This window comes from Zongyangia hominis (assembly GCF_014385095.1).
Classification (GTDB): Bacteria; Bacillota; Clostridia; order Oscillospirales; family Ruminococcaceae; genus Zongyangia; species Zongyangia hominis.
In genome coordinates, this window is record NZ_JACRTC010000001.1 from 346,029 (window position 1) to 461,371 (window position 115,343).

97 protein-coding genes, 9 tRNA genes, 1 pseudogene and 1 riboswitch (2 of these 108 cut by a window edge) are annotated in these 115,343 nt (G+C 54.9%); of the genes and pseudogenes, 84 read left to right on the plus strand and 23 right to left on the minus strand.

The features are described 5' to 3' along the window. Positions 1-941, minus strand: partial view of a collagen-like protein gene (locus H8709_RS01470; protein ID WP_449354174.1) — the 5' portion only. The gene continues 565 nt to the left of window position 1, outside the view; 941 of the gene's 1,506 nt are visible here — the first part of the coding sequence; its start codon is at positions 939-941; the stop codon falls past the left edge of the window. Positions 942-1,397: 456 nt separating this feature from the next. On the opposite strand from H8709_RS01470, the gene asnS reads away from it, so the two are divergent. The 8 genes from asnS to secF all read left to right on the plus strand — a co-directional run bounded on the left by asnS (position 1,398) and on the right by secF (position 11,814). After that, on the plus strand, positions 1,398-2,792 hold the full coding sequence (gene asnS / locus H8709_RS01475; protein ID WP_262396599.1) for an asparagine--tRNA ligase: 1,395 nt from the start codon (positions 1,398-1,400) through the stop codon (positions 2,790-2,792). Next, positions 2,792-3,664, plus strand: coding sequence for an ATP-dependent sacrificial sulfur transferase LarE (larE, locus tag H8709_RS01480; RefSeq protein WP_262396600.1), 873 nt, complete (start codon positions 2,792-2,794; stop codon positions 3,662-3,664). Before asnS ends, larE begins: the two co-directional genes overlap by 1 nt. Beyond that, positions 3,591-4,352: a nickel pincer cofactor biosynthesis protein LarB gene (gene larB / locus H8709_RS01485; protein ID WP_262396601.1), complete on the plus strand. Its 762-nt coding sequence runs from the start codon at positions 3,591-3,593 to the stop codon at positions 4,350-4,352. The genes larE and larB overlap by 74 nt, the downstream gene beginning before the upstream one ends. Next, complete coding sequence (gene larC, locus H8709_RS01490; protein WP_262396602.1) at positions 4,349-5,833, plus strand: nickel pincer cofactor biosynthesis protein LarC; 1,485 nt, start codon at positions 4,349-4,351, stop codon at positions 5,831-5,833. Before larB ends, larC begins: the two co-directional genes overlap by 4 nt. Before the next feature lie 100 nt (positions 5,834-5,933). After that, positions 5,934-7,250, plus strand: a complete 1,317-nt coding sequence (locus H8709_RS01495; protein WP_262396603.1) for an aminotransferase class I/II-fold pyridoxal phosphate-dependent enzyme — start codon at positions 5,934-5,936, stop codon at positions 7,248-7,250. Between the two features lie 283 nt (positions 7,251-7,533). Further along, on the plus strand, positions 7,534-8,964 hold the full coding sequence (gene purB, locus H8709_RS01500; protein WP_392391639.1) for an adenylosuccinate lyase: 1,431 nt from the start codon (positions 7,534-7,536) through the stop codon (positions 8,962-8,964). A gap of 520 nt (positions 8,965-9,484) precedes the next feature. After that, on the plus strand, positions 9,485-10,876 hold the full coding sequence (locus H8709_RS01505) for a preprotein translocase subunit SecD (RefSeq protein ID WP_262396604.1): 1,392 nt from the start codon (positions 9,485-9,487) through the stop codon (positions 10,874-10,876). After that, positions 10,876-11,814: a protein translocase subunit SecF gene (gene secF, locus H8709_RS01510; protein WP_262396605.1), complete on the plus strand. Its 939-nt coding sequence runs from the start codon at positions 10,876-10,878 to the stop codon at positions 11,812-11,814. The genes H8709_RS01505 and secF overlap by 1 nt, the downstream gene beginning before the upstream one ends. 100 nt (positions 11,815-11,914) lie before the next feature. On the opposite strand, the gene H8709_RS01515 is transcribed toward secF, so the two are convergent. Further along, the gene (locus H8709_RS01515) at positions 11,915-12,175 is read right to left on the minus strand and encodes a hypothetical protein (RefSeq protein WP_262396606.1); all 261 of its coding nucleotides are present in this window, start codon (positions 12,173-12,175) and stop codon (positions 11,915-11,917) included. 182 nt (positions 12,176-12,357) lie between these two features. On the opposite strand from H8709_RS01515, the gene H8709_RS01520 reads away from it, so the two are divergent. The 3 genes from H8709_RS01520 to nrdR all read left to right on the plus strand — a co-directional run bounded on the left by H8709_RS01520 (position 12,358) and on the right by nrdR (position 14,164). Then, complete coding sequence (locus H8709_RS01520; RefSeq protein WP_262396607.1) at positions 12,358-13,137, plus strand: sugar phosphate isomerase/epimerase family protein; 780 nt, start codon at positions 12,358-12,360, stop codon at positions 13,135-13,137. A gap of 195 nt (positions 13,138-13,332) precedes the next feature. Further along, positions 13,333-13,563 carry a DUF6514 family protein gene (locus tag H8709_RS01525; RefSeq protein WP_262396608.1) on the plus strand — a complete coding sequence of 77 codons (231 nt, stop codon included), beginning with the start codon at positions 13,333-13,335 and terminating at the stop codon, positions 13,561-13,563. 139 nt (positions 13,564-13,702) lie between these two features. Next, positions 13,703-14,164, plus strand: a complete 462-nt coding sequence (gene nrdR, locus H8709_RS01530; protein WP_262396609.1) for a transcriptional regulator NrdR — start codon at positions 13,703-13,705, stop codon at positions 14,162-14,164. 209 nt (positions 14,165-14,373) lie between these two features. On the opposite strand, the gene H8709_RS01535 is transcribed toward nrdR, so the two are convergent. Both H8709_RS01535 and H8709_RS01540 read right to left on the minus strand, forming a co-directional pair. Then, positions 14,374-14,754: a DUF4363 family protein gene (locus tag H8709_RS01535; protein ID WP_262396610.1), complete on the minus strand. Its 381-nt coding sequence runs from the start codon at positions 14,752-14,754 to the stop codon at positions 14,374-14,376. 1 nt (position 14,755) lies between these two features. Next, the gene (locus H8709_RS01540) at positions 14,756-15,436 is read right to left on the minus strand and encodes a DUF421 domain-containing protein (RefSeq protein WP_262396611.1); all 681 of its coding nucleotides are present in this window, start codon (positions 15,434-15,436) and stop codon (positions 14,756-14,758) included. Positions 15,437-15,759: 323 nt separating this feature from the next. On the opposite strand from H8709_RS01540, the gene H8709_RS01545 reads away from it, so the two are divergent. The 5 genes from H8709_RS01545 to H8709_RS01565 all read left to right on the plus strand — a co-directional run bounded on the left by H8709_RS01545 (position 15,760) and on the right by H8709_RS01565 (position 21,059). Continuing rightward, positions 15,760-17,253, plus strand: a complete 1,494-nt coding sequence (locus H8709_RS01545) for a spore germination protein (RefSeq protein ID WP_262396612.1) — start codon at positions 15,760-15,762, stop codon at positions 17,251-17,253. A gap of 12 nt (positions 17,254-17,265) precedes the next feature. Then, positions 17,266-18,387, plus strand: a complete 1,122-nt coding sequence (locus tag H8709_RS01550) for a GerAB/ArcD/ProY family transporter (RefSeq protein ID WP_262396613.1) — start codon at positions 17,266-17,268, stop codon at positions 18,385-18,387. Next, complete coding sequence (locus H8709_RS01555; protein WP_262396614.1) at positions 18,384-19,523, plus strand: Ger(x)C family spore germination protein; 1,140 nt, start codon at positions 18,384-18,386, stop codon at positions 19,521-19,523. The genes H8709_RS01550 and H8709_RS01555 overlap by 4 nt, the downstream gene beginning before the upstream one ends. 204 nt (positions 19,524-19,727) lie before the next feature. Next, on the plus strand, positions 19,728-20,606 hold the full coding sequence (locus H8709_RS01560) for an aldose 1-epimerase family protein (RefSeq protein WP_262396615.1): 879 nt from the start codon (positions 19,728-19,730) through the stop codon (positions 20,604-20,606). 39 nt (positions 20,607-20,645) lie between these two features. Further along, positions 20,646-21,059, plus strand: coding sequence for a hypothetical protein (locus H8709_RS01565; RefSeq protein ID WP_262396616.1), 414 nt, complete (start codon positions 20,646-20,648; stop codon positions 21,057-21,059). 211 nt (positions 21,060-21,270) lie between these two features. On the opposite strand, the gene H8709_RS01570 is transcribed toward H8709_RS01565, so the two are convergent. Together H8709_RS01570 and H8709_RS01575 are read right to left on the minus strand one after the other, a co-directional pair. Beyond that, positions 21,271-22,689, minus strand: a complete 1,419-nt coding sequence (locus H8709_RS01570; protein ID WP_262396617.1) for an NAD(P)/FAD-dependent oxidoreductase — start codon at positions 22,687-22,689, stop codon at positions 21,271-21,273. A 79-nt stretch (positions 22,690-22,768) separates the two neighbouring features. After that, complete coding sequence (locus tag H8709_RS01575) at positions 22,769-23,953, minus strand: glycosyltransferase (protein WP_262396618.1); 1,185 nt, start codon at positions 23,951-23,953, stop codon at positions 22,769-22,771. 35 nt (positions 23,954-23,988) lie between these two features. Here H8709_RS01575 and H8709_RS01580 point away from each other — a divergent pair, with 35 nt between their 5' ends. The 15 genes from H8709_RS01580 (at position 23,989) to gltA (ending at position 44,192) form a co-directional block, all read left to right on the plus strand. Further along, a complete protein-coding gene (locus H8709_RS01580) occupies positions 23,989-24,114 on the plus strand; it encodes a hypothetical protein (protein ID WP_262396619.1) in 126 nt (41 codons plus the stop codon). Positions 24,115-24,325: 211 nt separating this feature from the next. Next, on the plus strand, positions 24,326-25,288 hold the full coding sequence (gene hprK, locus H8709_RS01585) for an HPr(Ser) kinase/phosphatase (protein WP_262396620.1): 963 nt from the start codon (positions 24,326-24,328) through the stop codon (positions 25,286-25,288). Between the two features lie 37 nt (positions 25,289-25,325). Then, positions 25,326-26,066: a phosphatase gene (locus H8709_RS01590; protein WP_262396621.1), complete on the plus strand. Its 741-nt coding sequence runs from the start codon at positions 25,326-25,328 to the stop codon at positions 26,064-26,066. A gap of 46 nt (positions 26,067-26,112) precedes the next feature. Further along, positions 26,113-27,069 (plus strand): ROK family protein, encoded by a 957-nt coding sequence (locus H8709_RS01595; protein WP_262396622.1) that lies wholly within the window; start codon positions 26,113-26,115, stop codon positions 27,067-27,069. A gap of 49 nt (positions 27,070-27,118) precedes the next feature. Further along, positions 27,119-28,030: a UDP-N-acetylmuramate dehydrogenase gene (gene murB / locus H8709_RS01600; RefSeq protein ID WP_262396623.1), complete on the plus strand. Its 912-nt coding sequence runs from the start codon at positions 27,119-27,121 to the stop codon at positions 28,028-28,030. 6 nt (positions 28,031-28,036) lie between these two features. Then, positions 28,037-28,894, plus strand: coding sequence for an RNase adapter RapZ (rapZ, locus tag H8709_RS01605; RefSeq protein ID WP_262396624.1), 858 nt, complete (start codon positions 28,037-28,039; stop codon positions 28,892-28,894). A gap of 95 nt (positions 28,895-28,989) precedes the next feature. Then, positions 28,990-29,913 (plus strand): DNA-binding protein WhiA, encoded by a 924-nt coding sequence (gene whiA, locus H8709_RS01610; protein ID WP_262396625.1) that lies wholly within the window; start codon positions 28,990-28,992, stop codon positions 29,911-29,913. A gap of 85 nt (positions 29,914-29,998) precedes the next feature. Further along, on the plus strand, positions 29,999-33,514 hold the full coding sequence (locus H8709_RS01615) for a DNA polymerase III subunit alpha (RefSeq protein ID WP_262396626.1): 3,516 nt from the start codon (positions 29,999-30,001) through the stop codon (positions 33,512-33,514). A gap of 128 nt (positions 33,515-33,642) precedes the next feature. Continuing rightward, positions 33,643-34,620, plus strand: coding sequence for a 6-phosphofructokinase (pfkA, locus tag H8709_RS01620; RefSeq protein WP_262396627.1), 978 nt, complete (start codon positions 33,643-33,645; stop codon positions 34,618-34,620). A 202-nt stretch (positions 34,621-34,822) separates the two neighbouring features. Further along, entirely contained in the window at positions 34,823-35,353 is a 531-nt protein-coding gene (locus tag H8709_RS01625) for a GNAT family N-acetyltransferase (protein WP_262396628.1), read from the plus strand. A 735-nt stretch (positions 35,354-36,088) separates the two neighbouring features. Continuing rightward, complete coding sequence (locus tag H8709_RS01630; protein ID WP_262396629.1) at positions 36,089-37,318, plus strand: glycoside hydrolase family 10 protein; 1,230 nt, start codon at positions 36,089-36,091, stop codon at positions 37,316-37,318. Between the two features lie 167 nt (positions 37,319-37,485). Next, positions 37,486-41,682, plus strand: coding sequence for a SpoIID/LytB domain-containing protein (locus tag H8709_RS01635; protein WP_262396630.1), 4,197 nt, complete (start codon positions 37,486-37,488; stop codon positions 41,680-41,682). Positions 41,683-41,751: 69 nt separating this feature from the next. Then, on the plus strand, positions 41,752-41,898 hold the full coding sequence (locus H8709_RS01640; protein WP_262396631.1) for a hypothetical protein: 147 nt from the start codon (positions 41,752-41,754) through the stop codon (positions 41,896-41,898). Between the two features lie 67 nt (positions 41,899-41,965). After that, positions 41,966-42,811, plus strand: a complete 846-nt coding sequence (locus tag H8709_RS01645; RefSeq protein ID WP_262396632.1) for a sulfide/dihydroorotate dehydrogenase-like FAD/NAD-binding protein — start codon at positions 41,966-41,968, stop codon at positions 42,809-42,811. Continuing rightward, positions 42,804-44,192 carry an NADPH-dependent glutamate synthase gene (gene gltA, locus H8709_RS01650; RefSeq protein ID WP_262396633.1) on the plus strand — a complete coding sequence of 463 codons (1,389 nt, stop codon included), beginning with the start codon at positions 42,804-42,806 and terminating at the stop codon, positions 44,190-44,192. The genes H8709_RS01645 and gltA overlap by 8 nt, the downstream gene beginning before the upstream one ends. A 56-nt stretch (positions 44,193-44,248) precedes the next feature. On the opposite strand, the gene H8709_RS01655 is transcribed toward gltA, so the two are convergent. After that, on the minus strand, positions 44,249-44,437 hold the full coding sequence (locus H8709_RS01655) for a hypothetical protein (RefSeq protein WP_262396634.1): 189 nt from the start codon (positions 44,435-44,437) through the stop codon (positions 44,249-44,251). Positions 44,438-44,617: 180 nt separating this feature from the next. Here H8709_RS01655 and H8709_RS01660 point away from each other — a divergent pair, with 180 nt between their 5' ends. The 11 genes from H8709_RS01660 to thrC all read left to right on the plus strand — a co-directional run bounded on the left by H8709_RS01660 (position 44,618) and on the right by thrC (position 54,466). Further along, positions 44,618-45,655: a M23 family metallopeptidase gene (locus H8709_RS01660; RefSeq protein WP_262396635.1), complete on the plus strand. Its 1,038-nt coding sequence runs from the start codon at positions 44,618-44,620 to the stop codon at positions 45,653-45,655. Continuing rightward, positions 45,633-46,238: a M50 family metallopeptidase gene (locus H8709_RS01665; protein ID WP_262396636.1), complete on the plus strand. Its 606-nt coding sequence runs from the start codon at positions 45,633-45,635 to the stop codon at positions 46,236-46,238. The genes H8709_RS01660 and H8709_RS01665 overlap by 23 nt, the downstream gene beginning before the upstream one ends. Before the next feature lie 121 nt (positions 46,239-46,359). Next, complete coding sequence (locus tag H8709_RS01670) at positions 46,360-48,207, plus strand: TIGR03960 family B12-binding radical SAM protein (protein ID WP_262396637.1); 1,848 nt, start codon at positions 46,360-46,362, stop codon at positions 48,205-48,207. Further along, a complete protein-coding gene (locus H8709_RS01675) occupies positions 48,191-48,859 on the plus strand; it encodes a TIGR03936 family radical SAM-associated protein (protein WP_262396638.1) in 669 nt (222 codons plus the stop codon). Before H8709_RS01670 ends, H8709_RS01675 begins: the two co-directional genes overlap by 17 nt. A 176-nt stretch (positions 48,860-49,035) precedes the next feature. Continuing rightward, positions 49,036-49,380, plus strand: a complete 345-nt coding sequence (gene rplS, locus H8709_RS01680; protein WP_262396639.1) for a 50S ribosomal protein L19 — start codon at positions 49,036-49,038, stop codon at positions 49,378-49,380. A gap of 97 nt (positions 49,381-49,477) precedes the next feature. Further along, complete coding sequence (gene lepB, locus H8709_RS01685; RefSeq protein WP_262396640.1) at positions 49,478-50,104, plus strand: signal peptidase I; 627 nt, start codon at positions 49,478-49,480, stop codon at positions 50,102-50,104. 27 nt (positions 50,105-50,131) lie between these two features. Further along, entirely contained in the window at positions 50,132-51,028 is an 897-nt protein-coding gene (ylqF, locus tag H8709_RS01690; RefSeq protein ID WP_262396641.1) for a ribosome biogenesis GTPase YlqF, read from the plus strand. Continuing rightward, positions 51,028-51,648 (plus strand): ribonuclease HII, encoded by a 621-nt coding sequence (locus H8709_RS01695; protein WP_262396642.1) that lies wholly within the window; start codon positions 51,028-51,030, stop codon positions 51,646-51,648. Before ylqF ends, H8709_RS01695 begins: the two co-directional genes overlap by 1 nt. Further along, positions 51,645-52,028, plus strand: coding sequence for a YraN family protein (locus H8709_RS01700; RefSeq protein WP_262396643.1), 384 nt, complete (start codon positions 51,645-51,647; stop codon positions 52,026-52,028). Before H8709_RS01695 ends, H8709_RS01700 begins: the two co-directional genes overlap by 4 nt. Continuing rightward, positions 52,015-52,950 (plus strand): dipeptidase, encoded by a 936-nt coding sequence (locus tag H8709_RS01705; protein ID WP_262396644.1) that lies wholly within the window; start codon positions 52,015-52,017, stop codon positions 52,948-52,950. The genes H8709_RS01700 and H8709_RS01705 overlap by 14 nt, the downstream gene beginning before the upstream one ends. A gap of 28 nt (positions 52,951-52,978) precedes the next feature. Continuing rightward, on the plus strand, positions 52,979-54,466 hold the full coding sequence (gene thrC / locus H8709_RS01710; RefSeq protein WP_262396645.1) for a threonine synthase: 1,488 nt from the start codon (positions 52,979-52,981) through the stop codon (positions 54,464-54,466). Between the two features lie 76 nt (positions 54,467-54,542). Here the strand turns inward: thrC and H8709_RS01715 are convergent, their stop codons facing one another. Beyond that, positions 54,543-54,716 carry a DUF1540 domain-containing protein gene (locus H8709_RS01715; protein WP_262396646.1) on the minus strand — a complete coding sequence of 58 codons (174 nt, stop codon included), beginning with the start codon at positions 54,714-54,716 and terminating at the stop codon, positions 54,543-54,545. A 97-nt stretch (positions 54,717-54,813) separates the two neighbouring features. Between H8709_RS01715 and H8709_RS01720 the strand changes: the two genes are divergently transcribed. The 27 genes from H8709_RS01720 to H8709_RS01850 all read left to right on the plus strand — a co-directional run bounded on the left by H8709_RS01720 (position 54,814) and on the right by H8709_RS01850 (position 77,662). After that, positions 54,814-55,542 (plus strand): metallophosphoesterase, encoded by a 729-nt coding sequence (locus H8709_RS01720; protein ID WP_262396647.1) that lies wholly within the window; start codon positions 54,814-54,816, stop codon positions 55,540-55,542. A 111-nt stretch (positions 55,543-55,653) separates the two neighbouring features. Further along, the gene (gene tig, locus H8709_RS01725; protein ID WP_262396648.1) at positions 55,654-57,069 is read left to right on the plus strand and encodes a trigger factor; all 1,416 of its coding nucleotides are present in this window, start codon (positions 55,654-55,656) and stop codon (positions 57,067-57,069) included. A gap of 145 nt (positions 57,070-57,214) precedes the next feature. Next, positions 57,215-57,796, plus strand: coding sequence for an ATP-dependent Clp endopeptidase proteolytic subunit ClpP (clpP, locus tag H8709_RS01730; protein ID WP_262396649.1), 582 nt, complete (start codon positions 57,215-57,217; stop codon positions 57,794-57,796). A 12-nt stretch (positions 57,797-57,808) separates the two neighbouring features. Further along, positions 57,809-59,125 (plus strand): ATP-dependent Clp protease ATP-binding subunit ClpX, encoded by a 1,317-nt coding sequence (clpX, locus tag H8709_RS01735; RefSeq protein WP_262396650.1) that lies wholly within the window; start codon positions 57,809-57,811, stop codon positions 59,123-59,125. A gap of 268 nt (positions 59,126-59,393) precedes the next feature. Then, entirely contained in the window at positions 59,394-61,817 is a 2,424-nt protein-coding gene (gene lon, locus H8709_RS01740) for an endopeptidase La (RefSeq protein ID WP_262396651.1), read from the plus strand. An 11-nt stretch (positions 61,818-61,828) separates the two neighbouring features. Then, positions 61,829-62,434 (plus strand): ribosome biogenesis GTP-binding protein YihA/YsxC, encoded by a 606-nt coding sequence (yihA, locus tag H8709_RS01745; RefSeq protein ID WP_262396652.1) that lies wholly within the window; start codon positions 61,829-61,831, stop codon positions 62,432-62,434. A 36-nt stretch (positions 62,435-62,470) separates the two neighbouring features. Next, positions 62,471-63,769, plus strand: coding sequence for a diaminopimelate decarboxylase (gene lysA / locus H8709_RS01750; protein WP_262396653.1), 1,299 nt, complete (start codon positions 62,471-62,473; stop codon positions 63,767-63,769). Positions 63,770-63,925: 156 nt separating this feature from the next. Beyond that, complete coding sequence (locus H8709_RS01755) at positions 63,926-64,219, plus strand: YerC/YecD family TrpR-related protein (protein WP_262396654.1); 294 nt, start codon at positions 63,926-63,928, stop codon at positions 64,217-64,219. A gap of 1 nt (position 64,220) precedes the next feature. Continuing rightward, positions 64,221-64,964, plus strand: coding sequence for a class I SAM-dependent DNA methyltransferase (locus tag H8709_RS01760; protein WP_262396655.1), 744 nt, complete (start codon positions 64,221-64,223; stop codon positions 64,962-64,964). 2 nt (positions 64,965-64,966) lie between these two features. Beyond that, the gene (gene hslO, locus H8709_RS01765) at positions 64,967-65,845 is read left to right on the plus strand and encodes an Hsp33 family molecular chaperone HslO (RefSeq protein WP_262396656.1); all 879 of its coding nucleotides are present in this window, start codon (positions 64,967-64,969) and stop codon (positions 65,843-65,845) included. A gap of 99 nt (positions 65,846-65,944) precedes the next feature. Then, positions 65,945-66,020 (plus strand) — tRNA-Val (locus tag H8709_RS01770). Between the two features lie 5 nt (positions 66,021-66,025). Then, positions 66,026-66,102: transfer RNA gene (locus H8709_RS01775), tRNA-Asp, on the plus strand. Positions 66,103-66,108: 6 nt separating this feature from the next. Beyond that, a tRNA-Phe gene (locus H8709_RS01780) sits at positions 66,109-66,184 on the plus strand. A 4-nt stretch (positions 66,185-66,188) separates the two neighbouring features. Continuing rightward, positions 66,189-66,264 (plus strand) — tRNA-Gly (locus H8709_RS01785). A gap of 374 nt (positions 66,265-66,638) precedes the next feature. Next, positions 66,639-66,714, plus strand: a tRNA-Val gene (locus H8709_RS01790). Between the two features lie 5 nt (positions 66,715-66,719). Next, positions 66,720-66,796: transfer RNA gene (locus H8709_RS01795), tRNA-Asp, on the plus strand. Between the two features lie 6 nt (positions 66,797-66,802). Next, positions 66,803-66,878, plus strand: a tRNA-Phe gene (locus H8709_RS01800). 4 nt (positions 66,879-66,882) lie between these two features. Then, positions 66,883-66,958, plus strand: a tRNA-Gly gene (locus H8709_RS01805). A 4-nt stretch (positions 66,959-66,962) separates the two neighbouring features. Beyond that, positions 66,963-67,037 (plus strand) — tRNA-Cys (locus H8709_RS01810). 171 nt (positions 67,038-67,208) lie between these two features. Continuing rightward, positions 67,209-67,904 (plus strand): polyphosphate polymerase domain-containing protein, encoded by a 696-nt coding sequence (locus tag H8709_RS01815; protein WP_262396657.1) that lies wholly within the window; start codon positions 67,209-67,211, stop codon positions 67,902-67,904. 39 nt (positions 67,905-67,943) lie between these two features. After that, the gene (locus tag H8709_RS01820) at positions 67,944-68,621 is read left to right on the plus strand and encodes a DUF4956 domain-containing protein (RefSeq protein WP_262396658.1); all 678 of its coding nucleotides are present in this window, start codon (positions 67,944-67,946) and stop codon (positions 68,619-68,621) included. A gap of 12 nt (positions 68,622-68,633) precedes the next feature. Beyond that, positions 68,634-70,085: a CotH kinase family protein gene (locus tag H8709_RS01825; protein WP_262396659.1), complete on the plus strand. Its 1,452-nt coding sequence runs from the start codon at positions 68,634-68,636 to the stop codon at positions 70,083-70,085. Between the two features lie 20 nt (positions 70,086-70,105). Next, positions 70,106-72,265: a hypothetical protein gene (locus H8709_RS01830; protein WP_262396660.1), complete on the plus strand. Its 2,160-nt coding sequence runs from the start codon at positions 70,106-70,108 to the stop codon at positions 72,263-72,265. 22 nt (positions 72,266-72,287) lie between these two features. Next, on the plus strand, positions 72,288-73,412 hold the full coding sequence (locus tag H8709_RS01835) for a hypothetical protein (protein ID WP_262396661.1): 1,125 nt from the start codon (positions 72,288-72,290) through the stop codon (positions 73,410-73,412). Next, complete coding sequence (locus tag H8709_RS01840; RefSeq protein WP_262396662.1) at positions 73,409-74,815, plus strand: glycosyltransferase family 2 protein; 1,407 nt, start codon at positions 73,409-73,411, stop codon at positions 74,813-74,815. Before H8709_RS01835 ends, H8709_RS01840 begins: the two co-directional genes overlap by 4 nt. A gap of 18 nt (positions 74,816-74,833) precedes the next feature. Continuing rightward, positions 74,834-76,738 carry an EAL domain-containing protein gene (locus H8709_RS01845; protein WP_262396663.1) on the plus strand — a complete coding sequence of 635 codons (1,905 nt, stop codon included), beginning with the start codon at positions 74,834-74,836 and terminating at the stop codon, positions 76,736-76,738. A 12-nt stretch (positions 76,739-76,750) separates the two neighbouring features. Beyond that, positions 76,751-77,662, plus strand: coding sequence for a hypothetical protein (locus tag H8709_RS01850; protein WP_262396664.1), 912 nt, complete (start codon positions 76,751-76,753; stop codon positions 77,660-77,662). 61 nt (positions 77,663-77,723) lie between these two features. On the opposite strand, the gene H8709_RS01855 is transcribed toward H8709_RS01850, so the two are convergent. From H8709_RS01855 to asd, 4 genes are all read right to left on the minus strand, one after another. Then, the gene (locus H8709_RS01855; RefSeq protein ID WP_262396665.1) at positions 77,724-78,194 is read right to left on the minus strand and encodes an ACT domain-containing protein; all 471 of its coding nucleotides are present in this window, start codon (positions 78,192-78,194) and stop codon (positions 77,724-77,726) included. Between the two features lie 49 nt (positions 78,195-78,243). After that, positions 78,244-78,993 (minus strand): 4-hydroxy-tetrahydrodipicolinate reductase, encoded by a 750-nt coding sequence (gene dapB, locus H8709_RS01860; RefSeq protein ID WP_262396666.1) that lies wholly within the window; start codon positions 78,991-78,993, stop codon positions 78,244-78,246. A gap of 31 nt (positions 78,994-79,024) precedes the next feature. Beyond that, positions 79,025-79,915 (minus strand): 4-hydroxy-tetrahydrodipicolinate synthase, encoded by an 891-nt coding sequence (gene dapA, locus H8709_RS01865; RefSeq protein WP_262396667.1) that lies wholly within the window; start codon positions 79,913-79,915, stop codon positions 79,025-79,027. 84 nt (positions 79,916-79,999) lie between these two features. After that, positions 80,000-81,076 (minus strand): aspartate-semialdehyde dehydrogenase, encoded by a 1,077-nt coding sequence (gene asd / locus H8709_RS01870; RefSeq protein WP_262396668.1) that lies wholly within the window; start codon positions 81,074-81,076, stop codon positions 80,000-80,002. A 127-nt stretch (positions 81,077-81,203) separates the two neighbouring features. Further along, positions 81,204-81,379, minus strand: a riboswitch (Lysine riboswitch). A 91-nt stretch (positions 81,380-81,470) separates the two neighbouring features. On the opposite strand from asd, the gene queA reads away from it, so the two are divergent. The 13 genes from queA (at position 81,471) to H8709_RS01935 (ending at position 101,728) form a co-directional block, all read left to right on the plus strand. Further along, positions 81,471-82,496: a tRNA preQ1(34) S-adenosylmethionine ribosyltransferase-isomerase QueA gene (gene queA, locus H8709_RS01875; RefSeq protein WP_262396669.1), complete on the plus strand. Its 1,026-nt coding sequence runs from the start codon at positions 81,471-81,473 to the stop codon at positions 82,494-82,496. 294 nt (positions 82,497-82,790) lie between these two features. Beyond that, on the plus strand, positions 82,791-84,755 hold the full coding sequence (locus tag H8709_RS01880; protein ID WP_262396670.1) for a sensor domain-containing diguanylate cyclase: 1,965 nt from the start codon (positions 82,791-82,793) through the stop codon (positions 84,753-84,755). A gap of 169 nt (positions 84,756-84,924) precedes the next feature. Further along, the gene (locus tag H8709_RS01885) at positions 84,925-87,510 is read left to right on the plus strand and encodes an EAL domain-containing protein (protein ID WP_262396671.1); all 2,586 of its coding nucleotides are present in this window, start codon (positions 84,925-84,927) and stop codon (positions 87,508-87,510) included. Next, entirely contained in the window at positions 87,498-91,109 is a 3,612-nt protein-coding gene (locus H8709_RS01890; protein ID WP_392391640.1) for a response regulator, read from the plus strand. Before H8709_RS01885 ends, H8709_RS01890 begins: the two co-directional genes overlap by 13 nt. A gap of 3 nt (positions 91,110-91,112) precedes the next feature. Continuing rightward, entirely contained in the window at positions 91,113-91,484 is a 372-nt protein-coding gene (locus tag H8709_RS01895; RefSeq protein WP_262396672.1) for an Hpt domain-containing protein, read from the plus strand. After that, a complete protein-coding gene (locus tag H8709_RS01900) occupies positions 91,484-96,127 on the plus strand; it encodes a hybrid sensor histidine kinase/response regulator (RefSeq protein ID WP_316248735.1) in 4,644 nt (1,547 codons plus the stop codon). The genes H8709_RS01895 and H8709_RS01900 overlap by 1 nt, the downstream gene beginning before the upstream one ends. A gap of 205 nt (positions 96,128-96,332) precedes the next feature. Next, the gene (gene tgt / locus H8709_RS01905; RefSeq protein WP_262396673.1) at positions 96,333-97,463 is read left to right on the plus strand and encodes a tRNA guanosine(34) transglycosylase Tgt; all 1,131 of its coding nucleotides are present in this window, start codon (positions 96,333-96,335) and stop codon (positions 97,461-97,463) included. 101 nt (positions 97,464-97,564) lie between these two features. Beyond that, positions 97,565-97,879: a preprotein translocase subunit YajC gene (yajC, locus tag H8709_RS01910; protein ID WP_262396674.1), complete on the plus strand. Its 315-nt coding sequence runs from the start codon at positions 97,565-97,567 to the stop codon at positions 97,877-97,879. 92 nt (positions 97,880-97,971) lie between these two features. After that, a complete protein-coding gene (locus tag H8709_RS01915) occupies positions 97,972-98,397 on the plus strand; it encodes a TIGR04086 family membrane protein (protein WP_262396675.1) in 426 nt (141 codons plus the stop codon). Positions 98,398-98,463: 66 nt separating this feature from the next. Then, complete coding sequence (scfA, locus tag H8709_RS01920) at positions 98,464-98,604, plus strand: six-cysteine ranthipeptide SCIFF (protein ID WP_262396676.1); 141 nt, start codon at positions 98,464-98,466, stop codon at positions 98,602-98,604. A gap of 86 nt (positions 98,605-98,690) precedes the next feature. Beyond that, positions 98,691-100,046, plus strand: coding sequence for a thioether cross-link-forming SCIFF peptide maturase (gene scfB / locus H8709_RS01925; protein WP_262396677.1), 1,356 nt, complete (start codon positions 98,691-98,693; stop codon positions 100,044-100,046). Positions 100,047-100,097: 51 nt separating this feature from the next. After that, the gene (gene proC / locus H8709_RS01930) at positions 100,098-100,904 is read left to right on the plus strand and encodes a pyrroline-5-carboxylate reductase (RefSeq protein WP_262396678.1); all 807 of its coding nucleotides are present in this window, start codon (positions 100,098-100,100) and stop codon (positions 100,902-100,904) included. A gap of 149 nt (positions 100,905-101,053) precedes the next feature. Then, on the plus strand, positions 101,054-101,728 hold the full coding sequence (locus H8709_RS01935; RefSeq protein ID WP_262396679.1) for a stage II sporulation protein M: 675 nt from the start codon (positions 101,054-101,056) through the stop codon (positions 101,726-101,728). A gap of 167 nt (positions 101,729-101,895) precedes the next feature. Here the strand turns inward: H8709_RS01935 and H8709_RS01940 are convergent, their stop codons facing one another. The 5 genes from H8709_RS01940 to H8709_RS01960 form a co-directional block, all read right to left on the minus strand. After that, on the minus strand, positions 101,896-102,876 hold the full coding sequence (locus H8709_RS01940) for a tyrosine recombinase XerC (protein WP_262396680.1): 981 nt from the start codon (positions 102,874-102,876) through the stop codon (positions 101,896-101,898). 400 nt (positions 102,877-103,276) lie between these two features. Continuing rightward, complete coding sequence (locus H8709_RS01945) at positions 103,277-104,461, minus strand: ABC transporter permease (RefSeq protein WP_262396681.1); 1,185 nt, start codon at positions 104,459-104,461, stop codon at positions 103,277-103,279. 11 nt (positions 104,462-104,472) lie between these two features. Continuing rightward, complete coding sequence (locus tag H8709_RS01950) at positions 104,473-105,522, minus strand: efflux RND transporter periplasmic adaptor subunit (protein ID WP_262396682.1); 1,050 nt, start codon at positions 105,520-105,522, stop codon at positions 104,473-104,475. 319 nt (positions 105,523-105,841) lie between these two features. Then, positions 105,842-107,230, minus strand: coding sequence for a DNA repair protein RadA (gene radA / locus H8709_RS01955; protein WP_262396683.1), 1,389 nt, complete (start codon positions 107,228-107,230; stop codon positions 105,842-105,844). Beyond that, positions 107,181-107,999 carry an N-acetylmuramoyl-L-alanine amidase gene (locus H8709_RS01960; protein ID WP_262396684.1) on the minus strand — a complete coding sequence of 273 codons (819 nt, stop codon included), beginning with the start codon at positions 107,997-107,999 and terminating at the stop codon, positions 107,181-107,183. Before H8709_RS01960 ends, radA begins: the two co-directional genes overlap by 50 nt. Before the next feature lie 236 nt (positions 108,000-108,235). Here H8709_RS01960 and H8709_RS11860 point away from each other — a divergent pair. Together H8709_RS11860 and H8709_RS11820 are read left to right on the plus strand one after the other, a co-directional pair. Beyond that, positions 108,236-108,544, plus strand: a pseudogene (locus H8709_RS11860) (hypothetical protein); the annotation flags it as partial. Continuing rightward, positions 108,521-108,949 carry a hypothetical protein gene (locus tag H8709_RS11820; protein ID WP_316248736.1) on the plus strand — a complete coding sequence of 143 codons (429 nt, stop codon included), beginning with the start codon at positions 108,521-108,523 and terminating at the stop codon, positions 108,947-108,949. The pseudogene H8709_RS11860 and the gene H8709_RS11820, both read left to right, overlap by 24 nt. Before the next feature lie 88 nt (positions 108,950-109,037). Here the strand turns inward: H8709_RS11820 and tyrS are convergent, their stop codons facing one another. The 6 genes from tyrS to dxs all read right to left on the minus strand — a co-directional run. Continuing rightward, positions 109,038-110,261 (minus strand): tyrosine--tRNA ligase, encoded by a 1,224-nt coding sequence (gene tyrS, locus H8709_RS01970; RefSeq protein ID WP_262396685.1) that lies wholly within the window; start codon positions 110,259-110,261, stop codon positions 109,038-109,040. A gap of 483 nt (positions 110,262-110,744) precedes the next feature. Beyond that, positions 110,745-112,424 carry a DNA repair protein RecN gene (recN, locus tag H8709_RS01975; protein ID WP_262396686.1) on the minus strand — a complete coding sequence of 560 codons (1,680 nt, stop codon included), beginning with the start codon at positions 112,422-112,424 and terminating at the stop codon, positions 110,745-110,747. Between the two features lie 35 nt (positions 112,425-112,459). Next, positions 112,460-112,915: an arginine repressor gene (argR, locus tag H8709_RS01980; RefSeq protein ID WP_262396687.1), complete on the minus strand. Its 456-nt coding sequence runs from the start codon at positions 112,913-112,915 to the stop codon at positions 112,460-112,462. Positions 112,916-112,965: 50 nt separating this feature from the next. Next, positions 112,966-113,820 (minus strand): NAD(+)/NADH kinase, encoded by an 855-nt coding sequence (locus H8709_RS01985; protein WP_262396688.1) that lies wholly within the window; start codon positions 113,818-113,820, stop codon positions 112,966-112,968. Between the two features lie 18 nt (positions 113,821-113,838). Continuing rightward, the gene (locus H8709_RS01990; RefSeq protein WP_262396689.1) at positions 113,839-114,651 is read right to left on the minus strand and encodes a TlyA family RNA methyltransferase; all 813 of its coding nucleotides are present in this window, start codon (positions 114,649-114,651) and stop codon (positions 113,839-113,841) included. Further along, positions 114,648-115,343, minus strand: the 3' end of a protein-coding gene (gene dxs / locus H8709_RS01995; RefSeq protein ID WP_262396690.1) for a 1-deoxy-D-xylulose-5-phosphate synthase. It continues 1,164 nt past the right edge of the window; the window shows 696 of its 1,860 coding nt (coding positions 1,165-1,860); its start codon lies beyond the right edge, outside the window — the gene reads right to left on this strand; its stop codon occupies positions 114,648-114,650. Before dxs ends, H8709_RS01990 begins: the two co-directional genes overlap by 4 nt.

Genomic DNA, 115,343 nt, shown 5'->3' on the forward strand with positions numbered 1-115,343 from the left:
ATGGTAGCGGCACTGCCGGTGGGGCCGGTATGGCCCGTGGCGCCAGTGACACAAGGGCCCGTTGCGCCGGTTGCACCGGTAGGACCAGTGGCGCCGGTGGGGCCGGTATGGCCTGTGGCGCCAGTGACACAAGGACCGGTTGCACCGGTGGCTCCCGTAGGACCGGTGGGGCCAGTCATTCCAGTGGCACCTGTTGCTCCAGTGGCGCCGGTTGCCCCAATGCCAGTGGCGCCGGTCGGGCCTGTGGGGCCTGTCACGCCGGAGACGCCTTGCACGCCGGTAGCTCCCGTAGGACCTGTTGCGCCGGTCGCACCGGTGACGCCTTGTACGCCAGCGGGACCTTGCAGGCCTGTGGCTCCAGTGGCGCCGGTGGCTCCCGTAGAACCTGTGGGACCCGTGGGTCCAGTGGGGCCCGTGGGACCCGTCGGCCCAGTTGCGCCAGTGATGCCGATTGTACCGGTGGCGCCTGTTGCACCAGTGACGCCGGTTGCGCCTTGTAAGCCGGTGGGGCCTTGGAGGCCAGTCGCACCAGTTGCTCCAGTGGCGCCCTGAGAACCGGTGGCGCCGGTGGCACCTATGGGGCCAACCAGACCTTGCAGCCCTTGGGGGCCGGTAGCACCGGTGGCACCGCTCGGGCCGGTGGCACCGCGGGGAATGACAAAGTCCAGTACATGGTTGGGTTCTCCAGTGGCGTCAATAACCGCGGCGGCTTGCCCCGGTTCAGCGGTGGTGGTGCTTCGGACAAAAATAGTTTCAGACGGCCCAATAGTTCCGGCAGGACCGGTTGCGCCGGTGGGACCCGTGGGACCGGTTGCGCCGGTAGGACCGGTGGGACCGGTGGGACCCTGTGCTCCGATGGCACCGGGGATACCCTGGAAACCCTGAGGTCCGGTTGCACCGGTGGGGCCGGTAGCGCCGATTGCCCCTGCGGTACCAGGCACACCGGCAGGGCCCTGCGGGCCAATGGGGCCTTGAGGGCCGGTTGCTCCCGGCCACCCCTGCAGGCCGGTGGGACCCATAGGACCCCGCGGTCCGGCTGGGCCGGGGCAGCCTCTAGGACCCTGGGGACCGGTGGGGCCGGGGCAGCAGCAATTCGGGTTGGCGCGATTTATAAAATTATCCATGGAATTCATCCTTTGTTTCAGTGAAGTGAGGAGATGTCCTCCAATGACCAGTATATGCCTGTCTGCCGGACATGTCACAAGCATATGAGGCAGAGCGAGAAAAAAATTGGGAGTGCATCCTGACTGCTGGGCTTTCGCGGCAGAGCCGCAAGGTTATTTTTTCTGAATTCCTGGACAGGCTACTTGTGAGAAGGTCGCGTTTGTACTATAATAATGAATATTGTGGCGGAAACGCCGGACAACAGAGATAGAATGTTGGGGGTCATTGTTACCATGGAAAGAGTAGAGATCAAAAGCCTGTTTTGCCAGGCGCAAGCCTATGCGGGAAAGCAGATTACGGTGGGCGGATGGGTCAAGACCATCCGCAATTCCAAGGCACTGGGCTTTATTGAGCTGACCGACGGCAGCTCCTTTAAAAATCTGCAGGTGGTCTTTGACGACGGGCGCATCGACAACTTCAAAGAAATCACCAAGCTCAACGTGGGCGCGGCCCTGGTCGTCACCGGCGAGGTGGTACTGACACCGGAGGCCAAACAGCCGCTGGAAATCCACGCTGACCAGATCGAGGTGGAGGGCGCTTCCTCCCCCGATTACCCCTTGCAGAAAAAACGCCATTCCTTAGAGTATTTGCGTTCCATCGCCCACCTGCGCCCGCGGACCAACACCTTTGCGGCGGTCTTCCGTGTCCGCTCGGTGGCGGCTTACGCCATTCATAAGTTCTTTAACGAGCGGGGCTTTGTCTATGCCCACACCCCCATCATCACCGGCAGCGACTGCGAGGGCGCTGGGGAGATGTTCCGGGTGACGACGCTCGATATGGACAATCCTCCCCGCACCGAGGACGGCAAAGTGGACTGCAGCAAGGACTTCTTCGGCAAGGCCACCAGCCTCACCGTCTCCGGACAGCTGGAGGCCGAGTGCATGGCCATGGCCTTCTCCAAGGTCTACACCTTTGGGCCCACCTTCCGTGCGGAGAACTCCAACACCCCCCGCCACGCGGCGGAGTTCTGGATGATCGAGCCGGAAATCGCCTTTGCGGACCTTGACGACGACATGGCCCTTGCCAGAGATATGATCAAATTTGTCCTCCAGTATGTCTTGGAGCAGTGCCCGGATGAGATGCAGTTTTTCAATAACTTCTACGACAAGGGACTTTTGGAGCGGTTAGAGAACATCATCCGGTCCGATTTTGCCCATGTGACCTACACCGAGGCAGTGGAGCTGCTCGAAAAAGAAAAGGACAAATTCGAGTATCCGGTCTATTGGGGTTGCGACTTACAGACCGAGCATGAGCGGTATCTCACCGAGCAGGTCTTCCAGAAGCCGGTTTTCGTCACCGATTATCCTAAAGAGATCAAGGCCTTCTATATGAGGATGAACGACGACAACAAGACGGTGGCGGCGGTGGACCTGTTGGTGCCTGGCATCGGAGAGATCATCGGCGGCAGCCAGCGCGAGGAGCGCCTGGACAGACTGACCGCGCGGATGGCAGAGTTGGGACTCAAAGAGGAAGACTACAGCTGGTATCTCGATCTGCGGCGCTACGGCGGCACCAAGCACGCCGGATTCGGCCTTGGCTTTGATAGACTGGTCATGTATATTACGGGCATCAGCAATATCCGCGATGTGCTGCCCTTCCCGAGAACGGTGGGCACGGCGGAATATTGATGAACCATCCATTAGAACAAAGACTTGCACAGCTCGGGAAAGACGGGCTGTGCATTGCTTTTTCCGGGGGAGTGGACAGCGCGCTGTTGGTGGGAATCGCGGCCCGGCTGCCGGTGCGGGTCCACGCCGTCACCTTCTCCACCCGCCTGCACCCCCAGGCGGATATCGACGCGGCCCGCGCATTTGCCAAGGAGCGGGGGATTACCCACGCGGTGTTGGAAATCGACGAGCTAGAAGACGAGCGTATCCTCATGAACCCGCCCGAGCGGTGTTATCTGTGCAAGTCCCTTCTTTTTAGAAAGCTCAAATCCTACGCCCAGCGGGAAGGGCTGGGAGCGGTCATCGACGGCACCAACGCCGACGATCTCACGGAATACCGTCCAGGGCTCAAAGCCCTCCAGGAGCTTTCCATCCTAAGCCCATTGGCGGAGCTTCACATCGGCAAGGGTGAGGTGCGGCGGCTGGCGCGGGTGATGGGGCTCGAGGTAGCGGAAAAGCCGTCCTCGCCCTGTCTCGCCACCCGGCTGCCCTACGGGACCCCCATCACCATGGAGGCCCTCCACCGCATCGAGGCGGGAGAGGCTCTTCTCAGAGAGATGGGCTTTGCCCAGTGCCGGCTGCGTCTGCACGGGGAGATCGCAAGAATTGAAATTCCGCTGACCGACTTTCCGGCCTTTTTAAAACGACGGGAGGAGATCGTGGAGTCCCTGCGGGGCCTTGGCATCGGGTATGTCACCCTGGATATGGAGGGCTTTCGCTCGGGAAGCATGGACATTCGTTTAAATAGGAGGAAGCGCAATGGACACGATGGAACTTCTGCGTCAGGTCAAAGAGGGCCGGATGAATATAGAAGAAGCGGCCGAAGCTCTTAAAAAGCTGCCCTATGAGGATCTGGGCTTTGCGAAACTTGACCACCACCGGTCCCTGCGCACCGGGTTTGGGGAAGTGGTCTACTGCCAGTCCAAGACACCAGGGCAAAACGCGGAAATTTTCTCCCATTTCTTTGCCATGGGGAAAAGCGTCTTGGGGACAAGGGCCGATCAGGAGCAATATGAAGCGGTCAAGAAAGCCGTGCCCTGCGCGGAATACGACCCTGTTTCCCGCTGCATCACCGCCCGGGAGAAGCCTGTGCGCCCCCGGGGACAGATTGCGGTGTGCACCGGCGGCACCTCCGATTTGCCGGTGGCGGAGGAGGCGGCCCAGGTGGCGGAGTTTTTCGGCGCCCGGGTGTCCCGGTTCTATGACGTGGGGGTGGCGGGCATCCATCGCCTCTTTGCCAACATGGAGCAGATTGGACAAGCCAACTGCATTGTGGCAGTGGCGGGAATGGAGGGCGCGCTGCCCGGCGTCGTTGCGGGGCTCACCGATAAGCCCGTCATCGCCGTGCCCACCAGCGTCGGCTACGGCGCCAGCTTCGGCGGGCTCTCCGCCCTGCTGACCATGCTCAACTCCTGCGCCGAGGGCATTGGGGTGGTGAACATCGACAACGGCTTCGGCGCGGGTTATCTGGCGGCACAGATCAACCGCTTGGCTGCCGGGAAAGAGGAGGACGAAAGATGAAGGAGCTTTATTTGGAATGCCAAAGCGGCATCAGCGGCGATATGACGGTGGCGGCCTTACTCGACCTGGGGGCCGATGAAGGCGTTTTGCGCCGGGGGCTCGCGAGCCTTTCGGTGGACGGCTACGCCCTCCGGATTTCACGGGTCAAAAAGCAGGGCATCGAGGCGGCGGACTTCGACGTTATTTTGGAGGAGGGGGAGCACCCTCACGGACACGTCCACCACGTGGAAAGGCACATCCACGGGCAGGCCCACAGCTATGAAGCACCCCATGGAGAGGATGTCCATCCTCACGAGGCGGCACACGGCCATGAAGACCACAGCTACGAAGCACCCCATGGAGAAAATATCCATCCTTACGAGGCGGCGCACGGCCATGAAGACCATAGCCACGGAGAATCCCACAGCCATGGGGAAGACCGCCTCTTCGCCGATGGGGGACACCACCATTCCCACGGGGAAGAAGGCGTCCACGTCCATGCGGGCCATGAGCATGGACATACGCACCCTCATTCCCATGTCCACCGGGGACTTGCCGACATCTTAGCGATTATTGAGGGCGGGGATCTATCCTGCCGGGCCAAGGCGCTGGCGGCGAAGATCTTTCATATTGTGGCCCAGGCGGAGAGCAAGGCCCACGGCATGCCGGTGGAAGAAGTCCATTTTCACGAGGTGGGGGCGGTGGATTCCATTGTGGACATTGTGGGCGCTGCCATCTGCTTGGATAACCTGGATATCGGACGAGTTTGGTGCTCCCCGCTATGCGAGGGGACGGGAACGGTCCGCTGCGCCCACGGCATTATGCCGGTTCCGGCGCCGGCCACCGCCAACATCCTGGCCGAACACCACATTCCGGTGCGTTTGACCGATACCGAGGGCGAAAGAGTCACCCCCACCGGCGCCGCCATTGTGGCCGCCGTTACCGATCACTTCGGCGCGCCCGCGTACATGCGGGTGAAGAAGGTGGGGCTGGGCGCCGGAAAGCGGGACTATCCGGCGGCTAACCTTTTGCGCGCCTACCTCATCGAAAGCGGGGAAGAGGATGCCTATCACGATGAGGTGGAGGTCATCACCACCGATTTAGACGACATGACCGGGGAGCAGATGGGCTACGCCATGGAGCGCCTTTTTGCCGCGGGGGCGAAGGACGTCCACTACACGCCGGTGTTTATGAAGAAAAACCGGCCGGGCTATTGCCTGACCGTGCTGTGCGCGCCGGAGCTTCATGAAGAGTGCATCCGGGAAATATTCAAAAACACCAGCGCCATTGGTGTGCGCCATGTCCTGCAAAAACGCACGAAAATGAAAAGAGACTTGCAAGATGTGGAGACAAAATTGGGCAACATCACGATAAAGCGCTGTGAATATGGGGAAATCAGCAAGGAAACGGTGGAATACGAGAGCGCAAAAAAGTTAGCGGATGCAAAAAATATTCCGTTGGATGAGGTGTTCCGGGTGGCAAAATCAGAACCGTTGGCATAAAATATGCAAGAATCAAAAATATTACTTGCAAAAATATAATTTCTGTATTATTATAGGGAGCGTAAGGAAATAGCACAACTGCTGATTTGGGAGGAACATCATGTCATCATACAGCTTTTTGTCAAAGGATGAGCTTGCCGAGTTGCAAAAAGAACTGCAGGCCAAATATGCTAAGTTCAAATCCATGAATCTGAAATTGGATATGTCCCGCGGTAAACCGGGCAGCGATCAACTGGACCTGTGCATGGGAATGCTGGACGTATTGGACAGCAATTCCATTCTCAAGTCTCAAAACGGCTTAGACTGCCGCAATTATGGAATGTTGGACGGTCTTCCTGAGACCAAAGAGCTTTTTGCGGAGCTTTTGGGACTGCGTCCAGAGCAGATTATCGTGGGGGGCAACTCCAGCCTGAGCCTCATGTATGATATGGTAGCGCGGTCCATGACCCATCCCACCGTAGAAGGCATGAAGCCGTGGGGAAAATACGAGAAGATCAAATTTCTCTGTCCCGCGCCGGGCTATGACCGTCACTTTGCGGTGACCGAGTTTTTCGGCGTGGAGCTCGTCACCGTGCCCATGACCCCGGCAGGCCCGGACATGGATGTGGTGGAAGAGCTCGTCAGCAGTGACGAGACCATCAAGGGCATCTGGTGCGTACCCAAGTATTCCAACCCCCAGGGTTATACCTACTCGGACGAAACGGTCCGCCGTTTTGCGGCGCTGCGTCCCGCGGCCAAGGATTTCCGCATCTTCTGGGATAACGCCTACTGTGTCCACGATCTGTATGAGGAGGGCGACAAGCTCCTCAACATCATGGAGGAATGTGAGAAATTAGGCAGTGAGGACATGGTGTACATCTTCGCTTCCACCTCCAAGATCAGCTTCTCCGGCGCCGGGGTGGCGGTCATCGGCGCTTCTGAGCATAACATCGCCCGCATCAAAAAGCAGATGACCATCCAGACCATCGGCTACGATAAAATCAACATGCTGCGCCACGCCCTGTATTTCAAAAACGCGGACGGCGTCCGCGCTCATATGAAAAAGCACGCGGCGATTCTTGCCCCCAAGTTTCAGCTGGTGGACGACATGTTCACATCCCATCTGGAGGGCAAAGGCATCGCCAAATGGACCAAGCCGAAGGGCGGCTATTTCATCGCGGTGGATGTGCTCCCCGGATGTGCCAAGCGGGTGGTGGCCCTGTGCAAGGAGGCCGGCGTTATCATGACCTCGGCAGGCGCGACCTTCCCCTACGGAAAGGATCCCGAGGACCGCAACATCCGCATTGCGCCCACTTATCCTCCCATGGAGGAGCTGAAACAGGCGGCGGAGCTCTTCTGCCTGTGCGTGGAGCTCGTCAGTGTGGAAAAATTGCTCGCTGAAAAAACGAGCAACGAAAAGGTTAAAATGTTCGCATAATCTCTGTTTCATAACAGGGGATGAAATTCATCCCCTGTTTTTTTGTTTTTCTCAAAAAGGGACGGGATAAATTGGCAAAATGCGTCAATTTTTGTTTGAAGGAGGGCCTGGGTGTGGTATAATGAAAAATAGCTTTTGGCATTTAACGATTGAGGGGCAAAGCGCATAGCGCGAGCTCAAAATCGCTTTTTCGGCCGTCCATCGGCCAGACCAACTTGTATGCAAATGAGTCTGGTTTTCCTAACCAGGGCCGTTAATTATATTTAAATTTGGAGGGATCGTTTTGAATAACAGCTATGAGAGTCCATTTTGCACCCGGTATGCCAGCCCCGAGATGCAGTATCTGTTTTCCGCGGATAAAAAGTTTACCACCTGGCGCAGGCTTTGGATTTCGTTGGCCAAAGCGGAAATGGAGCTGGGGCTTCCCATCACCCAAGAGCAGATCGACGAACTGACCGCCCACCAGGACGACGTCAACTACGACGTGGCCCGGGAGAGGGAGAAGGCGTGCCGTCACGACGTCATGTCCCATGTCTATGCCTACGGCGTCCAGTGCCCCAAAGCGGAGCCCATCATCCACCTGGGTGCTACCTCCTGCTATGTGGGGGACAACACCGATGTGATCATCCTGCGGGACGCCCTGCGTCTGGTGGCCAAAAAGCTGGCCAACGTCATCGCTTTGCTTAGGGATTTTGCCGTCCAATATAAGGACATGCCCGCCCTCGCCTATACCCATCTGCAACCCGCACAGTTGACCACCGTGGGCAAGCGCGCCACTTTGTGGATGAACGAACTGCTCATGGACCTCAAAGAGGTGGAGTACCGCGTTTCCACCCTGCAGATGCTGGGCTCCAAAGGAACCACCGGCACCCAGGCCAGCTTTGTGGAGCTTTTCGAGGGTGACGATGAGAAGATCAAAGCCCTGGAAGAGAAGATTGCCAAGGACTTCGAATTTGACAGCGTGGTCCCCGTCTCGGGCCAGACCTATTCGAGAAAGGTGGACGCCAATGTATTGGCGACCCTCTCCGGCATCGCCCAGTCCTGCAGCAAATTCGCCAACGACCTGCGGATTCTCCAGAACTTTAAGGAGATGGAGGAGCCCTTTGAGAAAAACCAGATCGGTTCTTCCGCCATGCCCTACAAACGCAACCCCATGCGCAGCGAGCGCATCTGCGCGCTGGCCCGGTATGTGATGGTGGACAGCCTTAACCCGGCCTTCACCTCGGCCACCCAGTGGTTTGAGCGCACCCTGGACGACTCGGCCAACAAGCGCATCGCCGTGGCGGAAGCCTTCCTAGGTGTGGACGCTATCCTCAACATCATGATTAACGTCTGCGACGGCTTGGTGGTCTATCCCAAGGTGGTGGAGCAGCGGGTGATGAAGGAGCTTCCCTTCATGGCCACCGAGAACATCATGATGAGCGCCGTCAAAAAGGGCGGGGACCGCCAGCAGCTCCACGAAAAGTTGCGGGTTCACTCCATCGCGGCGGCCAAGGTGGTCAAGGAAGAGGGCGGAGAGAACGATTTGATCGACCGCGTCTGCGCCGACCCCGACTTCCAGCTCAAAAAAGAGGAGATCAATGCCATCCTGCAGCCGAAAAACTTCACGGGCCGGGCGCCCAAGCAGGTGGAGGAGTTTGTCGCTTCGCAGGTCAACCCGGCTCTGGAGCGCTATCAGGATATGTTGGGCGAAAAGGTCAGCCTTTCGGTCTAAAGCCTGACTAACGGGCTACTCTAGACGCGTCATCCCGCCACCTGCCGGTGGAGGGCATCGCGCTGTAGCAACATTCGGGTTCTAAGCGCGTGTGACGTGACGGCGTTAGAGATAAGCCTAGGACGCGTCGTCCCGCCACCTGCCGGTGGAGGGCATCGCGCTGTGGCAATATTCGAGTTCTAAGCGCGTGTGGCGCGGCAGGGTCACGGATAAGCCCTGACCGCGTCGTCCCGTCCCGGCAGGGACTTTTATTGCGAAAGCAATAAAATTGGGGAGAAAAATTTGGATTCCCCAAGGTATGACAAAACCTTGAATCGTTTGACTTTTATTGCGTGAAACGATATAATAATCTCTATCAGTGTTTAAACATAAGAATCTGTTATTTTCTCATCAATTGTCGGGAGAAGAGGAAAAGCATGTGCTGTCTTTTGGTGGAAAGTGACAGATTGATCATAGGACATTCCTCTATGTGAGGAGGGTCCCGCGTGTTTAGACGAAAGTAAAGTTGGAGGAAAGGTAAATGAAAAGAGTTGGAAAACCAGTATTTTTCATTGTCTTGGTGCTGATCGCCGCTCTCACCTATACCGCGTTCTTTGGTATCTATACCTATAACGGTGATATCCAGAACACGATAGTAAAAGGTGCGAACGACATCCGCTGGGGTATTGATATCCGCGGCGGTGTGGATGTGACCTTCAGCCCCCCCGAGGGCTACGATGCCACCGACGATGAAATGGCCGCGGCCGAATCGGTCATCAAGGTGCGTCTGGTCACCCAGAACATCACCGACAGTGAAGTGTACACCGATTACAATAAGGACAGAATCATCGTCCGTTTCCCCTGGAAAGCGGATGAGACCAATTTTGATCCTCAATCCGCCATCGCGGAGCTTGGCGAAACCGCCATGCTGACCTTCCGTGAGGGCAAGGAAGTGGACGAGAGCGGAAAGCCCACCGGCGTCACCGCGGAAAACATCATCCTCACCGGTTCCGACGTCAAGAAGGCGGAGCCCAGAGTGCTGCAGGACAAAAACCAGTATGTGGTCTCCCTGGAGCTGGAAGAGAGCGGCAAACAGAAGTTTGCCGACGCCACCACCCGCCTGGCGGGCAAGGGCGTCATCTCCATTTGGATGGACGATGTGCTCATTTCCTACCCCAATGTCGATGACCCCATCACCGACGGCAACGCCATGATCAGCGGCGGCTTCACCGCTGCCTCCGCCAAGGATCTGGCGGACAAGATTAACTCTGGTGCGCTGCCCTTTAAACTGGAGACGGAAAACTACAACGCCATCAATCCGACCCTGGGCTTGGGCGCCAAAGACGCCATGGTACTGGCCGGCGGCATCGCTTTCGCGCTGGTTGCCATCTTCATCATTGCCATCTACCGCCTGCCCGGCGTCGTCGCGATGATCGCCTTAACCGGACAGATGGCCTGTACCATCGCCGCCATCACCGGTTTCTTCCCGTTTATCCCCAGTTTTACCCTGACACTGCCCGGTATCGCCGGTATAATCCTATCCATCGGCGTGGGCGTTGACGCCAACGTCATCACGTCCGAGCGTATCAAGGAGGAAATCAACACCGGAAAGAGCCTGGATGGCTGTATTGACCTGGGTTATTCCCGCGCCTTTACCGCCATCTTCGACAGTAACATCACCGTGGTCTTTGTCGCGGTCATCCTGATGGGCGCCTTCGGACCTCCATCCAGCCTCTTCGCCACCATTCTCTCGCCGCTGTTCCGCTTCTTCGGACAGTCCACGGCGGGCGCGGTTTACTCCTTCGGCTATACGCTGCTGGTTGGTATTATCCTCAACTTTGTGTTTGGTGTCACGGCTTCCCGCCTGATGCTCAAATCTCTGTCGAAATTCAAACCACTGAGAAAAGCTTGGCTGTATGGAGGTAAAAAATAATGAAACATGACTTCGTTTCTAAAAATAAAATCTTCTACACCATCAGTATCTGTCTCATGGCCCTGACTTTGATTCTTACTTTTGTCATCGGGCTCAACCTGGATATCCAGTTTAAGGGCGGCGCCATCATCTCCTATTCCTACACCGGCGACGTCAACGCCAATGACGTGCAGTCCTTAGCGGCCAGCACCATCGGCGAAAAGGTCAACGTGCAGGGTAAAACCGACGTGGCCACCGGCAAATCCACCTTCGATGTCTCCTTAGCCGCCACGAAAGGCCTGCCGGTGGAGACCATCGATAAATTGACCAAGGCGTTGCAGGAGAAGTATCCGGATAACGCCGTCACCATGACTTCCTCTAATAACGTGGACCCCACCATCGGCCGCGAGTTCTTTGCCAAGTGCATGGTGGCGGTGGCTTTCGCCTCCCTCGTCATGGTCGTCTATATCGCCTTCCGCTTTAAACGCATCGGAGGTTGGTCGGCGGGCGTCATGTGTATGCTGGCGCTGCTCCACGACATGGTTTTGGTCTATGCCACCTTCATTGTTTGCCAGTTCCCCATTAACGAAAACTTCGTTGTCGTTATCCTCACCATCCTGGGTTACTCCATCAACAACACCATCGTTGTCTATGACCGGATTCGTGAGAATAAACGTCTGGGCGGCAGCAAACTGAGCATCCGGGAGCTTGTCAACAAGAGCCTGGGCCAGTCGATCACCCGCGCGGTCAATACCACCGTGTCCACCGTCATTGCCCTGGCAGTCATCTGCATTGTCGCCATGCTCTATGGCGTCAACTCCATTCTCTCTTTCGCCTTCCCCATGATCATCGGTATGATTTCCGGCGTTTACTCTTCGCTGTTCATCGCGCCGACCCTGTGGGTTGTTTGGCAGGAGCACAAGATCAATAAGAAAAAAGCAGAGCCTGCAAAGGCATAAAACTGAAAAACAGCACGGCAAAAGCCGTGCTGTTTTTTGTATGTACAGAAGGCCCGGCATCTCCATGGAGATGCCGGGCCTTCCGCTAAGGAGGGGTATGCTATTTCTTTTTTGCCTCGCAACGCAAAACCACGTCGGTAATGACGGCGCTCGTCAGGGCGGAGAGAAAACACGCGAGCGCCGTCTCGCCCAGGGCACGCACGAGGTTGAGAGTTTGGAGCATATCTGGTACAATAGGTAACAGATACAAAAGGACCAGGGAGAAGGCATAGAGCCCGCTTCCCAGAACGGCTCCGAGCATCAGAAGCTGGCGGGCATATTCGCTCATGCCGCCCAGCTTTTGCAGCAGTGTTTCTTTCATGTTTCATCAGCTCCTACCGGGATATGGTATCATAACGGCGGGATAGGAGCAATGCAAAACTTTTTCCAGCGCGTCTGGTTAGACTTTTTTTTCCAGTTGACATCAGAGGCGCCCATGCTTTCGCGTCGCGACAAAAGGGCGCATACAATAGACAGAAATCCAAAGAGGGAAGGAATGAATGCATGAAAGCAGGAATTTCCACAGCCTGTCTCTACCCCATGGAGACGGAGCAGGCACTGAAGGTGCTGGCAGAAATGGGGACTCGGCAAATTGAAATATTTGTCAACGCCCCCTCCGAGCTATCAGCGCTCTTTATGGACACCATGGCTAGGATGAAGGATGCCTACGGCTGCGAGATCGTCTCGCTTCACCCGTTTTTGTCCGGCTATGAGCCTTTTTTATTTTTCACGGAATATGAGCGCCGGTTCCACGACGGGGTGGAGATGTACCGACCCATTTTTGCGTCGGCGGCCCGGCTGGGCGCCAAATATGTGGTGTTCCACGGGAATTACCGGGAGAGTAGGTTTGAAAATCAGCGCTATTTTGAGCGGTACCACCGCCTGTTTGAGGTGGGGAAGGAATACGGCGTCCTCCTCTGCCAGGAGAACGTGGAGCGGTGCAAAAGCTGTAGCACGGCATTTATCCGAGAAATGTCCGAAGCGCTGGGGGAGGACGCCCTTTTTGTCCTGGACGTCAAGCAGGCGCTGCGCTCAGGCGTGGACCCCATCGCAATGGCAAAGGTTATGGGAAAACATCTGCGCCACATTCATATCAGTGATTCAGCGGGGGAGCAAGACTGCCTTCCCATCGGCTGGGGGAATTACGACTTTGCTGCACTACGGGAGGCCTTAAAAGAAATTGAATATGATGGGGCGCTCATTTTAGAGCTTTATCGCCAAAATTTTCAAAAAAACCGGGATCTTTACGATTCTTGTGTGAAAATAACCAAACTTTTCCTTTAATTTTTTCTATGACATCATAGTGATGGTATTCGACAAAAGTTCGTCGATTACTGCTAAGCGCATAGTGGAAAGATTGGAGGAACCCATAAAAAGTCTTAATACGCTGTCGAATTATCTGATATTTCTTACTTTTATTACCAGATTCCTCCGAGTATAATTATCCTTGCAGTAGTAAACAACATTGGAGGTTCTAAGATGAAGTTCGACATGAAAAACTTCTACATACTTACTATGAACAGCTTTATCGTAGAAAAAGAGAAGAAGACCCTGTATGGAATCGCGCTCATCCAAGATGGAAAGCAGGCGCTTTCCTATTTGGACATTTCTACTGATCGAGATTTTGTAGAAGAGTTTGTACGAAAGTGTAACCAACATGAGCTAGACCCTTGCCATTTACCGGATGTCCTGTATGATTACCTGCCCTAAAGACAGGGAGGATGAAAAACGCTTTTGGTAAAAATTTTTTAAAAAACCGGTTGTTTTTGGGATAGAATGCTTGTGAGAATCGGACAGATATGATACAATATATCCAATATTTTATGGATAAAGTGATGAGGTGGTCTGTTTGAGATGTCCCTATTGCGGTTATCCCGAAAGCAAGGTTGTGGATTCCCGTCCCTCGGAAGAAGGAACCAAAATCCGCCGCCGCCGGGAATGTTTGAGCTGTATGAAGCGCTTTACCACCTATGAAACCATGGAAACCTTGCCGTTTATGGTGATCAAAAAGGACAAGTCTCGGGAAGTATTCGACAAGGCAAAGCTCCTCAATGGCTTGCTCCGCGCTTGTGAGAAGAGACCGGTATCCATTGAGACCCTAGAACAAGTGGTCAACGACATTGAATCCACCCTGCTCAATTCTCTAGAGAGGGAAGTGTCCACGGTAAAGATTGGGGAGTTGGTCATGGAACGGCTCAAAAAAATCGATGAGGTGGCCTATGTCCGGTTCGCCTCGGTCTACCGTCAGTTTGCCGATGTGGAATCCTTTATGGAGGAGCTCCAGCGTCTACGCGAACAAAAAGTGAGATGAGAAAAAGCGACCGCTGATGGCGGTCGCTTTTTACATGAAATCCAAAGAAATGGAAGCGCGTAGCTGCACACCGGTGCAAATCTCATCTCAATCGCCGGTGTTTGTGGCGAAGGGAGCAACCGGCGCCAACGGAGTATGCCAAGGGAGCCCGTGGTCCGCAGCTTTTTTGTTGGCGGTGCTGGAGCGGACGCTCGTATAGGAAAAGAGCTTTACAGAATGTTCTTGAGCATCGGCTGTTCAGACATTTTAATATGTTCTACCAGCACCATGGCCTTCTTAACCTCCGCCAGATATTCGGCCTTCTCGCCGTTGGCGATGAGGGGAGCTAAGCGGGAGGTGACGATGGTGATATCGTCGAGCTGATCGTGATGGATAAAGGTAATGAGGAAGGTCTCGCTATTGTGCCACTTCTCGAAGACCTCCTGGGACTTTTGCACCGCCTCCTCCACACGGTCTTCCACGCCGTACTGGTAGCACTCCTCCAGCATGACGTTGATCTCGTCATGGATATCGTCGAGGTACCATAGGCTCAGGGCGGAAAGTCCGGCAAAAAGAATGATGATGCCAAATGCGATAATAATTCGTTTCAAATTACCGCTCCTTCCTGATCAGATGGTAGGCGCCGCTGCGGTTGGCGGTGAGCATGAAGGTATCTTTGAGGCTGACGTTGGAGGTGTCAAGGATGCCCTTGAGCCACGCTACGTCCTTTTGCAGATATTGGAGGGACTGCGGGCTGACCACACCGTCGGTCACCACGACCACTGGCGGGGAATTATCGTTAACGGAGGTCTGTGCAATGTTCATGATTTTTGGCGTAATGGTGCGGGCATCGAAATTTTGAAAGACGCTGAGACTGCCGGTGGTTTCAATGATGGCAAAGGCGACGTCGCTGATGTCAAAAATATCTTTACTGCGCAGCTGGGCCATCAAATCGTCGATGGACAGCCGTAAATTTTTCATCTCCTGCTGGTCCACAACGCCGTCCCGGATGATGACCCGGGGGGAGCCGGACACCACCTTGCGGGCCTTCTGGCTTTTGAGGGTGATGAAGGAGACGATGACTTCAAAGCTCACCAGCAGCAAAATGGGGATGGCGCCGCCGATGAGGGGGATGTTGACGTCTTCCAGCGGCAGGGTGGCCACGTTGGAAATGAGGATGGTGACCACAAATTCGGAGGGCTGTAATTCGGCCAGCTGCCGCTTGCCCATCACCCGCAGGCTGAAAACGATAATGATATATAAGATGACGGTACGTATAAAAATGATCGACATATAGACAGGAGCCTCCCATTTTTTCATCCCGGTTAGTATTTGACTGGGATGTTTTTTTATTCCCGACCCGGCGAAAAATGCTGGTATTCTGATTCTATATAAGAGTAGCGGCTCTTTGCTCCTTTGATTTCGGATTAAAACAGGGAAAAACGGTCATCCTACAAAGGAAGTGTTTCTCTTTTACGCAACCGGTCGTGTGGAAACAGAATGGACGGCTCGCCCGCATGGCGAACCAGCAAGGGCAGGTGTCAAAATTGTTTGATTTTATAAAACGGCAGTATTATTTTTACCAAAATGACAAGCAATTAAAAAAAGAACAGCAAATGGAGGGTTCCCAAGAGCCGCGGGAAAACGGCGCGCTGGGGGAACGGCTCACATCCTCTTTGGATGACAACATGGTCAAAATCCGGCAGCTTTATGCCAACTCCTCCGATTTCGTGGCCAATGAAATGACCGTCTCCGGTATCCGGATTCAGGTGCTCATCTGCGAGGGCATGGTCAACACCCAGACCATGGCGGAAATGCTCATCGAGCCGCTCTACCACTTAAACCTCTACGACAATTCCACCGCCAAGGGGCTCCAGGACTGGCTGCGCAACGACTGCATCCTGGCTAACGACCAGCAGGAGTTTCGTACCTACGGGGAGCTGTTCCGGTTTATGATGTCGGGCTTTGCCATCGTGCTGGTGGACGGCATCAGCGTGGGGCTGGCCTTGGGCCTTCAGGGCTTTCAGTTTCGCTCGGTGTCCGAGCCGTCGGCGGAAGTCAACGTCCGGGGTTCCCGGGAAGGATTCATCGAGATACTGCGCATCAATCTGACCATGGTGCGCCGGAGAATCAAGTCCCCGAACCTCAAATTTGAGATGATGACCCTGGGCTCCAAAAGCCAGACCGACGTGTGCCTTGTCTATCTTACCGACAAGGTGTCCGACGAAATCCTCCACTCCATCAAGCGGCGGCTGGGGTCCGTGCGGCTGGACGTCATCCTGGAGTCGGGCTATCTCCAGCCCTTCTTAGACGACCGGCCGCTCTCCATCTTCTCCCAGGTGGGCCACACCGAGCGTCCTGACACTCTGTGTGCCAAGGTCAACGAGGGCCGGGTGGGCATCCTGGTGGACGGCACGCCCTTCGCGCTGGTGGTTCCCTACTTTTTTACTGAGTACTTTCAGAGCTTTGATGATTACTGCCACCGGGCCTTTTACGCCACCTTCATTCGGTGGCTCAAATATGTCTCCTTCTTTTTCACCATTCTCCTGCCCGGGCTCTATGTGGCGGTGGCCACCTATCATCCGGAGCTTTTCCCTTACGAGCTGCTTTTCAATATCGCGTCTTCGGAGGAGGCCACACCCTTCCCGCTGGTGGTGGAGGCGGTCATCATTTTCACCATCTATGAGATCATGAGGGAGGCGGGGCTCAGGCTTCCCAGGCCCATTGGCCACGCCGTCAGCATTGTGGGGGCCTTGGTCATCGGCGACGCGGCGGTGACGGCGGGCATCATCGGCGCGCCCATGGTCATGGTGGTGGCGCTGACGGCCATCAGTTCCTTTGTAGTGCCCTCCCTCTATGAGCCGGTGACCATCCTGCGCTTTTCTTTCATCGTCATCGGCGGGACCCTGGGCCTTTACGGCATCACCCTGGCGGGCGCCATCGTCCTGTCCAACCTGTGCGCCATCAATTCCTACGGCATCCCGTTTACCTCGCCCATCGCACCCTTTAGCCTCTTTGACATGCGGGACGTCCTCATCCGGGAGAGCTGGAAGGGTCTGCAGAAAGAACAGGTCAAAATACAGTCCTTTCCCGGCTCGGAAATCAAATAAGGGGGAGCATCCATGGCAAAACGACAGGTCAAAATGTATCAGGTGGTGCTGCTGCTGTTTTTGAGCAGAACTTTCACCATCATTTCCTATAACCCCAAACAGGGGACTTCCTTTGGCGCCACCACCACCATCCTGGGCATGGTGGCGGGCTTTGTGTTGGTCTTCCTGCTCTTTTTGCCCGGCTACGCCCTCATCCGCCGCAACAGTTTGCCGGGGGAGGCGCCGGACCTGTCCATGTGCGCGGCCAAAGCGCTGGGGAAGGGATCAGCGGTGGTGGATGTGATCTATTTCCTCTTTTTCGCCGGAGTGGCCGGCTACACGGTGGCAAACTTCGAGCTGTTTATCACCACCGCCGTCTATCCCCACGCCTCCCAGTTTTTGATCGTTTTCCTTCTCATCCTGGCGGCTTGTTACGGCGTCTATATGGGCGTTGAATCCCTCTCCCGAATTTCCATTGTCGTGTTCGGCTTCTTCTTTATCTCCATGGCCTTTATCTTTGTGGCCTTGGTACCGGACATCGACTGGGTCAACTTGAAGATGCCCTTTTGGTCGGGACTGGAGCAGGGCATGACCGCCTTTTGGGGCGGTGTGATGGACAGCGTCGGGCGCAGTGTGGAATTGGCCGCCGTCCTTTACCTTGCGCCCCATATCATCGGCGACCTCAAAAAAGGGGTACTTGCCTGGGACGCCATGTTCACCGTCAAGTTCATTCTGGTTTCCGTGCTCATCGTGGGTGTGTTGGGACAGCTGGGGATCACCCAGCCCTTCCCGTTTTACACCCTGACCTCCATGGCGGAAATTTCCATCTTCCAGCGCTTGGATTCCCTTCATGTCTCCATTTGGGTGCTGATGGGCTATGTGAAAACGGCCCTCTTCCTGTTTTTATCGGCCAAGTCCCTGTCCCACATGGTGCCGGAAAAGTTCCGCCGCCACACGCCTTGGGTGGCCACGGCGGTGGCGCTCGGTTTCGCGCTGCTTCTCTCCGACAATGTCCGCAACCTCAATCTGGCAAGCCTCGCCAATGGAACCGGCCTTCCGGTGCTCATCGCGGTGTTCCTCATTCCCGGGGTACTGTGGCTTATTGACGTCATCCGGCATCGGAAACCCAAGGGAGAGGAGGCAAACGCCCAATGAAAAAGATGATCGCGTTTTTTCTTTCCTGCTCCTTTTTGCTTATTTCCATGTCCGGCTGCATTCCGGCCAAGGAGCTCAATGAAAAACTCATCGTCCAGGCCATCGGCCTGGACAGCGAGGACGGCGAATTTGTAGTTACCCTCCAGGCCTATTTCCCCCAAGGTGGCGGCGGACAGAGCTTTGTGGACATGTCTAAGCCCAACAATAAAGTGGTGCAGGGCAGGGGGGAGACCATCACCCAGGCGGTCCAGGACGCGGAGGTGAGCCAGGGCAAGGAGGTCTTCTACGGCCACAATGAGCTGATCATCGTGGGAAATACGCTGGCTAAAGAGGGCCTTTCCTCCATATCTAGTTTTCTCAACTCCTTTAACGAGCTCAGACCCAACATCCAGCTGTTGGTGGCCGAGGACACCGCTGAGGAGATCGTCAGGGCTCAGATTGAGGGCGGCATCCTGCCCGCCCAGGTGCTGGGCAAGGCCGCTTCCTCTGGGGAGGAAACGGGCTATGTCACCCAGTGTACCCTCATCGATGTGATGAAGTCCCTCAAGGGGGACGGCAGCCAAATCTACGCGCCGGTGGTGGAAACTGATCAGGACGCGGAGGACAAGACCCAGGCGGTCTTTGAAAAGACGGCGGTCTTCCGTAGCGGCCAGTTGGCGGGTACCTTGACCGAGGCCGAAACACGGGGCCTTATGTGGATCAACGATCAGATCACCCGGGCCAATATCTTGGTGGAAAACACAAACTACGGCAAAATTTCCGCCCAGATCACTCACGCTACCACCAGACGCAAGACCCGGATGCAGGACGGCAAAATTTCCATCCATCTGCACGTCTCCACCCGGGCGATTATCAGCGAGCGGGTGAGCGGTGACATCTCTCCGGTCCTGGACGAGGACATCGACGATATTCAAGCGGAGCTCGCCCGCACTATTACAAAGGAGATGGAACAGGCGCTAGAAATCGGACTTCGGGACTACCACACCGACATCTTCAACTTTTCCGGCGACGTGAGCAAATATGAGCCCCAGTATTATCTGGCGCACCGGGACCACTGGGAGAAAGTCCTCCCCGAATTTCAGTGTGTCATCGAGGTCGACTGCAACGTGGACCGGCTGGGCATCGAAACCAAATAGAAACGCAGAAGGCCGCGGAATTCCGCGGCCTCTTTTGTTGAGGCGGGCGCCGCCTTGAAAGGAGCGGGGAGCATCTTATTTGCTGGGAAATCATGGAAAATAAAGATATAGGCGTTTTCTCCCATATTTCTTTTTGACGGATGTTATGCTATACTAAACAAAAAGCTTCTGCGGGAGCATAGGATGCTGGAGGGAGAGGGAACCATGCGATATGAGATCATAGGGGAAGCGACGACGGCGACAGTGGACACCCACGGGGCGGAACTTGTTTCTCTGGTGGACATTTTGGGACAGGAGCACTTGTGGTGCGGGGACCCGTCTTATTGGGGGCGGACCGCACCGGTGTTATTCCCGGTGATTGGATGCCTCAAGGATGGGAAGACCCGGATTGGGGAGAAGGAGTACCGGATTCCCAAACACGGCTTTGCGAGAGACGAGGAGTTTGAGGTCCTCTATCAAAAGGACAACGCCATCTGCCTGTCGCTTAAATATAACGACAGGCTTTTGCAGATGTATCCCTATCGCTTTGAGCTGCAGGTCAGCTACACAGTAGGGGCCAACAGTGTGGAGACGAAGTTTACCGTTCTCAACCTGGACGACAAGGACATTTTCTTCACCGTCGGCGGACATCCGGCCTTCCGGTGCCCGGTCAGCGGAGAGGAGCCCTTTGAGAGCTACGCGGTCACCTTCGAGGAGGAAGAGGACCTTTTTTCTCCCCAGCTCGATGAAAACGGCATCATTCAGACGGGCAAAACAGTAAAGATACTTGACAAAAGCCGGTCCTTTGGGGTAAAATATGCCCTATTCGAAAACGACGCCCTTATTTTCGACCATCCCAGGTCGAAGAAGGTGACGCTGTTTAGCAAATTATCGGGTCAGGGCGTAGAACTGAGTTTTGAGGGCTTTTCCACGCTAGGGATCTGGACGCCGGCCGGCAAACAGGCGCCGTTTCTCTGTCTGGAACCCTGGATCGGCATGGCCGATCGGGACGATGAGACGGGGGCGTTTGAAGAGAAAAAGGACGCGGTACGCCTGCCAGTGGGGAAGAGCTTTTCCTGTGCCTATCGGATGGAAATCATCTAAGAGGAGAAAGGCTGCCCCTTTGAAAGAGAGGAAATACAGTTGATAAAAAAGGTTCTTTATATTCTTTCGGTGCTCAAGACCGCCATTCGGGCGCTTGCCCTGGCAGTTATCCTGATCTTTGCAGCACCCGAGCTCCCCGTGGCGGTAATGCTTTCATCCCTGCTCATCATCGGGGCCGGCATCTACCTCATCGTCAAACATGCCCGGAGTTCGTTGCGCATGGCGGATTTGGCCGTCTATTTCGGCGGGGACGCGCTGATCATCATCTTTCATATGGCCTTCATTTCCTTTTTCTCGGCTATGCAGGTGGGCTTTTGGGAATACCTGCTGCTGGGGACCATCTTAGACATCCTGATCGACGCGGTGCTCATTATCTTGGCGTTGCGCCGGGGACGCTATGTGGACATCAAGGACGTGATGGACGCGAGAAATGAAGAGAAATCCAAAAAATAAGCGGCGAGTTTTATGCCTAAAAAGGCCCGTGGAATTTCCACGGGCCTTTTTGTTACCTTTTCATTGAAACCGCCGGACAGGACATTCGCGTTTTCGGGCCGCGTCGCATGGGAAAATATCCTGAGGCAATATTTGAAATTTACGGTCATGTTTCTTGCCTTTGCGGGATGGACAAGCATCTGGATGAACGACCTGCGCTTTGCCTCGGCTTTTACTTTGCCAGCATCTGGTCGGCCACGTATAGGCCGTTGGCCGCCGCCTGGGAGAGGGAGCGGGTAAAGCCCGCGCCGTCGCCGATGGCGTAGATACCTTTGCAGCCGGTAATTTCAAAATTGACAGCGTCGGGACGGGCGGAGTAGTATTTGCACTCGATGCCGTAGAGCAGGGTGTCGTAGTTGGCGGTGCCAGGCGCCACATGGTCTAAGGCGTGGAGCGTTTCGATGATGTTGTCCAGCTGCCGTTTGGGCAGGCACAGGCTCAAATCCCCCGGAACCGCGTGGAGGGTGGGACGGGTGGTGGACTTGCGCAGTCGGCCTTCGTCGGTGCGCCGTCCGTTTTCCAGGTCGCCCAAGCGCTGTACCAGCACGCTGCCGCCGCTGATGAGGTTGGCGAGGCTGGCCACATGGCGGGCGTACTCGATGGGCTCCTTGAAGGGCTCGGTAAATTTAATCGTGGAAAGCAAGGCGAAATTGGAGTTTTCCGTCTTTCTGGCCATATCCCGATAGGAGTGGCCGTTGACGGTCAGCACCCCGCTGGTGTTCTCGGTGACCACGTTGCCCCGCTCGTTAAAGCAGAACATCCGGGTGGTATCGCCGTAGACTTTCGAGCGGTACCAGATTTTCGGCTCGTAGATCTTTTTGGAGAAGTCCTCCCAGACGAGATAAGGAAGCTCCACCCGCACGCCGATGTCCACCTGGTTATTCTGAAGAGGAATGCCGTTTTCCTTGCACCAGGCGGCGAAGTAGCGGCTGCCGGCCCGGCCCACGGCAAAGACGATCTTTTCCGCGGCGATGGTGCGGGTCTCCGCTTTGCTCCTCAGGGTGAGGACGTGGCTTTCCCGGTCCACCCCGGTGACTTCGGTATCGGTGAGGACATCGCACCGGCCCCGCAGGGAAGCGATCAGCTTTTTCATGGTATCGAAGTTGGCGTCGGTGCCCAGGTGCTTGAGCTGTGCCTGGCTCATATGCAGATCGTACTGCAGGCAAAGCTTTTTGAGATCATCGTTGGGCATAAAGCGCTCGGTGGTAGCGCCGAAGGAGACGAGGATGGCGTCGGCCTTTTCAATGTAGGAGATAACCGTCTCGGGAGAGAGAAACTCGGTCAGCCAGCCGCCGTACTCGGTGGAGATGACATATTTGCCGTCGGAGAAAGCGCCGGCCCCCGCCATGCCCTCCATAATGGCGCAGGAGGGACAGTTGATACACTTGTCCACCGCCTTGGTGACAATGGGGCAGGTCCGCTTTTCGATGCCATGTCCCTTTTCGATGATGCACACCCGCAGGTCAGGGCGGTTTTCTATGAGTTCATAGGCGGTCATGATGCCGCCGATACCGCCGCCGATGATGGCGACGTCATAATCTATTTCTGTATGGGTGAGTGGGCTTTGGCCCTTCCGTTTTCCGGTATCCATGGTGCGACCTCCTTGTGATCGAGCAGTGTTTTTCCACAAACTATCATATTGTACAGGATTCACACCGGATTGTCAATAGTTATTGGTCAACACTCTGGTTGCTTTGGCTATATAATTTGTGGTAAACAGTGAGCACATAATTTGCCAGGTCCTCCGCGCCGCTGCTTTTCACCGAGGAGATGACCGATTTTTTAAGGATTTTCAGCTCCTCCGGGGTCTTCGACTTGATCTGGCGGAGGATATCGCCCATCTCCTTGGCGTTATTAAAGATATAGCCGTTGACGCCGTTGCGCACCTGATCGGCGTTGAGGGGGTCGTTGCGCTGGAGGACGGGAAGGCCGGTGGCCATCCCTTCCAGCATGGAGATGGAGTTTGTGTCCGAGAGGGAGGCGGTGACATAGACGTCGCAGGAGGCAAGATAGGGGGGGAGCTCCTCGTGCAGGACCTTGCCGGTGAAGGTGACCATGTCCGAGATGCCGAGTTTGGCGGCCTGCTCCTCCAATTCCGGCTTGCTGGGTCCGTCGCCTATGATAATGAGATGCATCCGGTCCTCGGGGCGCACCGATTTGGCCCAGTAGTCGAGCAGGATGTCGCAGCTCTTTTCCCGGCCCAGCCGTCCGACGAAGCAGGCGATCATTACGTCGTCGTCGATCTTGTACTTTTGGCGGAAAGCCCGCTTTTTTTCCTCGTCGATCTGGTCGGGGTTAAATAAGTCCAGCTCCACGGGGTTGGGGATGACGCTCACGTCCTTGGTGACGCCCACCTCTCTAAAATATTCCTCGCACTTCTTGGACGGGCCGGTGAGGGCGGAGGCGCGGGTGGCCAAGAACCGGGTGTAGCGGTGGGAAATTTTCTTGACCGTTTTGATCAGGGGCTTGGGCGCCACATAATAGATGTATTCGTCGTACATGGTGTGCAGGGTGTAGACGAGGGGCTTGTGGAGCTTGCGGGCGATCAGGGCGCCGGAAAGGCCGATGCCGAACTCCTGATGAATGTGGATGATGTCCGGGTCAAAGGCTTGGACGAATTTGAGCCGTGTGCGGATGACGGGGGCGGCCACGCCGAAGCCATAGAGGCGCTTGGAGCGGTGAGCGGGGCAGCGAAGCACACCGTCCCTGAGCTCATGATGGCGGACGGTGGGGTCAGCGGTCACCACCAGTACCTCGTGGCCCAGGCGTTCCAAGCCGTCCTTGAGGCTCTTGACATGGGTGACCACGCCATTGATGAAAGGAAGGTAAGTTTCGACAAACAGTGCGACTCTCATATAAAATGCTCCATTCTGCCGCTGAAAAGCGGCCTGTGATCTGCGTTTTGCCGGATACAGGTACAGCACATCCGGAGATGGCGCTGGTGCGTGATACCGGCAGTTTCCAGGGGACGGCGGTCCATCCGCCGCAAAATCTGGAAATATTGTTTTTATTATAACACAGAAGGGACGGTGGGAAAACCCGAACAAAGTCAAATTTGGAAAATGTAAGAATGTGTTAAGAAGGTTGTAAGAGAAAAAAATGTTTGAAACTGCCCCCTCTTCTGGGTTATAATAAAGCTAGATTCGTATGCCCTGTGAAAAAGGCTTCTGTTGGGGAACAGAAACGAGCATTCGAGGGGATGACAAATAAAACGCAGGAGGAAAGTTATGAGTGCTGTTTTTACGGTCAGTCTTGCTAAAATCATCAAGGAATTCAATCTCGAGCAGGTGTATATGCCCTGTGAAGCCTCCAAAGTGCTGATTGCCAGTGCGGACGTCAATCGGCCCGGCTTGCATTTTGCCGGTTTTTTCGATTATTTTGACCCCAAGCGCATCCAAATCATCGGCCGCGCGGAATATAGCTTCTTAAAGACCCTGGGGACGCCGGAGAAAATCGAGCAGTCCCTGGACGGCTTTTTCTCCCACCATCCGCCGGCGGTCATCGTCACCCGGGGGCTGGACATCTTTCCCCAGATGATCGAGTCGGCCAAGAAGTATGAGGTGCCGTTATTAGAGACCACCGATTCCACTTCCACCTTCCAGTCCGGCCTTGTCTCCACCCTCAACGTAGAGCTGGCCCCCCGCATCACCCGCCACGGCGTGCTGGTGGAGGTCTACGGCGAGGGTATCCTGCTGCTGGGTGAAAGCGGCGTGGGCAAGAGCGAAACCGCCATCGAGCTCGTCAAGCGGGGCCACCGGCTCATCGCCGACGACGCGGTGGAAATCCGCCGGGTTTCCAACAAGACCCTGGTGGGATCCGCCCCCGAAAACATCCGTCACTTTGTGGAGCTTCGCGGCATCGGCATCATCAACGCCCGGCGCATCTTCGGTATGGGCTCCATCAAGGTCACCGAGAAGATCGATATGGTCATCCAGCTGGAAATCTGGGACCAGAACAAGGTCTACGACCGGATGGGCATGGACAATGAGTACACCTCCATCCTGGGCAATAAGGTCCCGTCGCTGACCATCCCGGTGAAGCCCGGCCGGAACCTGGCCATCATCATCGAGGTGGCGGCCATGAACAACCGCCAGAAGAAGATGGGCTACAACGCCGCGTCGGAGCTATTGCGCAAGCTGGGCATGGCGGAGCCGGAAAAGGACGATACGGCGGATTGGGACGCATATTAATAAAAATGGAAACCGCGAAATAGGAGTTGGATAAAGTTTGATTAAAATTATCGCAGATACGCACACCCACACCGTTGCTTCCACCCATGCATTTTCCACCATTATGGAGAATATCCATGTGGCAAAGGAGAAGGGCATCCGGGCCATCGCCTCCACCGACCACGCCCCGGCGCTTCCGGACAGCGCCCACCTGTGGCACTTCACCAACATCTGGTCGGTGCCCGACTATGTGGAGGGAGTGCTGGTCCTCAAAGGGGTGGAGACCAATATTCTGGACTTCGACGGCAATCTGGACATGCCGCAGAAGATGCTGGCGGGGCTCGACTGGGTGGTGGCCTCCTGCCACAGCCCGGTGATTCCGCCCAAGGACGAAGAGGCACAGACGAGGCTTTGGCTGCAGATCGCCCAAAACCCGGACGTGGACGTCATCGGTCACAGCGGCAACCCGAAATTCCGCTACGATTATGAGAAGTGCATCAAGGCCTTCAAGGAATATGGCAAGATCGTGGAGATCAACGCCCATTCCTTCCAGCCGGGCACCCGGGTGGGCTCCCCGAAAAACTGCGCGGAGATCGCAAAACTCTGCGCCAAATACAAGGTGCCCGTGATCGTCAATTCCGACGCCCATTTCTGCTATGAAATCGGCGCGGTGGAGAGAGCCGCCGCCATGCTCGAAGAAATCGAGTTTCCCCAGGAGCTCATCCTCAACGTGGACTACGACCGCTTCTTTGACGTTGTGCAGAATAAGGTGGCGCGGGATTTGTCACCGCAAAAATAAAGAAACAGACAGGGCTGTCAAACTCTGGTAGGAAGGAGTTTTCAGAATGAAATATTACATCGGCATCGATTTGGGAGGAACCAACATCGCCGTGGGCGTGGTGGACGAAAACTACAACATCGTCGGCCGGGCCAAGCTCAAAACCAACATTCCCCGCCCAGCGGAGGAGGTCTGCGCCGACATGGCCAAGGCGTCCCGGATGGCGGTGGAAGACGCGGGGCTCACCATGGACGATATCGAATGGGTGGGGGTGGACACCCCGGGAACGGTGGATACCGAGACCGGCATGCTCATCTACGCCAATAACCTCTTTTTCCACAATGTGCCCATGGGTCCCTATCTGAGCGAGGCGCTGGGAAAACCCGTCTTCATCGAGAACGACGCCAACGCCGCGGCTTACGGCGAAGCGCTGGCGGGCGGCGCCAAGGGCAAACAGGACGTGATCGTCATCACGCTGGGCACCGGCGTGGGCGGCGGCGTCATCATCGACGGCAAAATCTACGCGGGCTTTAACCACGGCGGCGCCGAGCTGGGACACATGGCCATCGTCAAGGGCGGCCGGCAGTGCACCTGCGGCAGAAAGGGATGTTTTGAGACCTACAGCTCGGCCACGGGGCTCATCAACACCACCAAGAAGTACATGGAAAAATACAAGGACTCCCTCATGTGGAAGCTGTGCGGCGGGGATCTGGACAAAGTCAGCGGCCGGACGGCCTTCCAGGCCATGAAGCAGGGCGACAAGGCGGGCAAGGAATGTGTGGACGAGTACATTGAGTACATGGCCTACGGCCTTGCCAGCATCGTCAACATCTTCCAGCCGGAGGTCGTCTGCATCGGCGGCGGTATCTCCAAGGAGGGGGAAACCCTGCTGGCTCCGCTGCGGGAGCTCATCGCCAAGGAGGACTACTGCCGCACCTCGAAAAAGAGAGTCAGTATTGTGGCGGCGACTCTCGGCAATGACGCGGGCATCATCGGCGCGGCATTTTTGGGCAGACTCCAGTAATATACATAAGAGGCGGCAAATGCCGCAAATGATATGCTGGGAGGATACCATGGTCGATACTTTTTTTCTGCGCGCTTTGTCCGGGATGGACTGTGAAGCGATTCCGGCGGCGCCTCTATCCCGTTATACCACCTTTCACATTGGCGGCCCCGCCGACGTCCTGATAAAGCCTCGCTCGGCGGAGGCTTTGGCCCAGGTGCTCCGGCTGTGTCAGGAGACCGGCACGTCAAAGCTCATCCTCGGCAAGGGCTCCAACCTCCTCGTCAGCGACGAGGGTTTTGCCGGCGCGGCGATCTGTCTGGACCGGCCCGAGGGGGAAATCCGGCTGATTGGAGACGATCTGATCGAATGTGACGCCGGCGTCTCCCTCAAGCGCCTTTGCACTTTCGCTAGGGAGCAGGGCCTCTCCGGCTTAGAATTTGCCTACGGCATCCCGGGGAGCGTGGGGGGTGCTGTCTACATGAACGCGGGGGCCTACGGCGGGGAGATGAGCGACGTCCTCCAAAGTGCCCGGCATCTTGACAGCGAAGGCCGGGAGGGGTGCTTTGCAGGGGAGGAGCTGAAACTATCCTACCGCCACAGCGCCTACACCGATACGGACCTTTGTATCCTGTCGGCCCGTTTTCAGCTCACACCCGGGGACAAGGGGGAAATCGGGGCCAAGATGGACGACTTTCTCGCCCGGCGAAAATCGAAGCAGCCTTTAGAATACCCCAGCGCCGGCAGCACCTTTAAGCGCCCGGCGGGAAATTACGCCTCCGCCCTCATCGACCAGTGCGGTCTCAAAGGGTTTAGAGTAGGCGGGGCCCAGGTCAGCGAGAAACACGCGGGCTTTGTCATCAATACCGGCGGCGCCACCTGCCGGGACGTCAAAGCGCTCATCGCTAAGATCCAGGAAAAGGTGAAGGAGCAGACGGGATACTGTCTCGAATGTGAAGTGAAAATGATTGAGAAAGGGTGAGTAAGAGTGGATTTTGTCATCGTAACCGGGCTTTCGGGCGCGGGAAAATCCAGAGCGATCAATGCGCTGGAGGACATCGGGTTTTATTGCGTTGACAATATCCCGCCCAAGCTCATCGTCAAAATTGCGGAATTTTGTCTGAAGTCCAAGGGCCAGATCGACCGGGTAGCCGTGGTGGTGGACGCCCGCGGCGGCGCTCTCTTCCACGACCTGTTCGACGGCATGGACGACTTGAGGAAAAACAAGATTGAATTTGAGGTGCTCTTTCTCGAGTGCAACGACGATATTCTGGTGCGGCGGTTTAAGGAGACTAGGCGCAAGCATCCCCTCCTCGACACCGTCAAGGGAGAAATTGAACAGGCCATCCTAGTGGAGCGGGAGCTGCTCAAACCCATCCGGGCCATGGCCACCTACACCATCGATACCTCCCATCTCTCCCCGGCCCAGCTCAAGGAGCAGATTGCCAACATCTTTTTGGGCAATGTCACGGGGGGGATGCTCGTCAACTCCATGTCCTTCGGCTTCAAATATGGACTACCGCTGGAGGCGGACCTGGTCTTCGACGTTCGCTGTCTGCCCAACCCCTTCTACATTGAGGGGCTGCGGCACAAGACGGGCCTGGACGCCGAGGTGCGGGAGTATGTGATGGAGTTCCCCCAGAGCCGGGAGCTTGCAAAGAAACTCCTTGACCTCATCGACTTTTTGCTGCCTCAGTATATCCAAGAGGGAAAGAGCCAGCTGGTGGTGGCCATCGGCTGCACGGGGGGCAAGCACCGCTCGGTGACCTTTGCGGAACTCATTGCCCGGCACCTGTCGGAAAATGGGGTGCGTGTTAACATCAACCACCGGGATATACAAAAATAAACGGACCCTTGGATTCACCTCCCGCGGGAGGTGAATGCCGGTTTTGGGGCTTTTTCGAAAGGATACCAAGAGGGACAAGCCGAAGGAGGAAGGACATGTCATTTTCCTATGATCTTAAATGCGAGTTGTGCGCGGAGGAAACCGTGGATGAGCGCCACCGCCACGCGCTCGCTTACGGCATGCTCCTCTTCGGCAAGGCGTTTTCCGGGCGGCAAGTGTCGCTGGTCACCGAAAACGAGGGGGTGGCGGCGCTCTACGGCCAGTGCATCGCCGAGGAGGCGGGGCTTATTTCCTGCACCACCGTTTCCCCGGTCAAAAACCGGGACAGCATCTACACGGTCTCGCTGCAAAATAAGGGGGACTGCGCCGAGGTGCTGGGGCTATTTTACCATCAGCCGGACGAGATCAGCCTCCGGCTTAAAATGCAAAACCTTCCCGACGAGGGGAGCGTCGCCTATTTTCTGCGGGGGGCGTACCTTGCCTGCGGCAATCTCACCGACCCCTACAAGAGCTACCATCTGGAATTTGTTACCCAGCACTACAAGCTGGCTGAGGATTTGCAGCAGCTCATCTCCACCGTGCTGGCCCCGCCCAAGATGACGGTGCGCCGGGGAGCGCGGGTAGTCTACTACAAGGAGAGCGAGCACATCGAGGACATGCTGACCTATATCGGGGCCATGCGTTCCTCCTTGGAACTAATGAACGTCAAGATTTATAAGGACCTGCGCAACAAGGCAAACCGCGTCACCAACTGTGAGACGGCCAACATCGAAAAGACGGTGACCGCCGCGGCCAAGCAGGTGGAGGACATCGAACTCATCGCCGCCCACCGGGGGATGCAGTCGCTCTCCGACGATCTCCAGGAGCTGGCCGTTCTGCGGCTCGAACACCCCGAAATGTCGCTGGCGGACTTAGGCCGGGAGCTTTCCCAGCCGCTGTCTCGCTCCGGGGTCAACCACCGCTTCCAGCGCATCGCCGCGGCGGCGGAGACCATCCGCAAGGAGCGGGCCTTACGATAAATGAGAATAGACGGGGGACTTTGGTTCCCATTTTGATAGAGTCCGCGCGCTGCGGGCAAATGAACCAGCAGGAGGTGGGGGAAAGATGGACGAGTTTGTGCATCTGCATGTCCATAGCGAATACAGTTTGCTCGATGGAGCCTGCCGCATCAAGCGCCTGGTGCAGAAGGCCAAGGACTTGGGACAAACGGCCGTGGCCATCACCGATCACGGGGTGATGTACGGGGTCATCGACTTTTATAAAGAGTGCAAAAAACAGGGCGTCAAGCCCATCATCGGGTGCGAAGTCTATGTGGCGCCCCGGACCCGCTTTGACAAGGTGCACCGCATCGACAACAATCCGTATCATTTGGTGCTGCTGTGCAAGAATAATGAAGGGTATCAAAATCTGATTCAAATCGTCTCCCAGGCCTTCATCGACGGGTACTACTTTAAGCCCCGGGTGGACTGGGAGCTGCTTGAAAAGTACAGCGGCGGCCTCATCTGCCTGAGCGCGTGCCTGGCCGGAGAAATTCCCCGGCTGCTCATGGCGGGGGACTACGACAAGGCCAAGGAGGTGGCCGCGCGTTACCGGGACCTCTTTGGGAAGGACGACTACTTTATCGAAATCCAGGACCACGGCATCGAAGAACAACAGCGGATTCTGCCCGATCTCTACCGCCTGGCCAAGGAGGTGGGCGTGGGGCTCGTTGCCACCAATGACGCCCACTATATCGACAAAGAGGACGCCGAGATGCAGCATGTCCTCATTTGCATCCAGACAAACACCACCGTGGACAACAAGGACGGGCTGGAATTTCCCACCCAGGAGTTTTACATCAAATCAGGGGAGGAGATGAAAAAGCTCTTCCCCGGACATGAGGAAGCCATCCGCAACACCGCGAAAATTGCCGCGTGCTGCGAGGTGGAGTTCGAGTTCGGCGTGACCAAGCTCCCGCTCTTTGTGGCGCCCGACGGCCGGGACAATGTGGAATACTTTGAGGACCGGTGCTGGAAGGGGCTGCAAAAGCACTACGGGGAGCATCCCGACCCGCAGGTGGTGGAACGGCTCGAATACGAGCTGGGCGTCATCAAAAAGATGGGCTATGTGGACTACTTTCTCATTGTATCCGACTTTATCCAGTACGCCAAGGACCATGATATCCCGGTGGGACCCGGCAGAGGCTCGGGGGCCGGGAGCATCGCGGCCTACTGCATCGGCATTACCGGCATCGACCCCATCCGCTATCAGCTTCTCTTCGAGCGGTTCTTAAATCCGGAGCGGGTCAGTATGCCCGACTTCGACATCGACTTTTGCTATGAGCGGCGGCCGGAGGTCATCGACTACGTGGTGCGCAAATATGGCTCCGACCACGTGGCCCAGATTATCACCTTTGGCACCATGGCGGCCCGGGGTGCCATCCGCGACGTGGGCCGCGCTATGAATATCCCCTACCAGACGGTGGATACAGTGGCAAAGCAGGTGCCCGCGGACCTTGGCATTACCCTTGACAAGGCCCTGCAAAAGTCTACCGACTTTGCCGCCACCTATCATTCCGACCCCGAGATCACGAGACTCATCGACATGGCCCGGAAGCTGGAGGGGATGCCCCGCCACGCCTCCACCCATGCGGCGGGCGTGGTCATCACCCGGGACCCGGTGTCCTCCTATGTGCCCCTGTCCATGAACGACGAGGCCATCGTCACCCAGTTCACCATGACGACATTGGAGGAATTGGGGCTGCTCAAGATGGACTTTCTGGGGCTGAGGAACTTGACGGTCATCGACGACGCGGAAAAGATGCTGCGAAAGCGGGGCGTCGTAATCGACATGGCCCACGTGCCGCTAGACGACAAGGAGGTCTTTCGGATGCTCGCCCAGGGCCTCACCGAGGGCGTGTTCCAGTTCGAGTCCGCGGGCATGCGCCAGGTGCTCATGAATTTGGGCCCCGAGTCCATCGAAGACATGATCGCCGTCATCTCCCTCTACCGCCCCGGCCCCATGGATTCCATCCCCACCTATGTGGAAAACCGGCACCACCCGGAAAAGGTGACCTACAAGCATCCCTTGCTTGAACCGATTCTCAACGTCACCTACGGCTGTATCGTCTACCAGGAGCAGGTCATGCAGATCTGCCGGGAACTGGCGGGCTTTTCCTATGGCCGGGCCGACTTGGTCCGCCGGGCTATGTCCAAAAAGAAGCACGACATCATGGAGAAGGAGCGGAAAAACTTTATCTACGGCGCCCAGGACGAGGAAGGGCATTTGATCTGCAAGGGCTGCGTCCGCAACGGCGTCAGCGAGGAGATAGCCACCAGCATCTTTGACGAGATGAGTTCCTTTGCGTCCTACGCTTTTAATAAGTCCCACGCGGCGGCCTACGCCTTTGTGGCCTACCAGACCGCCTATCTCAAATGCCACTATCCCAAGGAGTATATGGCGGCATTGCTTACCAGCGTCCTCGACAACACCAACAAGATTATCGAGTACATCGGCGAGTGCAAAAAGCTGGGGCTCGAAGTCCTCAAGCCTGACGTCAACCAGAGCCAGGACGGCTTCTCGGTCTCCGGGGAGGGCATCCGTTTCGGTCTGGTGGCCGTCAAGAACCTGGGCCGGGGATTTATCAGGGATTTGATCGCCGAGCGGGAGGAGCATGGGCCCTATGAGAACTTTGCCGATTTCTGCGAGCGGATGTACGGCAAGGATCTCAACCGCCGTACCATGGAAAGCCTCATCAAATGCGGGGCCTTGGACGGCTTCGGCCTCAACCGCCGCCAAATGCTCATGTCGTCGGAGGGGCTGTTGGCCGCCATCGACCAGCAGCGCCGCCAGAACGTGGAGGGGCAGGTGAGCCTCTTTGACGCGGGTCCGGCGGCCCCCCAGAGTGAATACAACATCCTGGACGTGCCCGACCTCGACCTCCACGAAAAGCTCAAGATGGAGCGGGAGACGACGGGCCTCTACATCACCGATCACCCCATCAGCGCGTATATGGGACTGCTCAAGGAGATCGGTGGGGCCACCTTCGGGGACATCAAAGCGGGCATTGAGATGCACGACAAGCGCTTTGCCGATGGGGCTTACCTCAACGTCATCGCCACCGTGGGCAGCAAAAAGGTCAAAATCACCCGCAACAACGCCACCATGGCCTTTGTGCAGCTGGAGGACATGACTTCCTCCATGGAGATGTTGGTCTTCCCCCAGGTGTTTGAGGAGAACCGGAGCCTCTTGCAGGAGGGCGCTGTTATCTGCGCACGATGCCGGTTGTCCATCCGGGAGGAGGAGGACCCCAAGCTCATCTGCGAGCGGGTCACCATCACCGACCACGCCAAGGAGCTAATGCTGCGCGCCCACACCACCAAACGCCGCCAGCCCAGCGCCGGCGGGAAAAACGGGTTATATCTGGTGGCGCCCTCCCAGGAGAGCAAGACCTTTCTCAAGGCCAAGAATTTGTTGGGCATCTTTGAAGGCGCTTTCCCGGTCTATGTCTACTTTGAGGACAAAAAACGCTGGATGTTGGCGCCCAAATCCCTGTGGGTGGACATGAACCAGGTCCTTCTGGACGAGTTGGGTAGAATCCTCGGGTCGGAAAAGGTAAAAATAAGGGACAATAGTCAATAATTGCGGCGTTCTCCCACAGAAATTGTTAAGTTTACATCTTGAAACAAGTTGATACAATCGTATATAATAAACCTATATGATTTGTTAGATATGAAAGAGGATTCCTCATGGGGTCCGAGGAGGTAATTATGGGTAAGCAAGTGAAAACAATTGGTGTTCTGACAAGCGGAGGAGATGCGCCTGGCATGAACGCTGCTGTCAGAGCGGTTGTCAGAACCGGCATATCCAAAGGTCTCAATGTGGTGGGCGTCCGCCGCGGCTATAATGGACTGATTAACGGCGACCTGATTGACATGAGCCTTCGCAGTGTCTCCGATATTATTCACCGGGGCGGCACTATGCTGTATACAGCCCGCTGTGACGAATTCCGCTATGAATCCGGGCTCCAGAAAGCGACCCAGACCTGTATCGATCACGGCATCGACGGCGTGGTCGTCATCGGCGGCGACGGCTCCTTCCGCGGCGCGAGAGATCTTTCCCTCCGCGGCATTCCCTGTGTGGGCATTCCCGGAACCATCGACAACGACATCGCCTGCACTGACTACACCATCGGTTACGACACCGCCATGAACACCGCCATGGAGATGATTGATAAATGCCGCGATACCGCCCAGTCCCACGACCGCTGCTTGGTTGTGGAGGTCATGGGCCGCCGCTGCGGCGACATCGCTCTCAACACCGGCATCGCCTGCGGCGCCACCAGCATCGTGGTGCCCGAGGTCCCCTTTGATATGCAAAAGGACTGCCTGGAGAGAATCCAGAAGGATCTGACCCGCGGCAAACGCCACTTCATTATCATTGTGGCGGAGGGCTACGGCAAGGTGGAGGAGATCGCCCAACAGGTGGGAGATTTCACCGGTATCACCGCCCGGGCCTTGGTGCTCGGCCACGTACAGCGCGGCGGTAACCCCTCGGTGCGCGACCGTGTCATGGCCAGTGAAATGGGTCACTATGCCATTGAAAAGCTGCTGTGCAACGGCATTGGCAATCGCGTCATCGCCCTCAAGGACAGCAAAATTGTCGACTTTGACATCTTGGAAGCCCTGGAGCAGAAGAAAGAGTTCAACATGGAGCTCTATCGCATCGCTCACGAGATTTCCATCTAACGAGAGATTTATAAAAGGGCGAAGTGGATGCATCCACTTCGCCCTTTTTGCAAACGACGTGGTTGGGAAGCCCGGGGAGAACCGGTCTTCCCAGACCGTGAAGTCATCGCCGCCGTCGATGGACTGGAAAATATACTGGCTTGCCGGATGCCATCAAAGGCCGGTTTGGGTGCGGGCCCGCCCTGCATCCTGAGGAGGAACCATGTTACAGAGACTCGCTCCCGGGGAATACAGCCAAGTGTATCAAATTTTGCGGGATTCTTTCCCAAAAAGCGAAAGGAGAACCCGTGAAAGACAGATAAAGCTTATGGAAAATGAGCATTACCGCATTGAGGTCTGGCGGGAAGGGGATACGGTTAAGGCGTTTCTCGCCCTCTGGGACTTTGGGGACTTCCTCTATGTGGAGCATTTTGCCGTGGGGGAATCCTACCGCAACGAGGGTTTAGGCAAAAAGATGCTCACGGAGCTCCTTTCCAGGGAAAAGAGGCTCATCTGTCTGGAGGTGGAGCCGCCCCAAACGGAAATGGCCAAACGGCGCATCGGGTTTTATGAGCGCTTGGGCTTTTTCTTGCAACCTTATGAATATGTACAACCTGCTTTGCGGGAGACAGAGCCCTCCCTGCCGCTGATGATCATGAGTTACCCGCGTCCTATCAGCCGGGAAGAGTTTGAAAAATTCCGAGATACGGTGTATCCGCAGGTCTACGACCAACATCCGTGTCAAGAGCAATAAAAGCAAATCGGTCCGGGAGAGGGAAGAAGTGTCCCTCTCCTTTTTTGTTGGCGGCAAAGGAGCCAACATATTGTTTGGGACAGCTTCATAAAATAAATGGAGTCCGTCATTTTGACGAAGGCTTTTGAAGGTAAAATTAGATGTAAAGAAAAATGCTTTACGGATATGCATATTTCAAAACAATGGTGTTGTTAGATTGCAGGAATCCGTTAAATTGGAGTAGAGGGAGAGGAGAAAAAGCAAAATGTGAATAATTTATTAACGAATAAGACGGATGATTATTGATAAAATGTGCATAAATTGGCGATTTGTAGATCATTTCAATCAAAATATTGTGTAATTATTCATTTATTAAGGAAAATTGACAGCAAAAGGCGATGAATAAAACGGAAATTTAGGAGTCAAAAAATTGCTGCAAAAATATATGACTAAATTATGAATATCAATTTTGAAAGAATGTAAAAATATGGAGTAAATTCAATTATATGGATGACTTTTTGTGAAAGAATTCGGCAAAATCGACGGAATTGTAAACATTTTATGATGCAGTGTTTAACTATTGACCTATTTTCGCGCGAATATTAGAATATAAATAAGCAAAATTTAGGAATGAGGTAACAAATGAGACGACTATTTCTCACAATTTTGCTGTTTGTGTTACTTCTTTGTCTGTCCGGTTGCGGCAGCCATGGAAAAGACCAAACTACCCCCCAAAAAGGCGGAGAATCCAACGCAATGACGCTGCCAAACGGCGTCCCAAGCGATGGAGAATATCCGCCGGAAAATCCTTCCGCAGATGATTCCGTGCCTTTTGGCGCTCAGGACGGCGCCCAGGCAGTATCACAAACGGAGCGGCGCGCCATCTGGCTGTCCTACCTGGAACTGCAGAATCTGCTGACTGTGGACCAGGCTGCGACGCAAAAAAACCTGGAGCGCGTCTTTGACAACGTGGCAGACATGGGCCTCGATACGGTGATTGTGCAGGTGAGGCCTTTTGCAGACGCAATCTACAAATCCAGTTATTTCCCGTGGTCCCATATCATCACTGGGACCCAGGGTCAGGACCCCGGCTACGACCCACTGGCAATAATGACAAAATTGGCCAAGGACAAAGGGCTTCGCATCGAGGCATGGGTCAATCCCTACCGCGTCAAGTCCACATCCACGCCTCTGTCCCAGGACTCCGCCCTCTACGGTTGGCTGACGGGGAAAGAGGATCTGGTCATCACCGCCGACGGTCAATCGGGAGCAGAGGTTCTGTCCCAGGCGCTTTATCTCAATCCGGCCAAGGAGGAGGCCCGCACGCTCATTGTAAACGGAGCAAAAGAGCTGGCAAAAAACTATGAAATAGACGCCATCCATTTCGACGATTATTTCTATCCCACCACCGACGCTGCTTTTGATAAGGCGGCCTATGCGGCCAGCGGGAGCGAACTATCCCTCGATGCATGGCGGCGCGAAAACGTAAGCAAGCTGGTGCAGGAAGTTTACAAGGCGGTTAAGTCGGTCAATCCCAAGGTAGAATTCGGTATCAGTCCCCAGGGCAACATGGACGTGAATTTTAATAAACAGTACGCCGATGTTAAGACCTGGGTGAAAAATGAAGGCTATCTGGACTACATCATGCCTCAGGTTTACTATGGCTTTAAGAATAACCTCGCCTTTGACAAGACGGCGGAAGCCTGGGCGAATCTGACCAAGGATTCCAGCGTTAAGCTCTATCTGGGTCTCGCCGCTTACAAAATCGGCAAGGAGGACCAGTGGGCAGGGGACGCCGGTAAGCAGGAATGGGTGACAGACAGCGGCGATCTGCTCAAACGGCAGATTGAGTTTGCCAGAAGTTTAGAGGGAAATACTTATAAAGGCTTTTCACTTTACAGTTATAATTCCTTATTCCAGCCGGAAGCGGCGGTCAAGGAACAAGTAGCAGAAGAGATGAAGAACCTGAAAACCATTTTAAAGTAAGTTTTTCAAAAATAGGCACAAGGGAGGGATACGATTTGAAAACACTCTTTTCAAACAGACGTATTACCGCGATTTCTCTGAGTGTGCTGTTTGTGATGATTACGCTGATCACCGGTGTAACGTCCATTTTTGTAGCAGACAAAAATATGACAAAGCAGCCAGAAAAATTGCAGCAACAACAGGAACAGGTGACGCCTGCCGTTGGGGATTCCCCGGAGCTGTCCCTCGCGCCCGTCAGCTTTAATAAGCCCGACGAGATGCGTGCGGTCTATCTGGTTCCGGGTACCGATTTCCTCACAGGTGACGACCATTCCACGGCAACAGTCAAAGGACAGGTGGACGCGGCCTTGACTTCGGCCAAGGATTTGACCATGAACACCGTCATCGTTCCTCTGACATACCAGGAAAAAGTCATCTATCAGAGCAGTAAGCTGCCCAAGGCGGATCTCAATTTTGATCTACTGTCCTATATTATTGAAAAAGCCCGCGCACAGAAGATGTATGTCTATGTCGTCTATGATGCGCTGGGCACGAAGGACGGCAAAGCCCAGGCAGTTTCCGCCGATGTTATCAAAGCCAGTGCCGAAGGGCTGGGCGAGGTGATCGACGGCTACGATCTGGACGGCGTGCTCCTCGACCATTATTATGAGAGAGAGCCGGAGAAATCGGCCAGCTACAGCGATTATGAGGCCAACGGCGCCGGCCAGGGATTCGAGAGCTTTATGAAGAGCGCCACCGAAAGCCTGGTGAAGACCCTGTCCGCTAAGGTCAAAGAGCTCAACCGCGCCGTGCAGGTGGGGCTCATCACCGACAGCGTCTGGGCCAACAAGGCCGACAACGCCCAGGGTAGCGACACGACCGCCGCCTTCGCCATGCTGACCGACGGCTACGCCGACGTCAAGGACTTCCTTGCCAAGGATTACGCCGATCTCGTCATGGTTCGCGCCGATACAACCATTGCTGACAAGGATACTTCCTTTACAGCGGTTTCCGACTGGTGGAACAAATTGGCGCAGGAGAACGACCTCCCGCTCTACTATATTCACGCGGCGGACAAGATCTGCACCGCAGACGGGTGGACAAGCCCTTCGGAAATTGTGGAGCAGATGATCTTGGCCAAAAAGGGAAGTACATACGGCGGCAGCGTTTTCAATTCTTTAAAGAGCCTCAAAGCCAATCCGGGCGGGAGCACTGAAAAACTCCTCCTCTACTTTGAGACAGGTAAAAACGAAGAAATCGTTGTGACCGAACTCAAGGTGACCAAGCCCGCGAAAACGGAAATGACCACCTACGAGCCGAAGATCACCTTCGCGGGCGGGGCCAACCCGGGCGAGAGCCTACTCCTCAATGGAGAGAAGGTATCGGTCAATCAAAGCGGCTACTTCAGCGTCCAGAAAGACTTGAAGATTGGAAAAAACACCTTTACCATTGAACAGGGCGGCAAGAAGCTGACTTACACCATCACCCGCGCCGTGCAGGTATTTAAAGAAGTATCCCCCAGCGGCTCCATGCAGCTCGACGGCTCCATGGAAGTGATGGTAAGCGCTTTGGCCTATGAAGGAGCGACGGTAACCGCCTCTCTCGGCGGCCAGACCATCACCCTTTCGCCCACCACCGCTATCGATGAAAACGTGGACACCGATTCCATCTATCAGAAATATACCGGTACCATCAAGTTGCCGGAAGGGACAAGCAGTGTCCAGGATTTGGGCAGCATCACCTTCTCCGCTACCTATCAGGGCCTGAGCGAAATGAAGAGCGGCGCGTCGGTGAAATTAAACGCCAAATACAGCCAAACGGTGACCTCCCAGGTCCCCGACGATCCTGACGAACCCGAGGATCCGGATGTGACGACGCCCCAAGTGACGACGAACCCTGCGGTCACCACCACTCCTGAAGTGACCACGGCGCCCGACACCTCCAGTTCCCATTCGTCCAGCTCGACAGGGGAGAACCCCGTCACCACGAAACCGCCGGTGACTACGCCCCCCGTCACGACGACCACGTCTCCCGAGAGCGATCCTCCGGTGACTGAACCTACCGATCCGGACACCATCTATTCCAGCGGCAAGACGGTGACCCCGTCCTCCAACGGCAACAAGATGAGCGGCAAGCAGGTGATGATTACCGCAAATTCTGCGGAGACGTTCCCCACCGATAAGATTAACGACTACTCCGACCCCAATTACTTCCCGCTACCCAAGGGCACCATCGCCCGCGTGCTTAGCGAAGTGTCTTGGTCGGACGGCGGTACGACTTACACTTATTATCAATTGGCCTCCGGTCAGCGCATCTATACCAAGGACGCCAAAGTGATTAGCGACCAGGGCTATGGCAACAACACCATCAATAAGCTCCAGTTTACAAGCGACGGCCGCTACACCAACTTGATCGTTTCCACCGGCTGGAAGGTGCCTTATAAAGTGACCTACTCCGGCTCCTATGTCAATATCGCTTTCGACAGCACCAACAAGGTGCCCGAGGGCCTGAGTCTGAGCAAAAATCCGCTCTTTGTAAGTGCCAGTTGGTCGGGGAGCACCCTCAAGCTTAAACTCAAACAGAGCGGTTCCTTCTTGGGCTACACCGCCTATTACAATGGCAACGATCTGGTCTTCCAGTTTAATTCTCCCACCGCCATCAGCAACGCCCGTATCACCGTGGACCCCGGACACTGGAAGGGGGATCCCGGCGCCATCGGCCTTGGCAAATATAACGAGCAGGATATCAATCAGATGATTGCCAAGCTCGTCACCTCCAAGCTGGAAGCCAAAGGCGCGTCGGTATTGATGATCGATACCCAGCAGAGCTGGCTCTCCATCGATAACCGTCTGGGACAAGCCAAGAACTTCGGCTCCAATCTGCTGGTGAGCATCCATCAGAACTCGGCCGGTTCCACCTCCTCCGCCAACGGCATCGAAGCCTACTACTTTAACGATTACTCCCAGCTCCTGGCCTCCCAGGTCTGTAAGAACGTAAACGCCAAGGCGGGCACCAACATCCGTTACGGCACCAATGGCGACGGTTCGGTCTTTGGCTATATGGCCATGACCCGCGACAGCGCCTTCCCGGCCTCTTTGGTTGAGTGCGGCTTCGTCACCAACCCCGACGAGTACGCAAAGCTCCTCACCGCTTCCTACCGGGACAAGCTGGCCGACGGCATTGTGGCAGGCATTGAGGCATACTTTAACAAAACCGCCACCGGCGCCAATTTGACCGGCACCCAGGCCAGCGCCATCGGCTCCGCGCCGGTGACCACACCTACGACCACAAAGCCCGTGACCACGACGTCCAAACCGGTGACTACTACGCCAGGTGAAGTGACCACCACGACGATACCGGTGACGTCCACCACGACTTCCAAGCCCGTGATTGGTACGACTACACCTAAGGTAACCGTGGAAGAGACCCCGGTCGTTACGACTCCTCATTCCGGTGAAAACGTGCCGCCCGACGTCTCTGTCTCTATTCCGGTAGTGACTACCAAACTGCCGCCGTCCGATGAAGCGGATGATTCCAATGCGGCGAACTTGCCGAAACTGAAAGTCACGGCAGGGGGCAAAGTGGTCGAGGGCAATGCCTATGACATTGTAGCGGGCATCGTAGCCAATGAAATGCCGGAGTCTTTTAATATCGAGGCCATCAAAGCTCAGGCGGTCGCCGCTTACTCCTATGTGCTCTCGAGCAACAATTCCGGAACAGCACCCTATGTGGAAATGAAGAGCAATATCGGACCCAAAGTGGAAAAAGCCGTGAAAGCGGTGCTGGGCGAGCAGGTCACCTATAACGATAAGGTCGCCTTCACTCCGTATTTCTCCTGTGCGGCGGGGAAGACCAACGCCTCTACCGAGGTCTGGGGCGGCCGCTACCCGTATTTGGTCAGCGTGCCGAGCAAGTATGATTACCTGGCCGACAGCTTGTATGTCAGCGCCAAGTATTACACCCACACCTACACCTACTCCGAAGCGGAGATTCTCCGACGGCTGAAATTGGTGGGCATCGAAGTGCCCTCCGGTTACGATATGTCCAAGCTCTTCCAGGTCAAGAGCTACACGTCGGGGGGCTATAACGGCAACATGACCATTGCGGGCGTGTCCACCTACAAAAATAGGTTGAAGAACACCGTGACCAATATCACCGGACGCTGGGTCAGGGAGGACATCCTTAAAAACCCGGACGACGGCAGCATCATCGCTTCGGCCAAGTTCGATGTAGCCTATAAAAACGGCACTTTCACCATCACCACCTATGGTTATGGACACGGCGTAGGCATGAGCCAGTTCGGCGCTCACTTCTACGCGGAGAAAGAGAACATGACCTATGTGGAAATCCTGGAGCATTACTATCCGGGGACTATCATAAAATAGCGAAAACTGATACAAAGAACCAGGAACGACCGGCGTTCCTGGTTCTTTTTTATCAAAAAAACGTACAAATTGGGAAAATCGAATCCGCAAGAATCGGGAATTGCTGGTGAAATTTTGGGAGGAAAACTTTCCTTTTTTCAATTTTTAGCAGGAAAATTGGCGAATTTAGATGATGAAACAAGTATTCATTTACCACAAACGACGAATCCGCCTTGAATTAGTTGTACATATGCGATATAATTTGATACGGTAAGAAACATCATCCGTAAAGGGAGCGTGGAATATGTATAAAATAGTAACGAAGCGTCAGCTCAACGACGCGGTCACCCTCATGGAAGTGGACGCGCCATATGTAGCGAAAAAAGCATTGGCGGGTCAGTTCATCATCTTCCGGGTGGATGAATTTGGAGAGCGCATCCCGTTGACTATCGCCGATTATGACCGGGAAAAAGGTACGGTCACCATCATCTTTCAGGCCGTTGGCAGATCGACTAAGCTGCTGGCGTCCTTAAACGAAGGCGATTATATTCATGATTTTGTCGGACCTTTGGGCGTACCTACCCATCTGGACGGCTACAAAAAGGTTTGTGTCATCGGCGGAGGCGTCGGCTGCGCCATCGCCTATCCGTCGGCTAAGGCGCTTTTCCAAAAGGGCGTGGAAGTCGATATTATCGCCGGTTTCCGCTCGAAAGACATCGTCATCCTGGAGGAGGAGATGAAAGCGGTGGCCACTCACTACTATCTCACCACCGACGACGGTACCTACGGCGAAAAGGGCTTTGTCACCGACAAGCTCAAAGCGCTCATCGAGGCGGGCAACCAGTATGACCTGGTTATCGCCATCGGCCCGATTCCCATGATGAAATTTGTCTCCCTGACCACCAAGCCCTACGGCATCAAGACGATGGTCAGCCTCAACCCCATTATGATCGACGGTACCGGCATGTGCGGCGGCTGCCGGGTCACCGTGGGCGGACAGACCAAGTTTGCCTGTGTGGACGGACCGGATTTTGACGGCCATCAGGTGGACTTCGACGAGCTGATGAAGAGAAACTCCTTCTACAAAGAGGAGGAGCAGCACGACGCCAACCATATCTGCCGCTTGTTTGGAGGGAAACGCAATGCCTAACATGTCTTTACATAAAGTTCCTATGCCGGAACAGGACCCCAATGTCCGCAACAAAAACTTCAAAGAGGTCGCCCTCGGCTACACCGAGGAGATGGCCATGGAAGAGGCGAAGCGCTGCCTGCACTGCAAGAATAAGCCCTGTGTCTCCGGCTGTCCGGTCAATGTCCGCATCCCGGAGTTTATCGCCGAGGTGGCAGCGGGCAATTTCGAGAAGGCCTATGAGATCGTCGCTTCCACCAACGCCCTGCCCGCCATCAGCGGCCGTGTCTGCCCCCAGGAATCCCAGTGCGAGGGCAAATGTGTCCGCGGCATCAAGGGCGAGCCGGTGGCCGTGGGCCGCTTGGAGCGCTTTGTGGCCGACTGGTACATGAAGAATATCCAAAAGGACGTGGTAAAGCCCGAAACCAACGGCCACAAGGTGGCGGTGGTGGGCGCCGGTCCTTCGGGGCTGACCTGCGCCGGCGATTTGGCAAAGCTGGGCTATGAAGTCTCCATCTTCGAGGCGTTCCACACCCCCGGCGGCGTTTTGGTCTACGGCATCCCGGAGTTCCGTCTTCCCAAGGCTATCGTGGCCTCCGAAATCGACAACCTGCGCAAGCTGGGCGTCAATGTGATGACCAACATGGTTATCGGCCGGGTCCTGTCCATCGACGATATCTTCGAGATGGGCTTTGAGGCGGCTTTCATCGGCTCCGGCGCGGGTCTGCCCAGCTTTTTGGGCATCGAGGGCGAGAGCCTCTTGGGCGTCTATTCGGCCAACGAATACCTGACCCGGATCAATCTGATGAAGGGCTATCTGGAGGACTACGACACCCCGGTCCACAAGTCCAAAAACGTGGCGGTCGTCGGCGGCGGCAACGTGGCCATGGACGCGGCCCGCTGTGCCAAGCGGATGGGCGCGGAGAACGTCTATATTGTCTATCGCCGCTCTGAGGCGGAGATGCCCGCCCGTGCGGAGGAAGTCCACCACGCCAAGGAGGAGGGCATCATCTTTAAGCTCCTCACCAACCCCGTCAAGGTGCTGGGGGACGAGACCGGCCATGTCCGCGCGCTGGAGTGCGTGGAGATGCAGCTGGGTGAGCCGGACGCTTCCGGCAGACGCCGTCCGGTGGCGGTCGAGGGCTCCAACTTCGAGCTACCCGTAGACAGCGTGATCATGTCCATTGGAACCTCTCCCAACCCGCTCATCCGCACCACCACCAAGGGCATCGAGGCCAACAAGCACGGCTGCCTCGTGGTGGACGAGAGCATGTGCACCACCCGCGAGGGCGTCTATGCCGGCGGCGACGCCGTCACCGGCGCTGCCACCGTCATCTTGGCCATGGGAGCCGGAAAGACCGCGGCGGCCTCCATCGACAAGTTCCTCAAAGAAAAGAAATAAACCGTACCAAAGATAAGGGCCCGGACAGTAAAAACTGTCCGGGCCCTTTTGGTCTTTTAGTTGTCCAGGTGGCTGGCAAAGTCCTTGAGGTCTTTGAGCTCCATTAAAAGCGCGTCGTTGATAACAAAGGAGACGGCCTGTCTGACATTGTCATAGGGGTTTTCCTGGCGGTAGTCGTCGTCATGCTGGTGGTTTTCCAGCTTTTTGATGCGGTTATCGAGTTCTTTGATCATTTCGTTTTTCATGGTTTTCCTCCTGTCTATAAAGCTGATAGCAATAGTATAGGCAACAAAAGAGAATTCTATGTGGCGGTAAAACCAAATTTCGGTTATGAATTTCTTTTTGTTCACATAAAATGGGACAAAGGGGTAGCGGTCTCGCGGCCCCGGGAAAGCGAAAAGCGATGGAAAGGAGCAGACCCCATCATGAACGAAGTCAGACAGGAGAATCGGCCGGATGTCCGGCAGGAATACAGACAGAACGCTTCCACCAGTCCCTACCGCCGCAAACCCGCCGACCCCCAGCATTCCCAGCAGGAGGAACCGGTGATTTTCAGCGTCGTGGTCATCCAGGTATGTATCTGCGTTTTTGTGATTGCGGCGGCCTTCATCCTCCGCGGCTTTGGCGGGGACACCTACGAGGCGGTGAGAAGCGGTTACTGGAGCCTGGTGGGCGCCTCGGGTTCCTCCAGCGTATCCAGTGTTCCCAGCGCCTCGGGGGACAAACAGAGCGGCGCGTCCAATTATGCCGACAAGATGCGCCAGCTGGAAGAAAAACTCTCCCAGGTGCCGGAGGGATATGCGCCGTCGGGCGCCGGGAAGCCGGCAAACGGAGGGGACAGCTCGGACAAGGGGAAGGAGGAGGACTCCTCCTCCCAGGCGTCGGGAGAAGAAAGCGGTCAAGACAGCAGCGACGCCTCCGCCGCCCGGCAGTCGGGCATGGGGGGACAGCACGATGTGTCCTTTGTGGCTTATGCGGCTGTGGGGAGCAAGGACAATCAAAGATGGGCGGCGCCGGAGGGGACAGCATTGTCCCCCTTTTTTTTGACCGCGGTTCCCATCGCGCCGGTGGATGGCACCATCACTTCCCCCTATGGTTACCGCATCCACCCCATCACCGGTAAACTGGACTTCCATACCGGGCTGGACATCGCGGCGCCCCACAATACCCCCATCCGGGCCATCCTGCCCGGGACGGTCAAGGAGATCGGGGAGTCGGGCGTCTACGGCAATTACATAGTAGTGGCCCATCAAAACGGCCTGGAATCGGTTTACAACCACTGTGAGAGCATCACCGCACAGGTGGGGACAGTGGTGCGCCAGGGGGACTGGATCGCCCGGGTGGGAAGCACCGGACTCTCCACCGGCAACCATGTCCATCTGGACATCAAGATTAACGGCGTCTATGTCAACCCCTATCTTGCCTACACAGGAGTCGCCTATGCTGACATTTCGGATTTGTAACACCCAAATACGGCTCTCCATCTGGTTTTTCGCCGTCCTCTACCTGTTTCTCATCATGGATACCCAGCGGCTTTACCCCCTCTTTTTCGGCTCCATCTTCCTGCACGAGGGCGGGCATCTGCTGATGATGAAGCTGTGCGGCAAGAAGGTGGACGCCATCTCTTTCATGCCCTTCGGCATCCAGGTGCGCTGCGAAGACACGGTGGAGCAAAGCTACGGGCGGGAAATCGCCATCACTTTGGCGGGCCCGTTCCTCAATTTGCTCTGCGCGGGCGTGTGTTTTCTCTTGGCAGGGGACGCTACGGCGGGCACGCTTGCGCTGCTCGCGGCGGTCAACCTGACGCTGGGGGTATTCAATCTCCTGCCCATCGGCGTCCTGGACGGCGGACGGCTCCTCCATGAAATTTTGCAGATGCGGGGAGTCGAGCGCCAGGAGAGCATCGCCGCCGCTGTTTCTTTCCTTTTTTTGGCGCCGCTGCTTTTTTTGGCGCTGTGGTTATTCTTAACGCAGGGACACAACCCCACCCTTTTAATTACCGGCATCTATCTGACAGCCACGGCCATTTTTAAACTCCGGCAGTAGGATGGATTTGGGGGGAGAGGGGTTTCGCAATTGACAGTTCTCCCATTGTTTCATTGAAATGCGGGAAAGTTTACGATATAATAAACTTTCAGACGGTCTTTGAAACGATAGGAGGAAGTCCATGCAAAACCAACTACAAAAGATACTGATGAAGGTGCAAAAGCCTGGAAGATATACCGGCGGAGAGCTCAACAGCGTCATCAAGGCCAAAGACAAGGTGGATGTGCGCTTTGCTTTCTGCTTTCCCGATACCTATGAGGTGGGCATGTCCCACCTGGGGATGAAGATTCTCTATTCCCTCATCAACGAGCGGGAAAACTACTGGTGCGAGCGGGTGTTCGCGCCGGAACTGGATATGGAGGAGCAAATGTTCCTCCACAAGATTCCGCTCTACGCCCTCGAGAGCAAGGACCCATTGGGGGACTTTGACATCATCGGCTTTACTCTCCAATATGAGCTTTGCTTTACCACGGTTCTCAACATGCTGCACATGGCGGGGCTCCCTGTGCGCAGCGCCGACCGGGACGACAGCTTTCCCATCGTGGTGGCGGGCGGGCCCTGCGCTTGCAATCCAGAGCCCATGGCGGCCTTTATCGACGCCTTCCTCCTGGGCGAGGGGGAAGAAAACCTGATGGCCTTTATCGACCTCTATCACGAGGCCAAGCGAAACGGCACGCCCAAGCGGGAATTTCTCCGCCAGGCCAGCCGGATTCAGGGCGTATATGTGCCTAGCCTCTACGACGTGTCCTACTACGAGGACGGCGCCATCAAAGAGGTCACGGCCAGGGAAGGGGCGCCCCTCCCGGTGGAAAAAGCCATCATCCAGGAGTTGGACAAGGTCTACTACCCCAAGGAATTTGTGGTGCCCTTTATCGACACGGTCCACGACCGGGCCATGGTGGAGGTGCTCCGGGGCTGCATCCGGGGCTGCCGGTTCTGCCAGGCGGGCTTTATCTACCGTCCCTTCCGGGAAAAGCACTATGAGACCATCGACCAAAACGCCCGGGACCTGTGCGGGAGCACCGGCTATGAGGAGGTATCCCTCACCTCCTTGAGCACCAGCGACCTGACCGAGATTGAGCCGCTTCTTTCCAGCATGCTCACCTGGAGCGAGGAAGAGAAGGTGAGCCTCTCCCTGCCTTCGCTGCGGGTGGACAACTTCTCCAAGGAGCTCCTTGACAAAATCGCCAAGGTGCGCAAGAGCGGCCTCACCTTCGCCCCCGAGGCGGGGTCCCAGCGGCTGCGGGACGCCATCAACAAAAACGTCACCGAAGAGCAGATCATGAAGACCTGCCGCACGGCGTTTGAGGGCGGCTACACCAATGTCAAGCTCTACTTCATGATGGGCCTGCCCACCGAGACCATGGAGGACGTGGCCGCCATCGCCGACACGGCTCAGCGGGTGGTGGACCTCTTTTACAGCCTGCCCAACCGTCCCAAGGGCCGGGGCGTCAACGTGACCATCAGCGTGGCCTGCTTTGTTCCCAAGCCCTTTACACCCTTCCAGTTCGAGCCCCAGGACACGGTGGAGATGCTGCGGGAGAAGCAGCGCCACCTGATAAGCGCGGTCAAATCCAAGAAGATCACCGTCCATTACCACGAGAGCGATACCTCAGTGCTCGAGGGGGTGCTGGCTAGAGGGGACCGGAAGCTGTGCGACGTCATCGAATACGCCTGGCGCCACGGCTGCAATCTGGATAGCTGGGACGAGCACTTCCTCTACCAGTCTTGGCTCGACGGCTTTGCGGCGTACGGTATCGACCCGGCCTTCTATGCGAACCGCCGCCGGGATTACAACGAGATCATGCCCTGGGACCATCTGGACTACGGGGTGAGCAAAAATTTCTTAATTCGCGAAAACAAAAAGGCTCACGAAGCCCGCACCACCCCCAACTGCAAAGAGGGGTGCAGCGGCTGTGGCGCCAACCGACTGATGGGAGGGCCGTGTGTCAATGGACAATGCAAATGATTTTCGCCCCATCCGCGTCTTTTTCTCCAAGAAGGGCGACGCGATTTATATTTCCCACCTGGATTTGACCCGTTGCATGCAGCGGTGCATCAAGCGCTCAGGCATCCCCATCTGGTATACCCAGGGCTTTCATCCCCACCAGTACATGACCTTCGCCCTGCCGCTGGCACTGGGGTATGAGAGCGAATGCGAGTCCATGGACATCCGGCTGACAGAGGAAATGGACCTCAGCGTGGTCATGGAGCTCCTGAACGCAGCGCTGCCCCGGGACATCCGGGTGCTGCGGGTGACGCAGCCGAAGATGGACCCCAAAGAGATCGCCTTTGCCGAATATGAAGCGGAAGTTTCCTTTGCCTGTGATAGCCAGGGGGAGAAATTTCTCGCACTATTGGAGCAAGATCAGATACTGGTGAGCAAGCGGACCAAAAAGGGCCCCAAAGACGTGGACTTAAAACCGCTTCTGGAGCTCCTTTCCTGGGAGGAAAGGGAGGGGGCGCTGCATTTGTCCCTGCGCCTGCCCGCGGGCAGCACCCTCAATCTGAATCCCACCTTGCTTTTTGACGCCTTTTGCCGGGCCTACCAGTGTGAGACGGCGCAGTGGAAAGTGCGCAGAACGCGGGTGTTGACGGCCAATTTCACCGAATTTTGCTGAGAAAAGCTATTGCAATTGACCAAAGATTATGCTATCATATATAGGCATTTAGTGGCCGCCGCCTCGCGCGGTGGGGTTTGATGCCCGGGGCTTTTTTGGCTCCGGCGACATTAAAGCGGACAGTCCTCTGGCACCGTGTGCGAATGAATGTCTGAGAAATAAGGAGGAAGTATCGAATGGATGCTTTGAAACACATGGCCGCGGATTGTCTTAAATCCGAGGTGCCCAGCTTTGAGATCGGCGACACCGTCCGTGTCAGCGTTAAGATCAAAGAGGGCGAGAGAGAAAGAATTCAGGCTTTTGAGGGCATTGTCATCGCCCGTCAGCACGGTGGCGTCAACGAGTCGTTCACAGTGCGCCGCGTTGCTCATGGCTGTGGAATTGAGAGGGTTTTCCCCCTGCATTCCCCCAATGTCGACAAGGTCCAGGTCATCCGCCATGGACGTGTACGCAGAGCAAAACTGTTCTATCTGCGCGATAGAGTGGGTAAAGCTGCCAAAGTCAAAGAGCAGATTCGCTAATTGAAGCTTTCGGTAAAAAGGGACAGTACATGTCCCTTTTTTGCTATCTATAAGCCAAATTGCACCTGTCCGCCGGGCAGGGAAAGGGGAAATCACGATGGAAGATTACACGCCCATGGAGGAGTTTGACCCTATTGACCCACTGGAAAAGGAGCCCATTTTGGGGCAGACGATCATAAAAGGCAAGCGAAAGAATAAAAATAAGAAGTACAATGGTCTTTACGAATGGGTGGAAACCATTGTGGCGGGCGTGGTCTGCGCCGTGCTGGTCTTCACCTTCGTCATCCGCATGGTGGGGGTGGAGGGCGTCTCCATGCAGCCCACCCTCTATGAGAACGACCGGATTTTCCTCTCCAATTTGGTGCCGCTTTATAAAAACGGGGACGTGGTGGTGGTGACCAAGCACCACATTGACGACCGGCCCCTGGTCAAGCGGATCATCGCCACCGAGGGACAGACCATCGACATCGATTTCGAGGCGGGGAAGGTCTATCTGGACGGGGTGGAGCTCGACGAGCCCTATATCAAGGAAGCCACCCACACCAAGGAGGGAACCGAGTTCCCGCTGACGGTGCCGGAGGGTTATGTCTTCTGCATGGGGGACAACCGCAATGAGTCCATGGACAGCCGGGACCCCCGGGTGGGCCTCATCGATACCCGCTATATCTTGGGAAAAGCGATTTTCCGCGTCTATCCTTTCACTAGCTTTGGTTTTATCAAATAATTCCCTTTGGGAACAGTGGAGGCAATCATGATCGACACCCCTTCCATCCAGTGGTTTCCGGGGCATATGGCAAAGACAAGGCGTCTCATGCGGGACAGTCTCAAAATGGTGGACATCGTCATCGAGCTCACCGACGCCCGCATCCCCCAGAGCAGCCGCAACCCGGAGATCGACAAACTCATCGGCAATAAACCCCGCATCGTCCTGCTCAACAAAGCGGACGCGGCGGATGAAAGCATGAGCCGCGCCTGGTGCGATTTTTACGCGGCCCGGAATATCCCGGCCATGGCGGTGGACTGCCGCAGCGGCAAGGGCCTCAAAGCCTTTGTGCCGCTGCTCAAAAAGGTGCTGGCCCCCGAGCTTGCCCGGCGGGAAAACCGCGGCAATGTGGGCAAACCCATCCGCATGATGGTGGTGGGCATCCCCAACGTGGGCAAGTCCTCCTTTATTAACCGAATGGCGGGCGGTAAGAAAACCAAGGTGGAGGACCGCCCCGGCGTCACCAGGGCCCAGCAGTGGGTCAAGGTGACCGCCGTGCCCGGCGTCAACAACCTGGATTTGCTCGATATGCCGGGGGTGCTCTGGCCCAAGTTTGAGGACCCGCTGGTGGGGGAAAAGCTGGCCTTCACCGGGGCCATCAAGGACGACATCATGGACATCGAACAGCTGGCGGCGAGACTCCTGGACATTTTAAACCGGGAGTACCGGGGGCTTCTCTGCGAGCGGTACCGCCTGGATGAGGAGGAGCTCGCGGACATCGAGCCCTTTGATCTGCTCGCCCTCATCGGAAGGAAGCGGGGCATGCTTATTTCCGGCGGGGAAGTCAACCTGGAACGGGCAGCCATCATGGTGCTCGACGAATTCCGCAGCGGCAAAATCGGCCGCATCTCTTTGGAAGCGCCACCCGCAAAGGGGGCGCAGTGATGGAAACGCCGGATTTGCTTATGTTGGAGCGGGAATATCGAGCAGGCGGCATCACGCTGCTGTGCGGGGTGGACGAAGCGGGCCGGGGTCCGCTGGCGGGGCCGGTCTATGCGGCGGCCGTCATTCTCCCCGCAGAGTTTGACCTGCCGGGGCTCAACGACTCGAAAAAGCTCAGCCCCAAAAAGCGGGAAAGGCTCTACGACCTCATCAAGGACCAGGCGGTGAGCTACTGCATCGCCAGCGCCAGCGAGAGGGAAATTGACGAGGTGAACATCCTGCAGGCCACCTTCCTCGCCATGAACCGGGCGGTGTTGGGCCTCTCGGTGCGGCCCCAGTTCGCCTTAGTGGACGGCAACCGGGACCCGGGGCTGGATGTGCCCACCCGGTGCGTCGTCGGCGGAGACGCCAAGTCCGCCTCCATCGCGGCGGCGTCGATTCTCGCCAAGGTGGAGCGGGACCGTGTTATGGAGCAGCTCCATGAGCAGTATCCCCAGTACGCCTTTGACAAGCACAAGGGGTATCCCACCAAGCTCCACTACGAAAAGATTGCGGCGTTTGGTCCCTCCCCGGTACATAGACAGTCCTTTCTCAAGAAGTTTTACGCGGGGCACTCCCGATGAGCCGCCGGGATACGGGGCGGCTGGGCGAGGACGTCTGCGGGAAAGTGCTGGCGGCGGCGGGCTACCAGATTGTGGCCCGCAACTATCACTCCCGCTACGGCGAAATCGACCTCATCGCCCAAAAGGACGGCGTCCTCGCCTTTGTGGAGGTCAAAGCGCGTAGGGAGGACTCCATCGCGTTGCCCAGAGAATTTGTGGATATAAAAAAGCAGAGGAAGATCATCAAAACGGCGCTTAGTTACCTGTCCGTTACGGGAAGCCCGCTGCAACCCCGGTTCGACGTCTTCGAGGTGTGTCTCGACCCGTCCACCGGAAAGGTGAGCGGCACCCAGCACATCGAAAATGCATTTGAAGCGGGGGACATCGATGAGATATTTTGACCTTCACTGCGACACCATTACCGAGCTTTGCAGGAAAAAGGCGGAGCTTTGTGACTACGACGGGCACCTTTCCCTGCAAAAAGCCGCGGGCATCGGCTGCTGGCGGCAGTGCTACGCCATCTTTATCCCCGACAGCGAGCGGGGGGAGGACGCCATCTCCTACTATGAGCGCCATTATCACTATTTTAAAAAGCAGATGATGGTAAACGGCGATATGGTTGACTGGCAGAAAAAGCTCTCCGACATCGCCGCCGGGCAGCTAAAGTCCCGGGCGGCGGTGTTGACGGTGGAGGGCGGCTGTGTCTTCGCCGGGGACCTGGGACGGATCGGACAGCTCTCCGAGGACGGCGTGCGGATGGTGACGCTCACCTGGAACGGGGAAAACGAGCTGGGTTTTGGCGTCTCCCAGAACCGTGGGCTCAAGCCCTTTGGCTTCGCGGCGCTTCGGGAGATGGAGCGCTGGGACATCGTTGTGGATGTCTCCCACCTCTCCGACGCGGGGCTCGAGGATGTACTGGGCGCCGCGACCCGCCCGCTGATGGCCAGCCATTCCAGCGCCCGGAGCCTCTGCGGGCATCCGCGGAACCTGACGGATGAACAATTTGTCGCTTTGGCTAAAAAGAAGGGGCTGGTGGGAGTCAATTTCAGCAGAGGATTTTTGCAGGAGGATGGCCAAAAAGCCTCGTTTCATGATATGATAAAGCATATCGACCATTTTCTCTCCCTGGGCGGGGAGGACACGGTGGCGCTGGGTTCCGATTTTGATGGAACCGATCTGCCCTCCGATTTTCCGGACATCAGCTCCATCCCCATGCTCTACGAGGAGATGCTCCGGTTGGGATACAAGGAAGCGCTGCTCGACAAGGTCTTTTATCAAAACGCGGCCGACTTTTTTAAGAGATATGAACAATGTAAAGGATAAAAAGCGATCCATGGGAGGGGAACGACAAATGCAGTATCAAAGTACCAGAGATTCCAGTGTCAGCGTTTCGGCGGCACAGGCGATTTCCCAAGGCATTTCCAAGGATAAGGGGCTCTTTGTCCCCAAAAGCATTCCTGATATCAGCGCGGAGCTGGATGCTCTGTGCAAATTGGATTACATCGGGCGGGCGAAGAAAGTTTTGGGGCATTTTCTCACCGACTTTACCGAGGAGGAGCTCTCCGCCTGTGTGGAGGGGGCTTACCTGGGTAAATTCGATGAGGACGAGGTGGCGCCTCTCTCCAAGGTGGGGGAGGACGCCTATCTGCTGGAGCTTTGGCACGGCCCTACCTGCGCGTTTAAGGACGTGGCGCTCCAATTGCTTCCCTACCTGCTGACCACCTCCGCCAAGAAGGTGGTGGACGGGAAGAAGATCGTCATTCTGGTGGCCACCTCCGGGGATACGGGCAAGGCGGCGCTGGAAGGCTTTAAGGATGTGGAGAACACCTCCATCCTGGTCTTCTACCCCGAGGACGGCGTGAGCCCCATGCAGAAACTGCAGATGACCACCCAGGAGGGCGGCAACGTGTCGGTTTGCGCCATCGAGGGCAACTTCGACGACGCTCAAAACGGGGTCAAGTCGATCTTTACCGACCCCGCCCTGGCGAAAAAGCTCTCGGAGAACGGCATGATGTTCTCTTCCGCCAACTCCATCAACTGGGGCCGCCTGGTGCCGCAGATTGTCTATTATGTCAGCGCCTACTGTGATCTGGTGGCCGACGGGGAAATAAAAGCCGGAGAGAAGATCAACGTGGTGGTGCCCACCGGCAATTTTGGCAACATTTTGGCGGCCTATTACGCCAGAGAGATGGGCGTCCCCATCGCAAGGCTCATCTGCGCCTCCAACCAAAACAATGTCCTCACCGACTTTATCCGCACCGGCACCTACGACCGCAACCGGGATTTCCACACCTCCATCTCGCCCTCCATGGACATCCTCATTTCCAGCAACTTGGAGCGGCTGCTCTACCACCTGTGTGATAATGACGACAAGGTCCTCTCCCAGTGGATGACCTCTTTGACCGAGCAGGGCCGTTACACGGTGGACGAAAAGGTGAAGGAGCGGCTGCAAAGCGTCTTCTGGGGCGGCTACTGCGACGACGCGGCGACCAAGGAGACCATCTGGGAGGTGTTCGCGAAATACTCCTATCTCTGCGACACCCATACGGCGGTGGCGGTCAATGTCTACGGCCAGTATGTGGCAAAGACGGGGGACCACACCAAAACGGTGATCGCGTCCACCGCCAGCCCCTTTAAGTTTTCCGGAAGCGTCTTAGACGCCATCGACCCGAAGGCTGTGGACGCCGACGACTTTGTCACCGCCGGGCGCTTGAGTGAAATTTCCGGCTGCCCCATTCCCCGGGCGCTGCGCGAGCTCAAAGAAAAACAGCCGCGCTTTGCCGGCCGGTGTACCCGGGACACCATGGAACAGGTGGTACTCGGGATGCTGGGGATGTAGGCGCCCTATCTGCAACGAAAAACGTCCGGCGGCGATGTTAGTCGCGGCCGGACGTTTCCATCAAAGGGGAGGGGCATTACTGGGGTTTGAAGGTGCTACACTGGGTGTCGCCGTTCATGGCGGCGAAGGCGGGGCCGACCTTGATCTCCTTGGCTGTGCAGTAGCGGCGCCCCTCGTTATAGGCGCAGTTGACGACCTCGCATCTGACGCCGGTGATGTGGTTGGCCTGGGTCTGCTGTTCCTGCTGCATCAAATTCACTCCTTTTGCAGATGTACTCCCCTTTATTTTTTAACATTCTCTCCGCATTATACGGCTGAGGCCACGAAACGATGAGGAAAGGTGATTTATGAATATCTTTGCCATTGCCGACCTTCACCTCTCCCTGGGCACGGATAAACCGATGGATGTTTTTTCCGGTTGGGACGGCTATGTGGAAAAGCTCCGGGAAAACTGGGTAGCCAAGGTGGGAAAGGACGACATCGTCGTCATCGCCGGGGACGTCTCCTGGGGCATGTCGTTGGAGGAGAGCCTCAAAGACTTCCAGTTTATCGAGAGCCTGCCGGGGCAAAAGTATCTGCTTAAGGGTAACCACGACTACTGGTGGACCACCGCCCGGAAGATGAACGGCTTTTTTGAAGAGCGCGGATTAACGAGCCTTCACATCCTCCATAATAACTGTGTCGTCTGCGGCGATTTGGCGCTGTGCGGCACCCGGGGCTGGATTTTTGAAAATGGACAGCCCCAGGATCAGAAGATCGTGGCCAGGGAGGCCCAAAGGCTCGAAACCTCCCTACAAAGCGCCGGGGACCGGGAGAAAATTGTCTTCCTCCACTATCCGCCGGTCTACATGAAGGAGATGTCGGTGGAAATTCTGGAAGTGATGTATCGCCACCATGTCAAAACTTGCTACTACGGCCATATTCACGGCGGTGGCAGGAAATTTGCCCTCAATGGCAGTTATCTGGACACCCAGTTTCGCCTGATCTCCTGCGACCAGGTGGATTTTGACCCGGTGTGGGTCGCCTCCTTTGAACCGGAGGAAAAAGGTGATGTTCGGGACGAAGAAAAACGATAAATCTTTCCAATTTTGCAGGAAAAACTTCAGAAAAGTTCTTGGAGTTTTCGTACAAATGTGATATAATCACTAGGATAAATGTGTTTTATAAAAACAGGAGGAAGTTTTGAAATGAGTTTAACTTCAGCGAAACAGGTAGAAACCAATAAATATGAGCTGGAAATCGCTGTGGATGGCGAAACTTTTGGTGCTGCTGTCGATAAGGCATACCATAAAAATGGTAAAAAGATGCAGGTGCCTGGCTTCCGTAAGGGCAAGGCTCCCCGCAGTGTCATAGAAAGAATGTATGGCGAGGGTATCTTCTTTGAAGACGCCATCAACGATCTGTATCCCGCGGCCTATGAGGCGGCGGTCAAAGAGGCAAAGATCGAGCCGGTGGACCGGGCCGACGTGGAGATCATGGACGTCAGCAAGGACGGCTTTACCTTCAAAGCCACCGTCACCGTCAAGCCTGAGGTGGAAGTGGAAAACTATCAGGGCATCGAGGCCACCAAAAAGATCGTCACCGTCTCCGACGAGGAGATTGAAGACGAGATTCAGAGACTGAGAGAGAGAAACGGCCGCATGGTCAACGTCGAGGACCGCGCTGCCCAGGACGGCGACAACACCATCATCGACTTTGAAGGCTTTGTGGACGATGTCGCTTTTGAGGGCGGCAAGGGTGAGAATTACCCCCTGACGCTGGGTTCCAACCAGTTTATCCCCGGCTTTGAGGGCCAGATCGTCGGACACAATGTGGGCGACGAGTTTGACGTTAACGTCTCCTTCCCGGAGGAGTACCATGTGCCCGAGCTGGCTGGAAAGCCCGCTGTCTTCAAGGTGAAGCTCCACGAGATCAAAATGCGGGAGCTGCCCGAGGTGGACGACGAGTTCGCCAAGGATGTCAGCGAGTTTGACACCGTGGCCGAGCTCAAAGAGGACTTAAAGAAAAAGCTCCAAGAAGCCAAAGAGAACAGCGCCCAGAACGACCTGGAAAATCAGCTCATCGACGTGGTCATCCAGAACATGAAGGCGGAGATCCCTCAGGTTATGATCGATAACCGCATCGACGAGATGGTCCGCGACTTTGACTACCGTCTCCAGTCTCAGGGCATGAACCTGCAGACCTACCTGCAGTACACCGGCATGGAGATGGATTCCTTCAAGAAGACCTTCGCCGAGCAGGCGGAGCGTCAGGTCAAGGTGAGACTGGCGCTGGAAAAGATCGTTGAGAAGGAAGCCATCGAAGTCGAGCAGTCCGCTGTCGACGAGGAACTCAAGAAGCTGGCCGAGCAGTACCAGATCGAAGTCGAGAAGGTCAAGATGGTCATTCCTGAGGAAGAGGTCAAAAAGGATCTGGCTGTCAACAAGGCCATTGATCTCATTCGCGACACCGCCAAGGTGACGGAAGTCGCTGAGGAAGCAAAGAAGGAAGAGGCCAAAGAGAAAAAACCAGCCAAAAAAACAACGAAAAAAGCGCCCGCAAAGAAGGCTGCCCCCAAAGCGGAAGAGCCCGCAGAGGAAGCAAAAGCGGAAGAGAAAGAATAAAGATCGAATAGAAAATTTTTGCTACATATATTTCAGCGGATTTTTTCCGCTGAAATATATTGTGCTTTTAGCGGAATATTTCCCGGAAATAGTGTTTCGCACCGCCTGAAGCGCAAGTTTAGCTTTTATTTGGAGGTGTATTTCCATGAGCTTAGTACCAATGGTCATCGAACAAACCAATCGGGGAGAGCGCTCCTACGATATTTTTTCCCGCCTGCTCAACGACCGCATCATCATGCTCTGCGAGGAGGTCAACGACACCAGCGCCAGTCTGGTGGTGGCCCAGATGCTCTATCTGGAGGGCCAGGATCCCGACAAGGACATTCAGCTCTACATCAACAGCCCCGGCGGCTCCGTGACCGCGGGCATGGCCATCTACGATACCATGAAGTATATCAAATGCGATGTCTCCACCATCTGCATGGGCCTGGCGGCCTCCATGGGCGCGTTTTTGCTCTGCTCCGGCACCAAGGGCAAGCGTCTGGCGCTGCCCAACAGCGAAATTATGATTCATCAGCCCTCGGGCGGCGCCCAGGGCCAGGCCACCGACGTGAAAATTCACGCCGAGTGGATTATGAAGACTAAGGCAAAGCTCAACAAGATGATGGCGGAGGCCACCGGCCAGCCGCTGGAAGTCATCGAGCGGGATACTGAGCGCGACAACTTCATGTCCGCCGAGGAAGCGGTCAACTACGGTCTGGTTGACAAAGTGATTTATGAACGATAGGTTGTGATTTGAGTGCCCAGAAATGACGATGGAAGAACGGTGCGATGCTCGTTTTGCGGCAAAACGCAGGACCAGGTCCGGCGGCTGATCGCGGGGCCGGGCGTCTATATCTGCAATGAGTGCATCGACCTTTGCCAGAGCGTGATGCAAGACGAAGGCCTTGCCCGCCGGAATAAGCCGGTGCGGGAGGAGATCGACATCACCATCCCCAAACCCCAAGAAATCAAAGCGATTCTGGACGAATATGTCATTGGCCAGGAGGAGGCGAAGATCGCCCTCTCCATCGCGGTGTATAACCACTATAAACGCATCTATTTCGGCGGCGGCGAGAATGACGGGGTCGAGCTACAAAAGAGCAATGTCCTTCTGCTGGGACCCACCGGCGTGGGCAAAACCCTCTTGGCCCAGACCTTGGCCAAAATCCTCAATGTGCCCTTTGCCATCGCCGACGCCACCACCCTGACGGAAGCGGGCTATGTGGGCGAGGATGTGGAAAATATCCTCCTGCGCCTCATCCAGGCCGCCGATTACGACATCGAAAAGGCGGAGCATGGCATCATCTATATCGATGAGATTGACAAGATCACCCGCAAGAGCGAGAACCCCTCCATCACCCGGGATGTCAGCGGCGAAGGCGTGCAACAGGCGCTGCTCAAAATCCTGGAGGGTACGGTGTCCAACGTGCCGCCCCAGGGCGGACGCAAGCACCCCCAGCAGGAGTTCATCCAGATTGACACTTCCAACATCCTCTTCATCTGCGGCGGCGCGTTTGAGGGGATTGACAAGATCATCGAGCGGCGGGTCTCCACCTCCTCCATCGGCTTCGGCGCGAAAATCCGCACCAGCGCCGACAAGGAGACGGACAATCTGATCGCCCAGGTGATTCCCCATGATTTAGTCAAATACGGCATGATTCCGGAGCTGGTGGGCCGTATCCCGGTGATCACCACCTTGCAGGCGCTGGACGCGCCCAGTCTGGTGCGGATTCTCTCCGAGCCCAAGAACGCGGTGCTTAAGCAGTATAAGAGGCTGTTCGAGCTCGACGGCATCGACCTGCAGTTTGAGCCGGGGGCACTCCAGGCCATCGCCGATCAGGCCATCCAGAGCAAGACCGGCGCCCGCGGGCTGCGGACCATCATGGAGCGGGTACTCCAACCCATGATGTACGAATCGCCTTCGGACTGCACCATCGAGGAAATTGTGATTTCCGAGGGGTGCGTCAAGGAGGGGGCCCAGCCGGAAATTGTCTATAACCCCAACAAAAAGCCGATGAAGCTCCAGCTTCCCGCCGACCGGGCGATGAAGCCGCGCAAAGATTCCGTCAGCTAACAAATGCTTATAAAAGCAGCCGCAAAAAACGGCTGCTTTTTTCTCCATCCAGGCCGATGGAAAATGGGGCGGAATTTGCCAAGGGATTTTATACAAGAAAAGTCTTTATTTGGCTGAAAGACCAATCATATTGTGCAAAATTAGGGCATTTTGTATAATTAGTCAACATTTTGCACTTGAATTCCACAGTTTTTTTCTTTATAATGAATGACAATCAGGGCCCTACCCTGTATGACCTGAATAAGCTAGGGGAAAGAGAGGGAAGTTTATGTACGAAATTGACGAAAACACGGTGCGGATGCCCATGCTGGCGCTGCGCGGACTTGTACTTTTTCCTAACATGATTCTTCATTTCGACGTAGGACGGGAGAAATCCATCGCCGCGCTCAACAAGGCGATGAATGACGACCAATACATATATTTGGTTGCACAAAAGGATATCCGCGACGACGACCCGCAGGATTATGAAATTTATGACGTGGGCGTCGTAGCCCAAATCCGCCAGATACTCAAGATGCCCGGGGACAGCCTCCGCGTGTTGGTGGAGGGCGTCTACCGGGGCCACACAAAGGAAATTGTCTCCACTTCGCCCTACCTGGACGCGGTGGTGGAAAAGATGCCGCTGAACCAGACTACCAAGGCGGGGTCAGTGGCCAGTCAGGCGCGGATGCGCACCCTCAAAGAGCTCTTTGAGGAGTACTGCTATCTCTATGCCAAGGTGCCCAAAGAGATCATCCTCAATGTGTTGGAGACCGAGGATCCGGTCTATATTGTGGAGTACATCGCCGGGAACATCATGCTCAAGGTGGAGCAGAAACAGAAGATTCTTGAGCAGTCCAGCGCCCTCAAGCGCCTGGATATGCTGATCAAATACCTGGATCAGGAAAACAAGGTTCTGGCGCTTGAAAAGGACATCTACGCCAAGGTCAAGGACCAGATCGACGAGAACCAGCGGGAATATTATCTGCGTGAGCAGATGCGCGCCATCTCGGAAGAGCTGGGCGAGGGTGAGGATGTCCAGACCGAGGTGGAGGATTACCAGAAGAAGATCGCCGCGCTGGAAGTGGACGAGGAAAGCCGGGAAAAGCTCTTTAAAGAGGCCGACCGGCTCTATAAGATGCCGTCCAATTCCCACGAGGCCGCGGTCATCCGCTCCTGGCTGGACGTCTGCTTGGACCTACCTTTTAACGACCGGACCAAGGACAAAATCGACATTGCCAAGGCCCAGAAGTATCTGGACAAGGAGCACTATGGGCTCAAAAAGATCAAGCAGCGGATTTTGGAGCTGCTGGCCGTGCGGGTGATGGCCCCCGATATTAAGGGCCAGATCATCTGTCTGGTGGGCCCTCCCGGCGTGGGCAAGACCTCCATCGCCCGGTCCATCGCCGCCACCATGGGGCGCAAGTATGCCCGGGTTTCCTTGGGCGGCGTGCGGGATGAATCCGACATCCGCGGCCATCGCAAGACCTACATCGGCGCCATGCCCGGACGCATTATCACTGCCATCCAGCAGGCTGGGACCCGCAATCCGCTCATCCTCCTCGACGAGATTGACAAGATGGGCAACGACTTCCGGGGCGACCCCTCCGCCGCCATGCTGGAAGTGCTGGACAGCGAGCAGAACAACGCCTTCCGGGACCACTATGTGGAAATCCCGTTTGATTTAAGCGAGGTGCTCTTCCTCACCACCGCCAATACCCTGGACACCATCCCGGCGCCCCTCCTCGACCGCATGGAGGTCATCGAGCTGCCCAGCTACACCCGGGAGGAGAAGTTCCAGATCGCCAAGCGCCACCTGATGCCCAAGCAGATGAAGCGCCACGGCCTGACGGGAAAGAACTTTAAGCTCTATGACGACGCCATTTACGACATCATCGACAACTACACCCGCGAGGCCGGCGTGAGAAACCTGGAGCGGGTCGTCGGGTCTTTGTGCCGGAAGGCGGATAAACGTCTGGTGGCCGGCGAAATGACGAAGGTGAACATCCGGGATAAAAATATCGAAGAATATTTGGGCGCCAAGAAATATAAGCCCGAAAAGATACTCGACACTGACGAGGTGGGCGTGGTTACGGGACTCGCCTGGACCTCGGTGGGCGGGGAAACCATGCCCATCGAAGTGGCCGTCATGGAGGGAAGCGGCAAGATCGAGCTGACCGGCTCCCTGGGCGACGTGATGAAGGAATCGGCCAAAGCGGCTATCAGCTATGTCCGCAGCCGGGCAGGCGATTTGCTCATCGACCCCGAGTTTTATAAAAATCGCGACATTCACATCCACGTGCCCGAGGGCGCTGTGCCCAAGGACGGCCCGTCGGCCGGCGTCACCATGTGCACCGCCATCGTCTCCGCTCTCTCGAACACGCCTGTGCGCCGGGAGGTGGCCATGACCGGCGAAATCACCCTCCGTGGCCGGGTGCTGCCCATCGGCGGACTCAGAGAGAAGACCATGGCCGCCTATGCCGCCGGGGTCAAGACGGTGATCATCCCCCAGGACAATGTGCCGGATTTGGAGCAGGTGGACGACGTGGTCAAGGAGGCGGTCAAATTTATTCCCGCCGCCAAGATCGACACCGTTCTCTCCAACGCCCTCATCCGCAACCCAGCCCTGGTGCCCGCCGGGGATGACGGCTGTAAGACAAACGTCAAGCTGGGGGAGAAAAAGGAGATCAAAAACCGCTTTATCACCCAGTAAAAGGAGCGCTTATGAATTATCATGCCATAGAATTTGAAACGTCCTTTGGCTTGCTTTCTCAGTTGCCGCCCTCCACGCTGACAGAAATCGCCTTTTCCGGGCGCTCCAATGTGGGGAAGTCGACGCTGATCAATAAAATATTTAACCGCAAAACCCTGGCAAAGGTGAGCTCCGTGCCCGGCAAGACCAGGACCATCAACTTTTTTAAAGGGGAGAATGTCCGCTTCGTGGACCTGCCCGGCTATGGCTTTGCCAAAGTTTCCAAGGCGGAAAAGCGCCGCTGGGCCGATCTGATGGAGGGATATTTCGGTCAGGGCCGGGATATCGCGCTGGTGTTCCAGCTCATCGACATGCGGCATGCCCCCACTGAGGACGACTTGATGATGATCAATTTCCTTATCGATGGCGGTCTGCCTTTCGTCATCGTCCTCACCAAGGCCGACAAACTGAACAAAACCCAGCGGCAGGCAAGGCTAACCGCTTTACAGGAGGAAATCCCCTGTGCCGACCAGGTGACCCTGATTCCCTTTTCCGCTGTCAATGGCGATGGCGTGGAGGAAATCAAATCCATCATAGACGAAATCGCTCAGGAGTGCTCCCTGGAGGAAGAAAACTAGCATCGGAGCGTTACAGAAGACGAAGGAGGAAGCATCATGTTTATTTCAGACTGTTTGGGACTGAGCGACGCGGGACATCTGACCATCGGCGGGGCGGACACCCTCATGCTGGCGGAAAAATACGGTACGCCGCTGTATGTGATGGACGAGGACAACATCCGCGAAAACTGCCGTCTCTATAAAAAATCCATCGACAAATACTATGACGGCAGGGGCCTCGTCACCTATGCCAGCAAGGCATTTTGCTGCAAGGAAATCTGCCGGGTGGCGGCCGACGAGGGGCTGGGCCTGGACGTGGTGTCCGCCGGGGAGCTTTACACCGCCCGGCAGGCGGATTTCCCCATGGAGAAGATTTTTTTCCACGGCAACAACAAGACCATCGAAGAGCTCTCCATGGCGCTCTCCTACGGCGTGGGCCGCATTGTGGTGGATAATCTCACGGAGCTCGAAATCCTCAACACCCTGGCCCGCTCGCTGAACCGGAAAGCCAACGTCTTTTTCCGCATCAAGCCGGGCATCGACGCCCACACCCACGACTTTGTCCGCACCGGACAGATCGACAGCAAGTTCGGCTTGGCGTTGGAGACGGGGGAGGCACTGGCGGCGGTCAAGGAGGCCATCTCCTTTGAAAATATCTGTCTCAAAGGCATTCACTGTCATATCGGTTCCCAGATTTTCGACATCGAGCCCTTTGAGCATGCGGCGCAGGTCATGCTGGGCTTTATCGCCCAGGTGAAGACCGAGACCGGCTACGAAATCGAGGAGCTCAATCTGGGCGGCGGCTTTGGCATCAAATATATTACCGAGCACGACCCGGTGGAATATGACCGGTATATGCAGCGGGTGGCCGTCACGGTGGACGACACCTGTAAGGAGCTTGGCATCCGCCGACCCTTTATCGTCATCGAGCCGGGGCGCTCCATTGCGGGACCGGCCGGTATCACCCTCTACACCGTGGGCGCCGTCAAGGAGATCCCCCATGTGCGCACCTATGTGTCCATCGACGGCGGCATGACCGACAATCCCCGGTACGCTCTCTATCACTCCGAGTACGAGTGCCTGGTGGCCAGCCGGGCGGGGGAGCCGCGGGAGAAGACGGTCACCATCGCCGGCAAATGCTGTGAAAGCGGCGACCTCATCGGCGAGGGGATGCGCATCCAGGAAGTAAAACCCGGGGATGTGGTGGCGGTGCTGGCCACCGGCGCCTACAACTACTCCATGTCCTCCAACTATAACCGGATTCCCAAGCCCGCCATCGTCTTTGTCAAAGGCGGCAAGGACCGGCTGGTGGTCAAGCGGGAGACTTTGGAAGACGTCATCCGCAATGATCTGTAAGCAACTTTTGACGCACCGGACGTGAAAGCGCCGGTGCGTTTCCTATGCCCGGTCCCTCCGCGGAAAGTAGGGGATTTTCTGAATGGACCCATTTACTTTTTCGTTTCAGTGTGTTAAACTATGAATAGGTATCATGCGAAATGCGGAGGTACGTTTATGAACAGCAAACTCAAAGACATGAATGTAGATTATCTGTTTCAAGCCATTTTGTCCCTGGAGACGCTGGAAGAGTGTTATAACTTTTTTGAGGACCTGTGTACGGTGCCCGAGCTCAAGGCGCTGTCCCAGCGGCTGCATGTGGCCAAGATGCTGGAGGAGAGGCATGTGTACAGCGACATCGTCAACGAAACCGGGGCCAGTACGGCGACCATCAGCCGGGTCAACCGCTCCCTCAATTATGGCTGTGACGGCTACCGGGTTGTGTTTGAAAGATTAAAGGACAAGAAATAAAATGGCCTATCACAGTTTTGCAAGTTATTACGACCGGCTGACCTGGGATGTGGATTATCCCGGCCGGGCCGCCTATTTTCACGCACTGTTTGAGCGCTTTCAAACCCGCAAGGTCGAGCTTTTGCTCGACCTTGCCTGTGGTACGGGCAGTTTGTCCATGGAACTAGCGAAACTCGGCTACGACGTTATCGCCGTGGACGGCTCGGAGGACATGCTCAGTGAGGCGATGGAGAAAAATGACGGCGCCTATCCGATTTTGTTCCTCTGCCAGCAGATGGAAGAGCTGGATCTATACGGCACCATCGATGGGGCCGTCTGCGCGCTGGACAGTCTCAACCACGTCACCGACCCGGAAAAAGTGCGGCGGATTCTGGACAAGGTGTCCCTCTTTATGAACCCGGGCGGCATATTTATCTTCGACGTCAACACCGTCTATAAGCACCGGGAGGTGCTCTCAGAGTCCACCTTTGTCTATGAGGACGACGACCTCTACTGTGTGTGGCAAAACGGCCCCATGGACGAGGATCACTGTGTGGAGATCGCTCTCGACTTTTTCTCTTTCAACGGGGAAAGCTACGACAGGGAGAGCGAGTGCTTCAAAGAGCGGGCCTATCCACCGGAGGAACTGGAAGGATGGCTGCAAAAGGCGGGGATGGAGGTTCTGGGTATCTTTGGAGACGATACCTTAGAGCCGCCGAAAGCCGATGCGCAGCGGCTGATTTTTGTAACAAGGAAGAGTGAATAATTATGGGAAAATTGGTACGAGCACTGAGCGAAGACGGCGGCATTGTCTGCATTGCCCTGGATTCCACCGATATAGTTGCGCAGGCGGAGCGGATTCATCAGACCAGCGCCGTGGTCACGGCGGCCTTGGGGCGTCTGCTGACCGCCGCGTCCATCATGGGCTCCATGCTCAAAAGCGAGGACAATTCCATCACCCTGCGGGTGGCGGGGGACGGCCCTGTGGGGGCGCTCATCGCCGTGACCGACGGGGTGGGCAATGTCCGGGGTTATCCGGTCAACCCGGTGGTGGAACTGCCTCTCAATGGGTACGGCAAATTGGATGTGGGCGGCGCTGTGGGCCAGGGCGTGCTGCATGTCATCAAGGACCTGGGGCTCAAAGACCCCTACGTGGGCCAGGTGCCCCTTGTCTCCGGGGAGATAGCGGAGGACATCACCAGCTACTATGCCGTCAGCGAGCAGATTCCCACTGTCTGCGGACTGGGTGTACTGGTCAACACCGATCTGACCGTCCTCTCCGCCGGCGGCTATCTGATTCAGCTGCTGCCTGGCGTGGGGGAGGAAACCATCACCCGCCTAGAAGCCAACGTGGACAAGCTGCCCCCCGTGTCCCAGATGCTCCACGAGGGTATGACGCCCCAGCAGATCATCGAGAAGGCGCTGGACGGCTTCTCGCCCAATATTCTTGACGAGACGGAGGTCTCCTACCGTTGCGACTGCTCAAGAGAGCGGGTGGAGCGGGCGCTGCTCTCGCTGGGGCGCGAGGAGCTTGGGAAAATTGCGGAGGAAGAAAAGGTCACCGAGGTGGGCTGCCATTTTTGCAGCAAAAAATACCGCTTTAACCGCCAGGAAATCCGCCAGCTCATGGAACGCGCAAAAAAATAGGGAAAAACACAAACTTTTTTTCACAAAAGAATTTCTTGACTTTTTTCTGCGAATCATGTAGAATAATACTCGCTGCCTGACAAGACGGCGGCGAGAAATGGGAGCATAGCTCAGCTGGGAGAGCACCTGCCTTACAAGCAGGGGGTCACAGGTTCGAGCCCTGTTGTTCCCACCAAGGATGGCCCGGTAGTTCAGCTGGTTAGAACGCTAGCCTGTCACGCTAGAGGTCGTGGGTTCGATCCCCATCCGGGTCGCCAGTGGATGCCTCTGTAGCTCAGTCGGTAGAGCAGAGGACTGAAAATCCTCGTGTCGTTGGTTCGATTCCGACCGGAGGCACCATCCTGCGGGTTTAGCTCATCTGGTAGAGCGCCACCTTGCCAAGGTGGAGGTAGCGAGTTCGAGCCTCGTAACCCGCTCCAAAAAACGCTTCCCACTTTCGTGGGGAGCGTTTTTTCTTGTTCCAGCGGGCCGGTCAATTTTCCCTGCGTTTTTTGGCATAAGAGATGCAGGGTCGGCATATGATAGACTATCGGCTTTAAAAAGAGCGAAGCAAATTGCCCATGAAGGGAAAAGCGCTGCAAGCATATTTTGCACAGCGGCTTGCCGAGTTTCGTCCGCCGCTTGAGCGGTAAAGGATATGTCTATTGCACAGCAAAAAAGATGAGCTTTTCAAGAGCACAGAGGGACCGGGCATACACTGGAAATATTTTTGGGAAAAACGATTGACTTTCTCCTGTCTTTATAGTAAAATAATATTCGTCGCTGATGAGAAACGGCGATTTGTGGTGAAGACGGGAGCATAGCTCAGCTGGGAGAGCACCTGCCTTACAAGCAGGGGGTCACAGGTTCGAGCCCTGTTGTTCCCACCAAGGATGGCCCGGTAGTTCAGCTGGTTAGAACGCTAGCCTGTCACGCTAGAGGTCGTGGGTTCGATCCCCATCCGGGTCGCCAGTGGATGCCTCTGTAGCTCAGTCGGTAGAGCAGAGGACTGAAAATCCTCGTGTCGTTGGTTCGATTCCGACCGGAGGCACCATCCTGCGGGTTTAGCTCATCTGGTAGAGCGCCACCTTGCCAAGGTGGAGGTAGCGAGTTCGAGCCTCGTAACCCGCTCCAATTAGGCGCCATAGCCAAGAGGTAAGGCAGAGGTCTGCAAAACCTTCATTCCCCAGTTCAAATCTGGGTGGCGCCTCCACATTAAAGATCGGTCATGATTGACCGGTCTTTTTTTCTGCCCCTTTTGTCTTTTTATTATTCTTTTTGATGGAAACAGTTGCGCTTTGTCATAAAAAGTATGTATAATATATGTATATATTACGAGAGTTGGAAAAAATCTTTTACGATTAAAGGATGAGGGGGTGGTTCTTTGAGAGAAGTCATGCGGCAGGAGAAAAAATACATGATCACGCTGGAGGAATTTCTCCAGAGCGATCACTATTTTAGCCAAGTCTTGCATGCGGACCCCCATGGCGGCGCACGGGGCTATCCGGTTCGGTCGCTCTACTTTGACTCGTTGGAGGACAACGACTTCTTCGAGAAGCTCAGCGGTGTGGAAAACCGGCGGAAAATCCGGTTGCGTATTTACGATCCCAACGATTCCTTTGCCATGCTGGAAATGAAGCAAAAGCAGGGGAAATACCAGAAAAAGCGGTCCCTGCGCATCAGCCGGGAAGACGCGGTCAGCCTGACCCAGGGCAGATACGGCTGTCTGCTCGGCTACACCGACCCTTTTGCCGCCGAGTGCTATGGGCTGATGGAGATGCGCTGTTACCGTCCACGCACCATTATCCAGTACTTCCGCAAGGCGTTCATCGCCAAGGAGAACAACATCCGCATCACCTTTGACCACAAAATTGAGGCGACGGAGAGCTGCTTAGATTTATTTCATCCTCATCTCAATTTTGACCCGGTTCTCGACCCGTTTCAGGTGGTCATGGAGGTCAAATACAACGGTTTCCTTTTAAGCTATATCAAGGAGGCTGTCAACCGGTGCAGCCGCAGCGAGCTATCCTCCAGCAAGTACTGTATGGGGCGCTCACTGGGCCTTTACCGGGACTGTTAGAGAGAAAAAAGCACAAGGGAAGAGAAGGAGAGAAAACCGATGAAAGAAATGCTTTATAATATGTTCGCCCAGGGAAGGGCGCTGGATATGCAGGAGATTGTCATCCACATTTTGGTGTCCATCGTCATTGGCATGGCCATCTTCCTGTCTTACTGGACCACCCACGCGGGGACCATTTACAGCCAGAAATTCAATGTGTCACTGGTGATGCTCACCGTTCTGACCACCACGGTCATGACCGTCATCGGCAACAACATTGCTCTTTCTCTCGGCATGGTCGGTGCTCTTTCTATTGTCCGTTTTCGCACCGCCATTAAGGATTCCCGGGACACCGTTTACATCTTTTGGACCATCGTGGTGGGCATCTGTTGCGGCATCGGGGACTATGCCATCGCGGCGGTGAGCACCATCGCTCTGTTTGTGTTGCTGCTCCTTTTGGGGCGCATCAAAAACGACAACCGCAAGCTCCTCATCATCCGGGCCGACAAGAACCAGGAGCGCAATATTGAGTCGGTGGTCTTCTCCTATTTTAAGGCCAAGGCCAACCTGCGGGTGATGAACACCTCCCAGGAAACGGTGGAATTTATCTATGAACTTTCCTCCCGCACCCTGTCCAAGGCGGCCAGGGAGGGCAAGAGCATCACTGAGGCCATCTACGGTATCGACGGGGTGGAGTGCGTCAACATCGTCTCTCAAAACGACGATATCAACGGATAAAGGAAGCGCAATATGAAATATAAGGTTGCAACACTGGCGGGCCTTGTGTGCGTTGTGGTGGTGCTGTTTTTTCCCTTTTCCAAGTTCCTACCTGATAAGCAGCGGTATCACCAGCACCGGGAGGCGCCTAAAGCCACGGAATTGTCTCTGGAGACGGGGGAGGACATCACGACCCACCTGCCCCTTCTCACCCTGGACACCCAGGGGGCGGCCATCCCGGGCATGCAGCGGGAAAAGGCATTCGCGCAAAGTACCCTCCAGGTTTTTGACAACGGGACGAGCGAAAACCGCCTGACGGATGAGCCCAAGATTTCTACCTTTGCCAATATCAAATATAGGGGCAACACCTCGCTCCATTTTGACAAGAAGTCCTACCTCGTCAAGCTCACCGATAAGGATGGCAATGAAAAGGGCGAAGAGATGTTGGGAATGCCAAAGCACGACAACTGGATACTCAACGGGCCCTTTCTGGATAAGACCCTCATCCGCAACTATCTGTGCATGAACATCTCCGGCGAGATGATGGAGTACGCGCCCCGGGTGCGCTTTTGCGAATTGATTGTCAACGGGGAGTACCAGGGGGTCTATCTTTTGATGGAACAGATTGCCCAGGGGGAAGACCGGGTGGACATCTCCAAATATAAGGATGGCAACCCCTTCACCAGCTACATCATCCGGGCCGACCGGGGCGATGTTCCGGAGAATGAGCTCAATAACTTCACCAAATATACCCACTGGATGGCGGAAAATACGGAACAAACCCGCTATGTCTTCAACATCGAATATCCGGGGACGTCCCATCTGACACCGGAGCTTGTAAAATACATCGAGAAGGACTTTAGCGCCATGGAAAAGGCGCTGTATTCCTACGACTACGACAGCGACCAATACGGTTACGAGACCTTTGCCGACGTGGATTCCTTTGTGGACTACTTTATCATCAACGAGTTTTTCCAAAATTACGACGCCGGCCTTTTTTCCACCTATTATTACAAGGATGTCCGGGGCAAGTTTCATATCGGGCCGGTATGGGACTTTAATAATGCCTGCGACAACTATGTGGAGGAAGTCCACGACGGTACCGGCTTTGTTTTGCAAAACCGCATCTGGTACTTTATGCTCACCAAGGACAAAGGCTTTATCGACCGGGTGGTGATGCGCTATCATGAGCTGCGAAAGGGCCTGCTCAGCGAGGAAAACCTGATGCAGTATATCGACGGTACCATCGAGTATCTGGGCCCCGCGGTGGAGCGCAATTTTTCCATTTGGGGCTACACCTTTGATCCTGAACAAATGAATCGATGGAGCGTTCTCAAGCCGGTGGGACGCAATCTAACTAGCTATGATGAAGCGGTCTCCCAGCTCAAGGGTTTCCTAAAAAAGCGGGGGGATTGGATGGATGAAAACATCGAGACGCTCTACCAGTATAGCCACGATTCCAAGAATAAGAAATTTAACCATTGAGAAAAAGGAGGGGATCAGCGATGAAAAAGTTTATCATTGTTTGCGTCACCCTCTTTCTTCTTTTGTTCCTTGGAGATTATTTCTTTTACCACATGGGCGTTTATATCGACACCGACCCCGGCGCGCCGGTGGTTTCCTTTACCAAGACCGAGGGAAAACAAATCTATCTGGATCAGGGGAATGGATACGAGCCATTTGAAATCAAAGGAGTGGATATGGGCTCCGGCATCCCCGGGCACTTTGCCACCGATTACGCCATCGACAAGGAGACCTATCTGCGTTGGTTTGGCATGATCAAGGACATGGGCGCCAACACCATCCGCGTCTATACGATCCTGTCGCCCTCCTTCTATGAGGCGGTCTACGAATACAATACCGGCAACGACGATCCGCTCTATGTCATCCACGGCCTGTGGGTGAACGACTACGTCCACAATTCCCACGTGGACGCCTATGACGACAGTTTCCTGCAAACTCTCTTAGACGATTCCCGCACCCTGGTGGACGTCCTGCACGGCAAGCGGAAGCTGGAAGTGGGGCGGGGCCTTGGCAGCGGCAGCTATACGAGGGATATCTCCCCCTGGGTCATCGGCTACATCCTGGGCGTGGAGTGGGAAGACGTCACCGTGGCCTATACCAATCACATGCGGGAGGACTGGAACAGCTATACCGGCGCCTATATGAGTACCACCAAGGATGCCAGCCCCTTTGAAGCCTTTTTGGCCCGGCTGGGGGACAACATCGTCTCCTACGAAAGCGGGCGGTATAAACAGCAGCGGCTGGTGGCCTTCTCCAACTGGCCCACCACCGACCCGTTTGATTACCCCGAGCGCATAACCAAATACTTCAAAAAAAGTGCCAAGGTGGATGTGGAGCATATTAAGATGGAGCCCGCATTCATCGGCGGCACCTTCGCGTCCTATCACATTTACCCCTATTACCCGGATTATCTCAACTATATGGCTGACCCCTCCATCTATGCCGATGAGACGGGACAGATTAACACTTATGCGGCCTATCTCAAGATGGTCAACGCCCATCACAGTATTCCTGTGGTCATCTCCGAGTTCGGCGTCCCTACTTCCCGCGGTATCGCCCAGCTCGACGTCAACACCGGCCGCTCCCAGGGGCATATGTCGGAGAAGGACCAGGGGCAAGCGCTCATTGACTCCTACCACGACATTAAAAACGCCGGGTGCGCCGGCTCCATTATCTTCACCTGGCAGGACGAGTGGTTTAAGCGCACCTGGAACACTATGCACGCGGTGGACCTGACCAAGACTCCTTTCTGGAGCGACTACCAGACCAACGAGCAGTACTTTGGACTTTTGTCCTTTGACCCGGGCAAGGAAAAAAGCGTCTGTTACGTGGACGGCGATGTTTCCGAGTGGTCGGAGGAGGACGTGGTGCTCCAGCGGGAGGGCACTACGTTGTCCATAAAGTACGATGAAAAGTTCCTCTATTTTCGTATCCACCGGGACGGCTTTTCCAAGGGGGAGAAGCTCTATCTGCCCATCGATCTGACGCCCAAGTCCGGTAGCAACTACTGCGAAAACCTAGACGCCAAGTTCCAGCGGGAGGCCGACTTTGTCATCGCCATCGACGGCAAGGAGGAGAGCCGGATTTTTGTCCAGGAGCGGTACAATGTACTGCGCGCCATGTATGGCATTGAAATTGAGCATAAAAACCCCTATTTCGCCGAAAACGTGCCCGACCGCAACTCACCGGTGTTTGAGCCCATTCAACTGATTTTGCAGACGTTTTTCATGGATGCGGACGAGGAGCTCAATGCGGGTTCGCACGCCGAACTCTTCGAGACGGGAAAGCTTTGTTACGGCAACGCCAACCCTGATTCCCCCGACTTTGACTCCCTGGCCGATTTCTGCTTTGGCGGGGAGCAGGGGGACGATATCGAGCTGAAAATCCCCTGGCAGCTACTCAATTTCTCCAATCCCTCCGAGATGATGATTCACGACGATTACTACGCCCATTACGGCGTGGAAAACATGAAAATCAAAGAAATGTATGTCGGCGTAGGTTCGGCGGACAGCACAGAGCGCATCGCCATGGTATCCTACCCGCTCAAAGGGTGGGGGAGCCGGGTGACTTATCATGAGCGGCTCAAATCTTCCTACTATATAATGCAAAAGCTTTGGCGAGAGGATGCGGCCGGGAATTAGGCAAGGAAAGGAGTGCAGGCGTATGATTTTTCGTACAGAAGTAGTTTGCTATCTGTATATTGCCGTATGCGTCTGTATGCTCGTCTTTAATTGTCTGCTCATTCTCTACCGCCGATATGAAAACCGCAGCCTCCAAAAATATATCAATCAGATTTCCGCGCTGGTGGACAGTCAATTGGAGTGCCTAAGCTACTCTGATGAAATGCACCAGGAGATTCAGCAGCGCCTGGGAAAGCGCCTGAGACGAATTCATTTTCTCCGCGCTTTTCATTCGGTCATCACCGAAAAGCGGGAGGAGGAGCCCGCGCTTGTGGAACGCTACCTCCTCAAATCCCGGCCCATGTTTTCGGATTTGGTGGCGTCCTACCGGAAGGAAGAGGACATCAAACAAGCCTATTTCGCCTTTGTCATGGCGGATTTCAGCGTCTGCCGCTGGGTGCACGAGGACCCCATCATCGACTTCATGATGGAGCTCATCGTCGATAAGTCCGCCTACTGCCGGGAAAATGCCCTCAAAGCCCTCTACCGGTTTGGGGATGCTGACAATGTACTGCTGGCGCTGCGCCTCATCGACGAAAACAATGTCTTCCACCATGAAAAGCTCATCACTGACGGACTGCTCTCCTTTGCGGGGGACCGGCAGGAGTTGGCCGCTCTTTTGTGGAAGCATTTTCACGAGTTTCATTTGGAATTGCAGATCCCCTTCCTCAACTATATCCGCGCGGTGAGCAGTGATTTCCGGGAACCCTTTTATGAAATGCTTGCCAATGAGCGGACGGACAAGGAACTCAAAATCGCGCTCATCCGTTACTTTTGGAGGCACCCCTACCCACCGGTGGCCGAGGTTCTTGCCGGCTTTTTGGAGCGGGAAGACAGTCGGGATTGGGAAATCGCGGCCATCGCGGCGACCGCCATCCGGGCCTATCCGGGGGAGCAGACTATTCTGGTGCTGAGAAAAGCGTTACTCAGCGCCAACTGGTATGTCCGCTATAACGCGGCGGACAGCCTCAAAAGCCTGGATGCGGACTTCAACATGCTGGCCTCCGTTTTTAACGGGCAGGACCGGTACGCCCGCGAAATGCTGCTTTTCCATGAGCAGCAGCATGAAATTAAAGAACAAGCCCAAAAGGAGGCGGAGCTGGTTTGACCGAAATTGTTAAGGTGTTTCTCGACTACGTCAACGTCTTTTTTATCCTATACCTCCTCGTTTACTCCACCTTTCTCTTCCTTTCGGTGACAGTGGGCACTTCGGTGCTCTATAAACAGTTCCAGATGCGGCAGCTTCACAACGAGCTCAAGCACGACTATTATCTGCCCATTTCCATCATCGTACCCGCCTACAATGAGGAGATCACGGTGGTCGATACCGTTATCTCCCTATTGCAGTCCCAATATAAGCTCTTTGAGATCATCGTGGTGGACGACGGCTCCCAGGACAACACCTCCCAGGTGCTTATCGACTACTTTCATATGCACCCCATCGACCATCCGGTACATAAGCAAATTCCCTGCCAGCCGGAGGAGTTTTTTTACCAGACTTACCGGGGCAATATCCCCATCACCCTGGTCAGGAAGAAAAACGGCGGCAAGGCCGACAGCCTCAATATGGGCATTAACGTCTCCAAATACCCTTATTTTATCTGCATGGACGCCGACTCAATGCTCCAAGACGACGCGTTGGAAAACATTATTCGGCCGGTGATGGAAGACGAAAACGTCATCGCATGTGGAGGGCTGGTCAAAATCTCCAACGGCGTCACCATCAAAAACGGCAAGGTTGTCAACTATAAGCTACCCAGCAATCCTCTCGTCTGTATGCAGATTTTGGAGTATGACCGCTCTTTTCTGGCGTCCCGCATCTTTTTGGACCAATTTAACGCCAACCTCATCATTTCCGGCGCATTCGGCCTGTTTAAAAAGGAACTGGTCATCGCGGCAGGCGGATATGACCACTCCACCATGGGCGAGGATATGGAGCTGGTAGTCAAACTTCACCTGTTCTGCCGGGCTCACAACATCCCCTATTCCATCCGCTACGCGTCGGAGGCCATCTGCTGGAGCCAAGCGCCCACTTCCCTGCGGGATCTGATGAAGCAGCGCAAGCGTTGGCACCTGGGGCTCTTCCAGAGCCTGTGGAAGCACAGAAAGCTCTTTGCCAACACCAAATTCGGAGTGGTGAGCGTACTCTCCTACACCTATTTTCTGCTGTATGAGCTGTTTTCTCCCTTTATCGAGCTGTTCGGCCTGGCCACCATCCTGCTGGCCTTTGCGTTTAATCTCATCAACGTCCCGTTTATGATTTTGTTTTTCCTCATCTACGCGGGATTTGGCGCGCTTTTGTCCCTGACGGCCTTTTTTGCCCGCATCCACACCCAGAACTTAACGCTCTGTTTGAGCGATGTGGTCAAGGTGGTGGGACTGTGCCTGTTTGAAAACGCCGGGCTGCGGTTGATTTTGGCCTTCGTGCGGATGACGGCCTTCATCGGATACAAGCGAGGCAAGCATCAGTGGGGCAGAATTAAACGGCAGAAGATGAGCATCGAGCTTTAATCGAAGGGAGGGGAAGAGATGAAGAAAAAAACGATACGCCTAATGGTGGCGTTCTTCGCGGTGGTGCTAGTGATGAGCGGCTTTTTTGCATGGGCCGAGGAGGCGCCGGCGGAGACCATCTATGTGGCGGGCAACGCCGATCACTATCCCATCGAGTATTACGACCAGGATGCCCAGCAGTTTGCAGGTGTTATGCCCGACTTGCTCCGGAAAATCGGAGAGGAAACTGGCATTGAGTTTGTGTATTTAAAGCCAAGCCATGACCGGGAATATTATGTCAAAAATTTACAAGCGGAGATGCTCTCCGACTATCAGCTCACCGACTTTTCCGCCGAGCGCTATGGGCTCACTTACGGACCCGTGTATTTCTCCTTCCCCGACAAGGAAGGAGCGGAGGCCGTCCGCTTTGCCTTTACTCCAATTATGGACGAAGCGGTCAAGGCGCGGATTTTAGAGGGCTTTGATACGTTAAGCGCCATACAGCGGGAGGATATCCTTCTGTCCAACCTTTCCCGGCAAAAGCCACCCAACACCAAATGGATGCTCATCCTTTGCGTTGTCCTGGCGGCGGTGGGAATTGTTGCAGCCGTCATCCTGAGCATTTTATTGCGCAAAAACCGCCGGAAGCTGCGCAACGCCATCTATGCCGACCGCATGACCGGGTATAAGTTCGGCAACAGCCTCAAGATGCAAAAGGATTACAATGTCCTTATCAGCGATGAAAACCGGTGTAGCTATTGCACGGTGGATTTGGCCATCGAAAACTTCATCGACATCCGGGAAGTCTACGGCTACGAGGAACGAAATTTCCTTTTGGAGCGCATGTCCTATATCATCGACAATCATATCAGCGATTTGGAGATGTTTTGTAGGATATCCGGGGGCAATTTTATCTTAATTTTGCAGTATATCTCAAAACAGAGGCTACTGGACCGTCTCCAGGCCATCGACGACGAGGTGGCGCAGATGCTCAAGGACGAGGGACGGGAATATAAGGCCAGACTCATCCACGGTATCTACTTCTTGGCCTACAACGATCGAGACATGAACCAGACCATTTACTATGGGGTGCAGGCCAAGCGCTTTGCCCAGAAAAACCAGCTGCGCTACGCCATTTACGACGACGTGATCTCCCGGATGAGCGGCAGCGACCGGGAATTTGGGCGGGAAGCCCGGGCCGCATTTGAAAACAATGAATTTATCGCCCACTTCCAGCCAAAAGTAGAGGTAAGGAGCGGACAGATTGTGGGCTTTGAGGCCCTGGCACGGTGGCAGAGCAAGAAAAAGGGGCTGCTGTTCCCGGGGAGCTTCCTGCCGCTTTTGGCCCAGAACAATCTGCTGTCCAAGTTGGATTTTACCCTCTTTGCCATTGTATGCCGCATACTCCGCCAGCGTATGGACGAGGGACTTTCACTCTTGTACGTTTCCTGCAACTTTTCCAGGGATAGCTTTTACCGGCTGGATTTTGTAACCGAGCTTCGGAAGATTGTACAGGAATATCGGGTCCCCGCGGAGCTATTGGAAGTGGAGATCACCGAGAGCATCACGGCGGAAAATAAGGAAGAGATCATCGCTAAAATCGCGGAGCTCAAGGAAGACGGCTTCACCGTGACGCTCGATAACTTCGGCAGCGGCGCAGCCTCCTTTGTGGATTTGCAGCGGTGTCAACTCGACGCCGTTAAGCTGGACCGGGAGCTGGTGAGCGACATGGAAAGCGCTAAGACCCAGTCGGTCATCCAGGGCATTGTGGAATTGTGCCACAGCATCGGCGTGAAAGTCACCTGCGAGGGCATTGAAACCCAAGAGCAGAAGCAGCTGCTTGAACAGGTGCAGTGCGATGTGGCACAAGGGTATCTGTTCTTCCAGCCCATGCCCTATGAGCAGGTCCGGCGGCTGGTGGATCAAGCAACAGAGAAGAAGTAGGCGGAGGGCCGTATGAACAACAAAAAATGGATGTGGGCGGTTTTGGCCGTCCTCGTGATTGTGATCGTGGGGGTGGGACTCTTCTTTTATTTACGGCAGGAGGAAACCCCGCCCCAGAGCCATTACAGTCTCTTTTCGTGGGACGACGAGGCCGTGAAAGCGGATGAGCGGGAGGATTTTCTTTCCATCCTCTCCCAGATGGAGATCGACACCGTCTATCAGGCGCTAAGCAGCGACCAGATGGAGAGCAAGGACACGGAGACCTTCCTTTCCGACCTCAGCCAAAAGGGAATCGCAGTTTACTATCTCGCCGGGGACTCCGCATGGGGCAGGGAGAAGGACGGTGCGTCGGTGCGCGCCGTTATCGAGCAGGTGGCTCATTACAATAAAGCCGCTGGCAAGGACCGCCGGTTTGCTGGGCTTATGCTGGATGTGGAACCCTACCTCCTAGAGGAGTGGAAAGGCGCCTCCGATGAGGATAAGGAGGTTCTTTTCACCCAGTATGTGGACGGTATGGTGGAGGCCTACCAGGCGGCGCGGAAGGAAAAGATTCCCATGCTCCTGTGCATCCCCTGGTTTTATGAGAAGTACTCCGAGCCCCAGCTCGGACGGCTCATTGCCGAGGGGTGCGACGGCGTGGCCATCATGAACTACCGCCGTTCCGACGAATACGGACAGATTGAGACGGAAGTGGAGCTGGCGAGAAAATATGAAAAACAGGTCGTCAACATCGCAGAGCTGCAAAAGCCGGGCAGCCACGACTTAGAGGACGTCAACACCTATTATAACGAGGGGCTCGATGCCCTCAGAGCGTCCTGGGACGTCTTAGAACGGCGTTTCGATTACGACAGGCTCAGCTTCTCCTACCACTATTACGCGCCCTTAAAGGAGCTGCTGGAAGGGCAGGGGAGCGGTCAAGAATAAAAGCGCATAGAAAAACCCCGCACGGAGTATTTCCGTGCGGGGTTTGCTTATGAAGCTGCTGTTACGCCTTGATGCCGAAGGTTTCCTCCAAGGAAACCAAAGCGTCATGATAGTTTGCCTCTGTAAAGAGGAAGGAGATGTCGATCTCCGAAGTGGTGATGACGAGGATCTCGGTCTGGGCCTTGGCGACTGCGGCGATGGCTGAGGCCGCGACACCGGGCTGCTCCCGCATCTCCTCCCCGAACAGGGAGATTTTGCAGTTGCCGCTGCTGACCATGGGCTTAATGGAGGGATAATCCTCCCGCAGCTTGGCGATGATAGCCAGGGCAGAGGCCAGACTGTCTCCCTCCACCGTGAAGGAGAGGTTGACAAACTCCCCCTGGGGAGGCGTCTGGGAAATCATGTCGATGTTGATGCCGCCCTCGGAAAAGGCGGTGAAAATATGGGAGATAAAGTCCAGCTTTGCCGGCGCCTTATTAAAGGTAATGAGGGCAATATCGTGGACCGTGGAAATCTGCTGCACGCCGTTCATAGGATCATCCTCCTTTAATTGTGGGTAAGATCAGCCTTACAGCCTTACTTTACACCATATCCTTCATGTTGTAAAGGCCCGCCGTTTTGCCGCACATGAAGACGGCGGCGTTGACCGCACCGGAGGCGAAAACCTCCTTGGACATGGCCGTGTGGGAGATGGTCAGGATTTCATCCCGGCCGGCGAACATGATGTCGTGTTCCCCCACAATGGTGCCGCCCCGCACCGCGTGGATGCCAATCTCGTTTTTATCCCGTTTTTTGCGCTGGCTGTGCCGGTCGTAGACATACTGGGGCTTCTCGTCGAGCACCCCGGAGACCGCGTCGGCGATCATCAGGGCGGTGCCGCTGGGCGCGTCGATCTTCTGGTTGTGGTGTTTCTCGATGATTTCGATGTCAAAGGAGTCGCCCAGGACACCGGCCGCCTTTTTTGCGAGCTCCACCATCAAATTGATGCCCAGCGACATGTTGGCGGTGAAAAACACCGGCGTACCTTTCGCCGCCGCGTGGATTTCCTCGATCTGGGCCTTGCTGTATCCGGTGGTGGCCAGCACCACCGGGATGCCACGCTCCTTGGAAAAGGCGAGCAGGGGGGTGAGGACCGACGGGTGGGAGAAGTCGATGATCACATCGGCTCCGCCGGCGTAGTCGGAGGGTTTGGCGAAGACCGGATAGTCGAAATGGCGCTGGGTGTTGATATCAATACCGGCCACAATGGTGCAGTCGTCCCGCCCCGCCACAATGTTGGAGATGACGTGGCCCATTTTGCCGTTGCATCCCGAGAGAATGATCTGTTTCATCGTTTGAACTTCCCCTTTTATCTGACTCTTTCTATTTGATCAGGCCGCATTTCTCCATTTCCGCTTTCAGCCGCGCGATATTCGCGTCGCTCAGTCCCACCAACGGCAGGCGGCACTGGCCGCATGGATAGCCAATCAGGCTCATGGCCTCCTTGACCGGGATGGGGTTGACGTCGCAGAACAGAGCGCTGATGAGGCCAAAGAGCTTGGTCTGGAGGGCTGCGCTTTCCGCTACCTTGCCGTCGAAGAAGAGCTGGCAGATGTCATGGGTCTCTTTTGGCATGACATTGGAGAGAACCGAGATGACGCCTTTGCCGCCCAAGGAGAGGATGGGAACGATCTGGTCGTCGTTGCCCGAGTAGACATCCAAATCCTCGCCGCACAGGTACTTGGTCTCCAGGATGGCGGACAGGTTGCCGCTGGCCTCCTTGGTGGCGACGATATTGGGATGCTTGGCGAGCTCCTTGTAGGTGGCGGGAGCGATGTTGCAGCCGGTGCGGCTGGGCACGTTATAGAGGATGACCGGCAGATCGGTGGCGTCGGCCAGGGTGGTAAAGTGTCTGATGAGGCCCAGCTGGGAGGTCTTGTTGTAGTAGGGGGTGACGTGGAGCAGCGCGTCGGCGCCCACCGCTTTGGCCTGCTTACTCATCCACAGAGCGTAGGAGGTGTGGTTGCTGCCGGCGCCCGCCACCACGGGGACACGGCCCGCGGTTCTTTCTACGGCGTAGCGGATGCACTCCACATGCTCCTCGTCGGTCATAGTGGAGGACTCGCCCGTGGTGCCGCAGATGACGATGGCGTCGGTGCCGTTCTCAATCTGGAAGTCGATCAGTTTGCCCAAAAGGTCGTAGTTAATGGATTCGTCCGCGTTCATGGGGGTGACGATGGCGACGCCAGCGCCGGTAAATACTGTTTTTTTCATGGTAATTGTCTCCTATCTGCCGCTGCGCCGTCGGCTCTAAAAAATCAAAGCGCAGCATTCTTATGCTTCATATGTATCCGTTTTCTAATCAAAATATCCCTTGGCCGCCAGTAGCTCCGCCAGCAGCACCCCGCCGCCGGCAGCGCCGCGCAGCGTGTTGTGGGATATGCAAACAAATTTGTAGTCATATTGGGTGTCTTCCCGCAGACGGCCGATGGAGACGGCCATACCGCCCTCCAGATTGCGTTCAGACTTGGTCTGGGGCCGGTCGGGCTCCTCAAAGTAGTGGAGGAACTGTTTGGGCGCGTGGGGGAGGGAAAGGGCCTGGGGAGCGCCAGCGAAATTCGCCCATTTTTCCTTGATTTCCTCGATGGAGGGTTTGTTTTTAAAGCTGACAAAGCAAGCGGCCAGATGCCCGTCGGAAACCGGCACCCGGATGCACTGGGCCGTGATGGCGGGGGAGGAGGCGGGGACGATCTTGCCGTCTTCCACCTTGCCCCAGATTTTTAAAGGCTCCTGCTCGCTCTTCTCTTCCTCGCCGCCGATGTAGGGAATGACGTTGTCGATCATCTCGGGCCAGCGCTCGAAGGTCTTGCCCGCGCCGGAAATGGCCTGATAGGTGCAGACGAGGGATTTGGTGATGCCAAATTCCATCAAAGGATGCAGGGCGGGGACATAGCTTTGCAAAGAGCAGTTGGACTTGACGGCGATGAAGCCCCGCTTGGTGCCCAGGCGTTTGCGCTGGGCGGGAATGACCTCCAAATGAGCGTCGTTGATCTCCGGGATGACCATGGGGACGTCGGGGGTAGCGCGGTGGGCCGAGTTATTGGATACCACCGGACATTCGGCCTTGGCGTATGCTTCCTCCAGGGCCCGGATTTCGTCCTTTTTCATGTCCACGGCGCAGAAGATGAAATCCACCTGGGAGGCGACCTCCTCCACGTGGGAGGCGTCAAGAACCACCATTTGTTTGACTTCTTCCGGCATGGGGGTGGTCATCGCCCAGCGGTCTCCCACCGCTTCTTCATAGGTTTTGCCGGCCGAGCGGGGGGATGCGGCCAATACTTTGAGGGAAAACCAGGGATGGTTTTCCATTAACGTGACGAACCTCTGGCCCACCATTCCCGTGGCGCCTACGATTCCAACGCGATACTGTTTCATAATGAATAAGACTCCTTCCAACCTGAATAGTGATTCCTTTAGGATATGAAAAAAACCGGTTGAAAACCGGCTTCTAATACAATATAATAGAGACATTGACGCTCTTTTTCAAAAAGATTTCTGGAAAAGAAACGATAGCTCTCCATCATACTGATGACAGTCGCCAGCCTATTCGACTGAACAACCAGGTCAGACAACCGCCGTCGCCGTCCGCCTTCGGCAGCTTTACCTTTCTGTGAGCACTCAAACGACCTTGGCAGTCTCGTATCACATACTTTTTAAAGCCGCACCTCTATCTTTCGTGTTATTCTTTTTATCTATATTACCATCTGCACAAAATGATGTCAAACAATTTGTGCGAAATAAATTCAATTTGTTCAAAGAGGATAAATCTATGAAAAAATCGGACTTCTTTTTTGATCTCCCACAGGAGCTTATCGCCCAGACACCCCTCGAGCCCCGAGACCATTCCCGTCTGTTGCAGCTCGGTCGGACAAGCGGGGAAATATCCCACCACCATTTCTATGACCTTCCCGATCTCTTAAGGGCGGGGGATGTGCTCATCGTCAACGATTCCCGTGTGCTGCCCGCCCGCCTCTACGGCGCCCGGGAGGACACCGACGCCGTGATCGAGGTGGTGCTCCTCGAGCAAAAGGAGATAGATCTCTGGGAAGTGCTGGTGCGCCCTGGCAAAAAGGCAAAGCCCGGCCATGTGCTCCTTTTTGGGGAGGGAATGCTCCGGGGCGAGATCGAAGAGGTCCTTGACGGCGGTAACCGCCTTATCCGCTTTACCCATGAGGGCAATTTTTACGACGTCATCGACCAGATCGGGCAGATGCCCCTGCCTCCTTATATTAAGGAAAAGCTCCAGGACAAGGAGCGCTATCAAACGGTCTATTCCAAGGAGGTGGGTTCCGCCGCCGCGCCCACCGCGGGGCTGCATTTCACCAAGGAGCTGATGCAAAAGCTCACCGAAATGGGGGTCAAGATCGGTTATGTCACCCTCCACGTGGGGCTGGGCACCTTCCGTCCGGTTAAGGTGGAAAATGTGGAGGAGCACAAGATGCACGCGGAGCGGTATTTCATGCCAGAGGAAACCGCTGCGCTCATCCGGGAGGCAAAGAAAACCGGCAACCGGGTGATCGCAGTGGGCACCACCAGCTGCCGGACACTGGAATCGGTGGCGCAAAAATATGGGGAATTTAAAGAATGCTCGGGGAGCACGGACATCTTTATCTATCCCGGCTATACCTTCAAGGCTATCGACGGCCTTATCACCAATTTCCACCTGCCGGAAAGCACCCTTATCATGCTGGTTTCCGCCTTTGCGGGCTATGAGCATGTCATGAACGCTTACCGGACGGCGGTGGAGGAAAGGTACCGCTTCTTTAGCTTCGGCGATGCAATGTTGATTATTTAAAAGATAGGAAAGGAAAGCCATCATAAGGGTAAATAAAAACCGGCAGCTGTGAATCACTCAGTTGCCGGTTTGATTATGGATATATTCTTTCTAGAAATTAGTTTGTAAAAGGTCGCCAAGCTTGTTATAATGGAAATCTAAGAAAAAGCGTTTAGACAATGAGGAAATTTCAGCGATCCGTTTCGAATCTGAACGCGATATTTCCGTAAAGCTCCATTCGGGAGCCCTTGCGTCGGAGCGCGCACTCCGCCAGCAATTGGAGAGAGGTGTCACAGCGTGAAAAAGAATGTGCTTTTGCGTACAAACTTTCTGGTTTGCACCGTGATCATCATCGGATTTGTGATCACTGCCTGGATCGGTTATCAGTCCAACCAGGGCATTTTCCGGGAAGATATGGAACGAGTATCCACCCTGACCTCTGAGGGTATTTATCATCAAATTGATTCCATTTTTACAAAACCCATCAACATTTCTCTGACCATGGCCAACGACAGCCTACTCAAAAGTTTTTTACTGGGGGAACAGCAGCATCTAGAGGATCAGGAATTCATTGATACCATGCGGGTTTATCTGAACGCCTACCGTGAAAAATACAGCTATGACTCTGTTTTTTTAGCCTCTGTCCAGACAAAGCGCTATTATTATTTTAACGGACTCGACCGCACGTTGGAGGAGGGAGATCCTGAAAACGGCTGGTTCTATGATTTTTTGGCGGGGGAAGAGGAATATAACATTGTTATCGACAACGATCAGGTGGAGGGCGCCGGCAATGAAGTGACCGTCTTCATCAACTGCCGGATTCGGGATGAAGAGGGCGCCACCATCGGCATTGTAGGCGTGGGTTTTCGCGTCAATACGCTGCAGGCGCTGCTGCAAAGCTATGAGGAGCACTCAGGGGTCAAGGCGTATTTGGTGGACAAAGCGGGTGATGTGGAAATTGCCACCGACCGCACCGGCTTTGAGGGAACGGTCAATCTCTTCGACATCTGCTCCTTTTCTCAGCTCAAAAACGAGATTTTAACTGTCCAAGACCAGCCGCAATACCTGTGGTATGATGGACAAATGGGGAGCGGTTTTGTCGTCAGCCGCTACGTCGACAATCTGGGGTGGCACCTCATTGTAGAAAACGACGCCACCGCGCTCAATCAAAAGCTGGCGAAGCAGCTGTTGAGGGAAGTGCTGATTGTCATCGGGACAATTCTACTGGTGCTTGTCACCATCACCAGCGTTATCCGGCGGTATAACCGGCGTATTATTGAGCTAACCGTTGCCCAGGAACAGGCGCATCAAAGCATTTTCCAAAAAGCCACTGAACAGCTCTATGAAAATATCTATGAAATTGATATTTCCCACAACCGGGCGGCCAGCGAGGCCACCCAAGCGTATTTTGAGAGCTTGGGCGCGCCGTCCAATATCCCCTATGATGAGGCGCTGCAGGTAATTGCCCAAAAGCAGATCAAGGAGGAGCACCGCCAAGGCTATCTGGACACCTTTTCATCCAAGAATGTTTTGCAATCCTTTGCCGAGGGGCGGGATCATCTGCGGTATGATTTCATGATTACCAATGACGGCGCCGCTTACTATTGGATGAGAATTACCACCCAAATCTTTTACTGGAGCGAGGACGATTCCGTGCGCATGATGGTCTATCGCCAGAATATTGATGCGGAAAAGCGTCGGGAGCTCTATATGTACGAGCAAATGCAAAAGGACTCCCTGACGGGTCTTTACAATAAGGTGGCCACCCAGGAGCATATCCGCGAGATGCTGGACCGCCACCCCCATACCTCTTTCGCCTTTTTCATTCTGGACATCGACAATTTCAAGGAGGCAAACGACAACTTAGGGCATGCCGCCGGCGACGAGGTGCTGATCAGCTTTGCGAAGACGCTCCAATCACAGTTCCGGAAAGAGGATGTCATCGGACGCATTGGCGGTGATGAGTTTATCGCGTTTATGTCCGTGCCAAATAGGGAAACAGCGGAAGAAAAGGCAAGGCTGCTGTCCAGCGTCTTGTGCAGAGAGGTCAACACGGAGGCCGGGGCCTGGCATGTTTCCACCAGCATCGGCGTGGCACTGGTCCCGGAATCGGGAAGGGACTTTGAGCGCTGTACCGCAAGGCCGACGACGCCCTCTACCAGACTAAAAAACAGGGGAAAAACGGATATACCGTCTTTGCTCCCAACAAATCGTAAAATTTCGGGCGATATGGCAGATATCGCCCGTTTTTGTATGAAATGTATCACACAGGTAAAATGATTGCGCCCCCCCTTTTTCTATGATAGAATGAATACCATACGAATTTAAAGTCGGAAATACGATTTCTTTTAGATAAAATATATTAAAAACGCGATGCAGGGCTCTCGCTGCGAGTCTATTTAACGCTGGGTCTATGGCTGAAACACGCGCGGATATGAGGGGTGAAGCTATGCTTTCACAAAGAAAAATACTGGTTGTCGAAGATAATGTGATCAATCGGACCATGCTGTGTGAGATTTTGTCGGGCCAGTATCAGGTGTTGCAGGCGGAAAATGGACAGGCGGCCCTGTCGGTACTCAAAGAAAATGGAGATCAAATTTCCCTGATCCTGTTGGATATCATGATGCCGATTATGGATGGATATACCTTTTTGTCCATTGTCAAGGCGGACAAGGCCCTCTCCGCGATCCCTGTCATCGTCACCACCCAAAGCGATGGAGAATCGGATGAAGTGGCCGCGCTTTCTCACGGAGCCTCCGATTTTGTGGCCAAGCCCTATAAACCCCAGGTGATTTTGCACCGGGTGGCCAGTATCATCAACCTGCGGGAGACTGCCGCAATGATGCATCAGGTCCAGTATGACCGGTTGACAGGCCTTTTTACCAAGGAATTCTTTTATCAACGGGTCAAAGAGATCTTATTGCGCAACCCCAACCGCTCCTATGACATCATCTGTTCCAACATTGATAATTTTAAGCTGATTAACGATATTTTCGGTATGCCGGCGGGCGATCAACTACTGCGCATTGTGGCGGAGCTCTACATAAAAAAGGTGGGCGATAAAGGAATTTGCGGACGCTTTAACGCGGATCAGTTTATCTGTCTATTGGAACATAGAGAAACATATACCGACAGCCTGTTTATCCAGGCCAGTGAGCAGATCAACTCCCTCTCCAGCGCCAAAAACATCATGATGAAATGGGGCATTTATGAGATCGTAGACAGGACCATTTCGGTGGAAAAGATGTGCGATAGGGCTCTGCTGGCGGCGCGGAGCATCAAAGGGCAGTACGGCAAATTTTGTGCCGCCTATGACGATGAGCTGCGCAGCAAACTCTTACAGGAGCAGGCCATCACCGACGGCATGGAGGCCGCCCTCAAAGAAGGCCAGTTTGAGATTTATCTGCAGCCCAAATACCGCATTAAAGACGATAAGCTGGCCGGTGCAGAAGCGCTGGTGCGCTGGAACCATCCAAAATGGGGGATGCAATCGCCAGGGCTGTTTATCCCGCTGTTTGAGCGAAACGGCTTTATCACCCAATTGGACCAATATGTTTGGAACCAGGCCTGCGCCACCTTGCGGGACTGGGACGACCGCGGCTTTGACCCGCTTTGCGTATCCGTCAACGTATCCCGGGCGGATATTTATAACACCGACCTGCCGGATTTCCTACTGGAAATGGTGCGGCGCCACGGGCTGAGTCCCGCAAGGCTACATTTGGAAATAACGGAAAGCGCCTATACGGAAAATCCCCATCAGCTCATTGAAACTGTGGCCCATCTGCGGGAGGTGGGATTCGTCATTGAAATGGATGACTTTGGGAGCGGGTATTCTTCCCTCAATATGCTCAATAATCTGCCCATTGATGTGCTCAAGCTGGATATGAAATTTATTCAGAGCGAGACGGCCAAACCGATTAACCAGGGAATTTTGCGTTTTATTATGAGTCTAGCCCGCTGGATGAACCTGAGCGTGGTGGCGGAAGGGGTGGAAAACCGCGATCAGCTGGAGCGGCTGCGGGAAATCGGCTGTGATTATGTCCAGGGGTATTACTTTGCAAGGCCAATGCCTTGCGGTCAATTTGAAGCCCTACTCCAGGAGCATGGGGCGTCTGTCCAGGAGGAATACCTACAAACCGAGCCACGGTACGACCAAGGGGCTCCGGTCCTTTTGGTGGCCGATGAGGATGCCGCCTACCGCGAACAGGTAAAACGGGTCTTTGAGGGACGGTACCAGGTGGTGGAAGCGCCCGACCAAAAGGCGGCGTGCCAGTGCTTCTCCGATTGCGGCCACCGGATGGCGGCGGTGATTTTGAGCATGACGCTGCCAGAGCAGGGCAGCATGACGGTGCTGGAAGCGATGATGAGGGAAAAACATTCCCGGCATATTCCCATCATTGCCACCGGCATACAGGATCCGCTTTTGGAAGAACAGGCCCTGGAGGCGGGCGCCGACGACTATGCCGCCAAGCCCCACCACCAAAAGAGCCTTTGGAAGCGGGTGCACCGCGCGATGGACCTGACGGCTTCCAGGGAGCGGGAGCGCCGCCTGCAAGATGAGGTCTACCGGGATTATTTGACGGGCCTGCTTAACAGGCGGGGGTTTGATTCGGTGATGGAAACCTTGCAACAGGAACATCTTCCCTTTGCCGTTATCCTTTTTGATATCAACCAACTCAAATACATCAATCATACCTTCGGCCACGACCAGGGGGACCGCCTGCTGATGCAATTTGGAGAGATCCTTCGCTCGAGCACCCGCGGCGGCGACATTCTCGCCCGTTATGGCAGCGATGAATTCGTGTTGGTGGTCAAACAGATGCGTAATGAAAACGCTGTCCTCGCAAAAGGTAGGGAGATTTGTCAGGCGTTTTTGAGCGGATGCAGACAAAATGCCATATCCGCGTCCTGTTCCGCCGGTATTGTCATCGCGGACGCGGGAACTGCCATGGATACGGTGATGAAACGGACAAGTTTGGCACTGACGCGCGCGAAGGCCAGCGGCCAAGGCGGCTGCTGTTTATGGAAGGAATGAACGGATTGATCAAAGAAAGAACCGCCAAAGAAACGCTGGAGGCCTTTTGCCGGGCTTGGTTCGCCGAGCGCAGCCGGGAGGAGACCCTGGGCTTTTTGTCGGAGGATGTGGGGTTTGTCGGCACCGGGGAAGAGGAATTTGCCAGAGGTAAAGAAGAAATGTCCCTTTATCTCGAAAGAGACATCCATGAGATTCCAGAGCCATTTTCATTTTCTCTTTCCAACCTCTACGAACAGCAAATTGCGAAGGATGTAGACAATATTTCCTCGGATTTGACGCTTAAAAACACGGCCTATACCTGGCGCTTGCGGGCCTTTTTTACCCTCGTGCGGGAAGAAGGGGATTGGCGGATCCGCAGCTTCCACTTCGCAGAAGCCAGCAGCACTCAGCGGCAAGGGGAGCATTATCCCCACACTTTGGTCATTGAAAATACGATGCGGCAGCGCCAGGAACTGCTCAACGATTCCATTCCCGGCGGCATGATGGGCGGATATTTAGAGAAAGACCTGCCCTTTTATTACATCAACCGGCGGATGCTGGATTATCTGGGCTATGAAGACGAGGCGGAGTTTGTGCAGGATGTGGGCGGTTTGCTTCGCAACTGCGTCCACCCCGAAGACTGGGCTGCGGTTGAAAGCGTCATTGACAGTGCGGCGGCGGATCCGGACAGCGGCGAATATATGGTGGAATACCGGATTAAAAAGAAGGACGGCTCTTACCTGTGGGTACAGGAAGTGGGACGAAAAACCGCCTCCAAAGATGGGCGCCCGGCCATCAATATCCTTTGCATCGACATCACGGCACAAAAGCAGGCCCAGGAAGAGGTCCTGCACATCTATAATAACATCCCCGGCGCGGTGTTTCGCTGCCGGTTTGACAGTGACTATTCCGTCATCGACGCCAACGACGGCCTGTTTGAATTTCTCGGCTACACCCGGGAAGAATTTGCGGCCATGGGCAACCGGATGTCTTCGGTTATCTATCCCGATGATTTTGTTGTGATGGCGGATATTCTGCGGGCACAGCTCAAAAATAGCAACACCATCCACAATGAAAACCGCTTAATTTGTAAGGATGGAGTGATTAAATGGATTTCCATCAAGGCCCAGCTGTTCACGGAAGCAGACGGGGAGGAATACTTTTACTGCGTATTTGTGGACATCACCGATGAAAAGCGCTTGCAGGAGCGCGGGAAAGAGATGTTTGAAAAGGAGCTTGCCTATTTTGCGGAGCTTTCTTCGGCGGAGGGGAGCATCCAGGGCCGCCTCAATGTGACTCAAGACCGCATGGAAAGCTATCTTTCCACTTCGGATGTGGCCATTGCTCAAGTGGGTGATTCCTACCGGGAGACCATTGAAAAACTGGCGTCCTCGGCTGTGGACGCAGTTTATGGACAGGAAATCCTACGGACTCTCAGCCGGGATGGGGTCTTGCGGGATTATACTGGGGGAAAGACGGACTACCATTTTGACTTTTTACGTAAACGCAATGACGGCAGCATTTTCTGGAGCAGTACAAGCTTTCGTACCTATCTCAACCCGGATTCTGGGGATATTATCGTCTTCTTTTATACCTTTGACGTCACCGAGCAGAAGATGAAGGAACTGCTGCTGTTAAAAATTACGGAATTAGACTACGATATTATTACGGAAATTGATATATTAAAGGACCGGCATCATCCGATTTCCATAAAGGAGAGCCAGAAAAGTACCATGATCCGCGAGGGCCCTTTCCAGCAGGAAATCCGCAATATTTCCGCCCGCTTTATGGACGGGGCCAACCAAGAGGAATATTTGGCCAAGCTTGACTATACGTATATGAGAAAGCAGCTCGACAAGAAAGACGCCTATAATTTTGTAGTAGAAATGAAGGATGAATACGGCAATCTTCGGGTCAAGCGCTTTCAGATTTTTTATATCAATCAAACTTTAGGGCGGGTTTGTATGGCCCGCACCGATGTGACAGATGTGGTACGGCAAGAACAGCGCCAAAAGGAGGAACTGGCCGCTGCCCTGGTTGCGGCGGAACAGGCAAACGCTGCAAAAACGGACTTTCTTTCCCGAATGAGCCACGAAATCCGCACGCCCATGAACGCCATCATCGGGATGAGCACCATTGCGGCCCAGTGCATCGGCGACGACGAACAGGTGACCGACTGTATCTCCAAAATCGGTATTTCCTCCCGTTTCCTGCTGAGTCTGATCAATGATATCCTGGATATGAGCCGGATTGAAAGCGGTAAAATGCTTTTAAAGAACGAAAAGATTCCCACCGAGGAGTTTTTGTGCGGGGTCAATTCTATCTGCTATGCCCAGGCAGCTTCTAAAAATGTGGAGTATGAGTGTATTGTCGACCCGGTGCTTGACGACTACTATATCGGCGACGCCATGAAGCTGCAGCAAGTGCTGATCAATATTTTGAGCAATGCCATCAAATTTACCCGCGAAGGCGGGAAAGTCACCTTCTCCGCGGCCCAGCGCAAAAAGACCAAAAATGACGCTGTGCTCCGTTTCATCGTCAATGATACCGGTGTGGGTATGAGCGAGGAATTCCTCCCCCACATTTTTGAACCCTTTTCCCAGGAGTCCACAGGTACCACCGCCCTCTACGGGGGGACCGGACTGGGGCTTGCCATCTCCAAAAATATTGTGGATATGATGGACGGCAAGATTACCGTACGTTCCATCAAGGATATCGGCACCGAGTTTACGGTGGATGTCAAGCTGGGCATCACCGAAGAGGAAAAATTCCGGCACCGCCAAAAGAAGATACAGCCAAAATTCGCTCATCTCAAAACCCTGGTGGTGGATGACGATGTGGCTGTCTGCGAAAGCGCTGTGGTGACCCTCCATGAAATGGGTGTGACGGCTGAATGGGTGGACAGCGGGCGCAAGGCCATAGAACGGGTGCAGGACCTTTGGGGGCAAAGCAAATACTACGACATGATTCTCATCGATTGGAAGATGCCTGGCATGGACGGCATCGAAACGGCCCGGCGCATCCGTGCCATTGTGGGGCCCGACGTCACCATCATCATCATGACCGCCTACGACTGGGTCGCCATCGAACACGAGGCCAAGCTGGCGGGGGTCAACCTGCTCATGAGTAAGCCCATGTTCAAATCCTCCCTGGTTTCGGCTTTTACTAAGGCCTTGGGAGAAAAGGAAGAACAGGCGCAGCGCATGGAATCAACCGAATACCATTTCGACGGCAGACGCGTGCTGCTTGTGGAGGACAATAAGATCAATACTGAAGTGGCGGCGATGCTCTTAGAAAGTAAGGGTTTTGCCGTGGATACCGCGGAAAACGGTCTGCGGGCTTTGGAGATGTTCAGCAAATCCGGGATCGGTTATTACGACGCAATTTTGATGGATATCCGGATGCCGCTGATGGACGGCCTGACGGCGGCCAACAACATCCGTCATTTGAGCAATGCCGACGCCAAGACCATTCCCATCATTGCCATGACGGCCAACGCCTTTGACGACGACATTGAAAAGAGCAAAGCGGCCGGCATGGATGCCCATCTGGCAAAACCGATTGAGCCCAAACGGCTTTATCAAACCCTGTATGATTTTATCTTTGGAAAGGAGGCATGAGAAATGAAGACTCTCAAAGAAGCGATGGAAGCCTATGGCGCGGACTATGGGGTAACTATGGCGAGATTTATGGGTAACGAAACGATGTATCTGAAATTTCTGGATATGCTCTTTCGGGACGACAACCTGCAAAAGTTGGGAGAGGCGCTCCAAAAGGGCGATCTAACCCGTGCTTTTGAAGCGGCCCACACCCTCAAAGGCGTGGTGGGCAATATGGGCCTGACGCCGCTGTTTCGGGCGGTATGCGCCATTGTGGAGCCTTTGCGGGCGGGTGAAGCGCGGGAAGACTATTCTGCCATGTACCAAGAGGTAGTTACAGAATTTGAAAAAGCCGATGAACTCCGCAGAAGTCTAAAAGAAGGAGAGCAGGCATAATGCAGGATATCCCTCTGTCGACCGATCAAATGGAATCTGTTTTGGACAACGCTCCGGTGGCGGTGATGGTCTGCGCGTTGGATAGCTTGGAGCTAATCTACGCCAACCGCCCGGCCCAGGAATTAATCGCGCTGAAATCCGACCACCCTTTGACCTGCTATCATGTCATGGGGTTTGCGCAGCCATGTCCATTTTGCAAGGTTGGACAGATGAACCGCTCCAGCTTTTATACCCGCGAACACTATATTCCAGAAAACGGGCACACCTACCAGCTCAGTGGAAAACTTATCGACTGGGGCGGCAGGAGCGCTCACATCGAGTATATTGCGGATATTACGGAAAAGAAAAGGCAGGAGGAATACTCTAAAGCCCTGGGGAAACAGTTGGAGGAAACCTTCAGCAGTATTCCTTGCGGCCTTTGCGTCTATGAAGTAAAGGGTGAAACTATTATCCCCTTGTTCCATAATCCCGCCTTTTTTGAAATCATGGGCTGCTCGGAGCAGCACATCCCCCAAGTCAAGCAGGAAATATGCTTCACCGGCGTCCATCCCCAAGATTTATTGCCGCTCCAGGAAAAGTTCCAGTCCCTCATCAAGCAGGGGGGCGTCATCTTTGACACTTTCCGCATGTGGAATGAACGGATGACCGAATACCGCTGGATCCGGCTGGAGGGGACCGTCTGCCAGCGAGAAAGCGGGAAACGGTATCTGTATGCCGTGTACAGCGATATCAGCGAACAGATGCGCTTAGAGCGGGAGCTTGCCAGCGCCAACAGCAAGATGGAGGATATCATTAACGCTATTCCCGGCGGTGTGGCAATCTATAAGGTCTCGGATATTTTTGAGACCAAGTATTTTTCCGACGGGGTGCCTGAGCTTTCCGGCTATACAGTGGAGGAATATCGGGAACTGACCAAACGGGATGCGTCGGAGTTTACATATCCAGCTGACACCGCCATGGTGGTGGGCAGGATTCACGACGCCGTAACAAATCACACGGTTGCCGATTTCGATTTTAGAAAGCTGCATCGGGACGGTCACATTGTATGGGTCCATGTCCAGGCCAAGCAAGTGGGAGAAGAGGACGGTTGTCCTCTGGTACAGTGCGTCTTCCACAACATTTCCGCGCTTAAGGAGACCCAGTTGGAACTGGATCATCTCATTAATTCCATTCCCGGCGGCATCGCCAGTTATTTGGTGGAGGGAGAACGTTTTATTCCCACCTTTTTCTCTGACGGCGTTATGGAACTTTCGGGCCACACGCGGAAGGAATATCAGGCGATGGTTTGCCGGAATGCGCTGGATATCATCTACGAACCGGACAGAGAACGGGTGCTTGCCCAGACGCTGGCCGCCCTTGCCAACGACGAGGTGTTGGACGTCTCCTACCGGATGCGTCACAAAAACGGAAAACTCATTTGGATCCATCTCAACGGCCGTCGGATGGGCCCTCCATCCGACCGCATGCGCTTTTATGCCGTCTTTACCGGCATGTCGGCGGAGACCCGCCTTTTTCAAAGTATCGCCAACGAAACGGCGGACGGCATCTATGTCATTGATAAAGAAAATTATGATTTACTCTATGCCAACGATTCGGAAAATCTTTTTATAAAGCAGCCGGACAGCATTGGTCAAAAATGCTATATGGCGCTGCACGGCAAAAGTGAACCGTGTGAATTTTGCACCTTAAAAACCCATGCTCCCGACGGGAAAGAGCACGCCATGCCTATAACGGGGAACCACCGCTTTTATACCACCCGTTTTCGGGAAACCGACTGGAATGGAATTCCGGCTTATGTCAAATATGTGCGCGATGTCACCGAAGAGGTGGAGACACGCAAGGAAAAGGAACGGCTCGAACAGTATTTCCAAACGGTTGTGAAAAACCTGCCGGGCGGCATCGCGGTAATCCGCTATGAAGACGACGGCACTATGACGCCCGAGTACCTCTCCGACGGTTTCGCGGCCTTGACCGGCATGTCGCTGGAAAAGGCGTGGGAGCTCTATTGCAAGGACGCCATGGCAGGGGTGCACCCCGACGACAAAAAGAAGGTGGACGAGCAGATGGCCGCCTACATTGCAAGCGGTATGACCCACTGTGAGATCGTCTACCGGTTGCAAGGGGGTGGCGGCTATGTCTGGGTGAAGAATACCCTCTCTTTGATTGAAAACGAAGGCGGGGAGCGCAGGGTCTATGCCGTATACCACGACATGACCAAGGAACGGGAGGAACAGGAGCGGATTCGCCAGCAGTATAAGGAAATGCTGTTGCAGCACTATCGGGCCCCTGACCCCAACGCCCTGGTCATCGGGCACTGTAATATAACGCAAAATCGGATTCTAGAAATCATTGACCACACGGATTCGGGGCTCTTGGAGACCTTCGGTTCGGTCCGTGAAGCCTTTTTCACGGGGCTGGCAAGTTTGATTGTGGATGATGCAGAGCGGCAGCAGTTTTTGGGCACCTACCTCAATGCGCCGGCCATGGCTGCCTTCCAGAGAAACGACACCGAGCAAATTATCAAATGTTTCGTTAAGTTACCCAAAGAAGAGCAGGGGCGCTATGTACAGTTTAAGGTGAATTTGGTGGAGACACCGGATACCGGTGATGTCACCGGTATTTTGACGGTGACCGACATCACCGAACAGGAAATCTCCGACCGGATTTTGCACAAGCTCTCTGTCACCAACTACGACTTTGTCATTGATCTCGATTTACAGCGGGACACCTTCAACGTCCTCACCTGTAATAACTGCTCGAGCTGTACGCCGCCGGAATGCGGCTGCCATTCCCAGCGGCTGGCCTTTATGTTGGAAGAGCGGGTCGTGCCAAAGGATAAGGAACAGTATGCCGCGGCCATGGATACAAAAGAAATGTACCGGCGCCTGACCCAGGGCCCCTATACATTTTCATTTTCCATCATTGATGAAAATGGGGATATCCGCACCAAAAACATGACGGTTTCCCCCATTGACATGCGGCTAGGACGCGTTTGTCTGGTGCGCACCGACATCACCGATTCGGTGCGGGAACAGCAGGGTCTGCTCAACATGATTGCTTACACTTTCGAACTGGCTGGTTTTATTGACATCAGTACCGGAAGCCTGACCATGTATACCCACCAGACCGTGCTGGAAAACCTAGCCCCCTTCATCATTGAGCACTATGACAATGCCATCGAGAGATTTGCCGAGTGCTATGGCGCAAGGGAAGACAGGGAAGAGGTCAACTGCCAGTTTAGGATGGAAACTATGGCCCAGCGGCTGAAAGAGCAACCGGCGGGTTATGATTTTGTGTTTCCCTATCAGTCCGAAGAAGGGCTCCTTTATAAACAAATCAACGTCCTTTGGGGCGACCAGAACCACCGGACCATTTGCTTGGTGCGGGCCGATGTCACCGACATGCTGGCAGCAGAGCGGCAGACGAAAAAAGCGCTGGAAAAGGCGCTCTCCCTCGCTGAGGAAGCAAACCAAGCCAAGAGCGATTTCCTTTCCGCCATGAGCCATGACATCCGCACCCCCATGAACGCCATTATGGGAATGACGGCGCTGGCGGTGGCCCACTTGGACGACCAGGAGCGGGTGGCCGACTGCCTGCAAAAAATTTCAGTTTCCTCCAAGCATTTGCTCAGCCTCATCAACGACATTCTGGACATGAGCAAGATTGAGCGCTCCAAGATCACGCTTAGCCGCATGAAAATTTCCCTTTCTGAGATGCTCCAACAAATATCCGCCATCATGTCGCCTCAGGCCAGGGCCTCCGGCGTCCACCTCGCCATACGTAAAAAGGATATCCGACATCCATACTTTTTCGGCGATTCCTTGCGTATTGATCAGATTCTCATCAACATTCTCTCCAACGCCGTGAAGTTTACGCCGGAGGGGGGCCAGGTAGATTTCCTGGTGGAGGAACTCCCGCCTGTCCAACATCCCCGCTGGGCCCGTTACCGGTTCACGGTCAAGGACAATGGCATCGGTATGCCCGATGATTTTCTGGTCCATATCTTTGAACCTTTTACCCGCAGCCGGGGCGCGACCCGCGTTGAGGGAACCGGGCTGGGGCTGAGTATCACCAAAGGGCTCGTGGACCTGATGGGCGGAGAAATTTCGGTGGAGAGCGAACCCCGCCAAGGAACCACCTTCCGAGTGGAACTGGAATGTGAATATGAGGGCGCTGACATAGAAGTGCGGCAGGAGGAAGCCTTTTCGTCTGCCAAGGGGGCGGAGTTGGAAACCCTCTTTGCCGGACGGCTGTTTTTGGTGGCGGAGGACAATGCCATCAATGCGGAAATACTCTGTGAGCTGCTTTCTATGTACGGGGCAAGCACAGTGGTAAAAACCGACGGCGCTCAGGCCGTGCAGGCCTTCCGTGAGTCGGCGCCGGGGACTTACGACGCCATTTTGATGGACATCCAGATGCCGGAGATGAACGGTTACGAATCGACACGGGTCATCCGGGCTATGGGCCGTCCCGACGCCAGGAAAATCCCCATTGTCGCCATGACGGCCAATGCTTTTGCCGAGGACATTCAGGCGTCTGTGGAAGCCGGTATGACCGCTCATGTGGCAAAGCCCATCGACGTGGATCTTCTACGTCTGACACTCAGCCGGGTGTTGGAATGCGATCGTACCAATGAAGGATGAGCGGTCAAGGAATATAGGTCCGGCGCCGTTGGGCGGCAGTCGCCTAGCGGTAGGCAGGAAGCGTTCCGGGCGAGAGAGGATTATCGAAATCAGACTGACGGTAGGAGAAACAAAGCAAATGGAGGGGAAGGGCTTGCTTTCTGAGGACGGCTTTGCTATACTGAACCGGTATGCGTTGTAATTATCAAGAGGAGGAAAATTCTCCATGTATCAGCTGATAAAAAAAGAAGGGAATGCCCGCCGCGGACAGTTTGCGACGGTCCATGGGACGGTGGAGACCCCGGCGTTTATGAACGTGGGGACGTCAGCGGCCATCAAGGGCGGCATTTCCTCCTACGATCTCGTCGACCTCAAATGCCAGGTGGAGCTTTGCAATACCTATCACCTTCACGTCCGCCCGGGGGATGATCTCATCCACGATATGGGAGGCCTCCACAAATTCATGGGCTGGCAGCGTCCCATCCTCACCGACAGCGGCGGCTTCCAGGTGTTTTCGCTCTCCACACTGCGCAAGATTCAGGAGGAAGGCGTCTATTTCCAGTCCCATGTGGACGGGAAGCGCATCTTCATGGGTCCGGAGGAGAGCATGCGCATCCAATCGAATCTGGCCTCCACCATCGCTATGGCCTTTGACGAGTGCATTGAGAACCCGTCGCCCCGGGAATATGTGGAAAAGTCCTGCGCCCGCACCACCCGGTGGCTTGTCCGGTGCAAAGAAGAGATGGCCCGTTGCAATGCCCGGCCCGACGCCATCAATCCCCACCAGATGCTCTTTGGCATCAACCAGGGCGGCACCTACGACGACATCCGCATTCAGCACATGAAGGACATCGCCCGGCTGGATCTGGACGGCTATGCCATCGGCGGGCTGGCCGTGGGAGAAACGGCGGAGGAGATGTACCGGATTATCAGCGCAGTGGAGCCCTTCATGCCCGTGGACAAGCCCCGGTATCTGATGGGGGTGGGGACTCCTATCAACATCATCGAGGCGGTGGACCGAGGCGTGGATCTCTTCGACTGCGTCATGCCCAGCCGCAACGCCCGCCACGGCCATATGTTCACTTGGGACGGCATCATCAATATCGCCAACAATAAATACGCCCGGGATGACACCCCGGTGGACCCCCACTGTTCCTGCCCGACCTGCCGGCGCCACTCCAGAGCCTACATCCGCCATCTGTTTAAATCCAATGAAATGCTGGGGATGCGCCTTGCGGTGATGCACAACCTTTGGTTCTATAATACCCTGATGGAAAAGATCCGCGAAGCCCTCGATGAAGGTAAATTTACGGAATTTCGGGATCATTATCTCCCAATATTGGGAAAACGCATTTAATTGTTAGGAAACCTTATTGCAACTGCTATTGGGTTTATGTTATAATTTTTGGTATCATATTCGGAGGTGCAAAACACATGCTTTTACAAACCGGGAATACCATGGCCACGATACTGTACCAGTTCGGCCCCATTGTTCTCATCATTGTTCTGATGTATTTCATTCTGATTCGTCCGCAGAAGAAGAAAGAAAAAGAAGTGCAGAGAATGCGCAGCAGCCTGGAAATCGGTGATGAGATCACCACCATCGGCGGCATTATCGGACGAGTGGTCAGCATGAAAGAAGATACCATCGTCATTGAGACCGGCAGCGACAGAAGTAAAATGAGACTGGCGCGCTGGGCCATCCAGACCAACAATACCCCCCACGAGGCGGAAGCCGCTCCTGCAAAGCCCGCGGAAAAGACGGAGAAATAAGAATTTCCTCTGCCTCTCGCGGCATATGCCCCTAGTTTGTCTCATACAATGGTGTTAGAACATCATCGTATGAGGAAAACAGGAGGGGCAAGATGAAACAGCGTAAATCAAGACATGAACAGCAAAACCAAGAGGAGAGCTTTGTCAAAACTTATCTCAAACCGGTGGGTATCGGTTTGGGCGTGGGAGTGGCGGTTCTCTTTGTATTGCTTCTCATTTTCTCTTTGATTATTTCCGCCAAGGATTTTCCCAGCGGATTGATTTTGCCGCTGAGCTTGTTTTGCCTGTCCGTCGGCGCTCTTGCCGCCGGATTTGTCAGCGCCAAGCTGGCGGGGGAGCATGGGCTTTTTTACGGCTTTTGCTGTGGACTCATTCTGAGCATTCTTATTTTGATCTGTACCATGATCACCGGGCAGAGTTACCTGTCCGTCACCGGTATCTATAAATTCCTATGCGCCATTATTTTTGCCAGCCTGGGCGGCATTTTCGGCGTCAACCAGCGCCGCAGAAGAAAATGATTGCCTGCGAGGGGAAAATATGGTATAATTTTGTCACAGATTATGAGTGATAGGAGAGACGTTTCCATGAAAAAACATGTCAAGACTTTAAATACCGCCAACCTCAAACAGTCTGCTGCCAAGGGCGGCTGCGGCGAGTGCCAGGCTTCCTGCCAGTCCGCCTGCAAGACCTCCTGCACGGTCGCCAACCAGAAGTGCGAGAAATAAGCAGACCTGCATACGAATCATGCGATGGATGAAGGGACAGTTTCTGTCCCTTCCTTTATGTTTACATTAATTTTGTGAGGGAAACCATGATACATCAGTATTACTTAAACGGCTATTACATTGTGCTCGATGTCCACAGCGGCGCGGTCCATGTGGTGGACGAGCTGTTTTATCGTATGTTGGAATTCTTGGAGCCTCCTTTGTCTAAGGAGTGCCCGGAATCCCTGTTTCCAGCCCTTCAGGACGCTTCCCGGGAGGAAATCGAAGAAACCTATGCCGAAATCTACGAGCTCTATCAGGCCGGCCAACTCTTCTCTGAGGACGACTATGAGCAGTTTCGGGATATGATGGTGTCCTCTCCCGTCAAGGCCATGTGCCTGCACATTGCCCACGACTGCAACCTGCGGTGCCAGTACTGCTTTGCTTCCACCGGCGACTTCGGCGCCGGACGGACGCTGATGCCGCTGGAGGTGGGGAAGAAGGCCATCGATTTTCTCATTGCAAACTCCGGCACAAGGCACAACCTGGAGCTTGACTTCTTTGGCGGAGAACCGCTGATGAACTTTGACGTGGTCAAAGAGGTGGTCAAATACGGACGCAGTCTGGAAAAAGAACACAACAAGCGCTTTCGTTTTACCATCACCACCAACGGCATGCTGCTCGACGATGACAAAATTGACTTTATCAATCGGGAAATGAGCAATGTGGTCCTCTCCATCGACGGGAGAAAAGAGGTAAACGACCGCATCCGTACCCGGGTGGACGGTAGCGGCTGTTACGACGCCATCCTGCCCAAATTCAAGCGTCTGGTGGAGAAGCGGGGCCATGACCAGTATTATGTCCGCGGCACCTTCACCAAATATAATCTGGACTTTGCCGAGGATGTGCTCCACTTCTATGAGCAGGGCTTCGACCAGATTTCCATCGAGCCGGTGGTCACCGACGCCGCCAATCCCTACGCCATTACGGAGGCGGACCTGCCCCAGGTCTTCCAGGAGTATGAGCGTTTGGCAAAGATCATTATCGACCACAAAAAAAATGGCAAGAGCTTTAACTTCTTCCACTTCATGATCGACTTGGACCAGGGACCTTGCGCCATTAAGAGGCTGCGGGGCTGCGGCTGCGGCAACGAGTATGTGGCGGTGACCCCCGACGGCGATATCTACCCCTGCCATCAGTTTGTGGGCATGGAGGAGTGGAAAATGGGCACCGTGGACACCGGTATCGAGGACACGGCGCGCAAGGAAAACTTTGCCAAGGCGAACATCTACGGCAAAGAAGAATGCAGAAACTGCTGGGCCAAATTCTATTGCAGTGGCGGTTGCAACGCCAACAACTTCCAGTATGCGGGCGATGTGTTAAAGCCCTATCATCTGGCCTGTGAAATGGAAAAGAAGCGCTTGGAATGCGCCATCATGATCAAAGCCGCGCTGGCGGAATAAAGTAACCAAACGCAGGAAAACGGGAGGGCCCACCAAGAGAAAGGTCGTACAATGAAACAGTTACATATCGGTTTTATCGGCGGCGGCAATATGGCCACCGCCATCATCCAGGGCATTGTGCTAAAAAAAATAGTTCCCAATGAAAATATCCACGTCTTCGACGTTTCCAAGGAGCGTTGTGATTACTTTAAAGCCCAGGGCCTCACCATCGAGGGGAGCGCCGTGGAGCTGGCGGAGAACTGCGACGACATCTTCCTGGCCGTCAAGCCCCAGATCATCGAAGGGGTGCTCCAAGAGCTTCACGGCCATGTCGACGAGCATCACGTGGTCGTTTCCATCGCCGCAGGCATCAGCGACACCTACATCAAAAAGATGCTGGGATTTGACTGCAAGGTGGTGCTGGTCATGCCCAACACCCCGCTGCTCATCGGCTACGGCGCGTCGGCGCTGGCCAAGATCGACCCGGTCACCGACGAGGAGTTTACTCTCATCAAAAATATCTTTGCCTCCGTGGGCGCCGCCGCTGTCATCGACAAGGAGAAGATGAACGAGATTATCCCCGTCAACGGCAGCAGCCCGGCCTTTATCTACCTGCTGGGTAAAATTGTCTCCGATTACGCCGAAACGCTGGGCATCGACAGGGAGACGGCCAATACCTTGTTCTGTAACACCCTCATCGGCTCCGCCCACATGATGTTGGAGACAGGGAAGAGCCACGACGAACTCATCCGCATGGTCTGTTCGCCCGGCGGCACCACCTTAAAGCTGATGGACACCTTGGAGAAAAAGGACTGGAAAGGAACGCTGGAGGAAGCGATGCGCCACTGTATCGACCGGGCGTATGAGCTGGGGCGCTGACAATTTAAGAGCGCCTAGCCCTTTGAAGAGGCGAGAGTTGGCCATGGAATGATCCGCATGGCACCAGCACTTCGTTAGCATAGTTGTCCCACTTTTCGCATAGGATGAAATAACCGGCAAAGAGTTTTCATGCGAAGGATGGGATCAAAATGGATCGATCAATTGTCACCCGGCGGATGCACAGTGTCCCGCCGCCAGCGGCCGCCGCTCCCAAGAAAAGTTTTGCGCAGACCTACGTGGTCCCCAATTTGTTCACCCTGCTTTTTGCAGTGGTCCTCATATTGGGCGTTGTCACCGGCAGCCTGCTCACCAAGTCCATCGACCTTGGCACCCTGTCCGACCTGGGGCTTGTCACGTTGGAGTTTATCAAGGTGAAGGTGGCACAGAGCTTTTGGCAAAACTTTGTTTTTTCCTTCACTTCCGGCTTTATTTACTTATTTGTACTTTTCCTGATGGGCTTTACCGCCATTTCCCAGCCGCTGATGTTGGGGGTGGTGTTCTTTAAAGGGCTGGGTCTGGGACTCTCCATGGGCTACGCTTACAGCACCATGGGGCAAAGCGGAATCCTGGCCTCCATGGTGTTTTTATTGCCCAACGCTTTGTTTATTTCTTTTGCCATTCTATGGGCGGCCAAAGAGTCCTTTAAATTGTCGGTTTTATTCTTTTGCCAACTCCTACCGAACCAATCAGAGTCGAGACTCGGAAAAATGGCAAAGAAATTGTGTGTAAAGTATATAAGCATTACAGCTTTTTATCTGGCAGGATGCGCACTGGAAGCGGGAATTATTTCCTTATTCGGACAGTTTTTTGCAAGTTTTGCTTGAGAGTTAAAAATAGCCGCAGAAGCGGCTATTTTTGCGCAAGAAGGGCGGATCGCAAGGCGCGGATGCCCTGCGCAATGTCTTTTATAGTGCATGGAGGTTAAGGCGCATGACACAGATGTCCCGCGCATCGTTATTGTTTGTGGAGCAATTATAATAAAAAGGGCCGCTTATTTGCGGCTCTTTTTTTGTACATGGGCAAGCGGCGAAGCGTCCGCGGCTTTTTTGAGCTGTTCGTTGGATACATGGGTGTAAATTTCGGTGGTGCCGATGTTTACGTGACCCAAAATTTCCTTGAGGGCCCGGATGTCCACATGACCGTGTTGGTACATCAACGTGGCCGCCGTGTGGCGCAGCTTATGGGCTGAATAGCCCATGCCGTCCAGACCGCATTTTTTGAGGTTTTCGGTGACGATCTGTTCGACGCGGCGCTTATTGATGCGGTTGCCGTTGCGGGAAATGAAAAGGGCCTGCCGGTCCTTGGGGGATTTACTGAGCCGTACCGGCAGATAGTCGTTGAGGGCGGCGACACAGGCGTCGTTGAGGTAGATGATCCGTTCCTTGTTGCCCTTGCCGGTGACCTTGATGCTGTCCTCCTTGATGTCACCCAAGTTGATGCCTACAAGTTCCGAAAGGCGCATGCCGCAATTTAAAAACAAGGTTAAAATGCAGTAATCCCGCTCCTTGTTGTCACCCTCCACCTGGGAAAGCAGCGTCACGCTTTCTTCCAGGCTCAGATATTTGGGCAGGCTTTTTTTGCTGTTGGGAACTTCCAACTCTTTAATGGGGTTATTTTCCAGTACATTCACTTTGGTGGTGAGATAATGAAAAAACACCTTGAGGCTGGAAGATTTCCGGCACCGGGTCCGGGCGTTATTTTGGCGGTCAGCGGATAGGAAATGCATGAATTCATATACATCGGAAAGGGTGACTGAGCGCAGGAGCGCGGCATCCACGTCGTCAATGTTAATCTCTTCCAGCGGTGTATTTTGGGGGACCAGATTCCGGTACCGCTTGAGAAAGCGGAAAAATAAGCGAAGGTCTACATAGTAGCCACTGATGGTGTTGGGAGAGCGACCCTTGATCGTCTCCATATAAAAGAGGAAGCTGCGTAGCAGCTCCGGGCAATCGTCATAAATTGAAGCGCTCATCGTTTTTCACTCCCAACAAATACAGTACAGTCAGCGCCATCGGATGCGAAGATGCGTATATAGCGATCGGATATAGCAGATAAAAGGACTCTGGTGATTCCAGTTGCCGCTGCCGCCGACTGTGATGAATCCCAGTATATCATATCCAGAAGATTTTGTCTCCCCTTAATTTCGCTAAATTTTTATTTAGCGAAATAGTCTGGATTTTTTAATGAGGGCCCCTCTCACGGAGTCTCCATAGAAAAATGAGAAAAATGCCACGGGAACTCTCTGTGTCCCGTGGCACTGAATTTTGTTTTATATTGTTAGACGTCTTAAGCATTTGCAGTCTGCATGACGTTGACAGATTTTATACTGTCTGTCACTTTACGCATGGACCAGTGGTGCCGTCTTACTAGATCTATTCGTTACGCAGTGCTTCCACCGGCTTTAAGTTGGCCGCCTTGGATGCCGGATACACGCCGAAGACGACGCCAATGCCCACGGAAAATCCGATGCAGGTGAGTATCAGTTCCGGCCGCACCACCAAATCCATCCCCACCAAAAAACACCCCATCATGGCGACACCCAGCCCCACAGCGGTGCCAATAAGGCTGCCCAGCAGTGAAATTGTCATGGTCTCGATCAAAAATTCGATCATGATGTTGCGGCGGCTGGCGCCGATGGCCTTCTTAATGCCGATTTCCCGGGTGCGCTCGGTCACTGAGGACATCATGACGGTCATGATGCCAAGGCCCGCCACCACCAGTGAAATGCCCGCGATTACCGACAATACTCCTGTTATGATGGAGAGCAAATTGCTCAGCTGTTCCTTTTGCTGGGAAATATTTTCGCTTTTATAGGTGCCGGTGGTGTCCGTCTGTTGGTTGAGCACGGCCACCAGCTCGTCACCGACTGCGTCGGCATCGTAGTCCTCCTGGACTTTGATGGCAATGCGGTCGAAGCTTGCCTTCCCTGTCAATCGGCTGAGGCTGGAGTAAGGAACATATAAAAAAGACGGGATGTAATTGCCCACCATCCCCTGGAGAATATTGCCGCCGGAGGACACCACGCCCACCACTTCAAAGGACTCCCAGCTCCCGCCGATGTTGAGTTTGACCTTCTTCCCCACAATATTGCTGCGATGATAAGAAGCTTGCGCCACCGATTCGTCCACCACACAGACGTTGGCGGAGGTGGCGATATCAAAGCGGTTGATGAGCCGGCCGTGGATGGGCGTCAAAGAGATCACCTGCTTGGCGCCGGCGTCGATGCCCCAGATGAGGGATTGGGTGGGCTCCGGGCCGATTTGGATACTAGAATATTGCATGACGATGGGAACGGCGCTGCTCACCCCTTCGTAGGACTTAATTTCCTGGAGTTGGGCGTCGCCGAGCTTGGCGGTGTCCTTATTTTCCGGAAGAATGGAGACGCCGTCGATGCCAAGGCCGCTGAGCTCCGTTTCGATGGCGTCCTTCCCCACATTGCCGATGGTGGAAATGAGGACGAAGGACGCGACGCTGATACAGATGGCCAGGATAGTCAGAAAGCTGCGGAATTTCTTCCGGCTCAAGTTCTTCACACTGGCAATCATTAAATCGAACATTCGTTTTCCCCCTATATAATCCGGACATATTGCCCGCTTTTCCGAATGCCGGAGCAGTCCTTGATCACCACATCGCCAAGTCCCAGCCCTGCCGTCACCTCTAGACCGGATTGCATTTCCTCCCCTGTCTCTATATACCGCTTATAAGCCCTGCCCCGCTCATAGAGGTAGACATACTCCTTGTTGTCCTCGTCCTGTCCCACGGCCTCGTAGGGCACGGTGAGCACATGCTCCCGCACATCGGTCACGATTTGTGCCTTGGCGGTAAAACCGGACATGAGGGAATCGTCGGGATTGTCGATCTCGATGAGTACTTCCACCGTGGATTCGGTGGCGAGGCTGCTGTTTGCAGACTTTTTGGCGGTGGGGAAAATCCGGGTCACCGTCCCCGTATAGCGCCGCCCGTCAAATCCGGATCCGGTGATGACGGCCCGGTCCCCGTGTTTGACCAGCTGGATTTGCGATTCGCTCACCGTGGCGCGTACGGCGAGCTTGGTATTATCCACCACCGATATAGCGGCCTGCCCCGCCTCGGTGGGAGCGCCCTCCTTAAGATTTAAGTCCCCCACGACCCCCGACATGGGCGCCGTCAGCTGGCTGGGGACCTCCAGAGCGGCGCTCAGGTCCTCCCCGCTACCCTGGAAGCTGGAAAACGCCTGCGCGAGCTCCTCTTCGCTCAGCCCGCTCAGTACCCCGAAGACACTGAGCGTGTCGGAGAGCTCGTCGGGAATGTCGATTTTACCAGTCAGTCCGCTCAAGGGATTTTGCGCCATGACAGCCTTGGATTTGGTGACGTCCACATCGGCGATGACCTGTCCCTTATTCACATAATCCCCCACCTGCACATAGACCTTCTCCGCCACCACGGCGGTATCCAAATAGAGCTGGGCGTCCTCCAAGCTCTCGATGGCGCCGGTCGCCGTCACCTGCTCCACATATTTGCTCTCGGTGATCACCGTCGCCTGGGCGGTGTCCACCGACGCCGAAATGATGGTGGGAATACACAGGGAACCTGGAATCAACGCTAGCACCAAAATAAGTACCACAATTTTTATTCTCATCTTGACCTCCACCTTGCTCCGTATCGTCTCTTTTACCTATTTTCTCTCAAACAAGTCCATTTATGACCTGCCGCATGTCCTTCCAGAATATTTTGATTGGTTTGCAGCAAAATATTTGTAGTCAAATTTGCCTTTTTTCAGCCAAAGGAGAGGATTGCCATGAATTTAATTGCCTGTGACAAACCTTGTCTGCATCAGAAAGATGGATATTGCAGCTTGGAAAAGGTCACCTTCGTCACTTCGTCCAAAGAAAAAGGCTGTCTTCACTACGTTGACAGTAGTGAAAGACAGCCAGAATCAGTCAAAGAGATACCGGAATCTAACGGGAAAGCGCTTTAAAAGCCTCTCCGATATAGGAGACGCCGATGATGTCCATCGGGTATTTTTCCGGATTTTTGATGGAGCGCAGAGAGCGCTTGGGAATGATGCATTTGGTCAGTCCCAGACGGGAAGCTTCGGTGAGGCGCTGTTCAATGCTGGTGACGGCCCGGATTTCCCCGGCCAACCCCACCTCGCCGAAGGCGGCCACCGACTGGTCGATGACCTTGTCGGTTACAGAGGACATGAGCGCCAACGCAACCGCCAGGTCCGCCGCCGGTTCGTCTAAGCGCAGGCCCCCCACTACATTGAGATAGACGTCCAATGTTCCAAAGAAGAAGCCGGCCCGTTTTTCCAATACAGCGATGAGCAGCGACGTGCGGTTGTAGTCAAAACCGGTGGCCGTGCGCCGGGGCGCCGCAAAGCCGGACTTACTCACCAGCGCCTGAATCTCCGCCAAAATGGGACGGGAACCCTCCATGACACAGGCCACGCAGGTGCCCGAGACGTTCTGCGGCCGATCGGATAGGAGCATCTGGGAAGGATTTTCCACCTCGATGAGCCCGGTGTCGTGCATCTCGAAGACGCCGATCTCGTTGGTGGAACCGTACCGGTTCTTGACCGCCCGCAGGATGCGGTAGGAGAGGTTGCGCTCCCCTTCAAAATAGAGGACCGCGTCCACCATGTGTTCCAAGACCTTGGGCCCGGCAATGGCGCCGTCCTTGTTAACATGGCCCACGATAAAGATGGAGATGCCCTGCTCCTTGGCCACCCGCATGAGCAGCTGGGTGGATTCCCGCACTTGGGAGACGCTGCCGCTGGAGGACGGGATGGAGTCCACATGCATGGTTTGGATGGAGTCGACGATTACGATGTCGGGACATTGACGCAGAATGGTGTCCACGATGGTTTGGGCGTCGGTGATGGTCGCTACATAGAGGTTTTGACTCTCCACCTGCAGGCGCAGGGCGCGTACTTTGATCTGCTTTTCGCTTTCCTCGCCGGTGATGTAGAGTACCTTCTGTTCCCGGCCCAGGTATTCGCAGATCTGTAAGAGAAGCGTGGACTTGCCGATGCCCGGCTCGCCGCTCAAAAGAACTAAGGAACCCTTGACGATGCCACCGCCCAGCACCCGGTCGAGCTCCCCCAACCCGGTGCTGTATCGGTCCTCGTCGCCAAAGGTGATATTGTGGATATTCTGCGGCTCCACCGCCTTGGCACCGCTGGAAGCGCCAGTGGACATACCGCTCTTTTTCGGGCCGGTGACCACGTTTTTCACCTGCTCTTCCAGCGTATTCCACTCCCCGCATTCCGGACAGCGTCCGAACCACTTGGACGTCTCACCGCCGCACTGGGAGCATACATAAATTGTTTTTGACTTGATTGCCACTGTTATTACCATCCGTTTCTTTGGGTGTATCCGGTGTTTGACTGTCCTGGGCTCCATCTACCGGAGAGAAATATCGGTTGATGGCGCTTGTGATGGCAAAGGCCACCTCGTTTTGATATTCCGCCGTGGTCAGTTTTCTCGCCTCGTCCGGGTTGGAGAGGAAGCCGCACTCGATGAGTACGGCGGGAGACTTGGCATGATACAGCAGATATAAGTTTTTGTCCGCCTTTTTATGCACCCGCTCATTCTCCGGCTGGAGCAACTCTTTAAAGGTATCCTGGAGCGTCTGGGACAGAAGTTCACTTTCGGGATTGTTGGGGCTAAAGAACATTTGTGCCCCAAAGTATTTGGAGACGCCAAATTGGTTCTGGTGGATGCTGACAAAGATGGCGTCGGGATTTTCTTCGATAATCTTCATCCTGTTTTTAATGTCGGAGACCTTTTGCTGACGCACGCTGGTCTTATCCGGGTCGTGGATGGAGATATCACTGTCCCGGGTCATGATGACCTCGTAGCCGTTGAGGACGAGTTGGTCCCGCACCTTGAGAGCGATGGCCAGATTGATGTCCTTTTCTACAATGCCATCCACGCCCACCGCGCCGCCGTCCATGCCGCCGTGGCCCGCGTCCACGATGACGCGCTTACTCACTTGTGGCTGGGCGTCCGCCATCACCGTGTTCCTTTCCACGATGTGGCCGGCCGACATACAGAAAACCACCACAGCCAGTGTTGTGATGGGCACCACCAATTTTAAAAATTTAAGTTTCATCTTCTCTATCACCCCATCAACATTTTATGCCTGTACTGATGGGGAATAGACTAGATGGTTTTTTCATTATACCCTTTTTTTCTCGTCTGTACAAGACGGGCCCTCCGACCCCGGCTGGATATGTTGCCATTTGTACCAGGCCGACATAGAATAGAGAGAAAAATTCGATCAATGATGGAAAAGGATGAGTGCTTTTGAATGACCATATTTCGCATTGCCGTCCTTGTCAGTGCTGCCCTCCCGGCCCCACCGGTATCGGCCCCACCGGGCCAACAGGGCCCACGGGAGCCACCGGCGCGGTTGGGCCACAGGGCCCACAAGGGGTTCAAGGCGCCGAGGGGCCACGGGGAGCGACTGGCGCCACCGGTCCCGTGGGTCCACAGGGAATACCAGGCGCCGAGGGGCCACGGGGAGCGACTGGCGCTACCGGTCCCGTGGGTCCACAGGGAATACCAGGTGCTGAGGGGCAGCCCGGACCGACAGGTCCCACAGGCGCTACCGGTGCAACCGGTCCTACAGGGATGACTGGGCCGGGCGTCTCGGGGCTTGCCACTTACATCAATGCCGGTCTCATCGCCAAAGGCGAACCCATCGACTTATTCGAGCTCAACAACTATGCGCCTTCCATCATCCAGCAACAAGGCGCTTCCTCGGTTTCCCTGCGCGCGGGATACTTTTATTTGATGAGCTATACCTTTTTTAGCGCTACTTCTGCGGAAAGTTATATCCAGGTAATTAACCGCGTCAATGGGGTCATCCACCCCTATTTTACCAGCAAGATTCCCACCACGGCTGCCGGAGGGCTTTCCTCCACCGCACAGTCGACCACCGCCATCGCTGTGACGGCAGAGCCCTATGTCATCGATTTTGTGACTTCCTCTCCCAGCGATCTGCGAGGTGCGGATTTTCATCTGACGATCATGGCCTTTGCCATAGACACCGGTGACTAACATAAAAGAAGCCGGCCGTAACGGCCGGCTTCTTTGCAGAGCGCGCAGAAAAAGAACCAGCCGTCACAAACGCCTGGTTCTTTTTTGATTACAGGGTTACTTTGTGGAAGACCTTTTTGCCCTTCTTGATAATGAGCCCTTTTTCACCGATCAGTGTTTGAGTGAAAGCTGCCATGGGGTCCCCGACCTTTTCGTCGTCGACCGAAATGCCACCTTGAACAATGAGGCGTCTCCCCTCACCTTTCGATTTGGCCAGGCCACATTTGACGAGCAGCTCCGTGATGCCAATAGAGCCGTCGGCAAAATCAGCGTCAGTCAGAACGGTGGTGGGCATGTTGGCGTCGTCGCTGCCGGCAGAGAAAAGTGCCTTCGCGGCGGCCAGCGCCTTGTCCGCTTCCTCTTTGCCGTGGACGAGCTTGGTGACCTCATAGGCCAGAATCTCCTTTGCCTTGTTCAGCTCACTGCCCTCCCAGTGCTCCATGGCCTCGATCTCCTCGATGGGGACAAAAGTGATGAGTTTCAGGCAATTGATGACGTCGGCGTCGTCCACGTTTCTCCAGTACTGGAAGAAGTCGTAGGGGGAGGTCTTCTCCGCGTCGAGCCAGACGGCGCCCTTTTCGGTCTTGCCCATCTTCTTGCCTTCCTTGGTGGTCAGCAGCGTGAAGGTCATGCCGTAGACTTCCTCGCCCTTCACCCGGCGGACCAGGTCCACACCGTTAATGATATTGGACCACTGGTCGTCGCCGCCCAGTTCCATGGTGCAGCCCTCATCCTCAAACAGGCGGAGGAAATCGTAGCTCTGCATGAGCATGTAGTTAAATTCGAGGAAGCTCAGGCCCCGCTCCAGCCGGGTTTTAAAACATTCCGCCGTCAGCATCCGGTTGACTGAGAAATGGACGCCCACATCCCGCAGGAAATCCAGGTAATTGAGGTTGAGCAGCCAGTCGCCGTTGCGGAGGATCTTCGCGTTGCCTTCAGAGAAGTCCACGAAGCGGGACATCTGGCGCTGGAAGCACTGGGCGTTGTGGTTGATCTCCTCTTTGGTGAGCATCTTGCGCATGTCGGTCTTGCCGGTGGGGTCGCCCACCATGGTGGTCCCGGTGCCCAACAGGGCGATGGGGCGGTGGCCCGCCCGCTGCAAGTGGGACATGACCATCAATTGGAGGAAGTGGCCCACATGGAGACTGTCCGCCGTGGCGTCAAAACCGATATAAAAGGTCACCTTTTCGCTCTCGAGCTTCTCTTTGATCTTCTCTTCGTTGGTCATCTGAGCGATGAGGCCGCGGCGTTTGAGTTCTTCAAATACTGTCATCTTTTTTCTCCTTACCTTTCTGTTCACTATCCTTTAACCTCTTTCGCCCAGGACGCGGCGAAAGAGGAAGTAGCCGCAAACGGGATACAAAGCTTGCGGCCAGTTTTGGCGCAGGAAGGACGCAGCGCACCGCGCGCTGGACCCGAGAATCCTTTTATAAAAAGATATAAAAAAATCCTCTATGCAGCCAAAAACTACATAGAGGACGTTTAAAAACGTGGTACCACCTCATGTTTATCCTGCTCTCGCGAGACAGGACCTCATCGGGTACGTCAAATACCCTAACGCTGTAACGGGCGTACCCGACACAAAGCCTACGCGCTTTCCAGAAGGAAAGGTTCAGCCGGTAGCTCCGGGAGGTATTCACACCGCTTCTTCCGTCCTCTTTCCACCAGCCAGAGGCTCTCTTTGCGAAAGGAAAGGCGGGCTACTTGGTTCCCATCGTCGCCAATGCCCCTATTATAATAGACCCAACCGCGTTTGTCAACACTCCGACCTATTTTCCGCCCGGCGCAGCATTTCCTCCGCGTTTTGCAGCGTCAGATCCGAAATATCCACGCCGCTCATGATGCGGGCGATCTCCCGTACCCGGCCGGCATGATCGAGAATATTGACCTGGGTGTAGGTCTGTCCTCCCTCCACATGCTTTGCGATGAGCAGATGGTGATTGCTCAGCGCGGCGATCTGGGCCAAATGGGTGACGCAGATGACCTGACGTCCCTGGGCAACCTGGCGCAGTTTGCGGCCGATCTTTTCCGCTGCGCTGCCGCTGACGCCGGTGTCCACCTCGTCGAAGATGAGGGTGGGGACGTCGTCTTTGTCGGAAATGACATTTTTAAGGCTGAGCATGATGCGGGAGAGTTCTCCCCCCGACGCGATTTTGGCGATGGGTTTGGGCGGCTCCCCGGGGTTGGTGGAGATGAGAAACTCCACGTCGTCGAGCCCTTTGGCCCCCAGTTTGCAGGGACTGATGGAGATGACAAACTTAACAGATGGCATGTCCAGGAAACCCAGCTCCCCCTCCACCAGCTTTTCAAAGCGGTGCGCCGCCTTCCGCCGCTTTTGAGAAAGGTGGTCGGCCATCTCTTTCGCTTCCAAGAGCATCTGCCGGTACTGAGCGGTCAGCTCCTCCTTTCGCTCGTCGGAGAAGGTGATCTTTTGCAGCTCATCCCGGTAGTGCGCCAGGTTTTGGAGAATTTCCTCGATATCGCCGCCGTATTTGCGCTTGAGCCGGGAGATGAGATCCAATCGGGCCTCGATGTCCTCCAGCTCCCCGGCGTCGTACTCAAGCCCCATCTGAGCATCTTTGATTTCAATGAGCAAATCTTCCAGCTCGTAGCCCATGTCCGCGATTTTGGCGGCGGCGGGCGTCATGGTTTCCAGGTATTTGGCCGCTTCCTGCAGCTGGCCGGCCGCATTTTGGATCAGCTCCAGAGCGCCGGGCATCTCCTCCCCGCCGCCGATCTGGTCGTGGGCACTTTCCAAGGCGAGGCTGATCTGCTCCGCATTGCGGATCATCCGCCGCCGGTCGGAAAGGTCCTCCTCCTCACCCGGAATCAGTTCCGCCTGTTCGATCTCCCCGATCTGATACTCGAGCAGGTCAATCTGACGCGCCTTCTCGCTCTCGTCGGTGTTGAGGTTGTTTAATTCACGCTTGAGTGCCAGGAGCCGGGAGAAGTGGTCCCGGTAGCGGGAAAGCTCGTCTTCCAGTCCCGCGAAGCTGTCGAGAAAATCAATGTGCCGCTCCCTATTGAGCAGGTACTGGCTGTCGTGCTGGCCGTGGATGTTGATGAGGGTGTTGCCCAGCTCCCGCAACATGGTCACCCCGATGGGCCGCCCGCACAGCCGGCAGGAGCCCTTGCCGTCGGCGGAAAGTTCCCGGGAGATCATCAGTTCCCCCTCGTCTGCCTCATAGCCCATTTCCTTAAGCAGGGCGAGCGTCGACGGAGTGAGGTGCGAGAAAACCGCGGTGATATTGGCCCGCTCCTCCCCTGTGCGGATGAGATCCCGGGAGATGCGCTGGCCCAAAACAGCGTTGATGGAGTCGATGATGATGGATTTTCCCGCGCCGGTTTCACCGGTGAAGACGTTGAGTCCCTGGGAAAAGCAAACGGATGTTTGCTTAATCACCGCAATATTTTTGATGTAAAGCTCTTTTAGCATACTGCTTCCTCCGGCCGCCAAAATTTCGGCGGCGTCTATTTTGCCAGCATCTTTTTTAGTTCCCCGGCGAGCTCGATGGCACAGGCCTCGTCACGCATGATGACCAGGAAGGTGTCGTCGCCGGCAATGGTGCCCACAATGCCGTTCCAGTACATGGCGTCCAGCGCCGCACAGGCGGCGTTGGCCATGCCGGTGAAGCACTTGACCACAATCAGATTCTGAGCATAATCCACCCGGTTGACTGATTCGGAGAAGATGGAATGAAACTTAAAGGACATGTCGGACGCCCTGTCGCTGGGAGAGGTGGTATAACGATATTTTCCATCGCTGCCCAGGGTTTTGACCAGCCGCAGCTCCTTGATATCCCGGGAGACGGTGGCCTGGGTCACATCAAACCCCATTTGCTTGAGACAGCGCAGCAGTTCCTCCTGGGTATCAATGGAATTTTCTGCGATCAGCTCAAGGATTTTTGCATGTCTTCTGGTTTTCATGAGGACCTCCATTCCGCACGTTGGCTAGGGAAAAAATTGAAAGAAAAGGGCTATCTCGTTCTGCCCATGATTTTCTGATTGAGGATTTCGTAAAAGTTTTTGTCGGAGAAACTAATAAATTTGGCGCACCGCTCGGCCTTTTTGACCACCACCACATCCTCCGGCTCCAACAGGATATCCGTTTCCCCGTCCACCGAGAGAAGCACCCGATCCGGCCCACTAGGATTTTGATGGACGGAGAGCACCTTGTCGTCGGCAAAGGCGATACACCGGGAAAACAGCGTGTGGGGACAGATGGGCGTCATCAGGATGCAGGAGAGCTTGGGATCGACCACCGGGCCGCCTGCTGATAAAGAGTAAGCGGTGGAGCCGGTGGGCGTGGCAAAAACTAAACCATTGGCTCGATATCCACTGACTAGCTTCTCCTCGCACTTAACGTCGATGTCGATCATCTTGGCTTGGCTGCCGTTGGTGACGGTTGCGTCGTTGAGAGCATAAAAGACCCGCGTCCCCTCTTTGGACTGGACCGATATTTCCAGCACCATTCGATGCTCTACCTGGTATTCACCCTTCATGAGAAGTCTGAGCTTATCAAATTCGTTTTGCTCGATCTGGGCGAGAAAGCCCAGGCGTCCCGCGTTGATGCCCAGGGTCAGCTTGTCATGCAGCATGCCCCGCTTGGCGCTGTGCAGAATGGTGCCGTCCCCGCCGATGGGGAGAAGGATATCTGAGGCAATCAGTGCGGAATCAAAATCACGGTAAAGGACGCCTTCGATGGGAAAAATCGCGCGAAATTTTTCTTCCATCAGCACTTCGGCGCCCATCCGCAATAGTTCATGGCAGGCGCGAAAGGTGTACTCCGATGTGTGCTCCTTTTCCAGGTTGGGAATGATCAAAATATGCATGGGGTTCTCCCTTCACGATTACTTGGCGCTGAGTGCTCCATGGGAATCGGCGACGATCTGTTCCGGCGTGGTTTCGGCCAGGTATTCCCCTGCTTCGGCCTTTTGCAGGCAGAGGAGATACTCGATGTTGCCCTCCGGCCCCTTGATGGGAGAGTAATCGAGTCCCAGCACCCGCCAGCCGTTGTCCACGCAAAAACCGGTGACGCGCTTTACTACCTCTAAATGAATAGCCGGGTCACGGACAACCCCCTTTTTTCCTACTTTTCCCTTTCCTGCCTCGAATTGCGGCTTAACAAGGCAAACTACTTTACAGTTATCCTTGAGAAGCTGACGAGCCACCGGGAGAATAATAGTCAGGGAAATGAAGGAGACGTCCACCGAAGCGAAGTCGATGGGCTCGGGAATCTGCTCGCTGGTCACGTGCCGGAAGTTGGTACGCTCCAGGTTGACGACCCGGGGATCGGTACGCAGCGACCAGGCGAGCTGGCCGTACCCCACATCAATGGCGTAGACCTTTTTTGCACCGTTTTGGAGCATGCAATCGGTGAAACCGCCGGTGGAAGCGCCGATATCCATGCAGATACAGTCTTTCAGTGAAAGCTGGAAAGCAGCCATGGCCTTATCAAGTTTTAATCCGCCCCGGCTGACATAGGGGAGCGTATTGCCCCGGACTTCCACCTGGGCGTCCTCCCGGATGAGCTCACCGGCCTTGTCAAATTTTTGTTGGTTGACAAAGACGCAGCCCTCCATAATCAGGCTTTTGGCCCGCTCCCGGCTCTGTGCCAGGCCGTGACTGACCAGATACTGGTCCAATCTTATCTTCTCGTTCAATCTGATAACCTCTGTATGATGTATTCTTTGATGGAAGCCCGATCCAGACCTAGAGCCGCGAGGGCCTGGGCCACAGTGGCCTGGGGCACAAAATCCCGAATTGCTTTGATGTGGCAGCGGGTCTTGCAGCGCATTTCCTGAAGCCTTGCCGCCGCATGCTCTCCGATACAACCGGCTTCCATGGTCTCTTCAATAAAGATGACCTGCTCGTATTTTCCCATAATTTGCAGACATTCGTCACTCAGCGGAAAGATTTTTTGCAGTTTCATCACCGCTACCGGCTTTGTCTGGCGGATTTCCTCCACCGCGTACCAGACATCTTTGAAAAGCCTGCCGTAGGAGACGACGAGCGCCTTGGCGCCGGGTGCAAAGAGGGTATATTCCTCGTAACTTTGGGGTGTGAGCTCAGGCACCACCTGTTCCCGGCCCCGGGGATAGCGGATGGCGCAGGGGCCGTCGCACTCCGCCACGCAGTGGCGGAGGATAAAGTCCAGCTCCTGGTAGCTGTAAGGCGAATAAATTTCCATGTGCGGAATGGGGGTGAGAAAGCTGATGTCAAAGAGCCCTTGGTGGGTTTCCCCGTCGTCCCCCACCACGCCGGCCCTGTCCACGCCGATGACGACGTGCTGGCGCTCAATGGAGAGGTCGTGGAGAATCTGGTCGAAGCCCCGCTGCAAAAAAGAGGAATAGAC

Coding starts and splice junctions, on each gene's coding strand:
- asnS (WP_262396599.1), top strand. CDS start 1,398: ATGGAAAGAGTAGAGATCAAAAGCCTGTTTTGCCAGGCGCAAGCCTAT.
- larE (WP_262396600.1), top strand. CDS start 2,792: ATGAACCATCCATTAGAACAAAGACTTGCACAGCTCGGGAAAGACGGG.
- larB (WP_262396601.1), top strand. CDS start 3,591: ATGGACACGATGGAACTTCTGCGTCAGGTCAAAGAGGGCCGGATGAAT.
- larC (WP_262396602.1), top strand. CDS start 4,349: ATGAAGGAGCTTTATTTGGAATGCCAAAGCGGCATCAGCGGCGATATG.
- H8709_RS01495 (WP_262396603.1), top strand. CDS start 5,934: ATGTCATCATACAGCTTTTTGTCAAAGGATGAGCTTGCCGAGTTGCAA.
- H8709_RS01505 (WP_262396604.1), top strand. CDS start 9,485: ATGAAAAGAGTTGGAAAACCAGTATTTTTCATTGTCTTGGTGCTGATC.
- secF (WP_262396605.1), top strand. CDS start 10,876: ATGAAACATGACTTCGTTTCTAAAAATAAAATCTTCTACACCATCAGT.
- H8709_RS01515 (WP_262396606.1), bottom strand. CDS start 12,175: ATGAAAGAAACACTGCTGCAAAAGCTGGGCGGCATGAGCGAATATGCC.
- H8709_RS01520 (WP_262396607.1), top strand. CDS start 12,358: ATGAAAGCAGGAATTTCCACAGCCTGTCTCTACCCCATGGAGACGGAG.
- H8709_RS01525 (WP_262396608.1), top strand. CDS start 13,333: ATGAAGTTCGACATGAAAAACTTCTACATACTTACTATGAACAGCTTT.
- H8709_RS01540 (WP_262396611.1), bottom strand. CDS start 15,436: ATGTCGATCATTTTTATACGTACCGTCATCTTATATATCATTATCGTT.
- H8709_RS01545 (WP_262396612.1), top strand. CDS start 15,760: ATGGAGGGTTCCCAAGAGCCGCGGGAAAACGGCGCGCTGGGGGAACGG.
- H8709_RS01550 (WP_262396613.1), top strand. CDS start 17,266: ATGGCAAAACGACAGGTCAAAATGTATCAGGTGGTGCTGCTGCTGTTT.
- H8709_RS01555 (WP_262396614.1), top strand. CDS start 18,384: ATGAAAAAGATGATCGCGTTTTTTCTTTCCTGCTCCTTTTTGCTTATT.
- H8709_RS01560 (WP_262396615.1), top strand. CDS start 19,728: ATGCGATATGAGATCATAGGGGAAGCGACGACGGCGACAGTGGACACC.
- H8709_RS01570 (WP_262396617.1), bottom strand. CDS start 22,689: ATGGATACCGGAAAACGGAAGGGCCAAAGCCCACTCACCCATACAGAA.
- H8709_RS01575 (WP_262396618.1), bottom strand. CDS start 23,953: ATGAGAGTCGCACTGTTTGTCGAAACTTACCTTCCTTTCATCAATGGC.
- hprK (WP_262396620.1), top strand. CDS start 24,326: ATGAGTGCTGTTTTTACGGTCAGTCTTGCTAAAATCATCAAGGAATTC.
- H8709_RS01595 (WP_262396622.1), top strand. CDS start 26,113: ATGAAATATTACATCGGCATCGATTTGGGAGGAACCAACATCGCCGTG.
- murB (WP_262396623.1), top strand. CDS start 27,119: ATGGTCGATACTTTTTTTCTGCGCGCTTTGTCCGGGATGGACTGTGAA.
- whiA (WP_262396625.1), top strand. CDS start 28,990: ATGTCATTTTCCTATGATCTTAAATGCGAGTTGTGCGCGGAGGAAACC.
- H8709_RS01615 (WP_262396626.1), top strand. CDS start 29,999: ATGGACGAGTTTGTGCATCTGCATGTCCATAGCGAATACAGTTTGCTC.
- pfkA (WP_262396627.1), top strand. CDS start 33,643: ATGGGTAAGCAAGTGAAAACAATTGGTGTTCTGACAAGCGGAGGAGAT.
- H8709_RS01625 (WP_262396628.1), top strand. CDS start 34,823: ATGTTACAGAGACTCGCTCCCGGGGAATACAGCCAAGTGTATCAAATT.
- H8709_RS01630 (WP_262396629.1), top strand. CDS start 36,089: ATGACGCTGCCAAACGGCGTCCCAAGCGATGGAGAATATCCGCCGGAA.
- H8709_RS01645 (WP_262396632.1), top strand. CDS start 41,966: ATGTATAAAATAGTAACGAAGCGTCAGCTCAACGACGCGGTCACCCTC.
- gltA (WP_262396633.1), top strand. CDS start 42,804: ATGCCTAACATGTCTTTACATAAAGTTCCTATGCCGGAACAGGACCCC.
- H8709_RS01655 (WP_262396634.1), bottom strand. CDS start 44,437: ATGAAAAACGAAATGATCAAAGAACTCGATAACCGCATCAAAAAGCTG.
- H8709_RS01660 (WP_262396635.1), top strand. CDS start 44,618: ATGAACGAAGTCAGACAGGAGAATCGGCCGGATGTCCGGCAGGAATAC.
- H8709_RS01665 (WP_262396636.1), top strand. CDS start 45,633: ATGCTGACATTTCGGATTTGTAACACCCAAATACGGCTCTCCATCTGG.
- H8709_RS01670 (WP_262396637.1), top strand. CDS start 46,360: ATGCAAAACCAACTACAAAAGATACTGATGAAGGTGCAAAAGCCTGGA.
- H8709_RS01675 (WP_262396638.1), top strand. CDS start 48,191: ATGGACAATGCAAATGATTTTCGCCCCATCCGCGTCTTTTTCTCCAAG.
- rplS (WP_262396639.1), top strand. CDS start 49,036: ATGGATGCTTTGAAACACATGGCCGCGGATTGTCTTAAATCCGAGGTG.
- lepB (WP_262396640.1), top strand. CDS start 49,478: ATGGAAGATTACACGCCCATGGAGGAGTTTGACCCTATTGACCCACTG.
- ylqF (WP_262396641.1), top strand. CDS start 50,132: ATGATCGACACCCCTTCCATCCAGTGGTTTCCGGGGCATATGGCAAAG.
- H8709_RS01695 (WP_262396642.1), top strand. CDS start 51,028: ATGGAAACGCCGGATTTGCTTATGTTGGAGCGGGAATATCGAGCAGGC.
- H8709_RS01700 (WP_262396643.1), top strand. CDS start 51,645: ATGAGCCGCCGGGATACGGGGCGGCTGGGCGAGGACGTCTGCGGGAAA.
- H8709_RS01705 (WP_262396644.1), top strand. CDS start 52,015: ATGAGATATTTTGACCTTCACTGCGACACCATTACCGAGCTTTGCAGG.
- thrC (WP_262396645.1), top strand. CDS start 52,979: ATGCAGTATCAAAGTACCAGAGATTCCAGTGTCAGCGTTTCGGCGGCA.
- H8709_RS01715 (WP_262396646.1), bottom strand. CDS start 54,716: ATGCAGCAGGAACAGCAGACCCAGGCCAACCACATCACCGGCGTCAGA.
- H8709_RS01720 (WP_262396647.1), top strand. CDS start 54,814: ATGAATATCTTTGCCATTGCCGACCTTCACCTCTCCCTGGGCACGGAT.
- tig (WP_262396648.1), top strand. CDS start 55,654: ATGAGTTTAACTTCAGCGAAACAGGTAGAAACCAATAAATATGAGCTG.
- clpP (WP_262396649.1), top strand. CDS start 57,215: ATGAGCTTAGTACCAATGGTCATCGAACAAACCAATCGGGGAGAGCGC.
- lon (WP_262396651.1), top strand. CDS start 59,394: ATGTACGAAATTGACGAAAACACGGTGCGGATGCCCATGCTGGCGCTG.
- yihA (WP_262396652.1), top strand. CDS start 61,829: ATGAATTATCATGCCATAGAATTTGAAACGTCCTTTGGCTTGCTTTCT.
- lysA (WP_262396653.1), top strand. CDS start 62,471: ATGTTTATTTCAGACTGTTTGGGACTGAGCGACGCGGGACATCTGACC.
- H8709_RS01755 (WP_262396654.1), top strand. CDS start 63,926: ATGAACAGCAAACTCAAAGACATGAATGTAGATTATCTGTTTCAAGCC.
- H8709_RS01760 (WP_262396655.1), top strand. CDS start 64,221: ATGGCCTATCACAGTTTTGCAAGTTATTACGACCGGCTGACCTGGGAT.
- hslO (WP_262396656.1), top strand. CDS start 64,967: ATGGGAAAATTGGTACGAGCACTGAGCGAAGACGGCGGCATTGTCTGC.
- H8709_RS01820 (WP_262396658.1), top strand. CDS start 67,944: ATGAAAGAAATGCTTTATAATATGTTCGCCCAGGGAAGGGCGCTGGAT.
- H8709_RS01825 (WP_262396659.1), top strand. CDS start 68,634: ATGAAATATAAGGTTGCAACACTGGCGGGCCTTGTGTGCGTTGTGGTG.
- H8709_RS01830 (WP_262396660.1), top strand. CDS start 70,106: ATGAAAAAGTTTATCATTGTTTGCGTCACCCTCTTTCTTCTTTTGTTC.
- H8709_RS01835 (WP_262396661.1), top strand. CDS start 72,288: ATGATTTTTCGTACAGAAGTAGTTTGCTATCTGTATATTGCCGTATGC.
- H8709_RS01845 (WP_262396663.1), top strand. CDS start 74,834: ATGAAGAAAAAAACGATACGCCTAATGGTGGCGTTCTTCGCGGTGGTG.
- H8709_RS01850 (WP_262396664.1), top strand. CDS start 76,751: ATGAACAACAAAAAATGGATGTGGGCGGTTTTGGCCGTCCTCGTGATT.
- H8709_RS01855 (WP_262396665.1), bottom strand. CDS start 78,194: ATGAACGGCGTGCAGCAGATTTCCACGGTCCACGATATTGCCCTCATT.
- dapB (WP_262396666.1), bottom strand. CDS start 78,993: ATGAAACAGATCATTCTCTCGGGATGCAACGGCAAAATGGGCCACGTC.
- dapA (WP_262396667.1), bottom strand. CDS start 79,915: ATGAAAAAAACAGTATTTACCGGCGCTGGCGTCGCCATCGTCACCCCC.
- asd (WP_262396668.1), bottom strand. CDS start 81,076: ATGAAACAGTATCGCGTTGGAATCGTAGGCGCCACGGGAATGGTGGGC.
- queA (WP_262396669.1), top strand. CDS start 81,471: ATGAAAAAATCGGACTTCTTTTTTGATCTCCCACAGGAGCTTATCGCC.
- H8709_RS01885 (WP_262396671.1), top strand. CDS start 84,925: ATGCTTTCACAAAGAAAAATACTGGTTGTCGAAGATAATGTGATCAAT.
- H8709_RS01890 (WP_392391640.1), top strand. CDS start 87,498: ATGGAAGGAATGAACGGATTGATCAAAGAAAGAACCGCCAAAGAAACG.
- H8709_RS01895 (WP_262396672.1), top strand. CDS start 91,113: ATGAAGACTCTCAAAGAAGCGATGGAAGCCTATGGCGCGGACTATGGG.
- H8709_RS01900 (WP_316248735.1), top strand. CDS start 91,484: ATGCAGGATATCCCTCTGTCGACCGATCAAATGGAATCTGTTTTGGAC.
- tgt (WP_262396673.1), top strand. CDS start 96,333: ATGTATCAGCTGATAAAAAAAGAAGGGAATGCCCGCCGCGGACAGTTT.
- yajC (WP_262396674.1), top strand. CDS start 97,565: ATGGCCACGATACTGTACCAGTTCGGCCCCATTGTTCTCATCATTGTT.
- H8709_RS01915 (WP_262396675.1), top strand. CDS start 97,972: ATGAAACAGCGTAAATCAAGACATGAACAGCAAAACCAAGAGGAGAGC.
- scfA (WP_262396676.1), top strand. CDS start 98,464: ATGAAAAAACATGTCAAGACTTTAAATACCGCCAACCTCAAACAGTCT.
- scfB (WP_262396677.1), top strand. CDS start 98,691: ATGATACATCAGTATTACTTAAACGGCTATTACATTGTGCTCGATGTC.
- proC (WP_262396678.1), top strand. CDS start 100,098: ATGAAACAGTTACATATCGGTTTTATCGGCGGCGGCAATATGGCCACC.
- H8709_RS01935 (WP_262396679.1), top strand. CDS start 101,054: ATGGATCGATCAATTGTCACCCGGCGGATGCACAGTGTCCCGCCGCCA.
- H8709_RS01940 (WP_262396680.1), bottom strand. CDS start 102,876: ATGAGCGCTTCAATTTATGACGATTGCCCGGAGCTGCTACGCAGCTTC.
- H8709_RS01945 (WP_262396681.1), bottom strand. CDS start 104,461: ATGTTCGATTTAATGATTGCCAGTGTGAAGAACTTGAGCCGGAAGAAA.
- H8709_RS01950 (WP_262396682.1), bottom strand. CDS start 105,522: ATGAGAATAAAAATTGTGGTACTTATTTTGGTGCTAGCGTTGATTCCA.
- H8709_RS01960 (WP_262396684.1), bottom strand. CDS start 107,999: ATGAAACTTAAATTTTTAAAATTGGTGGTGCCCATCACAACACTGGCT.
- H8709_RS11820 (WP_316248736.1), top strand. CDS start 108,521: ATGACTGGGCCGGGCGTCTCGGGGCTTGCCACTTACATCAATGCCGGT.
- tyrS (WP_262396685.1), bottom strand. CDS start 110,261: ATGACAGTATTTGAAGAACTCAAACGCCGCGGCCTCATCGCTCAGATG.
- recN (WP_262396686.1), bottom strand. CDS start 112,424: ATGCTAAAAGAGCTTTACATCAAAAATATTGCGGTGATTAAGCAAACA.
- argR (WP_262396687.1), bottom strand. CDS start 112,915: ATGAAAACCAGAAGACATGCAAAAATCCTTGAGCTGATCGCAGAAAAT.
- H8709_RS01985 (WP_262396688.1), bottom strand. CDS start 113,820: ATGCATATTTTGATCATTCCCAACCTGGAAAAGGAGCACACATCGGAG.